This is a genomic window from Prosthecobacter sp. Pr1 (assembly GCF_057652315.1).
This window is the reverse complement of the sequence record NZ_JBYFBS010000012.1, coordinates 1-115,343: the sequence shown is the minus strand read 5'-3', so window position 1 is coordinate 115,343 and position 115,343 is coordinate 1. Positions and strand designations below refer to the sequence as shown.

At 57.8% G+C, this 115,343-nt stretch carries 99 protein-coding genes (1 of these 99 running past the window's edge); 55 read left to right on the top strand and 44 right to left on the bottom strand.

What is annotated here, in order from left to right; genetic code table 11:
* From AC24GY_RS19115 to AC24GY_RS19090, 6 genes are all read left to right on the top strand, one after another.
* Positions 1 to 60: the final stretch of a hypothetical protein gene (locus AC24GY_RS19115; RefSeq protein ID WP_487686441.1), read on the top strand. The gene continues 432 nt to the left of window position 1, outside the view; only the last 60 of its 492 coding nucleotides appear in the window; its start codon lies off the left edge, out of view; it ends in the stop codon at positions 58 to 60.
* Between the two features lie 117 nt (positions 61 to 177).
* Positions 178 to 1,041: a prephenate dehydrogenase gene (locus AC24GY_RS19110; RefSeq protein WP_422320644.1), complete on the top strand. Its 864-nt coding sequence runs from the start codon at positions 178 to 180 to the stop codon at positions 1,039 to 1,041.
* Between the two features lie 5 nt (positions 1,042 to 1,046).
* Positions 1,047 to 2,429, top strand: coding sequence for a 3-phosphoshikimate 1-carboxyvinyltransferase (gene aroA / locus AC24GY_RS19105; RefSeq protein WP_487686439.1), 1,383 nt, complete (start codon positions 1,047 to 1,049; stop codon positions 2,427 to 2,429).
* A gap of 14 nt (positions 2,430 to 2,443) precedes the next feature.
* On the top strand, positions 2,444 to 3,067 hold the full coding sequence (gene cmk, locus AC24GY_RS19100) for a (d)CMP kinase (protein ID WP_487686437.1): 624 nt from the start codon (positions 2,444 to 2,446) through the stop codon (positions 3,065 to 3,067).
* Between the two features lie 13 nt (positions 3,068 to 3,080).
* On the top strand, positions 3,081 to 3,692 hold the full coding sequence (locus tag AC24GY_RS19095; RefSeq protein WP_487686435.1) for a lysophospholipid acyltransferase family protein: 612 nt from the start codon (positions 3,081 to 3,083) through the stop codon (positions 3,690 to 3,692).
* Between the two features lie 325 nt (positions 3,693 to 4,017).
* The gene (locus AC24GY_RS19090; RefSeq protein WP_487686433.1) at positions 4,018 to 6,048 is read left to right on the top strand and encodes a hypothetical protein; all 2,031 of its coding nucleotides are present in this window, start codon (positions 4,018 to 4,020) and stop codon (positions 6,046 to 6,048) included.
* Between the two features lie 61 nt (positions 6,049 to 6,109).
* Here the strand turns inward: AC24GY_RS19090 and AC24GY_RS19085 are convergent, their stop codons facing one another.
* From AC24GY_RS19085 to uppS, 6 genes are all read right to left on the bottom strand, one after another.
* Positions 6,110 to 6,517, bottom strand: coding sequence for a DUF2721 domain-containing protein (locus tag AC24GY_RS19085; RefSeq protein WP_487686431.1), 408 nt, complete (start codon positions 6,515 to 6,517; stop codon positions 6,110 to 6,112).
* Positions 6,518 to 6,536: 19 nt separating this feature from the next.
* Positions 6,537 to 8,504, bottom strand: a complete 1,968-nt coding sequence (locus AC24GY_RS19080) for a bifunctional aldolase/short-chain dehydrogenase (RefSeq protein WP_487686430.1) — start codon at positions 8,502 to 8,504, stop codon at positions 6,537 to 6,539.
* A 63-nt stretch (positions 8,505 to 8,567) separates the two neighbouring features.
* On the bottom strand, positions 8,568 to 9,746 hold the full coding sequence (gene eboE, locus AC24GY_RS19075; protein ID WP_487686428.1) for a metabolite traffic protein EboE: 1,179 nt from the start codon (positions 9,744 to 9,746) through the stop codon (positions 8,568 to 8,570).
* Between the two features lie 227 nt (positions 9,747 to 9,973).
* The gene (locus AC24GY_RS19070; RefSeq protein ID WP_422320652.1) at positions 9,974 to 10,669 is read right to left on the bottom strand and encodes a 3-keto-disaccharide hydrolase; all 696 of its coding nucleotides are present in this window, start codon (positions 10,667 to 10,669) and stop codon (positions 9,974 to 9,976) included.
* A gap of 84 nt (positions 10,670 to 10,753) precedes the next feature.
* Positions 10,754 to 12,229 carry a sigma-54-dependent transcriptional regulator gene (locus AC24GY_RS19065; RefSeq protein ID WP_422320653.1) on the bottom strand — a complete coding sequence of 492 codons (1,476 nt, stop codon included), beginning with the start codon at positions 12,227 to 12,229 and terminating at the stop codon, positions 10,754 to 10,756.
* A gap of 62 nt (positions 12,230 to 12,291) precedes the next feature.
* A complete protein-coding gene (gene uppS, locus AC24GY_RS19060) occupies positions 12,292 to 13,014 on the bottom strand; it encodes an undecaprenyl pyrophosphate synthase (RefSeq protein ID WP_397385417.1) in 723 nt (240 codons plus the stop codon).
* A 124-nt stretch (positions 13,015 to 13,138) separates the two neighbouring features.
* On the opposite strand from uppS, the gene AC24GY_RS19055 reads away from it, so the two are divergent.
* Positions 13,139 to 14,377: a hypothetical protein gene (locus AC24GY_RS19055; RefSeq protein ID WP_487686426.1), complete on the top strand. Its 1,239-nt coding sequence runs from the start codon at positions 13,139 to 13,141 to the stop codon at positions 14,375 to 14,377.
* Between the two features lie 96 nt (positions 14,378 to 14,473).
* Here the strand turns inward: AC24GY_RS19055 and tatC are convergent, their stop codons facing one another.
* The 3 genes from tatC to argH are packed head-to-tail and all read right to left on the bottom strand — an operon-like array spanning position 14,474 to position 17,632.
* Positions 14,474 to 15,613 (bottom strand): twin-arginine translocase subunit TatC, encoded by a 1,140-nt coding sequence (gene tatC, locus AC24GY_RS19050; protein ID WP_487686424.1) that lies wholly within the window; start codon positions 15,611 to 15,613, stop codon positions 14,474 to 14,476.
* A 40-nt stretch (positions 15,614 to 15,653) separates the two neighbouring features.
* A complete protein-coding gene (locus tag AC24GY_RS19045) occupies positions 15,654 to 16,256 on the bottom strand; it encodes an NUDIX hydrolase (protein ID WP_487686422.1) in 603 nt (200 codons plus the stop codon).
* A gap of 5 nt (positions 16,257 to 16,261) precedes the next feature.
* Complete coding sequence (argH, locus tag AC24GY_RS19040) at positions 16,262 to 17,632, bottom strand: argininosuccinate lyase (protein ID WP_422320657.1); 1,371 nt, start codon at positions 17,630 to 17,632, stop codon at positions 16,262 to 16,264.
* 190 nt (positions 17,633 to 17,822) lie between these two features.
* Between argH and AC24GY_RS19035 the strand changes: the two genes are divergently transcribed.
* Genes AC24GY_RS19035 through AC24GY_RS19020 form a run of 4 tightly spaced genes read left to right on the top strand, consistent with a single transcriptional unit; the run spans position 17,823 to position 21,151 of the window.
* Entirely contained in the window at positions 17,823 to 18,062 is a 240-nt protein-coding gene (locus tag AC24GY_RS19035; RefSeq protein WP_397385735.1) for a FeoA family protein, read from the top strand.
* Positions 18,059 to 20,143 carry a ferrous iron transport protein B gene (gene feoB / locus AC24GY_RS19030; RefSeq protein WP_487686420.1) on the top strand — a complete coding sequence of 695 codons (2,085 nt, stop codon included), beginning with the start codon at positions 18,059 to 18,061 and terminating at the stop codon, positions 20,141 to 20,143. The genes AC24GY_RS19035 and feoB overlap by 4 nt, the downstream gene beginning before the upstream one ends.
* A gap of 12 nt (positions 20,144 to 20,155) precedes the next feature.
* A complete protein-coding gene (locus AC24GY_RS19025; protein WP_487686418.1) occupies positions 20,156 to 20,284 on the top strand; it encodes a FeoB-associated Cys-rich membrane protein in 129 nt (42 codons plus the stop codon).
* A 15-nt stretch (positions 20,285 to 20,299) separates the two neighbouring features.
* Positions 20,300 to 21,151 carry a nitrilase-related carbon-nitrogen hydrolase gene (locus tag AC24GY_RS19020; protein ID WP_487686416.1) on the top strand — a complete coding sequence of 284 codons (852 nt, stop codon included), beginning with the start codon at positions 20,300 to 20,302 and terminating at the stop codon, positions 21,149 to 21,151.
* A 12-nt stretch (positions 21,152 to 21,163) separates the two neighbouring features.
* Here the strand turns inward: AC24GY_RS19020 and AC24GY_RS19015 are convergent, their stop codons facing one another.
* Positions 21,164 to 22,012 carry a L,D-transpeptidase gene (locus tag AC24GY_RS19015; protein WP_422320660.1) on the bottom strand — a complete coding sequence of 283 codons (849 nt, stop codon included), beginning with the start codon at positions 22,010 to 22,012 and terminating at the stop codon, positions 21,164 to 21,166.
* Positions 22,013 to 22,180: 168 nt separating this feature from the next.
* Between AC24GY_RS19015 and AC24GY_RS19010 the strand changes: the two genes are divergently transcribed.
* The gene (locus AC24GY_RS19010) at positions 22,181 to 22,663 is read left to right on the top strand and encodes a GNAT family N-acetyltransferase (RefSeq protein ID WP_422320661.1); all 483 of its coding nucleotides are present in this window, start codon (positions 22,181 to 22,183) and stop codon (positions 22,661 to 22,663) included.
* Positions 22,664 to 22,744: 81 nt separating this feature from the next.
* Positions 22,745 to 24,364 carry a DEAD/DEAH box helicase gene (locus tag AC24GY_RS19005; RefSeq protein ID WP_487686413.1) on the top strand — a complete coding sequence of 540 codons (1,620 nt, stop codon included), beginning with the start codon at positions 22,745 to 22,747 and terminating at the stop codon, positions 24,362 to 24,364.
* Here AC24GY_RS19005 and AC24GY_RS19000 read toward each other — a convergent pair.
* Entirely contained in the window at positions 24,333 to 25,136 is an 804-nt protein-coding gene (locus AC24GY_RS19000; RefSeq protein ID WP_487686411.1) for a glycosyltransferase family 2 protein, read from the bottom strand. The two genes, AC24GY_RS19005 and AC24GY_RS19000, sit on opposite strands and share 32 nt — an antisense overlap.
* Positions 25,137 to 25,260: 124 nt before the next feature.
* Between AC24GY_RS19000 and AC24GY_RS18995 the strand changes: the two genes are divergently transcribed.
* Entirely contained in the window at positions 25,261 to 26,646 is a 1,386-nt protein-coding gene (locus AC24GY_RS18995; RefSeq protein WP_422322499.1) for an O-antigen ligase family protein, read from the top strand.
* Here the strand turns inward: AC24GY_RS18995 and AC24GY_RS18990 are convergent, their stop codons facing one another.
* The 25 genes from AC24GY_RS18990 to AC24GY_RS18870 all read right to left on the bottom strand — a co-directional run bounded on the left by AC24GY_RS18990 (position 26,647) and on the right by AC24GY_RS18870 (position 57,370).
* Entirely contained in the window at positions 26,647 to 27,312 is a 666-nt protein-coding gene (locus tag AC24GY_RS18990; protein ID WP_487686408.1) for a response regulator, read from the bottom strand.
* Positions 27,313 to 27,443: 131 nt separating this feature from the next.
* The gene (locus AC24GY_RS18985) at positions 27,444 to 28,610 is read right to left on the bottom strand and encodes an acyltransferase family protein (protein WP_487686406.1); all 1,167 of its coding nucleotides are present in this window, start codon (positions 28,608 to 28,610) and stop codon (positions 27,444 to 27,446) included.
* Positions 28,600 to 30,000: a glycosyltransferase family 4 protein gene (locus AC24GY_RS18980; RefSeq protein WP_487686404.1), complete on the bottom strand. Its 1,401-nt coding sequence runs from the start codon at positions 29,998 to 30,000 to the stop codon at positions 28,600 to 28,602. Before AC24GY_RS18980 ends, AC24GY_RS18985 begins: the two co-directional genes overlap by 11 nt.
* Complete coding sequence (locus tag AC24GY_RS18975) at positions 29,997 to 31,073, bottom strand: polysaccharide biosynthesis/export family protein (protein WP_487686402.1); 1,077 nt, start codon at positions 31,071 to 31,073, stop codon at positions 29,997 to 29,999. Before AC24GY_RS18975 ends, AC24GY_RS18980 begins: the two co-directional genes overlap by 4 nt.
* A gap of 63 nt (positions 31,074 to 31,136) precedes the next feature.
* A complete protein-coding gene (locus tag AC24GY_RS18970; RefSeq protein ID WP_422322508.1) occupies positions 31,137 to 31,817 on the bottom strand; it encodes a response regulator in 681 nt (226 codons plus the stop codon).
* Positions 31,818 to 31,867: 50 nt separating this feature from the next.
* The gene (locus AC24GY_RS18965) at positions 31,868 to 34,912 is read right to left on the bottom strand and encodes a polysaccharide biosynthesis/export family protein (RefSeq protein WP_487686400.1); all 3,045 of its coding nucleotides are present in this window, start codon (positions 34,910 to 34,912) and stop codon (positions 31,868 to 31,870) included.
* A complete protein-coding gene (locus AC24GY_RS18960) occupies positions 34,909 to 35,769 on the bottom strand; it encodes an ExeA family protein (protein ID WP_487686398.1) in 861 nt (286 codons plus the stop codon). The genes AC24GY_RS18965 and AC24GY_RS18960 overlap by 4 nt, the downstream gene beginning before the upstream one ends.
* Before the next feature lie 37 nt (positions 35,770 to 35,806).
* On the bottom strand, positions 35,807 to 36,964 hold the full coding sequence (locus AC24GY_RS18955; RefSeq protein ID WP_487686396.1) for a glycosyltransferase family 4 protein: 1,158 nt from the start codon (positions 36,962 to 36,964) through the stop codon (positions 35,807 to 35,809).
* Complete coding sequence (locus tag AC24GY_RS18950; protein WP_487686394.1) at positions 36,961 to 38,439, bottom strand: WecB/TagA/CpsF family glycosyltransferase; 1,479 nt, start codon at positions 38,437 to 38,439, stop codon at positions 36,961 to 36,963. The genes AC24GY_RS18955 and AC24GY_RS18950 overlap by 4 nt, the downstream gene beginning before the upstream one ends.
* Entirely contained in the window at positions 38,426 to 39,655 is a 1,230-nt protein-coding gene (locus AC24GY_RS18945) for a glycosyltransferase (protein WP_487686392.1), read from the bottom strand. The genes AC24GY_RS18950 and AC24GY_RS18945 overlap by 14 nt, the downstream gene beginning before the upstream one ends.
* A 74-nt stretch (positions 39,656 to 39,729) precedes the next feature.
* Entirely contained in the window at positions 39,730 to 40,794 is a 1,065-nt protein-coding gene (locus AC24GY_RS18940) for a hypothetical protein (RefSeq protein ID WP_487686390.1), read from the bottom strand.
* Entirely contained in the window at positions 40,791 to 42,014 is a 1,224-nt protein-coding gene (locus AC24GY_RS18935; protein WP_487686388.1) for a glycosyltransferase family 4 protein, read from the bottom strand. Before AC24GY_RS18935 ends, AC24GY_RS18940 begins: the two co-directional genes overlap by 4 nt.
* Complete coding sequence (locus AC24GY_RS18930) at positions 42,011 to 42,886, bottom strand: glycosyltransferase family 2 protein (protein WP_487686387.1); 876 nt, start codon at positions 42,884 to 42,886, stop codon at positions 42,011 to 42,013. Before AC24GY_RS18930 ends, AC24GY_RS18935 begins: the two co-directional genes overlap by 4 nt.
* Positions 42,883 to 44,181: a glycosyltransferase family 4 protein gene (locus tag AC24GY_RS18925; protein WP_487686386.1), complete on the bottom strand. Its 1,299-nt coding sequence runs from the start codon at positions 44,179 to 44,181 to the stop codon at positions 42,883 to 42,885. Before AC24GY_RS18925 ends, AC24GY_RS18930 begins: the two co-directional genes overlap by 4 nt.
* A 6-nt stretch (positions 44,182 to 44,187) precedes the next feature.
* Positions 44,188 to 45,756, bottom strand: coding sequence for a lipopolysaccharide biosynthesis protein (locus tag AC24GY_RS18920; RefSeq protein ID WP_487686384.1), 1,569 nt, complete (start codon positions 45,754 to 45,756; stop codon positions 44,188 to 44,190).
* 305 nt (positions 45,757 to 46,061) lie between these two features.
* Positions 46,062 to 47,255: an alkaline phosphatase family protein gene (locus AC24GY_RS18915; protein WP_487686382.1), complete on the bottom strand. Its 1,194-nt coding sequence runs from the start codon at positions 47,253 to 47,255 to the stop codon at positions 46,062 to 46,064.
* An 11-nt stretch (positions 47,256 to 47,266) separates the two neighbouring features.
* Entirely contained in the window at positions 47,267 to 47,659 is a 393-nt protein-coding gene (locus AC24GY_RS18910; RefSeq protein ID WP_487686380.1) for a response regulator, read from the bottom strand.
* Positions 47,646 to 49,418 carry a SpoIIE family protein phosphatase gene (locus tag AC24GY_RS18905; RefSeq protein ID WP_487686378.1) on the bottom strand — a complete coding sequence of 591 codons (1,773 nt, stop codon included), beginning with the start codon at positions 49,416 to 49,418 and terminating at the stop codon, positions 47,646 to 47,648. Before AC24GY_RS18905 ends, AC24GY_RS18910 begins: the two co-directional genes overlap by 14 nt.
* A 6-nt stretch (positions 49,419 to 49,424) precedes the next feature.
* On the bottom strand, positions 49,425 to 49,718 hold the full coding sequence (locus tag AC24GY_RS18900; protein ID WP_487686376.1) for an STAS domain-containing protein: 294 nt from the start codon (positions 49,716 to 49,718) through the stop codon (positions 49,425 to 49,427).
* 3 nt (positions 49,719 to 49,721) lie between these two features.
* Entirely contained in the window at positions 49,722 to 51,029 is a 1,308-nt protein-coding gene (locus AC24GY_RS18895) for a sugar transferase (protein ID WP_487686374.1), read from the bottom strand.
* Between the two features lie 2 nt (positions 51,030 to 51,031).
* Positions 51,032 to 51,787 (bottom strand): sugar transferase, encoded by a 756-nt coding sequence (locus tag AC24GY_RS18890; protein ID WP_422322540.1) that lies wholly within the window; start codon positions 51,785 to 51,787, stop codon positions 51,032 to 51,034.
* The gene (locus tag AC24GY_RS18885; protein WP_487686371.1) at positions 51,787 to 53,040 is read right to left on the bottom strand and encodes a glycosyltransferase family 4 protein; all 1,254 of its coding nucleotides are present in this window, start codon (positions 53,038 to 53,040) and stop codon (positions 51,787 to 51,789) included. Before AC24GY_RS18885 ends, AC24GY_RS18890 begins: the two co-directional genes overlap by 1 nt.
* The gene (locus AC24GY_RS18880) at positions 53,037 to 55,979 is read right to left on the bottom strand and encodes an ATP-binding protein (protein WP_487686369.1); all 2,943 of its coding nucleotides are present in this window, start codon (positions 55,977 to 55,979) and stop codon (positions 53,037 to 53,039) included. The genes AC24GY_RS18885 and AC24GY_RS18880 overlap by 4 nt, the downstream gene beginning before the upstream one ends.
* A 41-nt stretch (positions 55,980 to 56,020) precedes the next feature.
* Positions 56,021 to 56,236 carry a hypothetical protein gene (locus tag AC24GY_RS18875; RefSeq protein WP_487686367.1) on the bottom strand — a complete coding sequence of 72 codons (216 nt, stop codon included), beginning with the start codon at positions 56,234 to 56,236 and terminating at the stop codon, positions 56,021 to 56,023.
* A 90-nt stretch (positions 56,237 to 56,326) separates the two neighbouring features.
* Positions 56,327 to 57,370, bottom strand: coding sequence for a hypothetical protein (locus tag AC24GY_RS18870; protein WP_487686365.1), 1,044 nt, complete (start codon positions 57,368 to 57,370; stop codon positions 56,327 to 56,329).
* 93 nt (positions 57,371 to 57,463) lie between these two features.
* Here AC24GY_RS18870 and AC24GY_RS18865 point away from each other — a divergent pair, with 93 nt between their 5' ends.
* From AC24GY_RS18865 to AC24GY_RS18855, 3 genes are all read left to right on the top strand, one after another.
* Positions 57,464 to 58,228, top strand: a complete 765-nt coding sequence (locus tag AC24GY_RS18865) for a YdcF family protein (protein ID WP_487686363.1) — start codon at positions 57,464 to 57,466, stop codon at positions 58,226 to 58,228.
* Positions 58,229 to 58,356: 128 nt separating this feature from the next.
* Positions 58,357 to 59,283: a glycosyltransferase family 2 protein gene (locus AC24GY_RS18860; protein WP_487686361.1), complete on the top strand. Its 927-nt coding sequence runs from the start codon at positions 58,357 to 58,359 to the stop codon at positions 59,281 to 59,283.
* A complete protein-coding gene (locus AC24GY_RS18855) occupies positions 59,280 to 60,407 on the top strand; it encodes a glycosyltransferase family 9 protein (RefSeq protein WP_487686359.1) in 1,128 nt (375 codons plus the stop codon). The genes AC24GY_RS18860 and AC24GY_RS18855 overlap by 4 nt, the downstream gene beginning before the upstream one ends.
* Here AC24GY_RS18855 and AC24GY_RS18850 read toward each other — a convergent pair.
* The 3 genes from AC24GY_RS18850 to AC24GY_RS18840 are packed head-to-tail and all read right to left on the bottom strand — an operon-like array spanning position 60,385 to position 62,648.
* Positions 60,385 to 61,149, bottom strand: a complete 765-nt coding sequence (locus AC24GY_RS18850) for a class I SAM-dependent methyltransferase (protein WP_422322556.1) — start codon at positions 61,147 to 61,149, stop codon at positions 60,385 to 60,387. The genes AC24GY_RS18855 and AC24GY_RS18850 overlap by 23 nt on opposite strands.
* A gap of 60 nt (positions 61,150 to 61,209) precedes the next feature.
* Positions 61,210 to 61,968, bottom strand: coding sequence for an FkbM family methyltransferase (locus AC24GY_RS18845; RefSeq protein WP_487686357.1), 759 nt, complete (start codon positions 61,966 to 61,968; stop codon positions 61,210 to 61,212).
* 2 nt (positions 61,969 to 61,970) lie between these two features.
* Positions 61,971 to 62,648 carry an O-methyltransferase gene (locus AC24GY_RS18840; RefSeq protein WP_487686355.1) on the bottom strand — a complete coding sequence of 226 codons (678 nt, stop codon included), beginning with the start codon at positions 62,646 to 62,648 and terminating at the stop codon, positions 61,971 to 61,973.
* A 56-nt stretch (positions 62,649 to 62,704) separates the two neighbouring features.
* Between AC24GY_RS18840 and AC24GY_RS18835 the strand changes: the two genes are divergently transcribed.
* Together AC24GY_RS18835 and AC24GY_RS18830 are read left to right on the top strand one after the other, a co-directional pair.
* Positions 62,705 to 63,616 carry a glycosyltransferase family 2 protein gene (locus tag AC24GY_RS18835; protein WP_487686353.1) on the top strand — a complete coding sequence of 304 codons (912 nt, stop codon included), beginning with the start codon at positions 62,705 to 62,707 and terminating at the stop codon, positions 63,614 to 63,616.
* A 9-nt stretch (positions 63,617 to 63,625) separates the two neighbouring features.
* Positions 63,626 to 64,792 carry a glycosyltransferase gene (locus AC24GY_RS18830; RefSeq protein ID WP_422322564.1) on the top strand — a complete coding sequence of 389 codons (1,167 nt, stop codon included), beginning with the start codon at positions 63,626 to 63,628 and terminating at the stop codon, positions 64,790 to 64,792.
* Positions 64,793 to 64,796: 4 nt separating this feature from the next.
* Here the strand turns inward: AC24GY_RS18830 and AC24GY_RS18825 are convergent, their stop codons facing one another.
* Both AC24GY_RS18825 and AC24GY_RS18820 read right to left on the bottom strand, forming a co-directional pair.
* The gene (locus AC24GY_RS18825; protein ID WP_422322566.1) at positions 64,797 to 66,098 is read right to left on the bottom strand and encodes a nucleotide sugar dehydrogenase; all 1,302 of its coding nucleotides are present in this window, start codon (positions 66,096 to 66,098) and stop codon (positions 64,797 to 64,799) included.
* Between the two features lie 84 nt (positions 66,099 to 66,182).
* Positions 66,183 to 67,808, bottom strand: coding sequence for an ArnT family glycosyltransferase (locus tag AC24GY_RS18820; RefSeq protein WP_487686350.1), 1,626 nt, complete (start codon positions 67,806 to 67,808; stop codon positions 66,183 to 66,185).
* A 119-nt stretch (positions 67,809 to 67,927) separates the two neighbouring features.
* On the opposite strand from AC24GY_RS18820, the gene AC24GY_RS18815 reads away from it, so the two are divergent.
* The 24 genes from AC24GY_RS18815 (at position 67,928) to AC24GY_RS18700 (ending at position 95,739) form a co-directional block, all read left to right on the top strand.
* Positions 67,928 to 69,151 (top strand): glycosyltransferase family 4 protein, encoded by a 1,224-nt coding sequence (locus AC24GY_RS18815; protein ID WP_422322570.1) that lies wholly within the window; start codon positions 67,928 to 67,930, stop codon positions 69,149 to 69,151.
* A 156-nt stretch (positions 69,152 to 69,307) separates the two neighbouring features.
* Complete coding sequence (locus AC24GY_RS18810; RefSeq protein ID WP_422322572.1) at positions 69,308 to 69,871, top strand: GbsR/MarR family transcriptional regulator; 564 nt, start codon at positions 69,308 to 69,310, stop codon at positions 69,869 to 69,871.
* A gap of 153 nt (positions 69,872 to 70,024) precedes the next feature.
* Entirely contained in the window at positions 70,025 to 70,906 is an 882-nt protein-coding gene (locus AC24GY_RS18805) for an ABC transporter permease (protein WP_422322574.1), read from the top strand.
* Positions 70,906 to 72,159 carry an ABC transporter ATP-binding protein gene (locus AC24GY_RS18800; protein ID WP_422322577.1) on the top strand — a complete coding sequence of 418 codons (1,254 nt, stop codon included), beginning with the start codon at positions 70,906 to 70,908 and terminating at the stop codon, positions 72,157 to 72,159. The genes AC24GY_RS18805 and AC24GY_RS18800 overlap by 1 nt, the downstream gene beginning before the upstream one ends.
* Before the next feature lie 22 nt (positions 72,160 to 72,181).
* Complete coding sequence (locus AC24GY_RS18795) at positions 72,182 to 73,087, top strand: FkbM family methyltransferase (protein ID WP_487686347.1); 906 nt, start codon at positions 72,182 to 72,184, stop codon at positions 73,085 to 73,087.
* A gap of 34 nt (positions 73,088 to 73,121) precedes the next feature.
* Positions 73,122 to 74,096, top strand: a complete 975-nt coding sequence (locus tag AC24GY_RS18790; RefSeq protein WP_487686344.1) for an alpha-1,2-fucosyltransferase — start codon at positions 73,122 to 73,124, stop codon at positions 74,094 to 74,096.
* 228 nt (positions 74,097 to 74,324) lie between these two features.
* On the top strand, positions 74,325 to 75,281 hold the full coding sequence (locus AC24GY_RS18785) for an alpha-1,2-fucosyltransferase (protein ID WP_422322583.1): 957 nt from the start codon (positions 74,325 to 74,327) through the stop codon (positions 75,279 to 75,281).
* Positions 75,282 to 75,327: 46 nt separating this feature from the next.
* Positions 75,328 to 76,098 (top strand): FkbM family methyltransferase, encoded by a 771-nt coding sequence (locus AC24GY_RS18780; protein ID WP_487686340.1) that lies wholly within the window; start codon positions 75,328 to 75,330, stop codon positions 76,096 to 76,098.
* 45 nt (positions 76,099 to 76,143) lie between these two features.
* Complete coding sequence (locus AC24GY_RS18775; RefSeq protein WP_487686337.1) at positions 76,144 to 76,914, top strand: FkbM family methyltransferase; 771 nt, start codon at positions 76,144 to 76,146, stop codon at positions 76,912 to 76,914.
* Between the two features lie 74 nt (positions 76,915 to 76,988).
* On the top strand, positions 76,989 to 77,984 hold the full coding sequence (locus AC24GY_RS18770) for a glycosyltransferase family 2 protein (RefSeq protein ID WP_422322589.1): 996 nt from the start codon (positions 76,989 to 76,991) through the stop codon (positions 77,982 to 77,984).
* The gene (locus tag AC24GY_RS18765; RefSeq protein WP_422322591.1) at positions 77,975 to 79,879 is read left to right on the top strand and encodes an acyltransferase family protein; all 1,905 of its coding nucleotides are present in this window, start codon (positions 77,975 to 77,977) and stop codon (positions 79,877 to 79,879) included. The genes AC24GY_RS18770 and AC24GY_RS18765 overlap by 10 nt, the downstream gene beginning before the upstream one ends.
* A gap of 13 nt (positions 79,880 to 79,892) precedes the next feature.
* A complete protein-coding gene (locus tag AC24GY_RS18760; RefSeq protein ID WP_422322593.1) occupies positions 79,893 to 80,528 on the top strand; it encodes a class I SAM-dependent methyltransferase in 636 nt (211 codons plus the stop codon).
* A gap of 32 nt (positions 80,529 to 80,560) precedes the next feature.
* Entirely contained in the window at positions 80,561 to 81,619 is a 1,059-nt protein-coding gene (locus AC24GY_RS18755; RefSeq protein ID WP_422322595.1) for an NAD-dependent epimerase/dehydratase family protein, read from the top strand.
* Positions 81,620 to 81,721: 102 nt separating this feature from the next.
* Positions 81,722 to 83,134 carry a glycosyltransferase gene (locus AC24GY_RS18750; RefSeq protein WP_487686332.1) on the top strand — a complete coding sequence of 471 codons (1,413 nt, stop codon included), beginning with the start codon at positions 81,722 to 81,724 and terminating at the stop codon, positions 83,132 to 83,134.
* Positions 83,135 to 83,170: 36 nt separating this feature from the next.
* On the top strand, positions 83,171 to 84,373 hold the full coding sequence (locus tag AC24GY_RS18745; RefSeq protein ID WP_487686329.1) for an acyltransferase family protein: 1,203 nt from the start codon (positions 83,171 to 83,173) through the stop codon (positions 84,371 to 84,373).
* A 28-nt stretch (positions 84,374 to 84,401) separates the two neighbouring features.
* On the top strand, positions 84,402 to 85,829 hold the full coding sequence (locus AC24GY_RS18740; protein WP_487686326.1) for a DUF6056 family protein: 1,428 nt from the start codon (positions 84,402 to 84,404) through the stop codon (positions 85,827 to 85,829).
* Positions 85,826 to 86,653, top strand: a complete 828-nt coding sequence (locus AC24GY_RS18735) for an FkbM family methyltransferase (RefSeq protein ID WP_487686323.1) — start codon at positions 85,826 to 85,828, stop codon at positions 86,651 to 86,653. The genes AC24GY_RS18740 and AC24GY_RS18735 overlap by 4 nt, the downstream gene beginning before the upstream one ends.
* Positions 86,654 to 86,677: 24 nt before the next feature.
* Entirely contained in the window at positions 86,678 to 88,684 is a 2,007-nt protein-coding gene (locus AC24GY_RS18730; protein WP_487686320.1) for an acyltransferase family protein, read from the top strand.
* On the top strand, positions 88,681 to 89,781 hold the full coding sequence (locus AC24GY_RS18725; protein ID WP_487686317.1) for an acyltransferase family protein: 1,101 nt from the start codon (positions 88,681 to 88,683) through the stop codon (positions 89,779 to 89,781). Before AC24GY_RS18730 ends, AC24GY_RS18725 begins: the two co-directional genes overlap by 4 nt.
* Before the next feature lie 10 nt (positions 89,782 to 89,791).
* On the top strand, positions 89,792 to 91,492 hold the full coding sequence (locus AC24GY_RS18720) for a hypothetical protein (protein WP_487686314.1): 1,701 nt from the start codon (positions 89,792 to 89,794) through the stop codon (positions 91,490 to 91,492).
* Entirely contained in the window at positions 91,489 to 92,421 is a 933-nt protein-coding gene (locus AC24GY_RS18715; protein ID WP_487686311.1) for a glycosyltransferase family 2 protein, read from the top strand. The genes AC24GY_RS18720 and AC24GY_RS18715 overlap by 4 nt, the downstream gene beginning before the upstream one ends.
* Before the next feature lie 11 nt (positions 92,422 to 92,432).
* Positions 92,433 to 93,542, top strand: a complete 1,110-nt coding sequence (locus tag AC24GY_RS18710; RefSeq protein WP_487686308.1) for an acyltransferase family protein — start codon at positions 92,433 to 92,435, stop codon at positions 93,540 to 93,542.
* A gap of 9 nt (positions 93,543 to 93,551) precedes the next feature.
* Complete coding sequence (locus AC24GY_RS18705; RefSeq protein WP_487686305.1) at positions 93,552 to 94,760, top strand: glycosyltransferase family 4 protein; 1,209 nt, start codon at positions 93,552 to 93,554, stop codon at positions 94,758 to 94,760.
* Positions 94,761 to 94,764: 4 nt separating this feature from the next.
* A complete protein-coding gene (locus tag AC24GY_RS18700) occupies positions 94,765 to 95,739 on the top strand; it encodes a glycosyltransferase (RefSeq protein WP_422315108.1) in 975 nt (324 codons plus the stop codon).
* Here the strand turns inward: AC24GY_RS18700 and AC24GY_RS18695 are convergent.
* On the bottom strand, positions 95,684 to 96,832 hold the full coding sequence (locus tag AC24GY_RS18695; RefSeq protein WP_487686301.1) for a glycosyltransferase family 4 protein: 1,149 nt from the start codon (positions 96,830 to 96,832) through the stop codon (positions 95,684 to 95,686). The genes AC24GY_RS18700 and AC24GY_RS18695 overlap by 56 nt on opposite strands.
* Positions 96,833 to 97,050: 218 nt before the next feature.
* On the opposite strand from AC24GY_RS18695, the gene AC24GY_RS18690 reads away from it, so the two are divergent.
* The 12 genes from AC24GY_RS18690 (at position 97,051) to AC24GY_RS18635 (ending at position 111,922) form a co-directional block, all read left to right on the top strand.
* Positions 97,051 to 97,344, top strand: coding sequence for a hypothetical protein (locus AC24GY_RS18690; RefSeq protein ID WP_422315112.1), 294 nt, complete (start codon positions 97,051 to 97,053; stop codon positions 97,342 to 97,344).
* A 27-nt stretch (positions 97,345 to 97,371) separates the two neighbouring features.
* Positions 97,372 to 98,529 carry an endonuclease/exonuclease/phosphatase family protein gene (locus tag AC24GY_RS18685; RefSeq protein WP_487686298.1) on the top strand — a complete coding sequence of 386 codons (1,158 nt, stop codon included), beginning with the start codon at positions 97,372 to 97,374 and terminating at the stop codon, positions 98,527 to 98,529.
* Between the two features lie 140 nt (positions 98,530 to 98,669).
* Positions 98,670 to 99,458 (top strand): hypothetical protein, encoded by a 789-nt coding sequence (locus AC24GY_RS18680; RefSeq protein ID WP_422315116.1) that lies wholly within the window; start codon positions 98,670 to 98,672, stop codon positions 99,456 to 99,458.
* A 362-nt stretch (positions 99,459 to 99,820) separates the two neighbouring features.
* Positions 99,821 to 101,626 carry a hypothetical protein gene (locus AC24GY_RS18675; protein WP_422315118.1) on the top strand — a complete coding sequence of 602 codons (1,806 nt, stop codon included), beginning with the start codon at positions 99,821 to 99,823 and terminating at the stop codon, positions 101,624 to 101,626.
* Positions 101,565 to 102,290, top strand: coding sequence for a polysaccharide biosynthesis/export family protein (locus AC24GY_RS18670; protein ID WP_422315120.1), 726 nt, complete (start codon positions 101,565 to 101,567; stop codon positions 102,288 to 102,290). Before AC24GY_RS18675 ends, AC24GY_RS18670 begins: the two co-directional genes overlap by 62 nt.
* Before the next feature lie 26 nt (positions 102,291 to 102,316).
* A complete protein-coding gene (locus AC24GY_RS18665) occupies positions 102,317 to 104,629 on the top strand; it encodes a polysaccharide biosynthesis tyrosine autokinase (RefSeq protein WP_422315122.1) in 2,313 nt (770 codons plus the stop codon).
* Between the two features lie 80 nt (positions 104,630 to 104,709).
* Positions 104,710 to 105,795, top strand: coding sequence for a glycosyltransferase family 4 protein (locus tag AC24GY_RS18660; RefSeq protein ID WP_487686293.1), 1,086 nt, complete (start codon positions 104,710 to 104,712; stop codon positions 105,793 to 105,795).
* The gene (locus AC24GY_RS18655) at positions 105,796 to 107,271 is read left to right on the top strand and encodes an O-antigen ligase family protein (RefSeq protein WP_487686290.1); all 1,476 of its coding nucleotides are present in this window, start codon (positions 105,796 to 105,798) and stop codon (positions 107,269 to 107,271) included.
* 2 nt (positions 107,272 to 107,273) lie between these two features.
* A complete protein-coding gene (locus AC24GY_RS18650) occupies positions 107,274 to 108,500 on the top strand; it encodes a glycosyltransferase (protein WP_487686288.1) in 1,227 nt (408 codons plus the stop codon).
* On the top strand, positions 108,497 to 109,663 hold the full coding sequence (locus AC24GY_RS18645) for a glycosyltransferase family 2 protein (protein WP_487686285.1): 1,167 nt from the start codon (positions 108,497 to 108,499) through the stop codon (positions 109,661 to 109,663). The genes AC24GY_RS18650 and AC24GY_RS18645 overlap by 4 nt, the downstream gene beginning before the upstream one ends.
* A 4-nt stretch (positions 109,664 to 109,667) precedes the next feature.
* A complete protein-coding gene (locus AC24GY_RS18640) occupies positions 109,668 to 110,768 on the top strand; it encodes a hypothetical protein (protein WP_487686282.1) in 1,101 nt (366 codons plus the stop codon).
* Complete coding sequence (locus AC24GY_RS18635; RefSeq protein WP_487686279.1) at positions 110,765 to 111,922, top strand: glycosyltransferase; 1,158 nt, start codon at positions 110,765 to 110,767, stop codon at positions 111,920 to 111,922. Before AC24GY_RS18640 ends, AC24GY_RS18635 begins: the two co-directional genes overlap by 4 nt.
* 9 nt (positions 111,923 to 111,931) lie before the next feature.
* Here the strand turns inward: AC24GY_RS18635 and AC24GY_RS18630 are convergent, their stop codons facing one another.
* Together AC24GY_RS18630 and AC24GY_RS18625 are read right to left on the bottom strand one after the other, a co-directional pair.
* Positions 111,932 to 113,425, bottom strand: coding sequence for an exopolysaccharide biosynthesis polyprenyl glycosylphosphotransferase (locus tag AC24GY_RS18630; protein ID WP_487686276.1), 1,494 nt, complete (start codon positions 113,423 to 113,425; stop codon positions 111,932 to 111,934).
* A gap of 115 nt (positions 113,426 to 113,540) precedes the next feature.
* Positions 113,541 to 114,740, bottom strand: a complete 1,200-nt coding sequence (locus AC24GY_RS18625) for a glycosyltransferase family 2 protein (RefSeq protein WP_487686273.1) — start codon at positions 114,738 to 114,740, stop codon at positions 113,541 to 113,543.
* Positions 114,741 to 115,343: the final 603 nt, after the last annotated feature.

The following is a 115,343-nucleotide window of genomic DNA, read 5'->3' as shown; positions in this document are numbered from 1 at the left end:
TTCCAGTCCGGTCAAAAGGCGCGCTGCCCCTACACGGGCAAAATTTTCCGTGTGCCCTGATCTTCTGCGCCGCCCGCTTCCTCTCCTGACTTAGGAGCGGAGGCGGAGTCGATTCTGCCGAGGTTTTACTGAGCCGTGTCTGCGGCCCTTCGGATTTGTCCCGTTTCCATCCTTTTTGTGTCCGTCGAACGTTCCATTGCCATCTTCAGTCCCGGTCTGCTAGGCGGATCACTGGCCAAAACGATCCAGCAGCGCATGCCTGGTCTGGAAGTCCGTGTCTGGGCCAGACGTGACGATGCTGTGGAGGAGGTCCGGCAAGCGCTTCCCGGGGTGATCGCCAGCAAAGATATTCAGGAGGTCATTCGGGGGGCTTCCATCGCCGTTCTGTGCATGCCGATCCAGTACATGCCGGCCATTGCACAGCAGATCGCCAGATGTGAATTGTCGGATGACTTGATCGTGACGGACGTCGGCAGTGTGAAGGGCGGAGTGGTGGCGGACTTGGAGGCGATTTTCATGCAAACCAAAGCGGCCTTTCTGGGCAGCCACCCCATGGCAGGCTCCCAGCGCACCGGGCTGGCGAACGCACGGGGGGATCTGTTTCACCAAGCGGCCTGCATTTTGACGCCGACAGTGCACACCAAGCCGGAGCATCTGGGCAGATTGCGCACTTTTTGGGTCAAGCTGGGCTGTCGCATTCAGGAAATGACGCCGCAGCAGCATGACCACTGTGTGGCGCGCATTTCACACCTGCCGCACAGCATGGCGGTGCTGACGACGCTGGCGGCCTTGAGTCAGGATACCCGGGTGCTAGACAGCTCCGCAGGTGGTTTTCGTGACACCACGCGTGTCGCTGGAGGTGATCCGGACATGTGGGCGGGCATTCTGATGCAAAACCGCACGGAGGTGATGGCAGCCCTGCAAGATGCCTCATCTGTCATGCGAGAGCTTCTTGAAATGCTCCAGAGCATGGACGAAGTAGCCCTCCGCCGATTTCTCGCCCAGGCCAAAGCCCTGCGCGACCTCCTTCCGGCGGTCTGAAGATCATGGCCAGCCTCAAGTCGAAGAAACTCAAAAGCATTCCCGCCGAAATCACCGTCCCCGGTGACAAAAGCATCTCCCACCGTTCCGCCATGTTTGCCGGACTCGCGAAGGGCACGACCATCATTGATGGCTTCCTGCCCAGCGAGGACTGTCTCTGCACTGTGCATGCCATGCAGGCGCTCGGCGCCACCATGGAGCCTCTGGAGGAGGTGGAAGGCGTGGGTCTCGTGAAACTGGCCATCACCGGCAACGGCATGAAATTGAAGGCACCGGACAAGCCTGTCGATTGCGGGAACTCCGGCACCACGATCCGCCTGCTCTCCGGCATCCTTGCCGGGCAGGACTTCAAGACCGAGCTGTTTGGCGATGCCTCTCTTTCCAAGCGTCCGATGAAACGCGTCGCTGATCCTCTCGGCCAGATGGGCGCGATGATCACTGGTCAGGGGGAGAAAATCTGTGCTCCGCTCACGATTACCGGGGCTCCCTTGAAATCGATTTACTACAAGCTGCCTGTGGCCAGCGCCCAAGTGAAAAGCGCCATTCTGCTGGCCGGGCTCTACGCATCTGGCAAGACGACGGTGGTGGAGCCGGTGGCAACCCGCAATCACACTGAGCGACTGTTCACGCACTTTGGCATCAAATGGCTGCGTGAAGACGACTGTGTGAGCGTCTATGGCGGTCAGGAACCTCAGGCCAATGACATCGTGGTGCCCGGGGACATTTCCAGTGCGGCGTTTTGGATGGTCGCCGCTGCGGCTACGCCGGGGGCGCAGATCACCCTCAACAATGTGGGGCTGAATCCTACACGAACAGGCGTCATCAACGTTCTTTTGCGCATGGGTGCCCTAGTCACCAGTTCGGAAACGCATTCCGAAGGCGAGCCGCGTGGCAACATCACGGTACGCGGTGGCGATTTGAATGCCACGGTGATCGGTGGGGCGGAAATACCCAACGTCATCGACGAACTGCCCATTCTGGCAGTGGCGGCTGCGCTGGCCCGTGGCAAGACGCTGATCCGTGACGCCTCCGAACTGCGAGTGAAAGAGACGGACCGCATCGCTGCTGTGGCTTCGAATTTGCGCCTGATGGGTGTCACTGTTACTGAGCATCCGGATGGGATGGAAATCGAAGGCGGAGCCCAACTGCAGGGCGCCACGCTGCCTTGCTATGGTGACCATCGAATTGCCATGGCCTTCCTGGTTGCGGGCATGTTTGCTGAGGGCACCACCACGCTTGAGGGCACGGAGTGCATTTCGACGTCCTATCCAGGCTTTGAGCGCCATCTCGATCTCTTTCTGAACGGGGACGATGGTGCGCGCCCGATTCCTGTCATGTCCGCCATCCCTCAGCCGATGGTGGATAAAATGAATCGTGACAAATCATGAGCGTGGCGCATTCCGTGATCACGATTGATGGGCCTGCGGCCTCCGGCAAGAGCAGCATTGCACGCCTTGTCGCCCAGCGGCTGGGGCGCACATATGTCAACACGGGCAACATGTACCGGGCCATGACGTGGGCGGTGCTACAGACCGGGGTGGACCCGCAGGATGCTGATGCCGTGCGTGCTGCAGCGGCTGGCATTGTGATCGAATCGCCCGTGGTGGAAGGCAAAACGCAGGTCTGCATTTCCGGGCGGACGCTTACGGATGCCGAACTCAACAGTGATCCCGTCAACCGCGCGGTGTCATTCATTGCGCGCGTCGATGAAGTGCGTGACCGGCTGGTGGCCTATCAGCGTGCGCTGGCCGCCGATGGTCCGCTGGTCATGGAAGGGCGCGATATTGGCTCGGTGGTTTTTCCGGACAGTCCGCACAAAATTTACATTGATGCCAGCGAGGAGGTTCGCGCCAGCCGGCGTGGTGCGCAGGGGCTTTCGGATCAGATTGCCGAGCGGGATCGCATTGACAAACAGCGCAAGAACAGTCCGCTTGTCATCCCTGCAGGAGCGATCATCATCGATAATTCCCACATTACTCTCGACCAGGCGGTTGATCAGGTGATCGCGGTGCTGCAGCTTTCTTAACCGAGAACGGACAATGAACTTCTCCTACTGGTTTGGTCATCGAGTCTTTCGCGAACTCGCGCATGGGTTGTTTGATTATCGCGTGGTCGGAGCGGAAAAACTGAAGTTCTCGGGTCCTGCGATCATTGCGTGCAACCACGTCAGTTTTCTCGATCCTCCGCTGGTGGGAATCGCCTTTGATGAGATGGTTTACTCCTTCGCGCGGAAAACGCTGTTTGATCATCCGATTGCGGCTAAGATTTTGAGGAGCTGGCAGGTGCTGGCGGTAGATCGTGAAAAACCGGATACGGCTTCGCTCAAGAACATCATTCGATTGCTGCGTGATGGGAACAAAGTGATTATGTTTCCTGAAGGCACCCGCAGTTACGACGGGGTGCCACAATCTGCCGAAGCGGGAGTGGGGCTTTTCATCGCCAAAAGCAAGGCTCCGGTGCTGCCTGTTCGCCTGTTTGGCACCTATGAGGCTTATCCGCGAGGTGCCAAGACTCTGCGGCCTGCCAAGATCACGCTTGTCGTCGGCGACCTGTGGCAGCCTGATTTGAAAAGCTACGCGGAATCTGGCAAGGAGCTGTATCAGGCTCTGGCGGATGAAGTCATGCACCGGATTTCGGAGTTGAGAGTGTGAGTTGGACTACTCACGTCTGAATTGAAACCTGGAGCGTCGGAAGGTCTGAAAGCTGAAATCCCGGGCATTGACTGGGTTTACAAGATTTTCCCGCATAATTTGTTACAGAACTTTCTTCTTCTGATTAATCTTATTCGTGTAATGGAACAACGTCTGCTTAGAATTTGAAATCCAACTTCGCCCTTTTGTAATGTCACAGCTCCGATCCTTGATCGTGAAAACTGCTCTTCCGATCAAATCGAAATCCGTATCAACCCCAAGCACACAATCTGGGCATGAAGAATTCAGCCCAGAGGGGGGGCCGTGGCTGGTGAGGCAGACGTTCATGCGGGCGGAAACAATCTGGCTCTCTTCCATGCTGGGGGCGTATTTCCCGTCACTGCCGCGGGTGCTGGACATTCTCAATGAGGGGACGCAGACGAATGTCATGCTCGGTACGGCACCTGGAGAGGTTGTGAGGCAGTATTGCAGCCGGGTGGGGCCGCTGCCGATTGGGATCGCCTGTGTGCTGGTGTGGCGGCTTGCGTCGGAGCTAGAGGCCTTGGAGTCGTTCCTGCCTGAGGCGGTTTCTTTTGTGGATCCGCTGAACTGCCGGGTGGGGTTGTGGCAGCAGGACTTTTTGCAGTTGTTTGTGGATCGTTTTGAGTCGCGGCCCTTGGGGCGTGCGGAGATTGCTTCGAGAGTGATGCAGGTCTGCGCGATGCTGATCAAGGGCCATCCGACAGAGCCCATCAGTGCGTCCGTGGCGGCCAAAGTGCCGTCTTCACTGCTGACGCACCTGCGAGAGTGGCAGGCAACGGGAAGCACGCTGCTGACGCTGGGGCAGATCAAAGGTTTGATGCTGATGGCGACCGCCGCCGTGACGCGGGGCCTGAGGGGCTCCAACATGATGTCGCAGCTCTTTGCCAATGAGCGCTGGCATCCTTTGCTGCCGTTTCAGAGGACCACCCCGCATGTTTATGGACGCACAGAGGGATCGCGGATGCCTGTGATTTCCGTTCGGCTTTCCCGCCTGCTGGCTCATCGGCACCGGCTGACCGAGATCGAAGTATTGATGCTGCACAATCGCCTGCGTGAGCAAGCGGCTGCCGTGCCGGTACTGGGGCTGGCGCTGGATCCTGAGCATATTCTGCTTCGCCTTCCCGGACTGAGGGAAAGTGCGAATGACTCCAAGATGCTGGACATCCGCCTCGACAGTCTGGCGGAGTTCACGGTGGCATTGGAGTCTGCTGCGGATTGTTTGACGCTGGGCCGGTCTCCGGTGGTCATCCGGGAGGCGGTGGAGCCTGGCAAACCCTTTTCGGATCTGCGGGGAGATGTTGAAGAGCAGCTTAGCCGTCTTTGGCAGACGCTGCAGGATGGTACGTTCAGCCTGTCTGGCTACAATATGGAGTCCGTTGGCAATCGGGAGCTGCCGGGGCAATTCTTTTGTTATCTGGGGAATGCTTTTCAGCGGGTGGGGCGAACCGTCAGTCCGCGGCCTGCACCCACCGAGCCGGCCACGCGGACAGCGCCGCGCTTACCGATATTGTCACCTTCTCCTCGTGAAACGGAGTCGCAAACTCCTCTGGTGGAAGAAAGTATGAAATCATCTTCCATTTTTCCTTTTAACCAATCACTCGATAAGCTACCGCAACACCCTATGAAGATGATCCTTATCACCGCTGGCAGCGGAGGCACCGGCAAGAGCACCATTGCCCGCCTTATTTACGAACTTGCCAACTTTGAGACGCGTGATGACGTGGCCATGTTCGACTGCGATGCTCTGGGGAACCGAGATTTTCAGAAAATTTCACCCAACAAGATTGAATCCATGCCCATCGACAACATCGACTCGATGCGTCGCATCGTGGAAACAGCGATGGATGGGAAACTTGTCCTGGCGGATCTGCCGGCGAGCTGCCAGGACATTTTGGGTCGTGATCTGAACCCTGAAATCATCCAGAGTCTGCGTGAAGATGACGGACTGCACTGGCTGCCGATTCATCCGGTGACAGCGAAGGCCGCCACTCTGCCTGCCATCAAACAGTGGCGTTCGGCCATCTTTGGTGAAGCTCCCTCCATTGTGGTTGTCAGTCTGAAAGACGGCCCCGTTTCATCCGATTTGCTGGATGAAATCATCCGCCCGCAGGATCTGGTGCTGCGCATGCCGGTTTTGGATCAAAGCCTTGCGGCTGCTCTGGATGCGTCAAACGCGACGTGGTTGGATATTCTGGAAGGACGTGTGCAGGACAGCCACCGCATGTTTGGCAATCCACTGGTGAAGCGTCAGCTGCGCTTCAAACGCAAGGAATGCGAGGATGCTCTTTTCCCGCTGCTGCGTCGCATCATCAAGGATCCGAGCACCGCCAGCTAAGCTGGTGTCATCCATTTCCTTTTCACGATCAGCCCGGTCTCAAGACGGGCTTTTCTTTTGCCTACTCGTCCCGGCATTTCACGTCCTGCAGGTGCAGGTCCAGAGCCGTGCCGGACATCTGAATTTCCACCAGGGTCAGAATCAGAGATGCCAGCATGAGCAGCAGGCTGATGCCAAAGGTGATCTGGCCACCTGGCTGATGACTGAAGAAAAGCAAGGTCATGCTGACCACGCAGAACATCATGCTCAGCACGCCCATGGACTGCATGTGCTTGATGATGCGGATGCGCTTCCGCAGGCTTCGAATCTGTGCCAGCAGCATGGGCTCCTGGGTGGTCTGCCAGTTTGCATGCAGGCCACGGACGACACTGGCCAGCCCCAGAAAGCGGTTGGTATGAGCCAGCAGCAGGAGAGAGATGGCTGGGAAGAGGAGAGAAGGAGTTGAGAGGGGAAGTTCTGGCAGTGTCATTGCTTGCCCCTTTCAGAGATTAGATCACCCGGTCGTTCCCACCGTCCACGGGGATCTGAGCACCGGTGACTTTCGCGAACAAGGGGGAGGCCATGGCGCTGACCATGTTGCCGATGTCCTTGGACTTGATCTCCACTTTCATGAGGTTCTTGGTCTTGTACTCCTCGACGGTCATGCCGTAGCGGGTGGCGCTTTTTTGGAGGGCTTCGGGGGTCCAGAGCTTGGTGTCGAAGACGGCGTCGGGGTGGACGATGTTGACGCGGATTTTGTGCGGGGCGAGCTCAAGGGCGGCGACGCGGCAGAGCTGGGTGAGGGCGGCCTTGGAGCAGGAGTAGGCGCTGGCACCGGGGCCGGGGGCCTTGAAGTTGCGGCTGCCGACGAAGATGATGCTGGCATCGATGCCCTGCTTCACGAAGGGGATGACCTTGTTCATCAGCTTCTGATGGCTGGTGAGGTTGATCATGATGGTGCGGTCCCAATCCGTCTGCGCCATGGCGTCGAGATGGTCGTTTTTGGGGAAGATGCCGGCGTTGCTGACGACGATGTCGATGCCGCCGAACTCGCGGACGGTGAAGTCGATGGCGTCCTGGACGGGCTGGTCTTCGGTGAGGTTCACAACAATGCCGATGCCGCCGATCTTTTTCATGATGTCGGGGATGTCTTTGTCGATGTCGAGTCCGACTACTTGAGCGCCTTGCTCGGCGAGTGATTCCGCAATGGCGAAGCCAATGCCGGCGGCGCAACCGGTGACGAGAGCGACTTTGCCCTGATGCACCTTGCGTGCGGGGCCTTTGCGCAGCTTGGCCTGCTCCAGATCCCAGTATTCGATTTCGAAGATGTCCTTTTCAGGCAGCGGCTGCCAGCCACCGACGGATTCGCCGAGCTGAACGGTGGCGGCGGTGGATTCAGCGATGTCGGCGACGATCTTGGCGTCCTTCAAGGTATCGCCAAAGCTGACAACGCCGTGATTCGGCCAGATGGCGAAGCGTGGGGCCGGATCGAGCATGGTCTGACCGCTGGCGTGGCGCTGGAAGTAAGCAGCGTAGTCGTCTGCGTATTGCTGAACGCTGGCATCGAGGTCTGCGCCGATGAAGGCGGGGGCGCGCTTGGTGCGGATGCTGTGATCCGGGGTCAGGGGGCCGCGAGTGCCGAAATCTGCCACGGTGGCGAGATTGGCGTATCCCACGGCTTCTGGAGATGCATTGAGACGGGCGATCTGTGGGAAGCCACGGCGCTTGGAGACGGCCTGGCGCAGTTTTGCGAGGGCCATGAGGTCTTCGGTGGCTGCAGCCATGGCTGCTTTGGCACCCTTTTTGGCGAGGTAGTCCTCTGCCATCGTCACCATCTCGATGTGCAGCTCGTAGCTTTTGCGAGCGTCATCATCGAAGGTGAAAAGACCGTGCTTGAGCAGCACCATGCCTTGGATGCCTTCTTTGCGCAGATCGCGGCCTGCGATGAGTTCGGCGATGGTTTTAGCCAGAATGAAACCGGGCATCACATACGGGACGATGATGACGCGATTGCCGTAGATTTCCTTCACGCGGGCTTCGCCGTCGGCGCTGCAGGTGAGGGCGGAAATGGCGTTGGCGTGGCTGTGATCGACAAACTTGAAGGGCAGGATGGCGTGGAGGATCGCCTCGATGCTGGCGGCGGGCGCGTTGGGGTTGGTCATGGCCGCACGCTGCTGGAGGACCATATCCTCATCGCTCATGGTGGCGAGTTTGGACATCTTGATCAGCGCCTCCATGCGGACAGGGGAGAATCCGGCGCGCTCGATGGTGGCGAGGTCCCAGCCGCTGCCTTTGACGTAGCAGAGATTGACCGGATCACCGAAGAAGTCCTGCTCCGTGACCTTGACTGAGGTGTTTCCGCCGCCGTGCAGGACGAGGGCGGGATTCCGGCCGAGCAGACGGGAGGTGTAAACGCGTTGTCCGAGCAGATCGGTGCCGAAAGTGGCGGCTTCTTGGTCGTTCCAGAGGGATTGCATGTGGGGAAATTGGGAATGCCAGACTTCCGATGGATGCGCCCCGGTGCAAGGGGATTTTCCCTCTCAAACGGGGGCCAGAGCCCGGTTTCGCATCTCTCCCAGAGTCCAATCGTATTCCCTCACCAGCTGATCCACCACATCTCCGCTGCGCATCTCCAGCGGCAGGACTTCCCAGGTGTAGGTTTCCATCTCGATGTGCTGGCATTTGGTGGGATTTTTGGCCAGCCAGTCCATGGCGCCGATCAAGTGATCCCGTGTGCTGTCAAAACCGCCGCCGGGCTGGGCATGGATGGGGATGTGGAAATGCACGCGCCACTCCTCCCCGAGGCTTCCAGGATTGGCCTGGGCGAACTGCAGGGCATCTGGCAAGTCCTTGAAACGGCGCAGGGGTTCGTCTTTGCCGTAGCTGGCGATGACCTGGTGGAAGTAGACCGGTTCATCGAAGGCTGGCAGCTGGGCGATGTTTTCAGGCGTGGGTTTCAGTTTAAGAGCCGAGCTGAAGTGGAGCTTGCTGAGGCGGATTCCCGCCCCGGTGATGCGCGACAGTGCTTTTTCGGCATCTTCGAATTCGATGGCGAGGTGGCAGGTGTCGTAATTCAGGCCCACGAATTTGAAAAAGTCACGGTCGCGTGGATTGCGGTCGAGGTAGAGCCCGAAAAACTTGAGTGTTTCTCCACTGGTCTCAAACAGGCCGAGGGGCTCCGGCTCCAGGCCGAGATGCAGGTCGTGTCCGCTCTTGGTGGCGACTTTTTCGATGTGCTCGCGGCAGAGGCGCAGGTTGGTGAAAATGGCCTGCAGCTCATCGGCACCGACGCCGAAGGTCTTGTGGGAGCCGGGCAGGGTGCTGACGCTGCCGCTCACGCCGGGCGGCAGCAGCTGGGCCAGGATGTCGAAAAGCAGGTTGGTGTAGTCGAGGCGCTCGGTGGTGCTCCAGTCCGGCTTGAAGACCTGCTCTTTGACCCGGGTGCCGTGGAAGGAGCCGTAAGGGAAGCCGTTGATGGTGAAAACGTAGCAGCCGTTGGCCTCCAGCCAGGCTTTGAATTCGTCGATTTTTCCCGGAGCGCTGAGTTCCACTGCTGCCTGCTGGCTGAGACGGAGGCCGATGCCGTAGGGTTTGCCGCCGCTGACGCGATCCTTGACCCGGAGGGTGTAGTTCTTGAGGCCGCTCCAAGTTTCCTCCCACGTTTCGCCGCGGTGGATGTTGGTGCAGTAGCCGAGATGGATGCCGTGGTTGAGGAGCATGGTTCTAGGTGTGCAGCGCTGCGCCCGCCGTCAAATGAATCGTCGGGCTAGTTGGCTGGAGAGGGGAGCTCTGCGTTTGCGAAACGGATTTGTGGAAAGCGGGCGTGGAGATGATCGATGGCGGGCTGAGGACAGCCCGGCCCTACCTGCGCTGGGCATGCCGAATACAAAAAAACGGGCGTCTGGTCAAGGCGCCCGCTGTATTAGCAAAACTGTTTTATATCCGATTAAGGAATCGGTTTGATGAAGATGTCCTTGTAAAATGTGGTGCTCTTGGGGTCGTGGCCCTGGATGGCGATGGTGCCTTCGCTGAGCTTGCGGCCGGGCATGTTTTTCAGTTCCTTGGCGGGATCCCAGCCTTCGGGTTCGATGAAGTCGACGGTGGTCTTGCCGTTGACGGAGAGGGTGATGTGCTTGCCTTCGACCTTGATGTTGTAGTCAAACCATTCGCCGTCCGTGCTTGGAGCCAGGGGGACTTTGATGTGCTTGCCGCCTTCGGGTTCCTTCTGGCCGTCGAGGAGGGCAAGGATGTTGATGACACCGTAGAGGCTGCCGGTTTTCTTGGGGTCGGTGTGGGTGCTGTTGACCTGGCACTCGAAGCCTTTGTCCGGCCAGCCTTTCTCCTGATACTGGGTGTGGAAATACACGCCGCTGTTGGAGCCGGGGGTGGTCTTGACCTTGAGTTTCAGTTCGAAGCTCTGAAACTTGGCTTCACCGTTCGGGCCGACGTAGAAGAGGTGGGAGCGTCCGCCGCTGACCTTGAGTTCGCCGTTTTCGACGGTGAAGACGCCAGGGACTTCTTCGTTGGATTTCCAGCCGCTGAGATCCTTGCCATTGAACATGGAGATCCAGCCGTCATCTGCGGCCTGGGCGGAGGTGAATGCAAGGGCCGCAAGGGCGGTGAGTGTGAGTTGTTTGAGCATAGAGGGAATGGGTTAACGTGATGGCGATGCCGCGTCTAACGAGTGAACTGGGATGACCGATTTTCGCGGGAATCAAATCAAAGCTCAACTTGCCTTCTTGGCCTTTTTGACGGGAGGGGGAGCACTGAGCTGGCTTTCAATCGCAGCCTTTTTGACAGCGGGAGCGCTGAGGTGGCTTTGAAGCACCGAGCTGTCGATGCCGAGGAATTTGGCCGTGCGGTCGGCATCTTCGCTGAAATGACGGTAAGCCAGGCGGGAGAGCTCGCGCTCCACCCAAGGAAGCAGCTCGATGTCAGGGGTCTTTTCCGCCACGCTGACGAGCATGCTCAAGGCATCGCGCATGCGGGTGACGGTGCTCGACGGATCCATGTGACGTGCGCCTTTGCTGCCGAGGGGGATGTCGGAAGGCAGGAGCACGTCTGAATTGCAGAGGGCGCAGGCGCGCTGGATGGTGTTTTCCAGTTCACGCACATTGCCGGGCCAGTCGTAGGCGTCAAGCATGTCGAGCGCATCATCGGTGAAGCGCATCTGGGGCCCACGGCGGCGTGCCGAGAGGCGGTGGAGGAAGAACTCGGCCAGGAGGCGCACGTCTTCGCGGCGCTCACGGAGCGGCGGAATGTGGATGCGAACGACGTTAAGGCGGTAGAACAAGTCCTCACGGAAATTGCCCTTGGCGACTTCGTCTTCGAGATTTTTGTTGGTGGCGGCGAGGACGCGAACGTCGGTCTTGAGCGTTTGGTTGCTGCCGACGCGGGAGTACTGGCCTTCCTGGAGCACGCGCAGCAGTTTGCTCTGCACGGCGAGCGGCATATCGCCGATTTCGTCGAGGAAGAGGGTGCCACCATCGCACTGTTCAAAGCGACCGACACGCTGGTTCACGGCACCGGTGAAAGAGCCTTTTTCATGGCCGAAGATTTCGCTTTCGAGCAGGTTGTCAGGAATGGCGGTGACGTTGATGGCGACGAATTCCTTTTGGGCACGCGGGCTGAACTTGTGGATGGCGCCTGCGACGAGTTCCTTGCCGCAGCCGCTTTCTCCTGTGATCATGACGGGGGCGTCTGAGCGGGAGACGCGGCCGATGAGCTTGAACACCTCCTGCATGGGCGCGGAGCGACCGATGATGGTTTCCTGAATGGATTCGGTGGGCACCTCGGCGGCTTGTGCGCGGGTGGCCTTGCGGGCCTCGATGGAGGTGAGGGCGCTTTCGACAACGGTGCGAAGTTCGTAGGGCAGGCGTTCTTTGCCCAGCACATCGTAGGCACCGAGGCGCATGGCTTCGATGACGTGGCTGGTGGTGGCGGTGCCGCTGAACAGGATGACCATCGACTGCGGATCGGTCTGGCGCAGGCGTTTGAGCAGTTCGATGCCGGTGGTGCCGTTGAGGCGAACCTCCGAGAGCAGCAGGTCTGCCCGCTTTTTGACGTATGAGGCCAAGGCGTCTTCGCCCCGCTCAAAGGTGCTGATGGAAACGCCCGGTGCTTTCAGATGGGCGGCAGCCCATGCGAGGAAGTCGGCATCTGGATCCACGATGACAAGGTGGGTGTCCGGGTTTTCTGGCATTAGAGCGTTTATTTGGGTTGGAACTGCGTTATCGCAGCAATTGGGGGGGAGGTCAACATTCGTCATACGCCGCCGAAGCGGCGGTGGCGCTGGTGAAAGGCACGGATGGCGGTTTTCAGGTCTTCTTTGGAGAAGTCCGGCCAGAGCTTTTCCGTGATGTAAAATTCGGTGTAGCTGACCTGCCAGAGCAGGAAATTTGAGAGCCGCATTTCGCCCGAAGTCCGGATGAGGAGGTCAGGATCTGGATAGTAGCGGGTGTAGAGATGCTTGCCGAACATTTCGACATCGATCATGGCTTTGTCGAGGTGGCCGCTCTCCACGCTCTGCAGGAGGCTTTTCACGCCGTCGATGATCTCTTCACGCCCTCCGTAGCTGAGGGCCAGAATCAGCGTTAGCCCGGTGTTCTGAGCCGTCGCTTCGATACAGCGGTGGAGCTCGTTCTGGCAGGATTGGGGGAGGTCATGCAGGCGTCCGATGGACTGGAGCCGGACATTTTGCTTCATCATGAGCGGCAGTTCACCGCGCAAAAAGATCTCCAGCAGCTTCATCAGCGCCTCGACTTCACGTTTGGGGCGCTTCCAGTTTTCTGAAGAGAAGGCGTAGAGGGTGAGGAATTCGACACCGATCTCGCTGCAACCTTCGACCACCCGGCGCACGGTCTCGGCTCCGGCACGGTGCCCTTCGGTGCGCGGCAGACCACGCTCTTTCGCCCAACGACCGTTGCCGTCCATGATCATGGCGATATGGCGGGGGATGGGTTTCAGATCATCATTAGGGCGACTCATGCGAAGGGAAAATCTACCGCATGCAGCTGTCTGCGCCAGAAAGTTCTGTGTCCGTGCCGCTGTTGTGGCGGATTGCTGGAATCAAGTCGCGCAAGAAGCCGCTCATGCGTTAAGTTTTTTGCGCATGATGAATCCCGGCACCACAGCCTGTCTGATCTGCCCGGCCTGCGGCCAGGCATTTCTCTCCATGCAGCAAAGCATGGAGGGCATGGTGCAGTGCCCGCATTGTGCGCATAATGCACTGCGCAGCTACTTCGGCACGCAGGCCCAAGTGGCGGGAGTGGCACAGGTGCGGCGGCGTGTGTCCCAGCAGCAGCCGCTGCCAAGCATGCCTGCTGCGCCGCAGCAGGAAATCCGCGCCCTCTTTCAGCCAGCGGCATGGCCACCCCAGCCGCCGATTCAGGCACCTGCGAACTTCACGGCGCGCCAGACGTTGCAACCTTCACAAGCGCTGATGCCCACGGGGGCACCGCCACCCCCGTCGGAGGAATTCAAGACACCGCCGCACTTGCGCAGGTCACCATGGCGCGGCGCGTTCATCCTGCTGGCATTTAGCGTTGTGTGCGGAGGCGCGCTCTGGTTGTGGTGGGACAGCGTCAACGTACCCGTGGTCAAACCTAGTGTTGACGTGACTCCACCACCCGTCAAAACAGTCGTGAGGATTGATCCGGTGGTGCCCCAAACGCAGATCGCCCGTGCTGTGATACCTGCTCCGGATGTGGGGGCTGTGACAGCGGACGCCAAACAATTGATCACGGAATTTTTTGCCGCTGACAGCGCTGAACGCCGGGCTGCGTGCATCCATGATGCCGCCAAATACAGCGCGGAAATCGAAGCGCAGTTTGGTGCCGTGGGTGACAAAAAGACGGAATTGAGGCTGCTTTCACGCATTCCTGGCATGCCGCAGACGCTGCCGGGCGGCCAGCCGGTGCCGCTGTTCAAGCTGGTGACTTCGGTGTGTGCCAATGGTGCCCTGATTCGTCTGGAGACGGGAGCTGATGGAAAGCGCCGCATCAGCTGGCCGCTGCTGCATGAAACGCATGCGGAGGCGCTGGCCACCTTTCTGAAGCAACCGGCGGGGGAGGCTGCGTGGTTTCACGTGGGCCTGCGGCCCAGCCATGGACTGGATATTGCCGCGGAACTGAGGCCGCGATACATCACCTTTGATGTGCAGGTGTCGGCAGGAAGCGAGCCGCATTTCGTGGCGTGTGTGGAGCGTGACACACCGCTGGGGCGATTCATGAACCGGGAAACCGAATGGGGGAAGTCCTACCTCGCACGCCTGCTTGTGCGAAGGCTCGACATTCAGTCTGATGCTCCTTGTCTGCTGGTGATCGATTGTGAAGGCGCTCCCGAACGCTGAACAGACACGGCGTTAGTGGTGGCGGCTCCGAACGCTGAAGAGACACAGGCTGTTGGCCTGTGTCTCCGCATGTTGATTCACTGAGTCAGCCGGGTGTTATGAATCCTTGGGCGGCTCACTGGAGCGTTTCTCATCCTCACGGGCGAGTTCCTCCAGCGTCATTTCCCGGGGCGGAAGGTCTGCCGGATCTTCATCAGGCATCTTCGAGCTTTGGTCTTCACCAAGGTTTTCCACGTCAGGTTTTTCGACCTCGGGAGGCGGGGCGGACGGTTTGGCGGCAGGAGACTGGTAGTCGTCCTTGTCATCTTCATCGTCGTCGCCTGAGGACCATGGATTGTAGTTCTCGTTGTCCCAGTCGTCGTTGGCGGACTGCTCCAGCTCTTTTGCGTCTTTGTCGATGTCTGCGTAGTACTCAGGGTAGGCGGCACGGTCCTTTTTCTCCATGGTGTAGGCCAGCCACACACAGATGGCGTAGAGAAAGTAAAGGGGGCCCGACATCAGCATCAGCGTGAACACATCCGGCGTCGGAGTGATGATGGCTGCAAACAGCGTGATGGCCACGATGGCGTGCCGCCAGGTGGACTTCATGATCTTGTAGTTCAGGATGTCGAGCTTCACCAAGGCCATGACGATCACCGGCAGCTCGAAGGAGATGCCGAAGACAAGAATGAAACGAGTGGTGAAGGTGATGAACTCGCTCAAAGTCCACATCTGTATGGCACCAACGGACTTGGCAAATTCGGCGAAGAACTGCAATGCCTTGGGCAGCACCACCCAGTAGGAGAAAGCCGCCCCCGAGAGAAACAGCCCTGTGCCAATGGCAATGGCCGGGAAGACCAATTTTTTCTCATTCGGTTTCAGACCCGGCAGGATGAACTGCAGCAGAAAGATCAGCAGCAGAGGGAAGGAAATGATCACCGCTGCGATGAGGGATACATTTACCGCCATCATGAAGGGGCCTGCTACATCGGTGTTGATCAGGATTTTCCGGGCTTCGTCGATGTTTTTGGCAAAGCCGGCCAGCACCAGAGGATACAAGATGGCGGCGAAGAGCTCCTGATAAAAAACGAAGGTGCCGATCGTGGAGATGATCAAGGTCATCACGATGCGCACAATCATCGTGCGCAGATCTTCGAGGTGCTCGAGAAACGGTTTTTCCTCATCGCCTTTGCCGCTGAGGTTCATGGCGACTTTTTCGCGAACTTTGAAGACTTTTTGAAGGATGCCGGACCACATGGGAATGAGAGGGGGGAAGGGGAGTTACGGATGCGCAGGACTACGGCAGTCCTTGGGCCGCGATCCGCGCGTAGAGAGCCAGCGTCAGGGCGTTGGTGATCACATTGGCAGCAATCATCCCACGCAGTTCTCCCGCGCTAACAAACCGCACGTCGCTGATGTGCTCGCTTCCGTCCGGTTCAGGACGGCTGACGACACACACGGGCTTCGCCGTAAACAGATAAACGATCTCGTCGGTAAAACCTTGCGAAGGAAAATACCAGCCCAGGGGCTGGAGCGTGCCCAGATCCGGGTGGAGGGCGCAGCCGCACTCCTCACGCAGTTCATTCTGAATGGTGTGGATGATGGACTCACGCGTCACGGCGGTGTCGATCTGACCGGCGGGAAATTCCCACATGGTCTGCATCACAGGCAGGCGCTCCTGATGAACCATGACGAAACGGCCGTCCTCCAAAACGGGAGCGATGGCCACGGCGGCCTTGCGTTTCACCACCATCCAAGGGACTTCGGACTTGCGGCTGGGGGTTGTGAAAAAGGATTTTTCGACACCGACGTGCGGATTGGCAAACAGCGCCTCGCTGCGGGTCTTCTGCCAGCCCGACTCGGCCCCAGGTGTGTAGATTTCAAAATCCGGGATCTGCATGCCGGTCACTCAGGGGTCAAGGCTTTGCGCCAGCGGGCCAGCTGCGCTTTCACATTCTGCGGCGAAGGGGCACCGATGCCCTTGCGAGCGGCCATGGCGGTTTCCAGGTTCAAGCAGGCGGTCACATCGGCGGCGAAGGCCGGGGAGAAGCGCTGGAATTCCTCCAGCGTCATGTCGCCAAAGGCGCGCTGCTGCTCGATGGAGTAGGCCACGAGTTTGCCGATGACTTCGTGGGCCTGACGGAAGGGGACGCCATGATTCACGAGGTAGTCGGCCAGATCGGTGGCCAAGAGCATGGGATCGCTTGCTGCGGCGGTTGTTTTGGCGCGGTTCACGTCCATGCCGGTGATCATCTCGGTGAACACTTGGAGGGCGATATGGATGGTGTCGATGGAGTCAAACAGGGGTTCCTTGTCCTCCTGCAGGTCACGATTGTAAGTCATCGGCAGACCTTTGAGCAGGGTGAGGAGGCTCATGAGATTGCCGATCAGGCGCGCGGACTTGCCACGGGTGAGTTCGGCGACATCCGGGTTCTTTTTCTGCGGCATCAAGGACGAGCCGGTGGTGTGGGCATCGCTGAGGGTGACGAAGCCAAACTCGGCGCTGGCCCAGAGGATCACGTCTTCGCTCAGACGGGAAAGGTGGACGCCCAGGAGGGAGATGGCGAAGAGGAGTTCGGCGACGAAATCACGGTCGCTGACGGCATCCATGGAATTTTGCGTCACCGAGGCGAAGCCAAGCTGCTGAGCCACGAATTCGCGGTCGATGATGATGGTGCTACCGGCCAGGGCGCCGGAGCCGAGGGGCATGACATTGAGGCGTTTGCGGCAGTCCGTGAGGCGGTCAAAGTCACGGGACAGCATTTCCACGTAGGCCAGGAGATGATGGGCGAAGAGGACGGGCTGGCCACGCTGGAGGTGGGTGTAGCCGGGCATGACGGTGTCTCCGCCGCGCTCTGCGCACTCGACGAGAGCGGCTTGCATGGCGGAGATGAGATCGAGGATGCGGGTGATTTCCGCCCGGCAGTAAAGGCGCACGTCCGTGGCCACCTGGTCATTCCGGCTGCGGGCGGTGTGGAGTTTGGCACCGGCGGGGCCGATGCGCTTGGTCAGCTCCGACTCGATGTTCATGTGGACATCTTCGAGCGACTCCTTGAACTCAAAGTTTCCTGATTCGATCTCGTGGCGGATGGCCAGCAGGCCTGTTTCGATCTGCTGCTGCTCCTCGGAGGTCAAAATGCCCGCTTTGAGCAGGCCTTTGGAATGCGCGATGGAACCGGCGATGTCATGGGGGTAGAGCCTCCAGTCAAACGACACGGATTCTCCATAGCGCTGAACGAGAGCACTGGTTTCCTGAGCAAAACGGCCTTTCCACATAATTTCGAGGGCGCGCAGACTAGCGGCTTTCAGAGCCGGTGCAACCCCTGTGGCAAGGGGGCGCAAACGGCCGTGCATGTCGACCATGCGCAAAATCTGCATTAAGTCCGCATTTGCCAGAATCGCAGTTCTTGTTAATCTCAATCGACGTTCTGCGACAGAGTCTCAGTTGCAGGACCGTTTTACTTTCATGTACGCCGCCACCCTTGCTGAACTTCCTGTTGGCACAGATGCCATCGTCCAAGCCATGCCCACCGGGCGTTCGGGGCTGACAAGGCTTCGAGAAATGGGCATTGTCCCCGGAACCCGCGTCCGTGTGACGCGTCGTGCGCCGCTGGGCGAGCCCATCGAAATCTGCGTGCGCGGCTCGCATCTCTCCATGCGCAATCATGAGGCGGCATTCATCGCCATCTCCCCCGCTGCCGCATGAGCCAGGCCACGTCTGAACCGCCACTCATTGCCATTGTGGGCAACCCAAACTCGGGGAAAACCACACTTTTCAACCTGCTTACCGGGTTAAAGCAAAAGGTGGCGAACTACCCTGGGGTGACCGTCGAAAAGAAGATCGGCGAGTGCTACAGCCAGCATGGTAAAAAACTGAGGCTGATAGATCTGCCGGGTGCTTACAGCCTGAATGCCCGCTCGCCGGATGAAGCCGTGCTGCGTGATGTTTTGCTGGGCCGCCGACCTGAGACGCCGCGCCCGGACCGGGTGGTGTGTGTGGTGGATTCGGCCAATCTGGAGCGCAATCTTTACATGGTCAGCCAGGTGCTGGAACTCGGCCTGCCGACGATTTTGGTGCTGAACATGATCGACGTGGCGGTGCAGCGCGAGTGGCGCATCGATGCCGCCAAGTTGTCCGAACTGCTCGGGGTCGTGGTGGTGCAAACCCAGGCGGTGAGTGGTCAGGGGCTGATTGAGCTCAAGCTGGCCCTGAGTCGTGAAGACCTCACACCGCCAAAGTGGCAGAGTGCGAAACTGCCTGAGGGGGTGCGGGTCGCACTGGAACAAAGCCGCAGCACTTTGTGCCAGACGGGAGCGATTCACAGCCGCGCTTCGCTGCTGGAGCCGCTGTATTTGCTGTCCGATCACAATCCGACGCACGAGGGCATCGCTGACGCGCAGATCGGTCGGATCCAGGAGCTGCGTGCCAGCATGGAAGCGAGCTTTCCGGGCTGGGAGGATGAACTCGTCGCTGAGCGTTACCGAGGCATCGAGAAACTGTGCGAGCAGGTCTTGAAGCGGCCTGATCAGGAGATTGAAACCATCACCACGAAAATTGACCGCATCCTGCTGCACCCGGTGCTTGGATTCGTGAATTTGTTGCTGGTGCTCGGGCTGCTGTTCTTCCTCATTTTCAAGGTGGCTGAGGGTCCCATGGGATGGATCGAGGCCGGATTTGGCCAGTTGGGCACGTGGGTGGAGGGGCTGATGTCTGCCGGGGATTTCCGCGATCTCATCGTGAACGGCGTCGTGCCCGGAGTCGGTGGCGTGGTCATCTTCCTGCCGCAGATTCTCATCCTGTTCTTTTTCATCGGCATCATGGAGGACACGGGCTACATGTCGCGTCTCGCCTTCATCATGGACTGGGCGATGAGCAAGGTGGGCCTCAACGGCAAGTCGTTCCTGCCTTTTCTCAGTTCGTATGCCTGCGCCATTCCTGGCGTGATGGCAGCGCGCACGATCGACAGTCCCAAGGACCGGCTGATCACCATTTTGATTGCGCCGCTGGCCTCCTGCTCGGCGCGTTTGCCGGTTTATTCGTTGCTGATTGGCGTGCTGTTTCCAGTGGGGGAAGTCGGTGCGCTGACCCAGGCGGGCATCATGCTGGGACTCTATGCACTGGGCACGTTTGGTGCGTTCTTCTTCGCCTGGTTGTTCAACAAGTGCGTCATGAAAGGCGCGGCGAGTCCGATGATTCTGGAAATGCCGTCGTATAAGATGCCCGCGATCAAGAGCATCCTGCTGCATGTGTGGCAGCGTGCGCGGATGTTTCTGGTTCGTGCAGGGACGATCATCATGGGCATCTCCATCATCATCTGGGCGGCTTCGACTTATCCGAAGACTGATACGGAGGACAAAGCGCTCCAGCTTGAAAACAGCTTTGCGGGTCGGGCCGGCAAGCTGATCGAGCCCGCCATTGCTCCACTGGGCTATGACTGGAAGATTGGCATCGGGCTCATTGGCAGCTTTGCCGCCCGCGAGGTATTCAATTCCACGATGGGCGTGGTTTATGCCGTGGAAAGCGGAGATGACGACAACCTGACTCCGCTGCGAGACAAGCTGGCATCGGAGCGCCGGCCTGACGGCCGGGCGGTTTACACGCCGCTCGTCTGCATCAGCCTGCTGGTGTTTTATGTGTTTGCCATGCAGTGCGTCAGCACCATCGCTATCGTGAAGCGCGAGACGGGAAGCTGGAAATGGGCGATGTTTCAGCTCGGATACATGACCGGAACGGCGTATGTACTAAGTCTGCTGATCTTCCAGATTGGCAGTGCGCTGGGCTACTAACTTTCTCTCACCATGAACGCAGACTGGCAATCCATCGCAGCGATCGCGGTCGTGTTTGTCACGATCACTTTATTCATCGTCCGTTCCGCTAAACGCCGGAAAAAACCCGGCTGCGGTGGCAGTTGCGGCTGTGGGAAATGAGGCGCACAATGCGCCATGATAGCGATTGATCTCTGCACATTTGATTCCAGAGCTGCCGCCAAATCGCCGGCGGCCTTTGCTGCGGTGGTGGTGGATTGTGTGGAAGACTCCTGGGACCATGGAGCAGACCTTGTCCTGCTGCCGGAATTTGCCTGGGTGGGGCTGGTGCCTTTGGTCGAGCCTCAAACACTCAAACGGACGGCTGAGGTGTTTTGGGGGGAAGTGCTGCCTGCAGTGAAATCACTGCTGATCCGTCCGGGCAAGGCAGTTGTGCTTGGCACGGTGCCGTTCTGGGATGAGGATCGCCAGGAACTGCGCAACCGGGCGCCCATCTTGGTGGAAGATCGAGTTCTGCATCAGGACAAGCTGCACCTGACGCCGTGGGAGTCGGATTTTGCACCGGGCACCGAACTGCATGTCTGGGAGTTTGCCGGGCTGCGCTTTGCGGTGGTGATCTGCCTGGACATTGAAATACCTGAAATCAGCACGCGGCTGCGTGGGGCTGGCGTGGATGTGATCCTTGTGCCGAGCGCCACGGAAACGGTTTTGGGAGTCGAGCGGGTGGGACGCTGCGCCTCGGCACGTGCCGTGGAGCTGGGATGCGTTGTCGGCGTGTGCCACCTGACCGGCAAAACCGAGGTGGAATTGATCGACGTGAATGTGGGGCGCACCGGGGTTTACTGGCCTTCACAGGCGGCATTTCGTGACAACCCTCGGTGGAGTGAAAGTGAGATCATTGAAAGCGGCATTCACAAACAACGGCTCGTGCTTGATCCCAAGCTTCTTCAGGTGATGCGCAGGATGCCGCTGGAGACAAACCCGTCGTTGCTGAAAAAAATGCCAGTTTTCGAACTGGTGCGTGACTGAGCCTGCCGAGGTTCAGGCCTTGGCTTTTGCCTTGTGGGCGGCATGTCCGGCCACTTTGGTGTCGGATTTTGACTTGGACGATTTCGATTTGTGGACGGGCTTTTCGTGGTCTGGGCCGACTTTGCCCTTCGCCTTGGCTTCGTTTTCTTCAGCCCGCTTTTTCTCACCGTCTGAGGGTGCGATAGGCGCAATTTCGAGCGGCTGCGCGGCCAGTGTGGCTGGAGAATTCAGGGCAGGGGAACCATCCACATCGTCCGCGACGGTGGCTGGCTTTTCTTTCTCGCCAGGTGGCAGGCCACCCTTGGTGATGACCACTTTGGCACCGACGTTCACGGTGTTGAACAGATCGACCACATCCTTCATGCCCATGCGCACGCAGCCATAGCTGGCGGGGTGGCCCAGACGGTTTTCTTCCGGGGTGCCGTGGATGTAGATGAAACGGTTGAAGGCGTTTTTATTGGTGGTTTCCATGCCACGCAGCCAGAGAATGCGCGAGACAATGGGGTCGCGGCCAGGAGCGTTGGGTTTGAGCACCTCGCCATTCCAGCGGCGGCTTTTCAGAACCGCCCCTGCAGGCAGGCCCTGACCGATCTTGGCGATGACTTCATGCTGGCCCAGAGGGGTCCGGTTGCTGCCTTTCTGGTCACCGAGGCCGAATTTCGAGGTCGAGATGACGTACTGCTTGGTGAGTTTGCCCTCGCTGTAGATGCCGAGTTTTTGATCTTTCACGCTGACCACCACGTCCCCTTTGGGCGGTGAGGTGCACTGACTGAGCGCTCCAGCCAGCAGGACACTCCCGACGACCTTGAAAAGGCGGTCATTGAATCGGGATTTTTTAGAAGTCCGGCTAAAAAGAAGCATGGGCCAGAAGAATGATATAAGCTAAGATGTTCGCAACCCTGAATTATTACTGTTATCAACGTCGCCAACCGAACACCTGTTTCGCAAGAGTCGTGCCATTTGAACGATTGATACTTATCTAGAGATGTTGTTTACCATATTTCTATTCACAATTCAACCCCCGCAAACATGGACGAATCCCCCCTTCACATCCGCCCGTATCAGGACAAGGATCTGGCGCAATTGCGCCAGATTACCGTGGCGTCCTTTGGCAGTGTCGCCTTGGAGCAGATGCTGGAGCACAAATTTGGACTTTGGAATGAACGCGACTGGAAGGTGAGAAAGGCGAGCCACATTGACGACGACGTGGCGCAGTGCCCGGAGGGGTGTTTCGTGGCTGAGCGAGGCAGCGAGATCCTCGGCTATATCACCACCCGGCTGGACCGGGTGAATCAACGGGGCCGCATCCCCAACATCGCCGTGGTGGAAAGCGCCCGGGGACTGGGGCTTGGGCGCCGCCTGATCCAGCACGCCCTGGATTACATGCGTGACGAGGGCATGAAGCTGGCGCAGATTGAAACAATGGCCTCAAATGCCATCGGCCAGCACCTTTATCCGAGCTGCGGTTTTGAGGAAGTTGCCCGCCAGGTGCACTATGCGATGAAGCTCTGACCCCGCCCGTAGGCTGTCTGCGGGTTTGCATTGTCGCCCAAACTGGCCGATAAACCCCGCCTCCTACTCTAGAAAACGCTTGTGACCACCCCACGCAGACCCGAACACGCCCCGAAGAAACCCTCCCTTTTCAGCCGCTTTAAAGCAGGCCTGAAACGCGTCATTGGCGGAGACAAGAAGAAGGAGGCTGCCCATGCTCCTGCCAAAGAACCTGGCCATTCGAAAGAACACCATCCGGCCACCATTCACGCGCACAAGCGCACGCATGACGACAAGCCAAGAGAGCACGCCCCCCGTCAGCCGCGTGAGCACTCTGCCCGCCCGCCCCGTGAGCGTGGTGAGCGTCCGGAACGCCCAGAGCGTGATGGCCGCCGCGGCCCGCCGCGTGGCCGTGAGCGCGATGACAAGCGTCCGCCGCGTGGCCCCCGTGAGGACAAGCCTGAACGTGTGAATTACACCTCGGTGGCTCCGCCCGCGCCGCCGCCTGTCCCTGAAGGTCCCTTTCCTGAGGCCTTTGAAGTTCTCGGTCTCTCGCCAGCCGTGTTGGCAGCCATTCGTGAATCCGGCTACGAAAAGCCCACGACCATTCAGGAAAAGTCCATCCCCATCATCCTCACCGGCAGGGATGTCGTCGGTGCTTCGCAGACCGGCACTGGCAAGACCGCCGCTTTCGCGCTGCCCACACTCACCCGCCTGGGGGCTCCTGGGAAATTCCGAGTGCTCGTCCTCGAACCGGTCCGTGAACTCGCCGCGCAGGTGGTCGAACAGTTTGAAAAATACGGCAAGCACACGGGCCTCCGCGTTCTCCTTGTCCATGGCGGCGTTGGTTATGACAAGCAACGCAAAGGGTTGCAAGAGGGTGTCGACATCGTTGTTGCCACCCCAGGACGTCTGCTTGATTTCATGCAGGAAGGCATCGCTGACCTCCGCGGCATTGAAGTGCTGATCTTGGATGAAGTCGATCGCATGCTCGACATGGGATTCCTTCCCGACGTGCGCCGCATCATTGAAAAAACTCCTCCTGCACGCCAGACGCTGTTTTTCTCCGCCACGATGCCACCGCAGATCAAGAGCCTCGCGGATTTCGCGCTCAAAGATCCCGAAAGCGTCGAAGTGGGCATCCGCTTCTCCGCTGCCGAGACGGTGAGCCACTACATGTATCCGGTGGCCAGCGACCAGCGCATGGAACTGCTGCTGGCGATCCTGAAGCAGACCCATTTCGAGAGCGTCATGATCTTCACCCGCACCAAGGTGCAGGCTGACCAGATCTACTCCGCGCTCAATCAGCTCAACGAATACAAGGTAGCCGTGATGCACTCCGACATCGGCCAGCGTGACCGCGAGCGCGCCCTGCAGGGCTTCCGCAATGGTGAATTTGAAATCATCGTGGCAACGGACCTGGCCGCGCGTGGTCTGGATGTCAGCGGTGTGACCCATGTGATCAACTACATGGTGCCCGAGCATTCGGAAGACTATGTCCACCGCATCGGCCGCACCGGCCGTGCGCAGAAGGAAGGCGATGCCTTCACCCTCTTCGCCGCTGATGAGCTCATGAACGTGGCCTCCATCGAGCGACTGATCAGTCAGAAGATCGAGAGGCGGAAGCTTGAAGGATTCAGCTACAAGTACACCACCGCCCTCGACGACGAAGATCGCGCCCGCGCTATCCTCACCGGCCGGAAAAAGAAGAAGCGGCGGTAAAGCGCATGAGGGCCCAGGCTTTGAGCCGCTCGTAATGCAAAGCGGGCGGCGCTGAGTCTGGCCGGCGCGTGAACAACGCGCGCAGCATCTGCTGCAGGCTGCGCGGAACGCCGAGCCATGTGACTCGAACCTTGTAGCGGCGTGCGAACTGAAACACCAGCTGTGCAAACTCGAAGGTGCGGTCATGGCCGCTGCGCTCGTAGCCGAAGCGAAGAGCCAGCCGTTTGCAAACGTGGCCGCGCTGGAGCTGCTCAATGGCCCAGGCGTAGTCTTCGGCGGTGATCAGGCTTTCATCGAATGGGACAGTCGTCCAGGCTTTGCGGCGGATCATGCCCATGCTGTTGCTATAGATGGAGCCAAACTTGAGGCCCTTGGCGCGGAGTTCGTCCCAGGTGATGGCATCGCTGTAGAATGGATCGTCGTCCCACTTGGCGCTGACGCAGGCGACGCGGGGATCCTCAAAGGCGGCGAGCATGCGTTCCACGGCGTCATCGTCTTCCAGGGTGGTGTGCGAGCTCAGCACGAGCACGAGATCCGTGTGAAGATGCCTGAGGCCGTGATTGAGCACGCGCGCATGATGATAGGGCTGTGACCATGCAATCACCCTGCCTCCAGCCTGAGTGATCAGTGCGGCTGAATCATCCGTGCTGCCGGTGTCCACGCCGAGAATGAAAAGGGGGCGGATGGTTTGCGCCTGCAGTCGTTGGAGCACACGAGGAAGGGTGGCTGCGGAGTTCTTGAAGCGGATAAGGACACCGATGGTGGGACGCATGCAGGAGAAGAGGTGAGGGAAAATCTAAATGCGTGAGGAAGAGTTGGCTCCCCCCTCAATCGGGGGCGGTGAGATGATGCGGTGTCGGGGTTTGATTTCAGCTGTGAAGGATCTTTTCAAAATCTTGATTGCCCTGCTTCTCTACGGCGGCTTTGCGCCGTTGCTGGGGGTGATGATGGCATCGCGGCGCGCCTGGCAGCGGGCGTTGTTTGGATTGATGATTTTCATGCCCACACTTCAGCCGGGAAGATTCACGCTGATGATCGGCAGCATCGAGAAGTACCGTGGCCACACCAAGGGCTATGAGGTTTCCCTGATTGAGGTGTTTGCCATCGCTCTGATCATCGCCGTGGCGCAAAGTCCGCGTGATCCGGCGGTGCCGCCGCGCAAAGGATGGCCGCCTGGAACATGGGTGTATGCATTGTGGACGGTGGTGGGCTTGCTCTCTGTGGCCAATGCCTGGGATGCCTCGCTGGCATGGATGGCTTTTTCGCGATTTGGCAAAGGCACGCTGATCTTCGTGGCTGCGGCGATGTATTTGCGTGATGACAAAGACCTGCGTGCCGCCCTGATCGGGCTTGGGTTCAGCCTGGTCGTGCAGGGCTGGATTTGCATGAAGATGCGCTACCTGGAAGGCTACTTTCAGATCAAGGGCTGGTTTGAGCATCAGAACCCCATGTCCATGTGGGCGTACATGACGGCATGCGTGGTATTTGCTGCTGCTTTACACAAGGAGGTGAAGGGGCGCCTGTTGTGGCTATGTCTGGCCGCATTTGGCGGGGCGGGACTGTGCGTGCTACTTTCGGTTTCACGAGCGGCACTGGCCGCCTATGCCGTGGGGGCTGCGATCGTACTTGGCATGGCCTGGCTGCGCGGCCCCGGGGTGCGCACAGCCTTGTTTTCTGTGATGGGGGTGGTGGGTGCCGTGCTAGTGATGATGTTTGCCATGGACTCGCTCAACTCACGGCTCAAGGAGGTCCGGGAGAGCAAGGAGAAGAATACGGAGGACCTGCGTCCGGTGCTCAACCGTCAATGCAAGGCCATGTTGCATGATTACCCACTGCTGGGCATCGGGTGGAACAACTACGGCATCGCCAACAGCCGCCCGTTGGGCGCAAAATACAGCGCTATTCTAGAGGAATGGGACGCCGATCGCGGCTTTGCGATTGTGGACGAACTTTACTGGGGGAATCCGCTGACGGAAAGTCTCTACTGGCTGCTGCTGGCGGAGAATGGATGGCTGGGCTGGTCGCTGTTTCTGCTCTTTGAGGCAGTCACGCTTTGGTGCGCCTTCAGAGCGTGGCTTTACTTTGGGAAAAGCCTGATGGGCTATGTCGCTTTCGGGATTCTGGTGGCGCTGTCCATCTGCTACCTGCATGGGACGGTGGAGCGTATTCTGACGCAGACGAAGAACCTGTCCCACTGGCTCATGCTGGCCGGGATGGTGTCCGGGATGGAGATGAGCCGCAGGGCGGCAGTCCGAAGCAAGAAGCAGGTGCGTGTGCGCTGATCAGAAGGCGAGGGCCGGCCCCTGCTGGTTGCGGACATATTTCAGCACGGCTTCGGTGCGTGATCTGACTTTGAGCTTGTGATAGATGGTCTTCAAATAATCACGCACGGTTTCATAACTGATGCCCATCTCGTAGGCGGCTTCTTTGGCGCTGAGGCCTTTCACAAACAGACCGAGCAGTTCATTCTCACGGTGCGTGATGCCGGGAATGCGGGGCTGGACCTTGACCGCTTTCGTTTGGAAAGCTGAGATCACCACGCGTGAAATGGCTGGACTCAGCGGACCTCCGCCGAGCGCTGCGGCGCGAACGGCTTCAAGTAAATGCTCGACAGGTGCGGTCTTCAGAACGTAGCCGCAGGCGCCGGCCTTCAGCGCGGCGAAGACTTGGTGCGGGGTGTCATCTCCGGTGAGCATGACAAAAGCCGTGGCAGGCATGTGGGATTCGAGCATGTTCAAGCAATCAATGCCGGTTTTTCCGGGCAGCTTCATGTCGAGCAGCACGACATCCGGCCTGGAGTCCAAGATGGATGCCTCGGCCTGCTCGGCGTTGTTGAAGATATCCAAAAGTTCAAAGCCATGCTCTGGTGTCAGAAGATTTCTCAGAAGCGCCTGGAAATGCGGATCATCCTCGACACAGGCGACGCGAATGGATGGCGGGGTGTTCATGATTTTGGGAGCTCAAAAGGAACACTGGAAGTGTGTTACAATGGTACGCTCCGAACGAAACACGCAGACCGCAAGCCGGGTCGTTTCAAATCAGGCTTTGGAAGCAAGAATGAATCGAGGTTTAGGCTTTGCTAAACTTGATTCAATACTAATGCGCCCGATTGCTTATGCTGTGCTGATTTCGTGCCGCTACCGAGACGGCGTCTCAGGCGCAAGAAGGGCTTTTCGACCCACTGATGAATCATCCAGGAGGCTGCGAGCGTGAGGAGGAATGCAACCGTGCCACGAAGCAGCATGAGCTGGAGATGGCTCAGACCTTCAGGTGCAGGCAGCCAGTGCGCCACGAGTGACAGCAGGAGCGCATGTGTCAGATAAAAGGCATACGAAAGCACACCGACTCGGCTGACCCAGCGCCAGTTCAAGAAACGCAGGGGCAGGGCGTCGGAGTAACGGATGACGGCGATGAAGACAGGCATCAAGGCAAGGCCTTGAAGGGTGTAACGCCATGTCTCGCGAAAAGGGACGCTGCGGATGACGAACGTGGCCAGCAAGAGGGCGACACAGGAAGGCAGCAGCAGCCAAAGCCAGTGACTGCGCCGAATGCGCGTGGCATCCAAGGCAGGATTTCCCCAGACTGCGAGAGCACAGCCAAAGAGCAGGCCATCAAGCCGGGTGTCCGTGGCATGGCAGGTGCGTGGATGGTGAGCCGAGCCTGAGTGCAGATCAATGGCGGAGAATTGATGAACCAGCAGCATGCGCCACGCGAGTACGGCGACGCAGAGGGTCATCAGCAGAGCGAATTGATGACGGCGGTCCGGCATGAAGCGACGCATGCCGAGATAGAGGAAAGGAAAGAGCAGGTAGAAATGCTCCTCCACGGCGAGCGACCAGAGAATCTCCGTGCCGGGTGGCTGCACGCCACCGGTGATCTCCCAGTAGTTGGCGGCGAAGAGGGACTGCGCCATCAATGCCTGACCATGAAAGCCTCCTGGCAAAACACTCAGAGCAGTGAGCAAGGCAATGACAGCCAAGATCAGATAAAACGGCGGGAGAATGCGCAGGGTGCGACGCAGGAAGAACTGGCGGAGATTGGCACCGCCATGCTTTTCGCATTCCATTCGCAGCAGAGTGGTGATGAGGTAGCCGCTGAGAAAGAAGAAGACGGTGACTCCGAACAAGCCGGGAACCACATGGGAGAGACCGGCATGGCTGAGAAAGACAATCAAGATGGCCACAGCGCGCATGCCATCCAGCGAAGGGATGTGAAACGCGCCCTGGCTGGGTGCTTTAGAAGCCATGGTCTGGAATGAGCAGAGGTTGAGGCATGGGCTGCATCGACTCTTCAGAATCGACTATCTGGCTCGCAAAGCCCATGGGGGTGCCCCAGTCGGGTTTGGCTGCACGATGGCCCAGCACCCAGCGATAGACTTCATGGATCTGCACTGCCTTGGCGTCCCATGAGTAAAACTTGCGAACGTGCGCCTGCGCGAGCTCGCCTGCAGTGTGAAGTTGTGAGGGATCTTCGCGCAGCTCCGTGAGCAGCTGGCGCAGGCGGGTGACGATGTCTTCACGCGTGGTCATGGGAAGCACGTAGCCGGTTCCTGGTGGCACCAATTCGGGCGGGCCGCCGTGATCCAGCACCACAGCTGGGATTCCCAACGCCATGGCTTCCAACACGACGCCGCCGCCGAATTCACGAATGCTGGGGAATACGAAGAGATCGCTCTCACGAAGGCGGGCGCCGAGCTGGGCATGTGGAATCCAGCCGTCCATGCAAACGCCAGAGGTGATGTTCTCGCTTTGCGCCATGGCTTGCAGACGCTCGCGTTCGGGACCGTCGCCAATGATGTCGAGGTGCAGCGCGCCACTGCGAATCAAGGGGGCGGCGGCGGCAATGAGCATGTCCACGCCCTTCAGGGCCACGAGGCGGCCCACAAAGGAAATGCGGAGCGGTTTGGAAGGATCTGTGACGGCGGGTGCTTTGGGCGTGAGCGGAAATTTTTCCAAATCGACCGCGTTCTCGGGCATGAAGACGCAGCGGCTGCGAAGATGTGCGGGCATTTCATGGAGGGTGGTGCGTGAAGCGGTGAGAATGGCGTGCGCGGATTCACGTGTTTGTTTCAAGCCCGGTGAGAAACGGTAGAAAGCACGCAGGCGACCCGCGCCATCGCGCTCCTGCTGACGCAAATCATCAAAGCCCTGCGGCCATGGCACGCCACCATTCAAAGGACCCAGCACGAAGGGAACGCCGATCTTTTTCAGCCGGGGCGCGATCCAGCTTGCCGTGGTGGGAGAGAGGGGCAGCAGGCGGTGTACGAGATCGAATTCACCAGCGCGGAGTCTGGGGCCGAAGGTCTGCCAGAGTTTGCGCTCAAAGAATGGATAAACGAGATTGGAGAGCACGGCATAGAGGCTCCAGCTGAAGCTCCCTTTGCGGCTGAACTTCGTGGCCAGACTCCATGAGAGGTGCTGCAGGCGGCGGTTGTTGATGGCGGTGAAGTCGGTGCCCTCCACCATGCCGGCGCGAAGAAAATCATCGCGATTGCGCCACTCGGTGACGATGTGGGCATCGGTCTGTGCGGCGATGGCCTTCGCGCAGGACCAGCCGACCAGCGCCGCGCTGGTGAGTGTCGGATTGGCTGCCTCGGCAATGATAAGCGGGCGGATGCGACGAGGGGAGGTGGTCATTGTGTGGGGCTGGAGGGTCCGATGTTGAGGTTCAAACCAATGGGTGTGGCATTTGGCGCTCCGGCTGAGTTGCCTTCATTGGCCGCGACCAGGCGCGTGAAGGTATTGACCGCATCATGCAAAAAACCGCCGGGGGACATGCTGCCACTGCCGGGCACATAGACGATGTCTCCGGGTTCCAAACGGACATTGGTGGCTTTGCCCTGGATGACGTCTCTGGCATTGACCGTGGCGATTTTGGGCTCCGTCAGTGAACCGCGCACAATGGTGACGTGAGTAAGGTCAGCCTCAGGCCGGATGCCGAGTCCACGACCGAGTGCGGTGATCAAATTCATTTCGTTCATGAAACCCACGGGGCGGGGCTCGGTGACGGCACCCAAAACATAGATTTCATTGGTCATGGAGGACGGGAGATAAATGAAGTCATCGGGCTCGATGTAGATGTTTTGAGACATGTCTCCTTCACGGATGAGCTTCTGAAAATCCACCGGCAGCATTTTTCCGCCGCGCATGAGAAAGCTGTGGCTGAGATCGGCGAGTTCTTCGGTGGTGCCTGTGAAGCTTGAGGCGAAAAGACCACCAGCCTGAGTGACGGCATCCAGCACGCGCATGGGCCGGTTCAATGGGTAGATGCCAGGAGAATTGACACGCCCCAGCACCCACACTCGCTGGCTGCTGACCTCACGCAGCGTCACTGAAACCTGCGGCTGCTTGTAATAGCGTGTGAGCATTTTTTCCATCTCCTCACGGAGCTGGGTTGTCGGCTTGCCCTTCACATCAATGCCGGGAAGCAGGTCGAAGTAGAGCTTGCTGTCAGGCGTGACAAAGGTGTCCGCGCGCGTGCCGGTTTCTCCGATTATTTCGATCTCCAGCTTGTCCCCGGGCCCCAGTGTATATGGTTTGGATGAGGGCTTCAGCCACTCGGGATGGATGGGTTCCTGGCGCTTGGTCTGTGTGAAGGCGGCGTCCGTGATGGTGCCTTGTGCACGGGCATCGAATTTTTTCTGCTCCTTCATCATTGAGCAGGCATTGAGCAGCGCAAGGCAGCAGGGGATCAGAGTGGTAAATCTCATGCGCAAACATCCCTGCTGCACAATCCGCCGACAATCCCCGCAGCTGTGGGGTTGCTGAAAAGGCTACTTGGTTTGATCAAGGTATTTGATCACGGCCTCGGTGCGGGAGCGCACGTGCAGCTTGGCATACACCGACTTGAGGTAGTCGCGCACGGTGGCATAGCTGATACCCAGTTTGTCAGACACTTCCTTTGGCACCATGCCCTCAGAGAGCATTTCGAGAATCTGGCATTCCCGAGGCGTGAGGCCCGGCATGCGTTTGCGCACGGTTTTCGCCGGGTTTTGAAACGACTGGATGAGCAGGAGGGCAATCTCCTGGCTGAGCGGGGCTCCGCCTGCGCTGGCTTGAAGGATGCCGGCGATGATCTCGGATGATTTTGAACTCTTTAACAAATAGCCGCTGGCACCTGCACGCAGCGCCGCGAACACCCTTTGTGAATCATCATGAATCGTGAGCACCACAAATGCCGTGGCAGGCATGCGCGGTGCAAGATGGCGGATCAGATCCATGCCGCACATGTGGGGAAGCTCGAGATCAACGACCACGACATCAGGCCGCGTTTCGAGCAGCGGTTTCGCGGCGGCTTCGGCGCTCTCCCATGCTCCCGCAAACGCCAGCTGGCCTCCAGGTTTGCTGATAAGCTTCTTTAGAAACAATCGCAGAGTCGGATCGTCCTCGATCACGGCCACTTGCAGAATGCGATTGGCGACAGGTGTTGCAGCAGGCTCCAGAGTGGCGATCATGAATCCAATGAACTGAAGGAAATAATGTGCAGCTATTGCGTGAACCTTTATTAGCGCAGCTGTGGCAGGATTGGCTGCTGAATGTAGGGGCCGATGTTGGCGCGGGTCCAGCCTGATACGGCTCCTTGGAGGAAGGCGTTGATCGCCATGTGGAGCAGTTCCTCGGCACGGGCCCAGGGCTTGTCAGCGACAAACAAGATGTCCTTTGGTTCCAGGTGGAAACCCTTGGCGCGTGCAGTGAGCACGTCCTCCATATCCACCACGAAGCGCTCGGGTTTTTCAAAGGAGCCGCGCACCACGAGCACACGCCGTGTGTAGGCTTTCGGCGTGAAGCCGCCCGCCTGAGCGATGGCGCTGTGGACGGAAGTGTGGGCCAGCAGACCTTGAGTGCCCTGCATTTTCACATCCCCGAGCACATAGATTTCGTTGGAGTTGGCGGAAGGGAAGTAGAGGTAATCCCCCGGCTCGACACGGGCGTTCTGCTTCATGTCGCCGTGCAGAAAGAGCGCCTCCAAGTTGACCGGCAAACGAGTCTGTCCGCGCATGACGAAACTACGGCCGAGGTCTGCGAGTTCCACGGTGTTCTGCTGAAACAAGCCGGTTTCCAAACCACCGGCTTCAGCCACTACTTCGAGAATGGTGAGAGGGCGGTCCAGATTGATGGCCCCTTTTTTCACCACTTTGCCGAGCACATAAACTTTGCGGCTTTGAAAGGTGGATGGAGTGACCACGACGCGGGCGTTGCGGTAGTAGCGCCGCAGTTCGGTGACCAGTTTTTCGCGCAGTTGATCCAGGCTCAATCCAGACGCCTGGATGTCGCGCGCCTGCATGTAGGTCAGTTTGCCATCTGGGCCGACCGGCACTTCCTTGCGCTCGAGACCTTCAAAACCGGGCATGTTGATGTTCACCGCATCTCCCGGACCGAGCGGGAGGTCCGTCTGCGCCCAGGCTGAGGAAAAGCTGCTGAGCAAGAGGACGAACGCCCCAAATCGAGCCAGTGCGGCCGGGCGCAACTCTGGTGCGCGGTCCAGCAAGGCGGCGATGAGCCTGCAACCCGCGTCACGATACATGCGCAGGGCATCCTGGACCTTTTGAACCAGGCATGTTCCACTGGAACCGGCCCAGATGAGATTGGGAAGCTGCTCAGCTATGAGCAGCGCCTCTGGTTTCTCGACAGCGGGGAGTTCGATGAGGATCACCACGCCCGGCAGTGTTCGCCAGTGCGCGAGTGCTGCCTGCCATTGCTGTCTCTGTGAGGGAGTCCACTGCCATTCTTCGTCCATGCCAATTCGGTATGGGCGGTCGGTGATTTCGCGGGTGATCTTTCCGGGACGTTCAGGCTGATCCACGGCTGCCGTGAGCGTGAGGGCATCCTCAGTGAGCTCTCGTGTGATCGTGATGCATGCCAGACCACGCCGGATGGCGGCATCAGCGAGCAGTCCGATCAAACGGGAGGCTGCGTTGTCCTCAGCGGCATGCAACACACCGCAGATCATGGCGCCGCCACTGGTAGGCGTTTGCAGCATGGGCTGCAGCCTTGTCCAGGTGCGGAAGGCCCAGGACTCTTCATTTTCAGTGGTTGAATCAAGCCTCAATGGCAATGCTCCCAGAACAGGAAGACCGGTGGCGCGTTTCAAATCACCGCTGCTGCGGATGTAGCCGTCAAGCAGCGTCAGAATTACAACGATGGCGGCCACCAGCAGCGCGCCACCGCCAAACCCACCCGCGCCTGCCATGATGAGTTTTTGTGTTGGCTTTACGGTGCTCACGTCCTGAGCACGTGACATGGAAAACAGCCGGAAGTAGCCTTGCGAATTTTCTTCGTAGAGTGCTGCTTCACGCTGACGCCCGGCCAGCAGGGCTCGGGAAGTCTCCAGAGTCTGCTTGCGAGATTTGATGTGGGCGTATTCCATGGCCTGGCGTGGCAGCAGTTCCAAGCGCTGATTGATTCCTTCACGCACTGCGAGGAGCTTTGTCAGCTGTTCGCCCATGACCTGCTTTTCAGAGCGAAGACGCACGAGGTCGAGGTATAAACTTTCCGCTACATTGCTTTCGCCGGGTTTGGGCGGTGCATCGGTGCGCATGCCGGAAGACTTCAACTGCTGCTCCATGGAGTGAAGTTTTTCCATGGATTCGACCACGGCGGGATGTTCGTCGGTGTATCGAACCCGAAGGTCGGCGAGTTCCTTCTTGGCGGTGTCTACTCTTGCGGCATTGGTGTCCACCTTGCCCAGTTCACGTTCAATGCCCAGAATGCGTACGTCGAGGGTGTCATGGTCGAGCTTCAAGGTCTCATACTTCAGCGTGAAATTGCCCAGTTCAGCCAACCATGCATCCATCTGCTTGTCGGCATCGAGGAGATGGGACTGGCGGCCATAGGCCAGCAGTTCTTCATTAACCTTGAGCAAATCGGCATCGGTGCGCTCAATCTGCTTTTGCAGGAAGGCCTTCATGTTTGAAGCATCGCTGCGCTGAAGCTCCCGTGAGAGCTGGAGCACGGTCTCGGTATAGGCCTTCAGCATCTCAAGCACGGCGTCGGCACTGACATTTGAGGTCATGCTGATGTTTACAATGTCGGTATTGCGTTCAGCAGCGACAATCAATCCTGAACGAAGCGCACTCTCTTCATAGCGATGCTCCAACTGAATGGCGGTGGCTGCGATGGTGGCGCCCGAGTACATGAGCGACATGAGCGTCGGAATCGTGAGATCCGTTGGTTTGAACGATTCTCCGGAATCCGACTGTCTGAAGGCGGAGGCTAGCTGCTGCTTGATGATCTGGGACTTGACGGTGTAAAGCGTTTCAAACCGCAGCCAGCCCACGGTCAGCATTGCCGCAGAGAAGATCAAACCTGCCAGCAACATCAGCCACCAACGACGGATGAGGGCGTCGATCACACGAAGTGGATCGAATGGGAGTTTGATGGAAGGTGCTGCTGGTTCGGCGGATGCTGCAGCCGGTATTGCAGAGGTGGGGAGTTCCAAGGGCTCGATGAGCGCGGGGGCCTCACGCTGCCGGGTAACAACCGGGCAGCTGATGCCGCGTTTACGATTGATCGCAGTCAGGCTGAGGGAAGTTGGAGGCACTGCGTTCATGAGACACAGGAAAGAGCCGTGGAGATGCCGAGCAGCTGGTCTTGGCGGTACAAATCACAGGCCACATCATGCAGGATTTGTGCGGTGACTATAGTGCTGCCAGATGCCCAGGCATGTTCCAGGCACAGTTTCGCAGTGCGGTTGATCTCGCGCGGAATACCGCAGGTCATATGATGCAGCTGAATCAACGCATCTGCTTCGAACACTGAGCCGTCGGCATGGCCGGCTGCTTTCAAACGATGTTCCACAAAGTTTGCGGTATCTGACTCAGCCAAAGGCATGAGATGAAATCTAAGTCCGATGCGTTGCTGGATAGCCTGATTGCTGTTTACCAGCCTGCGCAGCGGAGGCTGGCCGATTAGCAGCAGAGTCAGCAGTGGGCGCCCAGCGCCGTTGAAATTGGTCAGCCAGCCGAGCTGTCTGAGAGTTTCTTCAGGCATGTCCTGCGCTTCATCGAACAGAATGATGACGTGCCGGCCACGCTCTGCCGCATTCTCACACAGGGCTTTCATGTGTTCGCAGCGGCCAAACCTTCCTTTGGGCAGTTGATCTGCGTCCGGATCGAGCTGAGAGAGGATGGATTGCAGCAGTTCATCAAAGCTGAATCCTGAATTTTCACAGCTCACGACAATAAACGAGCAAGGATGCAGGCTCTGGGCCAAAACAGCACTGGTGATCGTTTTGCCGCAGCCGATGTCGCCTGTCAGCATGCCCAGGTTCATGGTTTTTTCGCTGGCGAGGTAGAGCAGGCGGTCGAGGGCCTCCTGATGCTGGGGACTGCGGTAATAAAAACGCGTGTCCCATGTGGCCTCAAAGGGCTTTGTGTCGAGCTGCCAATGATGAAGAAAGTCGGACATTTTTCGTGAAGAAACTTCTGCCCCGATCCTCCTGCCCTCAACCCCCCCAACTGCGGGAACCAGTGAAGGGCTTTTCATAGACCTCCATGACGCGTCTGGCATTGTCGTCCCAATTGAAGCGTCTGGCATTTTGCAGGCCGGCTGGAATCAGGGCCTCCCGCTTTTCGCGATGCAAAGCGACCTCCTGCAGAGCCTGAGCCATGTCTCCGACGTCCTCGGGGTTGATGATGCGGGCAGCAGTGCCGACGACTTCAGCCAGCGAGCCGCATTTCGAAGTGATGACAGGGCATCCGCAAGCCATGGCCTCGATGGGCGGGAGGCCGAATCCTTCAAATAATGAAGGGTAAACCATGGTGGAGGCCGCACGGTACAGATCAGGCAGCGCGGCGTCTTCTACAAACCCTAGGAAACGAATGTCCTTGGCGTGGCGGGAATCCCGCGCTGCCGCGTGAATGTGTTCCGCGCCATGCCAGTCACTACCTGCCAGCACAAGCTGCCAGGGGGAGCCGGTGCTGGTTTTGAACTGATCAAAGGCCTCGATGAGACGGGTGTGATTTTTGGCCGGATGCTCAAGCCGAGACACATAAAGGAAGAAGGGCTCCTTCAGCTGCCAGCGTTGTTCCACCTGGGCACAGGCGGCGGCGCGGTCTCCCGGATTAAAACGTGCGTGATCAATGCCGTTGAGAATCACATTCTGTTTCTGGACCGGCACGCCAAAGTAGTGCTCAATGTCCTGGGCCGTGCTGGTGCTGACCGCAATGATGCCATTCTGCCTGCGGGCAAGATGTTTCACGATGACACGGCCGTAAATCATGCGGGCGAGGTCATATTTTTTCTTCACATGAAACGGGGCAAGGTCATGAATGGTGGAGACGAGATGACAATGTGCGGTGTGAACCATGCGGCGGTAGCTGGGCACGTGCAGCACATCGATCTCCTGCTTTTCGAGCCATCTTGGCAGCACCTGCTGATGCCACCAGATGTTTCGCACGGCGGGACGCCATTGCTCGTCGACCGGGACTATCTGCATTCTTCCTCGCGCAAATTCGAACAGAGGCACATCCTGGGCCAGGGCGAGGATGTGAAATTTGACCACGTCCGCGTAAGGCAGGAGCGCCTTGGTGAGGGCCAGAACGTACTGAGCCACGCCGGTTTTACCGCGCTGGATGACGCTGGTGGAGATGGCGATTTTCATGATGCGAGAAGATGTTCCATTTGTTCGTGACGCAGGGATTCATGCACGACCGGGCTGGCATTGGTGAAGCGCAGGTGGATGTGCTGGCTGCTGGCATGATCCTTCAAGCGGGCCATCAGGCCCAGGCCGCCGCTGTCCATGAGCTGAACCCCTTTCAGATCGATAACGACCGGATTGCGGGCATCGGCAGCATTCTGGATGACTCCCAGTGCGCCACGCCAGAGGCCATCCACACTACTAGTGGTGACTGCGCCGCTCCAGTCGAGGTGAAGTGGCACGGTCTTGGTGGGGGATGGAGAAGCAGGTGCGCTGGCGTTCAAGATTTTGTTCAGCGCTTCCTCACGGCTGGCCGCCTGGCTGAAGATGGAGTTTAGCCGGGTCATCTGCAGCAGTTTGAGTATTGCGGGCGAGACGGTGGACAGCACCAACTGCTTGCCAGACTGACGGCAGCGTTTTTGCATGCGCATGAGCAGGCCAAGACCGGTGCTGTCGATGAACTGAGCGCCGCCGCAGTCGATGATGATGCCCTCTTCTGGTCCTTCGAGGGTGTGCATCCAAACTTGCTCGATGACGCGCACCTCCGCTGCATCCAGGCGCTCGGGGCAGAAAAGTTCCGGAACACTCGAAAGCTGTATATCCGAGGTTTTGGCAGGGGTGGAAATGAGCGGAGGGGCCGGGGTGGTGCGTCTGCTGCTTCGAGTCAACCACCACTGTTTCACAATCGTCAGTCCGAATATCACGAAATCCGTGGCGTAGCGTTTGAACAAACGCCGTGGCTCCTGGAGCAGCCGGTACAGCCATTCGAGTCCGATCTTTTGCATCCAGAGCGGCGCGCGCTGCATGTGGCCTGCGAGAAAGTCGATCGTTGCCCCGACGCCGATCGTCACCGGTGCTCCGGCGCGCTGGTAGTTCATGGCGATCCACTTTTCCTGCTTCGGACAGCCGAAGGACACAAACAGCAGATCAGGATTGGTGGAGTGAATGTCAGCGCAAATGGTTGCATGATCCATTTCATGCAGAGGCTTGAACGGCGGAGACATGACGCCTGCGATCTTTAGCCTTGGGTGGCGCTCCTGGACGACCTGGACTGCCTTCTCTGCCACCTCTTTCTTCCCACCGAGAAAATAAACGCTCCAGTTTTTTTCTTCAGCGACGGCCAGCAGCTTGGGCACGAGATCAGAACCTGCCACACGTTCCGGAAGAGCATTGCCGAGCCAGCGCGAGGCCCAGACAAGGGGCATGCCATCGCATACCACGAGATGTGCATCGAGCAAAATGCGCCGCAGATCTTCGTCATACATGGCGAGCGCGGTGAAATCGACATTTGCGGTAGCGATGTAATGAGGTTTGCGCGAGGCAATCATTCCGGAGATGGCCTCCAGAGTCTGATCAGTCGTCACGTTGTCGAACGGGACGCCGAGCATGGACAACGACGGTCCGCTGCGTGGTGTGAATGCTGCTTCAGTTGTGTTCATGGGAGTTCTTTGCCGGCTGGAAATGCTGTGAGTAGTAGCTGCTGAGCTGCTGACCCAGACCGGACCAGCCAAAGCGTCCGCGACAGGTCTGCATGCCGCGCTCCTCGATTTTCTGGCGCAGCGCTTCGTCATGGAGCATGCGCTCGGTGTAGTGTGCGAACATTTCAGGGGTGTCAGCCAGGAGAATGTCCGTGCCATGGGCCAGATTCAGGCCCTGCGCGCCGATGGTGGTGCTGATCACCGGGGTCCCCATCGCCATGCTTTCCGGAATCTTGAGCCTGGTGCCGCCGCCGATGCGCAGCGGCACGATCTGCGCCCAGGCACGACGATACCATGGCCGCACATCCGGAACGCCGCCTGTCACGGTGACGTCTGGCAGTCTGCTGTAAGCTTTGACTTCTTCGGTCGGTGATTTGCCAACAATCAACACCTGCAGGTCTGGCACCAGCTTTTTCAGACGCGGGTGAATTTCACCAAAATACCAGCGCAGGGCATCCACGTTCGGCATGTAGTCCATGGCGCCGCAATAAAGAACCGTGGGTGCTGCATCGCGGGAGACCTCTGCGGAATTGGGGCTGAAGTAGTCGAGATCGACCCCGTTCGTAACCACTTCTACTGGCACATGGGTGCTCACCTGGGAGCGGATGAAAGTCTCGTCATCCGGGCCGCACACCACCTGCACAGAACTGCGGCGGGCGACCTTGTGCTCGAACCGGCGCAGCTTCCAGACCTGCTCGCGGTAAAGGAGGGATGATTTGATGCCTTTGGGCATGCGGGCGTACTGCTCCTTCTGAAACTGCAGATCCACCCGACTGCGGTCCACGCTCAGCGGTATCTCCAAATGGTCTTTGAGGAAGTACTGCGCCATGACGATGTCGCACACATGCACCATGTCGTATTCATTTTGGTCGAGCATGTTGCCGATGGTGTCGGCAAGCTGAGGCAACCACCAGTGACGGATTGTCGTTGGCAGGGAGTTGAAAAGACGGTCGGGAAACAAGCTTGGCCATGGTGGATGCTCGAAAGGAACGAAGACCACCTTGCGGCAGAAGCTTTCGAAGATGCCGCGATGCTCCACGCGCTCGCCCTTTTCGGAGAGCGCAATCAAATCGATCGTGTGATTTTTGGCCAGCTCACGCAGCAGATGAAACACCCGCTGATAGGTGCCGCGGTCGATCGGGTAGGGGATGTAAGGGTAAACAACCAGGATGTGCATGAGCAGGGAGAACTGCACGTACCAAAGCTGAAATCATGAACGAATGCATCGCCCGCAAGTGGGGGGAAATGGACCTAGTTAAACCGGTTCCAAAGCGCCGCGTACTGCTGGATGGCAGACGAGGTGGCGTGGCGCTCGGTCCAAAGCATTGTCACCAGCTCATGGAGGAGATGCTCACGAGGATAACGGGTGATGCTTGATGGTATGTCTCGTGTGCGGAGATGGATGAACACGTTCTTCCACAACGGTACTTCAGGGCACTTGTTGGTTTTGCAGGTGGTATAATCCACAGGTGTTGACAACTTGATTTCCAAACGGCGGCTTTCCAGTTGAAGGAAAATGTTCTGGCCGAGCTGAGACAGCGCCGAATGCTGCTGGCGCAATTCGTCGCGTGTGTGGGGTGAGCGCTGTGGATGCAGCTTAAACTCCACTCCTGCGGCATGATGAGAAATGAGGGAGGGATCGACTCCGGCAAGCTCGAGAAGCCTGCGGTGGCGTTCGCGGCAGCTCCAATGATAAAGGCCAGCCATCGTTAACACGACATCACCGAGGGCCAGCTGTGCCTTGGCGAGATTACGCCCGACAAAATCGGCATCTGCGGCGCTGAAGTCATCCTGCGCGAGTCTTTCATTGGCAAACAATAGACCGGAGCAGCGATTGAAGAGCAGCCGTGTGGCTTCATGCAAGGGAATACGGCTGGCGTTGCGATGGTGTTCGCATCCGGCGAATAGGTTTTCTCGGCCGATGATCCAACGGTGCCCCATGACCAGATCGTAGTAGAACATGCTGACAGGGCTGCGACGGAGACGAGTGGTGGAAAGAATTTTGAACTCGACATCCAGACCAACTGCGTGAGAAAGCGACTCTCCGAGCTGGTGCAGCGCAGTCTTGAAAAGACGGTCATTGATCAATGTGCTACCGCGGATGAACACGAAGAACTCCATGTCGTTGTAGGGCAGGTCCTGGCCATTTTCGCGCAGCACACCGCCCTCGCCACGGCCATAGCCGCCGGCAAGTGCAAGGCCTTCGAGTTTGCCCGCCGGGATGATGCGCTCAACTCCTGCACGCACGTGAGTGCAGGTTACAGCGAGGTGCTGTTCCAGCTTGTCATTGCCGTCGATGGTGAAGCGGGCACTCATACTGGAATGGATTCACGCAGGTATTGTTCGACCTGATCAACGATGGGAGCCATGGCAAAGCGCTCATGCACTTCGTGGTGGCCTGTTTGGGCGATGAGAGTGCGCAGATGGTCTTCGGTTTGCAAAAGCAGGATGCGCTCCGCCAGCTGAGTGGCGGCTCCAGCATCATACGTGACGGCGTTTTGACCGTGACGGAAGAGTTCGCGGCTGCCGCCGGTCATGGTGCCGATGACCGGCAAACCGCAGGCCATGGCTTCAAGGGGGGTGAGTGCAAACGGTTCCTCCCATTCGGAGGTGAACAGCAGGGCATCATGGGCGCGATAGACATCAGGCATTTCTGGGGGCGTGGCGCTGTGCCATGTGACCGGAAGGGAGTTTCCGGCAGCGAAGTTTTTCAGCATGGTCACGTAGGCGTCGTCTCCTTTGCCATAGACGTGCAGTTCGCCTGCAAAGGAGTTTTTGATGAGCAGCAGTGCGCGCAGAGCCGTCAAGATGCCTTTGTCTTCGGCGAGGCGTCCGACCCAGAGCCAGTTTTTTGGAGAACGGGTTATTGGTGTGCCCTTAAAATGCTGGGTATCCACCGGGCAGTGGATGACGCCGCCATGCATCACATCGTAGCCCTGCTGGGCCGTGAGCTCGCGTAGGCGGGCGCTGGTGAAATAGAGCCGTTTAAAACGGATCTCGGAGACGGGGCTGGTGGGAGCAATTTCATTACACCGCCGCCGGACTCCGCACAGGGTCCAAAGCATGCGCTGCACGCGTGATGCGAATGGTCCCTGGCTGCGATTCCACCAGTCGAGCCAGACATCACCTGTGAGGCTGCGCAAAATCCAGTGATCACTGACATCATAGACTGTCGGCACGCCGCTGCGCTGAAGGGTGAGGCAGAGGGACTTGGACAGGCCGCCCATGCACCAGACATGGACGACATCTGGCCGCAGTATGGTGAGCGCCTCGCGCACGGTATGATTGTTGTGGAGTTCGAGATGCTTGAGCGCACTCAATCCCAGCCACGGGTGACCGTAGTAGCCGTGAATGCGCAAACTTCGATCGACGTGAGGTTCTGCGAGCGGACGGCTGCCTTGAACTCCATGATTCGAAGTGATCACATGCACGTCATGGCCGCGCAGCCGAAGCGCCTCAGTGATTGCAGCACAGCGCAGTTCATAACCGCCAACGTAGTGAGGTGGATAGAGATTGGTAAGAACGAGAATTTTCATGAGGACACCTCCTGCTGTTCACGCCATCCCTGGTGGAATCCAGCTAGCTTGCCCCGGCGCTGCTGCCAGCGAATGCGCATGGCGTGAGCGATCTCATGCAGGCGACCATGGGTGAGACACCAGCATAGGTCATGCCGCACATCGTTCAGCCAGCCGAGGAAAACAGTCTGGGGCCAGTTGAAGACGCCCGGTCGCTGAGACCATGCCTTGCCGATGGAGCGGGCGTCCCCAAAGGAACGCTTCCAGCTTTGCTGCGGTGTGTAGTTGTGGCTGTGCATCACCACTGACTCCTGGACGTAAGCCACCTTGTAACCCTGCGCCCGGCACCAGCGTGTGTACTCGTCGTCTTCAGCGTATTGAAGGTCTTCGCGGAAACCGCGCAACTGCCATACGTCTTTGCGCAGGCCGCTGCTGACCATGCTGAAAAAATGATCCCAGTGCGCGGATTCACGTTCAGGCCCAAAGCAGCGGTCGTAGTCACAGGCAAACACCGCCTGGCAGTCGGGGCGTGGAATCTGCCGCCCAAAACACGCGGCGACTCTGGAGTCGGCGAGTGTTTCTGCCAGGGGCCTCAACCAGTGATTATTTTGCGGTGTCGCATCAGCGTTGAGAAAGATGACGCGTTCTGCGCTGGCGAGCCGCATGCCGTGATTCATCACGCGGCTGGGATTGTACTCCTGAGGCGTGATTTGGATGAAGTGTGCAGGATTGGCGGCACGGATCAGTTCCTGAGAGCCGTCAGTCGAGCCACTGTCGATTACGATCAGTTCCAGGTTCTGCCAGTTTTGCGCGACAATCGCGGGCAGGGTTTCCTTCAGCGCCCAGGCTTCATTGAAGGAGCGCATGACGATGCTGATGAGAGGATCACTCATGACAGTTTGGTGGCGAACTGAACTGGTGGGCGGTGAGTTTGACTTTTAGAGCCTTTAAGGTTTTTCGCTTCGACCAATTCCTTGTAAACACGCGCGACACGAGCGGCGACAGTGGGCACATCATATTCGGCGCGGACATGATCCAGAGCCTCTGAACTGAGGTGACGATGGAGCTTGTTGTTCATCATGAGGGTGTCGATGCCTGAGTGAAAATCGGCGGTCTGATCAACATCGTAGAGCAGCCCTGTCCGACCATGCTCGATCAGCGATGCGGGGCCCGAAGTGCGTGAAGAGAGCACCGGAGTGCCGGCAGCCCAGGCCTCAAGGATGACGATGCCGAATGGTTCGGCGGTCGAACAAAGGACGAACAGACGTGCAGACTGGACAAGGCCGATCAATTCAGCACAGCCTGATTCAAGCCCGCCAGTGAGAAGGATGTCATTGCTCAAGCCCAAACGGGCGATCTCGCGATGGAGTTCTTCGACGACGGCCTGCGTGGTCCCAGCCCCGATGAGCACGAGCATGGCACGTGGATGACGTCGTTTGATGGCCGGAAGCTGTCGCACGAGCCATGGCAAGTTCTTGGCCGGATCAAGACGGGCGACTTTGACGATGAGATCTCGGTCGGCGATCTGCGGGTAGGCTTTGAGCGCGGCCGCGCGGCTGTCCACCGCGTACTGGGCGGCGGGAACTGAGTGTGGCTGCACGATGATGCGCTGCCGGGGATATTTTGCCTGCAGCAGGGCTGCTTCACGAGGATTGCAGGTGAAGACGGCATCCGTGTTTTGCAGCACATGACGGCTGCGCACGAGTGCGCCGAGGGCCTTCCCCCACTCGAAGCCACCTTTCAGCGGAGCGGTGAGCTGGGCATTTACTTCATCAGGAATATCGAGTGCACCTCCGTGCAAGGTGATGACATGAGGGACGCCGAGTGTTCTTGCTGCCATCAAGCTGATGCCAGCGATTCGATTGAGTGCATGTGAGTGAATCACCTGTGAACGGCTGGCCCGGAGCTGCCGGAAGAGCTCAAACGAAAACAAATTGCCGCCCCATGAAACGAGCGCGTCGCGTTGTGCGGCAGAAATTCCCAGCACGGGAACAAAGGCACGATAACGCTGAATTTTGGCACCTGCATCGCGCAGAGGATCGATGCCGTCGGGCCCGGCATTTTGCGGCGCGTGCATCACGGAGGAAATGCCGCGCGTTTGCAACCCTTGAACAAGGCGTTGCACGGCCGTCTCGGTTCCGCCCCACTGGACAGGATCGTATTTGCGGAGAATGTGGGATGCTTGCATGACAGATCACGCGGTCTGAAGCGCGGGTGGATTTTTCCTGAATGGAGCGGGGAATCGTGAGCGGAGCGTCTGGCGTTCTGAAGCGGTCAATGACCAGCACCACACACAAAGGAGAGAGGTGAGTCCGCCTGCGCTTCCCATGATGAGAATGCGCAGCCAGGTGTTCTCGATCTGCAAGTTGGGGAAGAAAAGCGGTGCGCCCAGAATGAGTGCGGAGGGAATGCAGGCAATCCAGCTTGGCAGCACCGTTTCACGAAACAACTGCCATGGGTGGAGGCTCACATCCCGGGCCACCCAGGGCCAGAGCAGGCACCAGCCGAAGAAAAGGGTAGGAATGAGCGAGCCCACCGCCACGCTGACCACATTTTTAAAGATCAGCGCCAGGGTGATGCTCAATGCGAGATTCACCGCCGCCTCTCCAAGGCCCAGCCACATCAGGCGACGCTCATGACCAGACATCATGTAGATGCGTTTGCTGACGCTGTGAGTGAGCGCTGAACTGTAGAACCAGAGCAGCAGCACCTGGGCGACCTGCCAGGTTTCAGTGGCGATGTGCTTGTCTCCCGTGAGCACTTTGAGCAGGGGCTCCAGCTCAAAGGCGCAGAGAACATACAACGGTGTGGCGATGATGGCGCTCCATCGCGTGCCGCGTTGCAGCAGATCGCGAAGCGCAGAGTGGTCGCCGGTGGCATGAAGATGCGCCGCAGCGGGGGACAGGGTATCCTGCAACTGCTTGGTGAACTGAGCAAATACTTCGGCGACTTTGGCCCCGGCCTGATAGATGGCCACGGCACCGATGGAAAGAGTGGCTCCGAGCACGAGCTGGTCTGTTTTTGCCAGGACGATGTTGGTGGCGGTGCTGATGTAGGCGAAGATGGAGAAGCCCATCGTTTCACGCATGATGGACTTTGAAAAAAAGCGCGGCCGCAGCTTCACCTCTGGCATGTGGCGCAGCGCGAAGAAGGCGGATACAAGGTCTGGTGCCAGGGCAAAAAATAATGCCGTGAGCATGATGGCCAGCAGGCCCCAGCCTGCGTAAACTGCCCAGGCAATGACGGCCATGCGCAGGAGCATGGCCGTTGTGATGATGTTGTTGACGGTGCTGATGCGCTGCTGACCCCGCAGAATTTCCGGGAATATGCCCAGAGGGAACGCTAGGCCGATGGCGGCGAAGAACACGATCAGCACGATGCGAAACTCAGCATGATTGGCGGCGGACACTCCAAACGCGCGCACGATGCCATCGGCTCCGAGCGCCACGGTGGCGGCCATGAGAGCGGCCACGCCGAGATAGAAGAACAAGATGGTGCTCAGCACCTGGCTGAGCTTGTGCCATTCACCTGTGACCGAGAGTTCGGCGACACGTTTTTGTGCGGCAAAGCCAAAGCCAAAATCTAGCAAGATGCCGTAACCGAAAACGCTCCAGAGCAGAGACCAAAAGCCAAACGATTCGCGCGGAAGAGCCTGGTATAACAACCGAAAAGTAACCAGTCCGACAACGATGCCGACAAAAGTGCGCAGGTAGTTGGAGATAGCATTGCTCCAAATGTTTTGTTTGACGGTGGCGTAGGTCATCGTGAGGCTAAAAATCTCGCGGTGAGTCCTGCGCTCAACAATCCCCGCAGCTGCGGGGAATGGGTTAATAACATGGGCTCAGTGAAGGGGGAACTGAGTGTTCTCCTCACGATGGACCTGCATCATTCGAGGGCATGAGCCTGCTGTAGCAGCTCCTTGCCGAGCCTCAGCCGGAGGTTGGGAGCAACAGCAATGATGATGCGGATGGCTGCCGACGGCCGCAGGATTTAGCCACGAAGTGGCAAACATGGATTTTTGGAACCCATCCAACTTTTTCGATAGTACTGTGCCTGAGTCTGCTGATGTCAGGCTGCCAGGGCGTGGATGGAAGGCTCGGCACATTTGACCTCCGGTCGTTCCAGAGCTTTTTCCATCAGGCGATGAATGTGCGGAATGTGCGTGATGTCAGGCGGGACACTGGACGTGTTGCTAAAGAGCGTCGCGTAGCTCTGGGGATCATGCGGATGATAGCCATGCATGGCACGGATGGGACGCTCTCCCATGTGGCTGGGGACAATCAGCACGCCCTCCTGGACGAGGAAGATGAGTTCCCCAAAACGTCCGTCTGCAAAGTGAGCGCGGAAACGCTTCAGCTCTTCATCTGGCATGATGCGGCCTTCCGGAACGCCTTGCAAAACGAGGTGGATCTTCTGGCGTGCCACGTCGCTGAAAAACCAGAAGCGGGCCATCGTGCTGTCATAGACCACATTGTAGTCGGTGCCGATGCGCAGACCCAGCGCGTCGATTTTACTGCGGAGATCCAGATGCTGATCGCAGTTTGCCATGCCGTGGTCGCTGAAGACGTGAAGATTGACCTCACGGTAGTGCTTTTGAGCCACCGCCATGGTCTGGGTGATCCAGGCTTCGTACTCAGCAAGTTTGGTGTCAATCTCCGGCGATTGATTGCCCACACGATGCAGCAGGCCATCCAACCCGGCCCAGTACTGAAAGGCGAAGTCTATGCGTTCGTCTTCGATGTCGGCAATCAAGCAATCACGATTGGTTTCTTCGCTTAAATTGGGCTCGGTGACAAAATAAGGCACGCCTTTTTCCACCAGGAGATCAAACACATTGGGGCCGCGGTTCATGCCGCGTGGCTGCAGCGGGCTTTTCTTCTCGGTGAAGTCAAACAGGTGGATGAGATGGAAGGGAATGTTGTAGAGATCGAAGTAGCCTTTGAACCCAAGCGTCGATTTTACAATCTTGGTGAGATAACGCCGAACGATGCGGCGGCTGGTCAGCGCTTTGGGGAGCCAGCGCAACCAGCTCAGACTGCGGAAGGGGGAGTTCTTTGGATCATGGATGAAGTAGCACCAGTTGTGATGCTCATCTGGCCAGTGACCGCTGAGAATGCTAGGAACGCAGGTGCTGCTGTAACCGAAGACGCTTTCGAGTTTGCGACGATGCGGCGCCAGTGTGCGGAGAAACTGAGGGCGGTCCTTGATGATCTCCCACCCGCAGGCGTCGATCATGATGAAAAGATCCAGGCGTTGTTTCATACGGTGGCAAGTTAAGGTTCCAGAGGCTCGGAGGCTAAGATCAACCGCTCGACTTCACGGCGGAGCAGGGCGGGGCTGAAAGGCTTGGAGACAAACATCGTGGCGGTCTCAAATCCCTGGTACTGGCCCACTGCAAGCTGACCCCTGGAGCTGAGAATGATGACGGGAATGTCGCGTGTCGAGGGATCGGACTTCAACTCCTGCAGGGCGGCCTTGCCGTCCATCACCGGCATGATGTGATCAAGCAGAATGACGCAGGGATGCTGGCTCTTTGCCAGTTTCACAGCTTCCTGCCCGTCTCCAGCAAGCAGGATGGGGTGACCGAGCGGCTTCATGCTGAGTTCGGCCACCCGGCGCATGTGTGGCTCGTCATCGACGACGAGTATGGGTCTATCCTTTGGCATGAGACAGTGAGTTTTGGGTGTTGGCGGTGAGCGTCTGCGCACCACGGGTGATAATCATAAAGGTGGCATCGTCCTGCTGGCTTGCGGCATCGACCGCACTGCGGTGCAGACGGTGCAGGCTGTCGCGTGAAGTGCCGGCATCTGAGGCCGCCGCTGCCACGCCCCGAAGCCAGGTGTGGAGTTCATCACGACTTAGAATGCCGCCACCGGAAACCACGTCACTCAAGCCATCCGTGTGCAGGAGCACATGGGTGTATGAGGCGAGGCTGACAGAGAAATCCTGGTAGTCGGCATCAGCAGTGACACCGAGCGGTGGGCCGTCGGCGCAGACCTCTTGAATTTGACTGCCACCACTGAGGAGAAGCGGAGCATGTCCGGCACCACAGACCTGCAGCGTGAGGCCGTCTGCGCTGATATGAACGAGCTGTGCCGTAATGAACATGTCCGCCCGATCCAGCTCGGCAAACATCGCCTTGTTCAGGCGTCGCATGAGACGTGATGGCTGCGAAGCCAGATCGAGATGAGAATGCAGCAGGCTGTGAAAGGCGGTGGCAAACAATGCGGCAGGGACGCCTTTGCCCATGACATCAGCCACGACAAACAAAAGGCTGCCGTCAGGCAGGAGGATGGCATCCAGATAGTCTCCACCCACTTCCCCCACGGTGGCCAGGTGGGCCGCACAGTGGACGAAAGGTGTCTGCGGCAGCTCAGCCGGAAGCAGGGAGCGCTGAATGTCCGCGGCGATCTGCAGCTCACGCTTCATGAGGCGGGACTGATTGGCTTCATCCCGCCGGTGCAAGCCGTGCAGCAGAGCACCAAGAAAATCGCCAAGGCTGCGCACCACATTCAATTCACGTGCAGATGGTTCCCAGCGGGGTTTGAAAACACCCACAGTCAGCACGCCGGCAAGATCTCCACCGCTTTCGAGCGGATGCGAAAGTCCGCTGATATGTTCGCCTGCCTTTTGCAACGGATCTGCGGTGGCAAAGGTGGTGCTTTCGTCAAACCATTGATCCTGACGTGTGACGGCAGCACGGGTTTCAACGGCATCGTTGTTGCGAAGTTCCAGCAGAGGCTCCCAGGCGATGGCTGATGGCACACCGCCCACGATGGGAAGCCTGCAAGCTTCGGTGCCTGCCATGCGCAGCACCAAAAAATCTGCGCCTGCAAGTTCACGCAGTTCTTCAAGCCAGCGCGAAGCGAGTGCGACGGGTTCCACATCATTGCCTGCATCGGCGATGAGCCGGAAGATGTTGGCAAGCGTTTCGTAACATGAGGCGACCTCGGCGGTCATGAGTTCGAGAGTTGCCTCGGTGTCCTCCTGGGGCTTTGGGATGGATTTGCGCTGCGACTTCAGGCAGAGCACGTTGTGCCCCTTGCCACGAAGGTAAGACACGTGATCGGTGAGAGAACTGATGATGAAGAGGCCGCGTCCATGATCGCACTCATCGTCTTCAGGCAGCTCCACATGGTCAGGCCAGTCAAAGCCGCTGGTGTGATCGGTGATGCGTACTTCGATGTCGTGCGCGGACAGCGCTGCCTCGATGCGGACCGTGAGCAGAGACTGTTCGGGGGTGGCGTAATTTACTGCATTGTTCGCTGCTTCTGCCAGCACCAGCTCCCATTGCTGGCACTCGTCCTGCCGGATCTGCTGATCTGCCAGCCATTCGATGACAGAACGAACTGCATTGCGCGCATCATCCAGGGTTGCTGGAAAATCGAGCCGAAAGCCATCGAATTGCTGCTGAGGAACCGACATGAGCGATCAATCGTGGATCATTTCGAAAACGCGATGAAGTCTTGTCAGCTCGATCAACTGGCAGACGGCGGATGAAGGATTGATCAGTTTCAAACTGGCTCCACGGGCGCGGAGGTTTTTGTTCAATGTCAGCAGCACGCCGAGGCCTGAGCTGTCGATGAACCGTGTCTTGGACAAATCAATGCAGACTTCTTCATGCGCGGGTTTGATTTCAAGGTCAAGGCGGTCGCGCCAGATGCGCGCGGTAGCGGCGCAGAGTTCGGCAGGGGCGGTGATCTGGGCGGATGCGGTGAGGGTCATGGATTAGGTGCAGGTTTGGGTTGAGCTGTTGGTGGGAATGCCGTGGTCCTTGCGGGAGAGAGGCAATAAAAAGCGTGGCAGGCAGTGCATCAGAATGCGGATGTTCAACCGCAGGCTGCGATGAATGGCGTAGCATGCGCTGTGCGCGGTGTCGTTGTCAGTGCTGTGCATGCCGTCGTTCATGATGTCGGCGTAGGAGAAGATGCCTGCGGGCGCGTCGAACCACATGCGTTCAAATTCGTTGGTCAGCAGCGACGCGCGTGCCTGGGAGAGGGGACGGTTGCCCACGAGATGCATGTCGCCGCGCCAGACGGACCACAGTTCAGGCCAGCGGGAAAACAGACCAGGTGCAGAAGTAAGGGAGTATAACCGTGTGCTGGGGCTGAAGCGGTCCTGCTTGTTTGGTGGAGGCAGCACGACCTGCCGGCTCTCCAAGGCCGACTGCCATTTCACAATGCGGGTCCAAAGTGCATACAGCAGAGCCAGCGGAGAAGTCAGCAGCATCAGCAGGAGCCCGGCAATGCGGGTAAGCCAGCCGCTGCGAACACCGCCAAAAGGCTGATGACTGAGGTTGGCGAGCAGAAAGTCATCCGTCACCTCCAAGAACGAGCCCTTGCTCCAGTTTTCGATGCCGCCACCCCAAGCAAAGGAGTTTTGTACATTGGTCAGGGCGCCGACATAAGTGTTCGGTCCTACCCAGCTCTCACTGATGATGGCGTGGCGGTCAATGTAAGCGGCTTCTTCGATGACCGTGCCCGCGAGAATCTGTGCATTGTCTCCGACGATGACCTGAGGGCCGATCCAGACCGGGCCTTCGATTTTTGCCGTGGCTGCAATTCGCGCCCGTGTGCTGACATGCACCTCTGGAGCGATCTCGCGCATGGTCAGGTGTGATTCGGGCGGGGTGCCACGCAGATTGCCCAGCATGATTTCGAACAAAGCGGCGGAGCTTTCCCACAGCGGCTTGTGCGGCATCGACGGCAGGGTGTCCAGCGTGATGATGTTGGGAGCTGTTCCCAATGAGTCTTTGCCTGTGAAACGCAACCGTGTTTCTTCAATGCTGGGCTCGCGTTTGACAGACAGAACGGTGATGGACAACCCCCAGCGTCCCCCTTGATCCACGGCATGCCGAATCTCCTGCGGCCGGTCGGCTGCCAGAATGGTGGCGTGCTTGACTCCTGCTGCGGCGAGATGCTCCAGCCAGAGATCCAGCAAAGTGCGGCCCAAAACGGGCCAGAGAGCGAGAGGACGAATGCGACGGGCAAACCCGGCGCATTTACGATAATCCGGGCAGATGATAAAAACGTCCATGGTTACATGCCTTTGCCCAACACGATGGCTGGAATGGTTTTGAGCAGGATCCAGAGATCCCGGAGGAAGGAGTGGCTTTCGATGTAGCGCACATCGAGGGAGACCTGCTCGCCGAAGTCGATGTTGTTACGGTCGCCGATTTCCCAGAAGCGGCCTTCACGCTCACCGACCTGCCACAGGCAGGTGATGCCTGGCTTGGCATGGAGACGGCGGCGGTCGGCGCTGGAATAGAGCGCCGCCTCACGTGGCAGGCAGGGACGCGGACCGACGATGGACATGTCTCCCCTGAGCACATTGAGGAACTGAGGCAGTTCGTCGATGGACGCTTTGCGAATGAAGCGTCCGATGGGCGTGACGCGCGGGTCGTTCTTCATCTTGAAGGTGACGCCTTGAGATTTTTCGTTTTGGGCAAGGAGCTGGTTCAGCCTGGCTTCTGCATCAATGCACATGGAACGGAACTTCAGCATTTCGAAGTCACGGCCATTGAATCCGATGCGCCGCTGTTTGAAAAAAACGGGACCTCCGTCCCTGCGGATCAGAAGGGCGATGACGGTCATCAGCGGTGCGGCAAGGATCAATGCGATGATGCTGATCAAGATATCGAACAGTCGTTTGACGGCGTGTGTGCCGTTCACGACAGCGAGCCACATGCAGCGTTTGAAACGCATGGCAAAGCGCATTCTCAGGCGCCCCAGCCGGCTCTGGGCCTTGAGGATGCGCCGCACTTGGGGTTCATCGGAAACGGACGTTTTTTTCATTACGCAGGAACTGTAATGGCGGGCTTTGAACTGTAACCCCCCTCAAGTGGGGGACTGTGAGGTGAGCACCGGCTGGATTCGCCGATGGCACGTTCAAACATCGTCTCAAGACCAGCGATGTAAGCGGGGAAATCGTAGCGTGCGCTGACAAGCCGGAGGCCGTTTTCACCGAGCTGCTTTGCCCGCGCTTTGTTTTGCAGCAGGTCATCGAGGCCGGCGGCAAATGCATCACGATTCATCCATGGAACGAGATGGCCGTTGAATCCGTCTTTGAGCCAGTCCTTGATGCCACCGGCGTCAAACGCCACGACTGGCAGCGCGTAACGCATGACTTCGAGGCCGATGGTGGCGATCGGCTCCGGCCAAACACTGCTGAGTGCGACGACGCTGCATTCGCGGTAGTAGGCCTTGAGTTCCTCCTGCGGAATGAAACCTTTGAAATGAACACGGTCTTCAAGGCCAAGTTTCCGGCTCAGCTCCTCGCAGTAGGCCTTGTGATTGCCATCGCCTAGAATAATGCATTCAAACTTGGACTTTACCCTGGCGAGGGATTCCAGCAGCACGTCCACCCCTTTGCCACGAATGATCTGGCCGGCGTAGAGAATGAGATTGCGGTCGCTGAAGGTGCTGCGCAAGTTGGGGTCGCCCATGCGAGGTACCGGGGCATGGATTTCAATGCGTTCGGCGTCGAAGCCGTTGTGAAGCAGTTCATCACGCATGTATTCCGTGACCACCGCCATGCGGTGAAAGCGACGGTTGAGAGCGATTTCGCGCTGCTTGGCATGGTAGCTGACCCATTTGAGCGGGAATCCGCCGCTGTTGTTTTTAACGATACAAGCGCCACAGCCAAACACGCAGTAGAGGGAGGCTGCACGAGTACAGATTTTGCGGGAGAAGTAATGATACTTGTAGCTGCGCATGCAGTAGATGTCGTGATCATGCACCATGCGAACGAGAGGCAGTCCGCTGTCCACCAGGGTCTGAATCACTTCGAGATCTGCCATTTTGTGTACATAGACCGCGTCAGGCCGAAACGCTGCGAGGGCAGCACGAGTCTGGTCGGCGGTGTCGCCTGACAGAGCAAAGCGTTCGTCGAACACGCGGCTCCAGCCGTCTTCGTTTTTGCCAGTGCCTGGGCCGTGCAAAATGCCAGTGTGATGGCCTCGCGCGCTGAGTTCTTGAGCGGTGATGAAGGCGTTTGCCTCAGCGCCTGCCAGGGCACCAAACCGTTCGTGGACATATAGGATTTTCATGAGGTGATGGTGGTGGTGCGGAGATGAGTCAATTCTTCACGCAAGGAGGGTTCGGCCGTGGCAAAACCACGCCTGATCTGCGCTACTAGAAATGGCTGGTCGGCACGACTGTTAGATTCAGCGAGGTGCTCGAGATCGCGGCACAGGGAATGAATGTGAGTGAGGCCGAACAGCGAACTGCTGCCTTTCAATGAATGTGCGGTGCGCTGAAGCGCGGGCTGATCCTGACCCGCCGCGAGTTTTTCAAGGTCCGTGATGCGTTCCGGCGTGTCTTTGAGCCAGTTCTCGATCAATTCTGCTGTGTCTTCGACGCTCAATTCATCCGCCAGCAGTTTGACGGCATCTTTGGCGGTGCTGACTTCTTCTTCGGTCCAGCCGCTGATGTTCTCCGGCTCTTTGGCAGGCTCGAGAACATGAATCCGTGAGAGAGCCTCGATGAGCGCCTTGGCTCGCAACGGTTTGGAAATGTAGTCATCCATGCCTGCTTCGAAGCAGCGCTCACGCTCGCCATCCATGACGTTCGCCGTCATGGCGATGATGCGGCAGCGCGGGCGCTGCCAGTGTGTGCTGGCTTCGATTTCACGAATGGCACGTGTGGCCTCGTGGCCGTCCATGTGTGGCATGTGGCAGTCCATCAGGATGGCGTCATAAGCACGCGCGGCAAATTGATCGACGGCCTGCTCTCCATCACGGGCCACGTCGGCGCTGAAGCCGTGCTTTTCCAGCATCATGATGGCCATGCGCAGATTGACTTCATTATCTTCGACGACCAGCAGACGTGGTTTGAACGCGCAAGGTGGATGGAGCGACTCTTCTTGAGATTTTGCGTTGAGTTCATTTTCGGCCTGCTTTTCAGCCTCGGAGTCTTCACGCACAGGCAGCCTGAACCAGAAGCGCGAGCCGAGACCCGGCGTGCTGACCACGCCGATGGAGCCTCCCATCAGTTCCACGAGGCGTTTGCTGATGGCAAGGCCGAGACCCGTGCCGCCGAAGCGTCGGGTGGTGGAGCTGTCCACTTGTGAGAATGCCTGAAACAGCTTGCGTTGCTGCTCCTCATTCATGCCGATGCCGCTGTCGATCACACTGATCTCGATTTGCTCTGGTTCGCCTTCTGGAATGGTCACGCGGCTGACATGAATGCATATGCTGCCGCGATCAGTGAATTTGATGCCGTTGCCGACGAGATTCATCAGAATCTGACGAAGACGGCCAGGATCACCTCTGAGGGCGAGAGGCACATTGGGATCGATCTCCACTTTCAGTTCGACACCGCGTGAGATGGCTTTGTGCTGCAGCAGGCCCACGACACCATCGACGATGGAATCCAAGCGGCAGATTTCATCGACGAGGTCCAGTCTGCGCGCCTCGATTTTGGAAAAATCGAGGATGTCTTCGATAATGGTCATGAGTGCTTCACCGCTTTGGCGCACCGCATCCACCATTTCATGCTGCCTGGAATCCAATTGCGTATCGAGCAACAGGGAGGACATGCCTATGATGCCGTTCATCGGGGTTCGGATTTCGTGGCTCATGGTGGCCAGGAACTCGCTCTTGGCGCGATTGGCACTTTCTGCAGCCTCCTTGGCACTCACCAAGTTTTGCTCCACGCACTTGCGCACGATGAACTGGCCCAACTGGTTGCCGATGCCTGAGAATGCCTCCAGCAAAGATTCCTCCGGGGCGTGTGCGTCACAGCTGAACAATTCAAGGACTCCGAGAATGTCTCCCTGAGCCACGATGGGGAACGCGATGGCACCGTGCAAATGGCACTTCTTGGCCATGCCTGAGCGCGGGCACTCGGCGTGTTCCGCCACGTCCCGTATCCACTGCGGCTCTCCACTATGCAGAACGATACCCGGCAATCCGTGGCCGGCTTTAAAGGTCAAAGACAGTGAAAGCTCCACAAAGGGGGTGATGTCCTTGAGCGGTGAATGCCAGATTTCCGCGAGATGCAGATTCTGCTGATCAGCATCCAGCATCCATAGTGATCCTGCGATCCAGCCGAGCTGGTTGCAGATAAGCTGAATGACCTTTGCCGCAGCCTGGCGAATCGAATCAGCCTCGGCCAGTGCGCGACTGGTGGAGAACTGCAACGCACGACGCTGATCTGCCTGCCGACGCTGGGTGACATCGCTTTCGATGGACATGAAGTTGACCACTTCGCCTGCTTCGTTGCGAATCGGCTGGATTTCGATCGAAGACCAGTATTTGCTGCCGGAGCGGTGATAATTGAGCATCTCGACGCGAAACCCGCGCTGCTGCTGCAGGCATTGGTTCATGAAGTTGTCCGCACCAGGGTCTGCCTCAGGACAGCGCAAAAAGTCTCCGGGCTGACGTCCAATAACTTCCTCCAACTGCCAGCCGGTCATCCGGGTAAAGCCTTCATTCACCCACTCGATGTGCCCCGCTGCATCCGTGACGATCACTGCGTTGTCTGTTCTTGCCGCGACAAGTGCCAGCTTGTGGGATTGTTCCTCCTGTTCGCGCATTTGGATGCGCTGCTCTGTGAGCTGGCTGGCCAGACGCTGCAAATCCGTGGTCACTTTGCGCTGCATCTGCAGCACCTGCAGCAGATCCAGAGTCTGGTCATGCACGGCAAAGTCCTGGGTCGTCAGGCCCATCTGATGGGCCTGGTCCGGCTCCGTAAGCCAGGGCGAGGCAAGCATGATGCCGCGCCGAGGACGATCGAGGAGCATGACCTGGCCACGCAGGATCACTCTTTGTCTCCGGTCTTCGAGTAGAAAGAGGCGTTCCGGATTGGCACGCGCATGGGCGTCACAAAATTCCCCTTCGGGACTTTGTGAATGGAAGACATCCTGCAACCGGGCTCCGGGCACTGCCTGCGGGCAGATTTTTAGCAGAGAGGAACCGGACTCTGTGATGATGTCATTGGCATCCCAGGCAAAGTAGAACGGGAACACCCGGGCGAAGTCCCGCATGCTGACATGTCCGTAGTCCAAAGAGCTGGAACTTGCCCTGTTCATGCCGCGAGTGATGTCCAGCGCACTTCGAAGGCATCAGATCCAGCCCAGGATGCTTGCAATTCGGTCAGACTAACAGTGAGTGGTGTGTCATCGGATCGATATGAAACTGGCACTGAGATGGATTTCAAAAATGCAGCATTGCCTGCACGAAAATCAATTCCGTGTTTGGCGGCGGGGTCATCTTCAATGTCTTTATTGCGAATGATGTACATGCGAAGAGAAACGGGGTTTCGCAAATATCGCAGTTCATGCCGGGCAGTCATTCCCCGCAGATGCGGGGAATCATTACATGCCAGGCTGATTTATTGACGGCTTGCTCCTTGATTGAGCTTCTCGGTCAGGTCCTCACGCGGCACCAAGCGAAGCTGGTGGATTTGCAGGGAGGCCGTAGGCTCTCCTGCCGCCAGAAAGAGGACCAACTGGTGTACATGCTGGGGCAGATTGGAGCTTGGCCATTGGATTTGAATTTGGTGTCGGCCCGGCTTCATCCACGCTCCGGCCCGAAGGCGTGGCCCTGCTGCACTGTTTAAGTCGAGCCGCAATCCCACTTCGACTGCCGCCGAAGCTTCCAACGTTCCGTCAATCTCCAAGCGATCAAAGGACGTCCAATCACGATCGAGGGTATCTAGATGCGCGCTGGCCGCTTTTTGACCGGTGCGTTCCAGGATCATTTGGCCATGTTGCTTGATTTGCTGGCTGTAGACATCCCCCGCGGGTTCTAATGACCAAAAAAAGCCTCCTAATTCTTCGGTGAAATTAGTCAGCACAGGAAACCATCTCTCAGCAGACTGTCTTGCCATCATGACCTTCGCTGTCCATCCCAAAGGCGGTGATAGAAGGCCAACCATGGCCAGAACGCGCACGATTACTCGCAGCCACATTGAATGAAACATGACGGCACTGTTCCAGAGGGTGGCGGCGCCAATCCCTGCCATGCCCCACATGAAATCCCCCATGTCTGCGGTGCGGTGAAACCAAGGTTGGACGATTTCCACCAAGGCGGCCAGAAGAGATGCGGACAGGGCAGCCGATAACAGGCGGCGCTTGTTCTTGCGGATAATGGATCTGCACAAGACCTCCAGCGCCACACAGCAGACTCCCATCATGGGTACATGCATGCGGTTGAGGAACTCAGCTCGCCAGCCTGCATTCCAGCCCTCTGGTAATGGCAGCATAAAAGCGACGCCCAAACCGACCAAAATGGATGACCGAACCAAAGAAGGCAGAGATAAACGCTTCAAACCGGGTGATTTCAAATGAGATGTAGTGATCAGATTACCGCGGAGAAAAAGTCTGGCAATTGCCATGATGCCGAAGCAACGAAAAGATTTGAGCGGGATAATCAAGGGCGGTTTCCATGGCGAAAGCAGAGGCATTTATTTACCGCAGTGGTTGCAGAGTAAACCTTGGCTATTCTACTCTTGTGGGTGAACACGTTTTTGAAAACCGCCCTGCATTTCACTCAGCCCTTATGTTTAATCTGGCTTCTGCTAGGGCTTTGGCTGCTGCGGCTGTTTTGGAACCGTCGTTGCACCAGCTTGTGGATGCCTGCTTTATCTTGGTTGTTGCTCACGGTCGTCTCCTGCACGCCAATAGCATCCATTCTCCTGGCAAATCTTGAGGATCAAATTCCCAAGGTTCAATTGAAGCAACTCCCGGCGGCGGATGCGATTCTTTGTCTTGGTGGTGGCGTTGAGCCCTCATTGTCAGAGCCCATGGGATTTCATCTGAAAATTGGAGCTGACCGCCTGAGCACAGCACTCACACTGGCGGCCGCAGGGAAGGCTCCATTGCTGATATTGGGAGGTGGCGGATATCCGCATGAGGGGCGGATGTTTTCTGAGGCGGATGCAGTTCGTGACTACCTCGCGGTTCACGTCCATCTCAAAATCCAATTACACAGCATCGGAGCATGCAGTGACACGCATGATGAGGCTTTGAAGGTCGCGGCGCTGATGAAGCAGAGTGGTTTGAAGCGGCTTCTGCTCGTCACCAGCGCGAGCCATATGCCGCGTGCTGTGGCCACCTTCAGTAAGGCCGGCGTTCTGGTGATTCCAGTCCCCTGCAACTACCTCAGCAGCCTCAATCATCTGGGTGATCTTCACTGGTTGCATTGGCCCAGCTATCATGGGTTTGAGATTTTTGCTTTCTGGATGCACGAGATCATCGGCCATTACGTGTACCTTTGGCGCGGATGGATTTGAGCAGGCATCCCCAGGTTTGGCATTTGGATGAAACAAAGCCTTCTCGTTGCACAAAGGTGTTCTCCGAGTAACTGATCGTACGATCTGCTCTTCCTTGCAGTTCAGGAACAGAAAATCGCTACTCCTGCATGGAATCCGAACCTCACGGTTGCCCGACACCTGTCTTATTTTTGATTCATCGACGTCCTCAACTCACCGCCAGAAGCTTTGCGGCTATTCGGCAGGCGAGGCCTGAGCACCTTTTGGTGGCTGCTGATGGGCCGGAAGACGATGCACTTTGCCAAGAGACGAGAAGGCTGGTGAAAGAGGGGATCGACTGGCCCTGCAATGTTCAAACCCGGTTCTCAGCTGCACGCTTAGGCTGTAGAAATGCCGTCTCGCAAGCCCTCGACTGGGCATTTGCCGAACATGAGCGTGTGATTGTGCTGGAGGACGACTGTCTGCCGGAGCCTTCCTTTTTTTGTTTCTGCACGGAACTGCTGGCGCACTATCAGGATGAAGAAAGGGTGATGCAGATCTGCGGCAGCAATCTCAGCGGTCATGCCGCGCAGGATGGCAGCAGCTATTATAGTTCGCGTTTCGCCACAATATGGGGGTGGGCAAGCTGGCGCAGGGCATGGAAGCAGTACGACGTGACACTGCAACGGTGGATGGAGCAGGGTTCAAACGCACGTTTGGAGGCAGCATGTAAGTTCCAAGGGGAGGCTGCGTGGAGAAAAGAGCTGTATGACGGTGCTGCTACGGGTGCCATAGATACCTGGGATATTGCATGGGAATTTGCCCAGCAGAATTGCAATGGGATTTGTCTAATTCCATCAGTCAATCTGGTTTCCAATCTCGGATGGGGGCTCGGAGCAACGCATACACATGATGTTCACGACGCACGCGCTTGCATGAAAACTAGCCCGATCGATTTTCCTCTCCGGCATCCTTGCCACCTGGCAACCTACGATCAGGCTGACAGGAGCTATTTTAATCATTATTGCCGCCGCCCAGCCTTGCTCATTCGACTTGGTCGGAAGATAGTTCGCCTATTGAGGAGAATGATGCGATGAGCGAGGTGCTTCTGAAAGCGAGGGCGCTGGCCTATCGGCTGGCAGTCACCACGGTGAAGATTTTGGTGCGTCCTCGCCGTCCTGTTTTCTATCGTCTTGCCATTCTTAAACTGGACAGGATTGGCGATGCTGTGTTGTCGCTGGGTGCGGTGAGAAAACTTCTGTCCGTCTTTCGGGAGGATGAGACTCTTTTGATCGTGTCCAGCATGGCAGCCCCCCTTTACCGCATGGAGTTTCCAGCAGTAAAACTGTTGTTGATGCCGGCTTTTTGTGAACGGTTTTGGCCGGACTTCTTGAGCCGGATCGTGCGGTATGCTTGTTCACTTCGTGCCATTGAAGCTGAGCATCTCGTGTGCTTGCGTCACCAGCACTCGGACTATTTGCATGCAATCGCCATGATGATCAATGCCGATCAATGCCATGCCTCCAGATGGGAGGGAAACATGGAGCGCACGAGTTTGTCATTCCCGAGATGTCTGATGAGTTCTTATCCGGCCAAATCGCCAGATGCTTGTTTGGAATTGGAGGCGCATCGTCGTGTTGTCGAGAGTGTCCTGGCCTCCAGTGTAGTTATCGATGAGATGATGCCCAAGTTAAGGCATGTCAAGGTCGTGGACGGAGACTCGCTCCTTGTATGCCCGGTGGCAGGGGACCCGATCCGCCAGTATCCGGCAGATCTCTTGGCAGAATCCATTCAGTTGTTCCTGCAACAGTGGCCCAGCATGCCAGTGCAAGTTTGTTTGCCGCCCGGTTCGGACCAGAAGCATTGGGAAGTTGCATTGCAAAACAGGCGGATACCTGGGGTCCAATGGCTTCTTCCAAACGATTTAGAAACTCTGATCAATCTCATTGCCCGTGCACGGATCGTCCTCGCACCAGATTCTGCGCCGTCCCACATCGCGACGACTCTTGATAAGCCGGGCGTGTTTATCCTTGGCGGAGGGCATTTTGGAATGTTTGCGCCATGGAGCAAAAGTGAACGCCAAACATGGCTGAACCATGCCATGGATTGCTACCAATGCCGGTGGAACTGCACACAGCCCGAACCATACTGTATCACACAGATTGCTCCTGCTGAGATTGCGCGATCTCTATCCGCAGTCATGGTGTGCGAGGCTCTTTAGAGGTGAGATGATCACTCCAGGTAAGGCTGCGTCCTCTCATTTTGACTCGTGCATAAATGGAAAGCAGTTTGCGAGCCCACTTGTTCTTCAGGATAAGCCGGGTGGTCGGAGAAAAATGGGCGTCGCTAAAGACATGCAGCCCGGGATTGACCTGATAGTAGCGACAGTGAAGACGTGCCGCCAGAAACTCCAAGGAACGACGCTCGTAAAAAGTGATGTGCTGGCCTGCGTCGAATGCATAGTACCACCAGTCTTTGGATGGATAAGTGGCTTGGAATGTGAGGGTTGAAAAGACCAAGGTGCGGCAGTTGTACTTCTCGAACTGCTGTTCAATGAACTCCAGCGGATTGTAAATGTGCTCAAGAACTTCGAATGCAAATAGCGCATCTGCATTGCATGAGGAAGGTGGCTCGAAAGTGCTTGCGAAGAGGTTTGGGCAATAGGGGTCGGTGGTAAAGCAGTCAAACCCCTTGTCCCTCAACAGGCGTGTCAGAAGGCCGTATCCACCTGCCAGATCCACATAACGCGCATTGCCAGAAAAGGTAAGGGGCAGAAATGTTTGCAAAAACTGTCTGTTCTCGATGTTGCGAGCCACCAGACCGGTGTCTCCAGAGGAGATGGGTTCCCGATAGGCTTCTTCCAGCCAGTAGGGTGCTTCCGTTTGAAGCAGGCCGCAGACAGGGCACGAATAATAACTCACGTTGAGTCGGCCAAGCACGGTTTCCCGAAAGGCGAACTCCATCGGAGTTTGCGAAACTGGACAGAGGATGTCCGCTACATTCATCATATTGAATAAAATCTTCTACCGATCAGGGACGTTCTGGACAAGCTTGAAGAAGCAGTCGGCATAACTCTCGTTGGAAGTGAGGTGGATCGGCTTTTCATAATGGTTTTGGAGAAGACATTGAACTGCGGCCAGGTTTTCATGGCGAACTTCAATGCAGATGGCTTTGGGGCGGAAGCGTTTGAAATCCAAACCGCGCAATACGTCCACTTCTGAGCCTTCCACATCAAGGCTGAGGAGATCGAAATCTGGCGGAGTTCCTGTCATCTCGAGTACGGAGGTCAATGTTTTGATGACCGCGGTGACCAGTTGCTCGCTTGTCGGCAACCCCTGCACGGCAAGCCCCTCTGCTGCACGCTGCCGCTCTTTTTCATCATCCCCCAACACTCCGCATGCCATGGTCATCAGGCCGGCGTGTCTCAACTGCAGGCTGTGACCTTCCGACTCTGGAGCTCCCAACGCACAAGATACCACGAGTGATTCTGGACGCTTTTGCCGGCATATTGCTGCGAGTTGTGGGAGGGGTTCAATCAGAACACCGCGCCAGCCCTTCATTCGTGCGAAGTAGTAGCTGTTGCTCTGCTGAAAACCATCATAAGCACCTGCCTCTACGAACCAGCCGTCACGTTGCGGCAGCAGCCGCTCGAGCGCGGTGTCGAGCCCGTTCAAAGAGGGACGTGACAGGCAAGAAATGCCCAGGAATTCAAAAGCAGGCCTCAGCATATTCAGCAGGCGATCCCGTCTGGATGAAATGGGTTTGTAGGGAAGGCTGTTCATTTTCAACATTCTTGCTCCAAGGAACCATAGACAGCTGTCGGCCATTTTCCTCCCGAGTGGGGCAAAATACTGTGAGCGCGCATGAAAAGTGAAGTGCACCAGGTGTAGTCGTTTACTGGCCCAAAGCCATGAAAGTCGATCTCCACCAAGCCTTGGGCACGCAGCCAGGCGCAAACGTGTGGATGCCAGTCGGCATTGTCCAGAAGGAGAAACCCTCCTGGCGCGAGAAAGGGCAGCGATGCCTTGGCACTGTCAAAGCGCATCAGACCGTCGATGATGATCACGTGATAGGTTTGCCCACTGCCCAATGGAGCCTGCGCGTAGGCAGGCGCCTCTACAGGACCAATGACGGTCAGGTTGGCTGGAGCACACCGTCTTAAAGTCGCGGCCCATTCGCCCTCCCCTTCGACGGTGGTGACGGATTCGGCTCTTTCCGCCCACCAAAGAGAGCTTTGTCCGCCGCCGTATTCGAGTACGCTGGACTGTGAGAAGTCCAGCTGACTGAGGTAATCAAGAGCCGGATAAGTGATCCAAGGTATCGGGCGGCCCTGCGCATCCACTGGTAATCCCGTCTTGATGCTTTGCCAATGAGCACGCCGGACCATCAGTGTTTGCAGCACTCGCATCGCTTTGCCTGCTCGGGGGAGGAGACGATGAATCGCGCGTTCAAGAAGAGTCATGGCCGCTTTATCAATCCTTGCTTGCGGCCAGACAGGCAAGCTCGTATTTGGGCCTGATGCTGGCTCCTCCTCTCATTGCAAATGTGCAGCACATGGTTTGGATCCTTGTGCCCGTCCACAACCGGCGGGTTATCACGAAGCGTTGTCTGGCACATCTGGAGGCGCTTGGTATTCGTGCCTGGGCCAGGGTGCTGGTCATTGATGATGGAAGCATGGATGGAACTCCCGAAATGCTCAGAGAGGACTTTCCATGGGTTCACACCGTGAATGGTGACGGCAGCCTGTGGTGGGCCGGTGCCATCCGGCTCGGCATGCAGACGGCTCTTTCCGCTGGGGCTGAGTGCGTGTGCTGGCTGAATGACGACAGCCTTCCGGGGCACGGCAGCTTGGAGCGACTGGTGCAGCTGGCGGTGGAGAGAAAGGCTGTTTGCGGCGGGATCTGCAGGACTCCAGATGGAGGCTTTGTTTATTCAGGGGGGATCATGGAGAAGCGCTGGCCAAGATATGCGGCTACTTCCCCAAATTCGACAGAACCTCCAATGCCAGTGGAATGGTTGCATGGCAATATGGTGGCCATTCCTGCATCGGTCTGTGCTCGAATTGGGCTCCCTGAGGGACGGTGGATCAAACATAACTTTGCTGATGTCGATTTCACGCTGCGTGCCCACCGGGCTGGTATTCCTGTTCTTCTGGTCCCTTCGGCTGCAGGCGTGGCTGACCGCAACGATACAGCGAGCTATTGGTCTTGGGCGGACGCTCGTCTTTCATGGCCGGCCATCGTGCGGGGTTTTGGAAGCCCGAAAGTTTGGTGGTATGCGCCAGGCCTCGTGCGCTTCAAAATAGTTCACTTCGGTTTGCTGGGGGCGGTGGATTGTGGCTGGCTTTTCTTCAAGGCCGTGGCGATCATCATTTTGAAGTGCCTGCCCAACCAGTGGTTGACACTCTTTAGCCGGAAGATCATAAATTAGATTCCCTAGATGTCAGACGAATCCAAAACCAGTCACAATCCTCTTTCGGATTTCCAATGGGTGGTTTTCGGACCTGACTGGGGCAGGCATCCTTCATCCAGTCAGCACCTCTTCAGTGAGTTTTTGGGGGTCAGTCCGGTGCTATGGGTGGAAACTGTGGGGTTGCGCATGCCGCAATTTACCATGCGCGATTTAAGGCGCTCGGTTCAAAAAATCGTCGATTTTATCTCTGGAAGACGTCGTCGTTTTGCCACAGTCCCAAATGGCTTGACGGTCATCTGCCCACCCACCTTGCCATTCACGAGTTTTAAGTTCATCAGACACCTCAATGTCTGGCTGGTGCGCCGAAGTGTTGAAAAAGCCACAAGGAGACTTCACTTTAGCAAGCACACGCTGGTGGTTACCACGCCGGCACAGGGAGATTTTGTAGGCAGACTGGGTGAAGAAAAAAGCATCTACTACTGCGCAGACCAGTACGCCCTCTGGCCTGGCATGAATCAGCAACACATTTCGCAGATGGAACGCTTGTTGACGGATCGTGTGGATGCCATCGTGGCGGTCTCGGATCTTCTGGCCGCTCAATTTCAACAGTCAGGCAAACCGCTTTACACCCTGAACCAAGGGGTGAATTCGGTTCATTTTTCCCGTTCTCAACCGCAGCAATCCACCGGACATTTTGAGATTGTTTATTTTGGAATGATTGATGAGCGGCTTGATCTCGACCTCATCTTGGAGGTCGCCCACCAGCTGCCCAAGACGGTCATACGACTCATCGGTCCAGCCACGGTTTCTCTCCACAAGTTCGTCGGTGTGGCTAACATTCGCGTTGAGCCCGCCATACCCTATGAGGATCTGCCCGAGAGCTTGAAGACCTCAAATCTGTTCATCATACCTTTTGTGCTGACTGAACTCGCGTGCAGTTGCAGCCCGCTCAAGATCAAAGAGTATCTGGCATGTGCACGTCCCGTGATCTCCACAGCTCTTCCAGAGGCTGAGAGGCTCTCTTCATTTGTCCATGTCGCCAAGGACCGAAAGGCATTCGTGGAGGCTGTGACCGCAGCCACTGAAGGGAAACTCTCATTCGACGTGTTGGGAACTCAGCGCTTCATCGAGTCTGAAACTTGGCAGGCCAAGGCTGTGGAATTTGGTCAGTTCGTGAGAGGACTCCACGCATAAAAGATCACCAGCAAATCCCCTCGTACTGCCAGGGAAGGGTCGATAATTCCCTCCAGCCATGAACATCGATTATGACTTGATCCGGACGGGCCAATTCCTTCAATATTTCAAACGGTACGCTTTTCTGGGAAACCACTATTACATCACTTGATTGCAGCACCTCCTTGGGATCCTGTTTTAAAAGCTGCGCGAGGTGTGGCATACGGGCCTGGATTTGCTGCTCGTTGGCTCCAATGAGGCGGGAAAGATTGATGTGAGGATCGTAAATGCTGAGTTCATGGCCTCGCCCGAGCAGTGTCTCAGCCGCCGCCACCATGGGGCTGCCGCGCAGGTCGTCCGTGTTTGCTTTGAATGCGAGTCCGAGGAAGCCGATGCGGCGCTTTGCCTTGCCCTCAATCAGGCTCACGAAGAGATCCTGATGAGCAGCATTTGTGGCTGCGGTATTTTCCAGAAGGGGCAGGCTGAGGTTTTCCTGACGAGCGAAGGATTTCAGCGCGGAGACGTCCTTTGGCAGGCAGGAACCACCGAAGGGGTTGCCTGGCTTCATATAATAGCGGGAGATGTTCAGCCGCGTGTCGGCACAAAGCACGTCCATGACGCGAGTGCCGTCCTCGCCCAAGTGTTTGCACAAGCGGCCTATCTCATTGGCAAAGCCCACCTTCAGAGCATGAAAGTAGTTGCAGGAGTACTTGATCATTTCCGCCCCTTCCCACGCCAGGATGGATGGCTGTCCGCCCATGATTTCGCACACAGCCTCATCCACGGGCGCGGTGCCATCGTGGGTGCCGATGACCACCAATGAAGGCTCGCGAAAATCCCGGACGGCGGTGCCTTCCCGTAAAAATTCCGGGCAGTAATAGACGCGCACCTGGCCGGATGCCACCTGGTCTGCCAGCATGTCAGTGACGATCGCACGGGTGCTGCCGGGCAGCATCGTGCTGCGATAGAGTAAAATATGCGTCTTCTTCGACTCCGTGATGGCCTCGACGATCTGAGCGGTGACCTTGTGAACGTAGTCGAGATTCAGTTTGCCGTTGGGCAGGGAAGGAGTGCCCACACAGACGATGCTGACATCTGTCGTCGCAACGGCCAGACGGACATCCAGTGTGGCTCCCAGCCGATTTTCAACAGTCGCCTTTTTGAGGAGCTCATCGATCTCCGGTTCGACGATGGGTGACTGACCGAGGCCAAAGGCCTCCACCTTGGCGGCATGCAGGTCCACCCCGATGACGCGGTGTCCTTGCTCTGCCAGGCATGCCGAGGTAACTGCGCCGACGTAGCCGAGTCCGAAAACTGAAACATTCATTTGGGGAGAGTGATCGGGAAAAAGTAAGCTATATCTTCCGTGCGGGAGTCTCTACAGTCAAACAACGCCATAGGATTGAGTCGATTATTTCTGCACATTTGCAGTGGCCGGGGAATTTCGCTGAAACACATACAGCACTCCCGTTTCCCATGGCCAACGGAAGACAGATTGCTCAAAGGCAAGGTGCCAGCGATCATCGGCCGATTGCATGGCGGTGAGCAACAGCTTTTCGTGAGGTTGCTGTCTATCAGGTGGCACCGAGAGATCCACGAAGACCCGGGTAACCTGCAACTTGTCGAGCTGTTCAAGCAACTGGGCAGTACTCACAAAAGCTGATTGGTATCCGCGACCCATCCAGTCGCTGGAAGACAACTCCTTGCTGCCGCGATAGATGCGCAGCAGGGAAGGCGAGCGTTGCTGGCATGCAAAAGCTGCCGCTGCAATGACCGCGCCTTCGCCGTTTGGATCGGAGGCCACGAGCCAGTTTTGCTTCCTGTCGCCTTGATTGGGCAAGCCGGAGCGTGACACCGCAGTATTAAAACCATGCACGTACTTTGTCGGCCAGACGTCAGAATTCAGCAGCGGCAGCAGTGCAAAGCCAAGCAGTAGCACCGGCGGGCCCCAGCGCTGCAACTTCACCGGCCAAGGCACCAGGGCCAGACCATATGCTGCAGCCTGCATGACCGGCGGTGCCAGCGTGAGCATATAGCGGGTGCTCAGACCCACGGGAACGAGCAGCAGCACCAGCGTCATACCCACAGACATCGCAAAGAGCGATGCTTGCACGGGGGGGAGCGCCCGCTGTCGCCAGCCCGTCACGAGGCTGTGACTCACTCCCGCCACTGTCAGCAGGGTCAGGGGCCAGCCAAACACCGCAGGCATCCCTTTGAGGTAAAACGGCACCGCTTGCACGAAATACTGCGCCGGGGTGAAAAGGGTCATGCCTTCTTTGGAAATGCCGGTGGAGTAGATCATCCAAGGGCCGGCGAGGATCGCCACAGGCAGAGCTGCACACCACCATGACTGGGTGAAGATCAGCCGCCAGCGCCCGGCCAGAAGCGTGCCCAGCGGTGGCAGTAGGCATAGCCCCATCCCCGATCCTTTCGTGAGAATGGCCGCTGCCGCGACACAGCCCCAGACAAGTGCTTTGCGCACCGTGGGCGCTCGAAGATACCAGGCCCACAGCATCACCGCCCAAAGGCACAGCACCGCCAGCAAAATATCTGACATGACATGCAGCGTAAGCTTCAGCGCCAGTGGTAGTAAAAGCATGCCCAAGCTCGCGGTAGCAGCTGGCAGCGGACTCACCACACGGCATCCGATCAGGTAGGTCAGGGCGGCCAGCAAAGACAGAGTCAGCGACTGAAAAACCAGCAGCATGCCCACACTATTATGAACCAGAAGCAGTGGCGCAGTCACCACATAGTATAAAGGTGGATAGTGTCCCAGTGCCACCCGTGGAAAATCTGCATAGTAGGCTTTGGCAAAGGCCATCGGCGAATGACCAAGTCCGGTGCTCAGGTAATCGCGAAGCATCAGTGCAGTCACTGCATGCGCCGCCTCATCAGGATCCCCTCCCAAGTCCGAGGAGAACCCGCCGCCCCCAATGGCAAAAGCCAGGGAGAAAAGGGCGGAAACTACCAGCACGAGCACCAGCAGCCGGGGGGCAGCAAGAGGACCTGGCTTGAGATGGGTTTCGAGTTCGGACATCGGCATGTGTCCCCAAAAGCATGTGTCATGGCGGGATGTAAAGCAAAGAATCGGCCACAGAAGTGCGGCTTGTCATTTTTGTGCATTGCATAAAGCCCGCCGCATGTCTATGCGCAGAGATGCCCCAAGCCCAGGCCAACGCTTCCACCTCCACCGCAGGCAGATCCGCTTTCTATGGATTGATCGGCAGCGGCTTGGTTGGTCGTGACCCGTTCGACCGCCGCAGTTTCTCAGGCATCAGCTATTATTTCTTCAAAGAATGTGAGAGGCAGGGACTTCTGCTGGGTGCCGCAGGCTGTGAACTGGAAGGCTGGCGCAAGTGGCTCCTGCTCGCGCTCAGCTATCACCGTCAAAAAGCGCTCTGGCGCATGCGCTACTATCTTGATTCGCGCTATCGCGATCAGCTCACGCGCATCCTGGCAACCAAAATTCCACGGGGTCAACCCATCGGCACTCTGCTTCAGATCGGCGCCATGTTTGATGGCGGCGCTCTGCTGCAAAAGAACGCCTATTGCACCTCCTACCACGATGGCAACATTGCTATGCGACTGCGCAGTCCTTATGGCGCGCGCGGTTTTGACGAGCGTCGTGCCGCCCAGGCCCTGGCCTACGAGCGCAAGGTGGCCAAGAAAATGGATCGCGTCTTTGTCATGGGGGACTACCTCGCCAAGTCCTTTGAGGAGGACCTTGGAGTGGAACCTCACCGTATCGTCAACATCAGTCATGGGGCCAATTTTGACGAGATCCCCACACCCGATCCGCAGAAGAATTACGCTGCGCAGGAAGTCCTGTTTGTCGCCGTGGAGTTCGAGCGCAAAGGTGGCCGCGTCCTGCTTCCCGCTTTTCAGCGCGTGCGCCAGCAAATCCCCGGCGCTATGCTGCATGTCATCGGTGTCCGTGGCGATCCACCCGCAGATCTACACCTCGAAAACGTCCGATGGCACGGGTTCAAGCGCAAAGAAGTCCCCGAAGAAGCGGCAGTCATCCAGGACTTGTACCGCCGTTGCTCCGTCTTTGTGCTGCCATCTTTTTATGAGCCGTTCGGGATCTCCGTGTCCGAGGCCATGCTTTATGGCATCGCTCCCATCATTACCGGTGACTGGGGCGTCGCAGAGAAAGTGGTGCCCGGTGTTTCCGGCCTTCATGTGAAAGCTGGGGATGAAGATGGACTCGCCGCCGCCCTGCACGAACTGCTCAGCGATCCCGCCAAAGCCGAAGCCTATGGTAAAGCCGCCCGCCAGCGTGGACTTGATCACTTTACATGGCCCGCTGTTGTCACCAATCTCGGACACGCTCTCGATGCCATGCATCAGGAGCCCTCCCTCGGCAGTCTGCGCAAGTAGCCTTTCTCAGAGGTGGTTCTGCCCGAATCATTTAAATAATGCTAAACGATATTTACGGCCCCTGCCCGGCTGGTCGTTTTTTGTTGCAAACCGGGCATATTCGTTGCTTTACAGTCCCGGCAAACCACGTTAACAGCGTTTAGCTTTTTCTAAACAATGCCTGCTGTCGTCGACTCCCACAAGCCCCGGACTGACTCTCCTTCCCGGACGCAGGGGGCATGGAATCGTGAGGTCACACGCTTCATTGAGGCCAGCGGTGCCACCACGCATTCCTTTGGTCTCGGTCGTCTGATCGGCAGGCTTTTTGCCCTGCTCTACCTCACTCCCGAGCCAATGTGTCTCGATCAGATAGCCAAAAAGCTCAAAATTAGCAAGGCCAGCGCTAGCATCACCGTCCGTCAGCTCGCCGCCTTGCATGCCGTTCACAAAGTCGCGGAGATCGAAGCTGCCGGCCGCCGTGACTTCTACCAGGCAGAGCTCAGCTTCGGCGTCATTTTGCGCAAAGGGCTCCTGCCCGGATTGCAGAAAAAGCTGCGCTCCGCCGGCGTACAGATTGACCGTACCCTCGGCGTCTCTCCCTCGCAGGCGGATCTGCATGCAGCCCCTGCCGCCGCCAGCGATCACCACAAGGAGATCTGCCGCAGGCTCCGCCTCGCACGCGGCCTCTATCAGAAAGTCAATGCGCTCTTCTCGAACCCCTTGGTGGAGCATCTTCTTTAAACCCTCTTAACGCCGCCGCCCGGCGGCAACGTTGCACACCCTCGTGCGCAGCATCCTCATCTCACCCGCCACGCCACCGGTTTTCACAACCGAGGGCGGCAGCGTGCCTGCGGAGGCCGCACGCCGCGCCGTTACATCTTTTTGAATAACAACATGTCACAGACCGCACCGGACCTGGCCACAGCAGCAGAAGAAGAATGGGATATGGTCATCCGTGCCCGTTCCGGCTGGTTTAATCTTCACCTACAGGATCTCTGGCAATACCGCGACCTCCTGCGCATGTTTGTGTGGCGGGACTTCGTCGCCGTTTACAAGCAGACCATCCTGGGCCCCATCTGGTTTTTCATCCAGCCCCTGCTCACCACCGCCACCTTCACTATCATCTTCAGTGGCGTTGCCAAGCTCTCCACAGACGGCCTCCCGCCGCTCCTCTTCTACCTCGCTGGCACCACCCCGTGGAACTACTTTGCCACCTGCCTGACCAAGACCTCCACCACCTTCAAAGATAATGCCAGCCTCTTTGGTAAAGTCTATTTCCCACGGCTCATCACGCCATTGTCCGTGGTCATTTCCACCCTCATTCAGTTTGTCATCCAGTTCGCCTTGCTCGGCATCGCCCTCGCTTGGTTCATCTGGCAGGGCAGGGACATCCGGCCCGACTACGCCGGCATATTTTTCGGCACCCCGGTGCTCATCTTGATGTTGGGCGGCCTCGGTCTTGGTTCCGGAATCATCATCTCCTCCCTCACCACAAAGTACCGGGATCTCGGCTTCCTAGTCACCTTTGGTGTCCAACTTGCCATGTATGCCACCCCCGTCGTTTATCCGCTCTCCATCGTGCCGGACAAATATCGCTTTTGGATCGAGCTCAATCCCATGACCGGCATCGTCGAAGCCTTCCGCGCGCTGTATCTCGGTGCCGGCACCTTCTCCTGGCTGCTCCTCAGCTACTCCGCCTTGGTCACCGGGGTTCTCCTCTTCCTCGGCATCATTGTATTTAACAAGGTTGAAAAATCCTTCATGGACACCGTTTGATGAGCACTCCTGTCATTCACGTCGAAGACGTCTCCAAGCTCTACCGTCTCGGTGAGGTCGGCACCGGCACCATCCAGCATGACATCAATCGCTGGTGGCATCGCATCCGTGGCAAGGAGGACCCCTACGCCAAGGTTGCCACCGTCAACGACCGTACCCGCAAAGAAAAAAAATCGCCCAAGGACGACTACGTCTGGGCTTTGAAAGACGTCAACTTTGAAGTCCAGCAAGGAGAGGTTCTCGGCATCATCGGCCGCAATGGCGCAGGGAAGAGCACCCTTCTCAAGCTGCTTTCACGCGTCACCGCTCCCTCTTCAGGCTCCATCAAAGTCAAAGGGCGCATCGCCTCCCTCCTGGAGGTCGGCACAGGCTTTCATCCAGAGCTCTCCGGCCGGGAAAATATCTTTCTCAACGGCGCCATCCTCGGCATGCGTAAGCAGGAGATCCTCTCCAAGCTGGATGAAATCGTGGATTTTTCGGGCTGTTCCGCCTATCTCGACACCCCGGTAAAGCGCTACTCCAGCGGCATGTATGTGCGCCTCGCCTTCGCCGTCGCCGCCTATCTGGAACCCGAGATTCTCATTGTCGATGAAGTGCTCGCCGTGGGCGATGCCGAATTCCAGAAGCGCTGCCTCTCCCGCATGGACAAGGTGTCCAAACTCGGCAAGACCGTCATTTTTGTCAGCCATAACATGGGTGCCATGCAGTCCCTCTGCACCTCCATCTTGTGCATGTCCAATGGCCAGGCCGGTGTTAAAAGCCGCAACCTCGAGCAGGAGATCAACAACTACCTCCATGACTGCCGCACTGCCCAGCCCTCCTTCCCGGTGGAGCTGGAGGACGGCACCCGCATTCTCGGCCTCGAGATCGCGCCTGCCATCTTCCCCACCGGCCAGTGCACCACGCTTACGTTTGACATGGAGCTCCCTGGCGCGACCACCATCACCGACTTTGCCCCGGTCATTTACAATCATGTCGGCGTCAGGATCGGCATCATGGATGGACGCAACAAGCTCGGCCTCCCGCGCAGCTTCGCCGCCGGCCGCCATCGTTTGCAGTTCAACACCGGGCCTGTGCCGCTGATGCCGGGGGACTACGTCGTCGGACTCTATCTCCGGACTCTTTCCGCTTGGGTGAATCACGAAAATCTGGGCGACTTCAAGCTCACCTCCGAGGCCGGGATGGAGATTACCAACTATCCCGCAGAACACATCGGCATCTTAAACATGAACTTTTCGGCTGCGATGCTCTAAACACCTGCCCCCTGACACCCTTATGGCTTACTCCAAATTCAAGGTCGTTCGCGGACTCCAAAAAGTCCTGTCCGGCAAGCTGCCCGACTTTCTCTTTCCCCTGGTTGAAAAAATCCGTTACCGCGAATGGCATCGCCTCGAGCGCGGCGAAATCACGGAGATCGTCTGGCCCGTCGGTGCCGGCGCCATCCTCCGTTTGCACAAAGATTCCTTTCTCTGCCGCCCCATCGTCCGTGGAAAATTCGAACTTGGCGAGCGCATGCTCCTTGCTCGCCTGCTGAAACCCGGCGATGTGTTTGTGGACGTCGGGGCCAATATCGGCCTCTTCGCGGTGATCGCCGGGAAACGCGTCGGTCCTCAGGGGCTCGTGCTCGCGGTGGAACCATCCCTGCCCACCTGCAAAATTCTCCAATCCCAGATCGTCCTCAACAAGCTGCGGAATGTGAAAATCTGCCAGGTCGGCATATCGAAAGAAAGCGGGGAGCTGGAATTGTTTCAGGGCACCAATACCAACGACACCTTTAACAGCTTCAGCCCGCCCATCTGGGAAGGTGAATACACCCCGACCAAAGTTCCAGTCATGAGCTTTGACACTCTGGTTGCGCAGCATCTCGCAGGGCGCCCAATCCAGCTTGTCAAGATCGACACCGAAGGCTGGGAATGCCAGGTGCTGGCCGGCGGCGGCGCCATATTCGCCAGCCCGGACGCCCCCGAACTGATCATCGAGTTTTGTGACAAGGCCCTGCTCGCCAGCGCTTCTTCTTGTGAGGCGCTTTACAATGCCCTGCGCTCCCTCGGCTACACCACCTTCGTGATTGATATGGAAAATGGCACGTTGCAGCCCCTCAACCAGTCCGAGAAGTTCGAGTATGCCAATATTTTTGCGACCAAAAACCCCTCCCGGCATCGCAGTTTCATCGTGTCTTGAAGTTCCTCTTCTGTCACGCCTCTGGTTGTAAACGATGACTTTGTTTCAAATATCCGGCGGGTTGGGCAACCAGATGTTCCAGTACGCCATGGCGCGCAGACTGGCCCTGCAGGGGGATGGCATCCTGCATGCGGATCTTTATCAGCTCGACGTGCAGGTGCAGCCTCCGCGACAATTCCGCCTCGACCTCTTCCATGCGCGTGTCAGGCCCCTCCCTTGGTACTCTGTCTGGCGTTACAGCAAGAGGGAGTTCCTGGACCGGTTAGTGCGCCGTTATCTGCCGGAAAACCTCGGGTGCAGACTTTTGTCGCTGGCTGCCCGTCGGGGCTTCAAGTCCCCCTGTGCCTATCGCTTTGATGCGTGTGTCCCCGGGCGGCCAAAGCCCATGCTGCAAATCGGCAAGGTGGTCTCTGAGCGGCAGTTCCACTTTGATCCAGAGGTGCTGTATTTGTCCGGAGACCTGCTGCTGATGGGTTACTGGCAGACGGAAAAGTACTTTGCAGACATCGCGCCACAGCTCCATGTCGAGCTTCAGGTGAAGACCCCGCAGACAGGACAAAACTTGGCGGTTGGCAATCTCATGCGCGCGCAGCAGTCCGTCTCCCTGCATGTCCGGAGGGGCGACAAGGCGGTGGCAAAAGACTTCAACGGTTCCACTCCGGAGTATCACCAGCGCGCCATGGCATGGTTTCGTGAACGCCTTTCCAGCCCGGTGTTCTTTGTCTTCACCGATGACTGGGACTGGGTCAAGCAGCATCTGCCTGCGGCGCCTGACGTCGTATATGTGAACCACAACGGTCAGGATCAGGACCATGAAGATCTCCGCCTTATGAGCCAGTGTCGGCATCACATCATTGCTCTCAGTTCCTTCAGTTGGTGGGCGGCCTGGCTTAATCCAAGTCCCGACAAGCTGGTGGTCTGTCCGCCACATCAGCGCTGGTTCAATTTTCTCAACTGTGACACCGTTGACATATTTCCGGATTCATGGGTTCAGATCGACGACCTTTGAAGGCCGTGTGATCCGCCCGTCTCGGACGTGAGGTGTGGCAAATATTATCCATGTAAAGACTGGCATAGGTTTAAATTTACTCCTAGATGGGTCGCTGCTAAATAAAGTTTTATCCCGCTTGATCCATTGCTCAAATTCAACTCAAAAAACTCCCCCGCTCGCCAGTGACAGCCTTCAGATTGTTTACGTATGATACTAGTTCAAATAGCAGGTGGATTGGGAAACCAAATGTTTCAATATGCTGCAGCGCGCAAACTAGCGGCCAAGGGGGATGGCATCGTCCTGGCAGATCTTTATTTTCTTGGTTTGCAGATGCAGCCTGCCAGAAAATACCGCCTGGACAAGTTCCGCGTTCAGGCTCCCCGTGTCCCCTGGCACCATGTGATCCGGTACAATCCAGGGGAGTTTCTAACCCGTCTGGCTCGCCGCAGCCTGTCTGCTCCACGGGCCAAGAGTCTGCTTTACCGGTTCGAGCGTTTTGGCTTCAAGTCTTCCTGCGACTATCGCTTTTACAATCACAAGCCTGGCCAGCCCCAGCCGCCCTTGCAGGTCGGCAGGACGGTCTCCGAGCGCCAGTTCCACTATGACCCCGAGCTGCAAAATCTCTCGGGTGACCTGCTGCTCATGGGGTACTGGCAGTCGGAAAAATATTTTACCGACATCGCCCCCCAGGTGCGGGCAGATTTCCAGTTGCGTGCGCCGTTCACGGGGGAGGACGCCAAAGTCGCGGAACAGATGAAACAGACCCTGTCCGTCTCCCTTCATGTGCGCCGTGGCGACAAGGCGGTTGCCAAGGACTTTAATGCCAGCGAGTCGGGATACTGCCTGCGTGCCGTCGAGTGGTTTCGCTCCCGGCTGGATGCTCCGAAGTTCTTTGTTTTTTCCGATGACTGGGACTGGACACGGCAGCACCTGCCTGAGGCACCCGACATTCAATACGTTACTCACAACAGCGTGGGCCAGGATTTGGAAGACTGGCACTGGGAGGAAAATCTCAGTCTCATGAGCCAGTGCCGTCATCACATCATCGGTCCCAGCTCATTCAGTTGGTGGGCCGCCTGGCTGAATCCTGATCCGGACAAAATCGTCCTCAGCCCGCCTCACCAGCGCTGGCTCAACTTCCGCAACTGCGACACCTCCGATGTGATTCCTGCATCTTGGATTCAGATAGATGATCGCAGATAGCTGATCGCTCCCATCTTAGCCCCTGCTGTTCCCCCGCCTCTGTCACATGAAACTCAGTCCTAATGCCATCCGGAAACCCAGCCCCTGGTTTGTACTCCGCTGCCTCATCAGTCAAGTGTTGGGGCGCTCCAACCAGGTACTCCAGTCCTACCGCAAGGACCGGATATCTCATGTGGAGCTTGAGCAGGATCTTCCGCTGCTTATAACTAAGAAAAATCCGCTGCTTATAGATGTCGGAGCCAATGCAGGGCAAACCATCTCAATGTTCAAACGCGTGTTTGAACAGCCAGTGATTCACGCCTTCGAACCCAACAAGACCCTTGTGGAGACCCGGCTCGCCACGGCCTTTGGGCAGGACAAAAACATCGTCCTGAACGCCGCCGGACTTGGTGCTAAAGAAGGCGTACTGAAGCTCAACCATTTCGAGCAGGATCAGATGTGCTCCTTCCTGCCCTTGGATAATGGCCAGCGCAATCCTTATGCGGGAGAGGCAGTGGTCAGCAGTTCGGAAGTGCCGGTCTGGACACTCGATCAGTATGCGCAAAAGCATTTACTTGGAGCGATTGATCTGCTGAAGATCGACACCCAAGGCTATGACCTGCAGGTGCTGCTCGGTGCGGATGCGCTGCTCACCGCCGGCAAGGTGAACTTCATCATGTTGGAGATAAATTTCATTCCTCTCTATATCGGACAGCCGGCGTTTTTCGAGTTGGATGCCTTCTTGAACAAGCGCGGTTACGCATTGGTGGACTTGTACGAAAAAATCTGGGTTGAGAACCGCCTTGGATGGTGCAACGGCCTGTACCAGAAAATCTGAAAAATTTCGCCTCTGCAGCTGGCTGAATCCCTCGTCCTTCATCTGATGAAACTCACCTCCCATGCCACACACATTTCCAGTCCTTGGTTCGTGCTGCGCTGTCTCATCAGCATGGTGCTGGGGCGATCCAACCAGGTGCTGCAGTCCTATCGTAAAGACCGCATCTCGCATTTGAATCTGGAACAGGATCTGCGCGTCCTGCTGCCGCAGGCCGGCCCGCTTATGTTCGATGTCGGAGCCAACAAGGGGCAGACCCTGGCCATGTTTCAGCGCATTTTTGACAAGCCTGTGATCCATGCGTTTGAGCCTAACAAGTCCCTGGTGGAAAAGGTGCTCTCCCCGGCGCATGCGGGTGGCGCGAAGGTCGTGATCAATGCCGCCGCACTGGGCGCGGAGAATGGCAGCCTCACCTTCAATGAGTGTGAGAATAATGAACTCAGCTCCTTCCTCCCCTTGGAGTCCAGCGCGCAAAACCCGTTCAAGGACAAGGTGGTCAGTTCCAGCACCACTGTCCCCGTGTGGACGGTGGACAGCTATGTTACAGAGCACGCTCTGCCCCAGCTCGATCTACTGAAAATTGACACCCAGGGATTTGATCTTCAGGTCCTTCAGGGCGCACGCCAGCAGCTCTCCGCAGGCCGCATCTCCCTGGTGATGCTGGAGATCAACTTCGTCCCCATGTACGTCGGCCAGCCTACCTTCGGTGAGGTGGACGCCCTCCTGCGGGAACATGGTTATGCGTTGGTTGACATGTATGAAAAAATTTATCAGAACAACCGGCTCGCTTGGTGTACCGGCTTGTATCAAAAATGCTGATGATGTCTGTTGAATCAAGCGAGTTGCCGCCCGCTTCCTTTGTGCGATTTTGCAACCAAGGCACTTGTTAAGTCATGGGATTGCTCAGTGTCATTGTTCCAACCTTCAATCGTGCGGGATTGATCCGCAGATCCTATGACTCCGTGGTGCAGCAGCAGCATCGTCCCCTCGAATTTCTCGTGGCAGACGACTGCTCCACTGACGACACCGCCTCAGCCATGCAGCAGCTTCCCGCCAGGGAAGGGGTGTCCGTTGTTTACCTGCCACAGCTTACCAACCGCGGCGTGTCTGCGGCACGCAATGCAGCCCTCCGCGCAGCCCGTGGGGAGCAGATTGCCCTGCTGGACTCGGACGACGTCTGGTATCCAGGACATCTGGCAAAGCTGCAGGCCGCACTGGAGTCCTCCGGCGCAGACATTGCCTATGCCCGTGGCGACATCCGGGCCAGCCCTGAGGCACCGCCCTCCGGTCGCAGCAGCTTCGGCCCCACACCGTATGAGGAGCAGAACACTCCTGAATGCCTGTTTTACTACAACTTTGTCCTCCCCTCGGCTACGCTCGTGCGCGGCGGCTTTTTTGAGAAGACGGGCCTCTTTGACGAAGACCCGCTGATTCAGCACGCGGAGGACTGGGACATGTCACTGCGTGCCGCCGCCGCCGGACTGAAGTTTGTCCATGTGCGTGAAGCGACGCTTTGTTACACCACCCCGGGCCAGGTGCCCGAGGCCAAGCAGCAGATGATGATGCGCCGCTTCAACCACTGCCTGCGTAAGCACCGTGGCTACCCCGGAGCCTCCGCCTCCCGCCGCCGGTTCACACGCGGGTATTATCTCGTCTGGCTCGGTATGATGCTCGGCGCGGTCAATGCTGAATCTCAAGACCTGTTCCGTGAAGCACGGCGGCTGGCATTGGGGGCTCCCTCGCTCCTGCTACCATCCATCTGCGGTCTCCTCCTGCCACGACTTCCCGTCTCCAGCCAGGGCTTGGGCCGCCGCGTGCTGATGCGGCTCTTCCGCAGTCTGCGTGCCAGACATCGAACCCTGCGTGGTTTTCCTGATCCATGGGACTGACGCCGTCCATGAACTACCGGGCTGAAATTGACGGCCTGCGCGCACTCGCCGTGCTTGCGGTTCTACTGTTCCATGCCGGACTCGGCGTGCAGGGAGGCTATGTCGGCGTGGATGTATTCTTTGTGATCTCAGGCTACCTTATCACCGGCCTGATTTTGCAGGACATGGCGCAGGGCAAGTTTAGCCTGCGCGCCTTTTGGGATCGGCGCATCCGTCGCATCATGCCACCGCTGGTGGTAATGCTGCTTGTGACCCTGGCCGCTGGCTGGCTGCTGCTGCTGGCGGAGGACTTCAAAGAACTTGGCCAGTCCGCCGTCGCCCAGGCGCTGCTGCTTTCGAATGTGTTTTTCTGGCGCGAGTCAGGCTACTTTGAACAGAGTGCGGACTTGAAGCCCCTACTGCATACCTGGTCTCTTGCGGTGGAGGAGCAGTTCTATCTGATTTTCCCCCTCGTGCTCATGGCGCTGCGGAAGTTTTTCCCAGCTTTGATGCGCTCCCTAGTTCTCCTCCTGCTTGTGACCTCGCTCGTGATTGGCATTTATTGGTGCCGCACCCGTCCCGAGGCTGGCTTCTACCTGCTGCCGTCCCGCGCCTGGGAACTCCTGATCGGGGCCTTGCTCGCCATGTCACCCTTTACCTTTTCACCGTCTCGCCGCTGGCTGCCCGAGCTGTTGGGCCTGGTCGGACTGGGCATGATCTTGTACGCCGTCTTTGCGTTCAACAACCGCACGCGCTTCCCTGGAGAAGCAGCGCTGCTCCCTTGCCTTGGCAGTGCGCTGGTCATCGCCTGTGGCACGCGATCCATGGCTGGCCGCCTGCTGGCATTGCCATGGCTGGTGGGCATTGGCCTGGTGTCTTACTCGCTGTACCTGTGGCACTGGCCCTTGCTGGTTTTCTCCAAATACTGGGCCTCCGTGCCGCTCACCGTCTGGCACCGCATCTTGCTGCTGACTGCCACAGGCATCCTCGCGGCGCTGTCCTGGAAATGGGTTGAACAGCCGTTTCGTAAACGCGTCGTCTTCGGCAGTCGCCGCTCCATCTATGCCTTTGCCGCCGCCTGCTCGGGCCTCATGATTGTGCTCGGCTGCGCTCTGCACCTCCTGCATGGCGTGCCCGCGCGTATTCCGGCAGCAGCGCAAATCTACGCCGCAGGCAGGTCGGACAGCATCTTCCGCAAGGAGGTCAGTCTGGAACAGGCGCAGCGCGGAGACTTTGTCACTCTGGGCGGTAAGGAACAGCGCCCTCCGGGTGTTCTGGTCTGGGGAGACAGCCACGCCATGGCCCTTCTGCCGGTCATAGATGAACTGTGCAAAGACAAAGGCGTCCAAGGATTCGCGGCAGTACATTATCAGACCCCGCCGCTCCTCAGCTACCTGCCCACTGGCCCTTACAGCCTGAAGGACAAGACCCCGATGTTCGGCGCTGCGGTTTTGGACTTCGTCCGTTCCAAAAAAATCCCCAAGGTGGTCCTCACCGCCTCCTGGAACTATTACTTCGAGGGAGACAACGGCAGCAAGATCCGGCAGTCCCTTCTCGACACCGTCACCGCACTGAAAAACGCCGGTGCCAGCGTCTGGGTCATGGAGGATGTGCCCAGCCAGCCATTCGACGTTCCCCGTCGTCTCGCTGCCGAGGTCATGTTTTACCATGGCGATGTGAACCTGATCGGCCTCCCCCTGACCACACATCGCGCCGATTCCGTCCAGCAGCATGACGTCTTGCAGAGCCTGGCACCGCAGCATTACACCCTGCTTGATCCCGCCGGCATCTTCCTCAATCCCCAAGGCTTGTGCCGGGTCGCTGCCAATGGCAGAACACTCTACACCGACAGCAGCCACATCAGCACCCAGGGAGCGCGCTTCCTGCGCCCCTTGGTGACATCCATTTTTGACTAAGACCCGACAGCCAATGAAAAAACTCATTCAAAAATGCCTCGGCGTACTCAAGCGTGGCAATGAGGCAATCCTCAATCGCAAGGAGCTCTCCACCTTCCTCACCTTTTGCCGCCGTTTGCAGCCGGGCTTTGACGGTGCCGTGCAGCCCGAAGAACTGCTGTTTCTGGAGGAACTCGTCCGTCGCGCCCATGACTTCAACGGCCCCCTGATTGAAGTCGGCACGCTCTTTGGCTTCACCACCCAGATGATCGCAACGTGGAAAGATCCGCAAAAAGAACTCATCACTATCGATAACTTCAGCTGGAACCCGGTTGGCATGCTGCCGCTCGCGCATCGCGACTTCACCCGCCGCTGCCTCTACTACTTGACGCAGAAATGCCATACCACCCTGTTTGAGGGGCTGAGCACCGAGTACTTCGCCACGTACAAAGGCCCCGCGCCAGCCATGATTTTCATCGATGCCAGCCACATCTACGAACACGTCCTGGCAGACATAAACTGGGCCCGGCAGGCCGGCGTGCCCATCATCGTCGGCCACGACTACTCCCGCTTTTGGCCCGGCGTGAAGCGCGCTGTCGAGGAGTCCTTCGGCACCGACTTCAAAGTCAGCGGTACCCTCTGGGCCCACGTCAAATCCACCCCCGTCTGATCCCACTCCCACACTCCCTATTCCCACCCACCATGAAAAGTCTCCTCGTCACCGGTTCCTCCGGCCTGATCGGCTCCGAAGTCGTCACCCATTTCTCCGAGTCCGGCTGGACCGTCCACGGCGTTGACAACAACATGCGCGCCGATTTCTTCGGCCCTGGCGGCGATACCCGCTGGAACACCCAGCGCCTCAAAGACCAGTTCCCCTCCTTCCACCATCACGAGCTCGACATCCGTGACCGCGCAGGCGTGCAGAAACTCCTCAAGGAACTCCGCCCGGACGCCATCGTCCACACCGCAGCACAACCCAGCCACGACCTCGCCGCCAGCCGTCCCTTTGACGACTTCGACGTCAACGCCGTCGGCACCCTCAACTTCCTTGAAGCCGCACGCCTTGCCTGCCCGGAGTCCCCCTTCGTCCACATGAGCACCAACAAGGTGTATGGCGACGCTCCCAATGAGATCGCCCTCGTCGAGCTCGAAAAACGCTGGGACTACGCCGATAGCACCTACCATGACGGCATCCGCGAAACCTACCGCATCGATCAGTGCAAGCACTCCCTCTTCGGTGCCTCCAAAGTTGCCGCAGACGTCATGGTCCAGGAATACGGCCGCTATTTCGGCATGCCCACCTGCGCACTCCGCGGCGGCTGCCTCACCGGCCCCAATCACAGCGGCGTAGAGCTCCACGGCTTCCTGAGCTACCTCATCCGCTGCAATCTCGAAGGCAAAACCTACCGCGTCTTCGGCTACAAAGGCAAGCAGGTCCGCGACAATATCCACAGCCATGACGTCGTCGCTTTCATGGAGCACTTCATCGCCGCCCCACGCCAGGGCGAAGTTTATAACATCGGCGGCGGTCGTGCCAATTCCATCTCCATCCTTGAAGCCTTCGACCTCATCGCCTCCATCTCCGGCAAGCCCATGCAGCACGAATACGTCGACCAAAACCGCCAGGGCGACCACATCTGCTACATATCCAATCTCGACAAAATGAAGGCCCACTATCCCGGCTGGGACATCACCAAAGACCTCCAGACTACCTTCCAGGAAATCTACCAGTCCTGGCTTGCCCGCACGCAGGCAGCCTAATTGCTCTTGTACCCACTTACCGCACGCCTTCCCATGTCTGATCCATCCCCCCCCCCAACTTCCGAAATCCCTGTCCTCTGGGGTATGGCCGCCATTGAAGGCATGCGCAAACGGATCCTCGAAAGCGCAGAAGCTCACGCTGCCGAACGCGATTACCACATCAGCCGCAACCAGCACTTCTACCAACTCGTCGGCAGTGAATTAAAGACTCTCGTCGGCGATGCCGGCCGCCTCCTCTTCATTCGCTGCCAGACCGGCAAGCTGCTGGATCACCTCCAGGCCTCCGCTGTCACCGCCGTGGACATTAGCCCGAAGATGGTTGAGCTCGCGCGGCAAAAACATCCCCAGGCCCAGTTCCACGTCATGAACCCGGAGCTGGAGTTGCCACCCGGCCCCTTCGACACTGTCCTCATCCAGGACACCACAGACACCGTGGACATCCAGGCCATGTTCGACCGCGTCCGCGCCGTCTGCCTGCCACACACCCGCATCATCATATTCACTTACAATCACCTCTGGGAGCCCCTGGTCGCCCTCTCTGAGAAATTCAATCTCAAGACACCCAAGGTCGAGCCAAACTGGCTTTCCCTGCGCGACTACGAAGGTCTCCTCCATCTCTCTGGACTCGAAATGCTCCGCGTCTCCCGCCGCGTCCTCATGCCCTTCGGCATCCCGCTCCTCGCCCCCCTTCTCAATAAATTCATCGCCTGGATGCCCGGCATCGACCACCTGAACCTCTGCAACTTCATCGTCGCACGTCCCGCTCCCCAGCCACGCCCCGACTCAGACTTCAAGGTCTCCGTCATCATCCCTTGCAAAGACGAAAAAGGCAATGTCCGCAGCGCCGTCGAGCGCATGCCCCAGCTCGGCCGCGAGACCGAGATCATCTTCTGCGACGACAAATCCACCGACGGCACCGCTGATGAAGTCCGCCTCATGCAGGCCGAGTTCCCGGACAAAAATATCCGCCTCGTGAATGGTCCAGCCATCTCGAAATCGCGCAACGTTTGGACCGGCTTCGCCGCTGCCACCGGCGACATCCTCATGATCCTCGATGCCGACCTCACCGTCATGCCCGAGGAACTCCCCCGCTTCGTCAAGGCCATCGCCTCCGGCAAAGGCGAGTTCATCAACGGCTCCCGCATGGTCTATCCCATGCAGGGCCAAGCCATGAAATTCGCCAACATGCTCGGTAACAAAGGCTTCGCCTCCCTCTTCTCCTACCTCCTCGGCTCCCCAGTGCGCGACACCCTTTGCGGCACCAAGGTCCTCTGGCGCACCGACTGGGAAAAAATCCGCCGCATGATCGACACCTGGGGCGCAGAAGACCGCTGGGGCGACTACGAACTCCTCTTCGGCGCCGCAAAACTAAATCTTCGTATCGTTGACCTCCCCGTTCACTATCAGGAACGTATCTATGGCGACACCAAAATGACGCGCCGCTTCAAAAACGGCCTCGTCATGCTCCGCTTTTGCTGGGCCGCCTTCCTCAAATTAAAACTACCCCAGATGTGAGCGGCGTTGCCGTTCCCTCGGCCCCCTCCTCGCTACGTGACACACCCCTCAACTACCGATCCCGCCCACCGCATAGAGCACCTTGATGGGCTGCGAGGCTTGGCAGCATTGATTGTAGTGCTCACCCATTTTTTTGCGGCATTTTATCCCTACTCCATCTTTGGCTCTGGCTCCCTCCGGCACACCACATGGGGGGTCATGTTGCTTTATCCGCCGCTGGGACTCCTCGTCGCCGGCCACTTTGCGGTCTGCTTGTTCTTTCTACTCAGCGGTTACGTTCTGGCCGCCCCCCTCCTGGCCAGAGGCTCACCTTGGCGCGACATCGTTGCCGCCATCATCAAACGCCCCGTCCGCCTCATCGGCATCGTTCTTGCCACCACCCTCATCGCCTGGGTGCTCCGGACCTTGGATGCCTTTCAAAACCACGCCGCAGCCCAGCTAAGCGGCTCCGTTTGGTTTGAATCTTTTTGGGCGCCGCCCGCCCCCGCTCCCCTTGCCCTTGCGGAGCAGTTGCTCACCCAGCCCTTTACGATTGCCTCCGCTTACAATCAGCCCATGTGGAGCATCAAGCGCGAGTTGCTCGGCTCCTTTCTCATCTATGGCATCCTTCTCTTCGGACAGCTCCGCCTCATCCGCTGGGGGCTCATGCTTGGAGCCGCCTACTGGTTTGCCGGAAATTTTTACCAATGTTTCATCATCGGCCTCATCATTGCTGAGGTGCGTTCTTGGAGCTTCATGCGCGGAACCTCCATCCGCCTGCCCACCTGGCTTTCCGTGCTCCTCATGGTAATTGTTATCATCTGCGGTTCGTATCCCAAATATGCTGTCTCCTATTCGATGACCCCTGGCTCGTATTGGTTCGCCCCGCCGTTGGACTGGCTTGGGGGCGGATGGTCCATGCTCGCCGCCATAGCGTTGTTTTTGCTCGTGCTGCACGCCCCTTCCGCCCAGTGGCTGCTGACTCGCCGTCCCGTACAATTTCTCGGCAAAGTATCATACTCCATGTATGGCCTGCACTTTCTCATCCTAGGCTCCATAAGCGCGTCAGTCTTTGTCGCCTGCCAGCCTCACACAGGATATTCCGCCGCCACTGTCCTGGCTCTGACATCCCTTCTTTTGGTCACCCTCCTAGGTGCCAAAGTCCTGCATGAGACCGTTGACCGCGCCTTTATCGTCCTGTCCCGAGGACTCGGCAGCTACGTCCGCCGCCTCCTCTCAACTACCCCGGCCCGCCCCTGATTTCAGTCAAAACTGATTCTTCCAACAAATGCCATCCCTCTCTGACTCTCGTCGTCTCGCCGCCATCTGGCAGGTTTCTCTGCCCTGGCTTGCCGCCGCCGTCGGCATTCTGCCCTTCCTCCTCCTCAGTGCTTACGCCTACCCTTCCGCCGATGACTGGTACATGGCTGCCGATACCATGGAAAAAGGCTTCCTGCAGGCCAACGTGGATTATTACATGCACACCACCGGCCGGTTTTTCTCCTCCGCCTTCTTGTTCATGCATCCCATGCTGCTCTCTTTTGGAGCCTTCAAATGTTACAGCCTCTCCCTCGTCATAGGTTTGGCTCTCTGCACCCGCTGGGCCGTAGGCGCATGGTTTCCCGCCGCTTCCAACACTTGGAAGTGGACGGCGGGGCTCACCCTCGTCGTTGCATTCCTCTGGGGCATGGCGACTCCGGCACAGGGTTTTTATTGGGGCACCGGTTCAGCGGGCTACACCCAGTCCGCCTTGTTTTCCCTCGCCATTGCAGGCCTGTTCGGCCGACGCAGCTTGAGTCCTGCTTGGCGGCCGCATCCTGCAGTCCTCGTGCTTGCCTCCCTGCTTGCCTTCGTCACTACCGGTTGTACCGAAGTTGCCATGGCCTTGCTCCTGCTCCATGTCACCGCTTGGAATGCCCTGTATTTCTGGATCAACCGCCGTATCAGTCGTCCTCTGGCGATCCTGCTGCTCGCGACCATCGTCGGTGCTTCCTTGGTCGTCCTTTCACCTGGCAACGCCCTCCGCAGTGCTGTTTACTCCAACGGCGTGAACCACGTCCTCCCCGCCGCAGTCGCGCTCGCGCTCAAGCTCGGCATCAAGCAGGTGCTCCTGTGGCTCGTTTTTGTCCCATTCGCGCTGCTCTCACTCGTCGCCGTAGTCGCTTGGCCAGCGGACGCCCCTGTCTCACGTCAGCGCGGCTGGGAGCTCGTCGCTCTCGCCCTCGCGCTCATGGCTTGCACCGTGTTCGGTGCCTACTTTCTCGGTACATGGTGCATGGGCGCCTCCATCCCGATGCGTGCCGTGAACCTTGTGCTCTTGTTTTTCATCATCGACTGGCTCGTCCTGCTGACCGGTCTCGTGGCCCTGCTCCGCACCTCCGCCGCCGAGTTGCCACGGCCCGGCCTTGTCTTCTCCCTCGGCCTCGTTTGCATTCTCCTCGTCAGCCTTGCCAGCACCCCCAACAATGTGAAGGCCGCCTGGCGTGACCTTCTTTCAGGCGATGCCGCCCGTTACTCCACAGAGCTTACCAAACGGCATGAACTCCTTCGCTCCACCCCCGAGCAGGACGTGCTCGTCCCGCCGCTGCAGTCCCGCCCTAAAATGCTGTTCTTTAACGACCTCACCCCAGATCCCGCCAACTGGCGCAACACCGGCTGCGCACGCTTCTTCCGCAAGCGCAGCGTCGCCATCACCACTCCATCCTCGCAGCCATGAATACCAAAACCAAGATTGGCCTCGCCAAACTCCTCTACCAGGCTTTGCGGCTTGTTGGCTTCAGCCAGAAGCGCGTCATCTCCCGTCATGGTGTGCGCTTTGACGTCGATCTCGCGGAGGGCATTGATCTCTCCCTCTTTCTCTTCGGCAGCTTTCAGAAATGGGTCATTGATGACACCCTGCTCCCTCACAAAGACAACTTTTGCGCCATCGACATAGGTGCCAACATTGGTGCCATCTGCCTCCCTCTCGCCTCCCGCTACCCCGGCTCGCGCATCATTGCCGTGGAGCCCACCGACCACGCCTTCAAGCGGCTCCAACGTAACATCGAGCTCAATCCCGCGCTCCAGCCCCGCATCAAAACCGTTCAGGCCTTCATGGGAGACGGCTCCCTGGAGGCCACCCCCGGCATGATCGCCTATCCCAGCTGGCGTCTCGACAAGGCCGCTGGAGAGCGCCACTCCGTCCACATGGGGCAGGCGCACGTGGTCACCTGTCCCACACTCTCCGTGGATGGCCTCGTCCAGCAGGAAGGCCTTGATCACCTCGACTTCATCAAGATCGACACCGACGGCCACGAACTCGACATCCTTAAAGGCGCACGCGCTACCCTCGAGCGCTGGCGTCCCGTCCTAGTCTTTGAATTCTGCTTCTACGAAAATGAAAAGCGCGGTTACAGCTTCGCCGACTTCACCGCTTTTTTCAGCGCATTGAACTACGACATCTGCCTCTGTGACAGGAAAACGCGCATCCCGGACGAGGCTGCCGCCAGACGCGTGGTGCCGGAGCTCGGTTCGTGCGACTTTGCCGCTGTGCCGCGCTGAACCGCCTTCCGTTCTCATCCCCTGATGCAGTCCCAGCCCCACCAGTCAGACTATCGGTCGGAAATCGACGGCCTGCGCGCTCTCGCCGTGCTCGGGGTCATCCTCTTTCACGTGGATGTGAAATGCCCCGGAGGTTTCGTTGGGGTGGACGTTTTTTTCGTCATCTCCGGTTATTTGATCACCTCTCTCCTACTGCGGGACTTGGAAACCGGCCGATTCAGCCTCGTGCAGTTTTGGGAGCGCCGCTGCCGCCGCATCCTGCCCGCACTCGCGGTCATGGTGCTCGTCACCCTCCTTGCCGCCGGCTTCCTCCTGCTGCCGAACGACTACCTCAATCTTGGCAGGTCTGCCGTGTGGCAGGCCCTGTTTGCCAGCAATGTCCATTTCTGGCAGGACACCGGTTACTTTGCCGCCGCCGCCGCAGAAAAGCCCCTGCTGCACACCTGGTCCCTCGCCGTGGAGGAGCAGTTTTATTTGGTCATGCCATTGCTGCTCGCGGCGCTGGTGCGCATGCGCCCCACTGGCGACCGCAGGCATATAGGCATTATTCTCGTCGCCTTGCTGGTGGCCAGCCTCGGCTGGAGCGTCTTTAGGCTGCGGAGTGACCCAGCTTCCGCGTTTTTCCTGCTGCCCAGTCGCTCTTGGGAACTGCTCGCAGGCGCCCTCCTGGCGGTGCAGCCCATGGGCTTGAATCTCGGTCTGGGCCGCTGGCGTGAAATCCCGGCATTGCTCGGGCTGGGAGCCATCGTCGGCTCCTATGCGCTGTACAACGCGGACACCCGCTTTCCCGGTCTCGCCGCCCTTCCTCCCGTGCTCGGCACCGCCTTGTTCCTCGCAGCCAATCAACGGCCCGCTGGCACGCTGCCGCCCACGTGGTGTGGTCGCCTGCTCGCCACCCGCCCGCTGGTCTTCATCGGGCTGCTTTCCTATTCACTTTATCTCTGGCACTGGCCCTTGCTTGCCTTTGTCAACTACTGGAGCTTTGTCCCGCTGGCAAAAGGCGGCAAGCTCCTGCTCATCCTGCTGACCTTTTTGCTCGCGCTGCTCTCCTGGCACTTCGTTGAGACCCCCTTCCGCCTGCGACGTATCTGCGCCAGCCGGCGCTCCATGCTCATCGCCAGCGGCATGGCCGTGCTGCTGCTCCTTCTGGCAGGGGGGGGGATCACCCTCTTTCAGGGCTTGCCTTGGCGCGTGCCCCCCGGAGTGAGTCATGGCTATGCCAGGAACTCCGAGTCCAGCTTCATGCTCACCCACCAGACCGCCCTGGCGGATCTGGCGAAGGATCAGTTGGTGCCACTCGGCGTGTCCGGCCCCATTGGCAGCAGCCAGCTCGTGCTCTGGGGGGACAGCCATGCCCTCGCCGCCCATCCCGCTTTCGACAGCGTGCTGCGTGCCGCCGGTGTCTCCGGCTGCTCCATCACTCATTCCAGCACCGCTCCGCTGCTCGACTTCCATGCCACCGTGCCCAACGGCCCCGTGACCGATACCGTCGCCCTGAATCACGCCGTGTTTGAGTGGCTGCGTCAGCATCACGTCCGCCACGTAGTGCTCGTGGCCTACTGGCATGTGTATGAACAGAAGGGCAGGGTGCAGGGAGTGGCAGTCAGCGATTACCTCGCTTATTACCAGCGCAGTATTCTCGCCACCGTGCAAAAGTTGGTCGCAATTGGCTGTCAGCCTTGGGTTATGCTGCAGGTGCCCGAGCAGCCCTGGATCGTCCCCAAGGCGCATGCCTACTGCCTCCTCTTCGGTGCGGACGAGCAGCGCTTCTCCGCCACCCCGGACTCCTGGAACGGTCTGGCAGGGCAGGGGCCTGACTTCCTGCGTCAGGTTGAGCACGCCGGCGCACGCATCATTGACGTGCGTCCCGCTTTCCTCGACGCGGCTGGCCGCCACTTCCGGATCTCTAAGGACGGGCAGGCGCTCTATGGCGACAAGCACCATCTCACCCCCGGTGGAGCGGAAAACATTCTGGCACCCGTGTTGCGTCGCAGCTTCTCACCGGTTTTCCCCGCCCTCGGAAAACCATGACAGCGTCGCCCCCCTCCCGCCCTATGTTCCTTTGCGGTGTTCAAACATTGCGTGGAATTTTTGCCGTCCTGGTGGTCTGCCACCACACCGCGGTGCATTCCGTGCGTCTCTGGTCGCATGACTGGCTTGGCGGCTGGTTCTATCACAACACCTTCCGCATCGATTTCTTCTTCGTGTTGAGCGGGTTCGTGCTGTGGGCATCACACCGCGTGGATGCCGGACAGCCCGCTGCCACACGCAGCTTTCTCCTGCGGCGCGGCTGGCGCCTCTACCCGCTGCTCATGACCTTGACCTTGTTCAAGGTGCTGCTCCTCACTTGCTTCCCCGGCAGAAGCTCCGATAGCTATCAGACCATCCCGTCTTTGCTCGCTCTTCCCCAGACTTCTTTTCCTGTCATCGTGGCCGCATGGACGCTTTCCTTTGAGATGTATTTCATGATCATTCTCGCCGCATGCCTGGCCTTGCCTGCAAAAGCCGCGTTCCCCGCCCTAGTGCTGGTGGCCGTTCTGCTCGCCGTGGGCGGCATGCTGTTCGACGTCCGCCCGGCCATCCATGGGCTGGGGTTCCTTACTCACCCCCTCATCCTGGAGTTTGCCGCTGGAGCGGTGGCGGCGGAATGTGTCAGGCAGCGTGGCAGCAGGGTGTGGGGCATGTTGCTCTGCGCCTTCGCCATCGTCGGACTGGTGGTCGGCTCCACACAGCATCTCTGGCTCAACTCCCTCGCCGTCATCTGGCAGAAGTCCTTCTGGGCGGTGATCTTTGCGGTTGGTTTTGGCGGACTGGCGCTCTTCGAGCGCTCTTGCCGGCCGGAGCGCTGGTGGCTTCAGGACCATTGGCGTCTGGGGCGCGCCAGTTACTCCATATTTTTGTCCCATGGTTTCGTCCTCGTATTCGGCTTCGCCGTGGTCAAACCACAAATGCTCGGCGGCGATCCTTTTTGGATCAATGTTTTTTTGCTGCTATTGGTCGCCCTCTCCGTGTTGTTCGGTCTCGCGGTTTACAGATATTGGGAACGTCCGCTGCTCAACTTCTGCAAATCATTGGTGGCGTACTTTCCGCCGCGCCGTGCCGGTTCCGATTCTCATCAGAAACGCTAGGCCTGACTTTATGATTCCTCTTCCTGCTTTGGCCGTGTCACGCTTAGCTCTTCTTGCCTCCTGCATCATTGCTTTGCTCCTGCAAGGCCACACTCTGCTGCGCCCGATGCTCCTCAACGATGACATCGCCCAGCACCACATCTGGCTGGATGCCAGCGCGGGCAGCGGTTTTAGTCCCGATGATCCCTGGGTCTCTACCTCGAAGGCCATTCAGCCCTATCTGACAGCGGCTGTGTTTCAAATGCTGCATCTCGTGCTGCCCACGCTACTCGTGGGCAAGGTTCTAGCCCTTGGCATGCTCGCGCTGACCGGGTTCCTCATTTTCAAACTGGCCGCTCACTTTGGCTCGGCGCGTCTGGGTTGGGTCGCCATGGGGCTGTTTTTTATCTCGGACTCGTGGATCGGCATCGGCGGCGGCTTCGCACGCACCTTTGCCTGGCCGCTGGTCTGTGGCTTCCTTCTCGCCATGGTCAGCGGGCGGCGTTGCTGGGCTGCGGTTTGTCTCTTCTTCGCTGCCGCCCTTTACCCCATCATGTTTGTCCTGCTGGCACCTGCCTACCTCCTGCTGTGGTTGCAGTCGGAACTGCTCACGGGGGGCTGGCGACAGCTCGGCGACTGGCGTCGACAGTGTCGAACGCACTGGCCCGTGATGGTCGCCGTCGCGGCAGGCAGCGCCATTGTGCTGATCAAAAGCCATGAGCTTGCCTTGCACCCTTGGGTTGGCCCCCAGGTCACGCTGGCGCAGATCAAGACCGACCCGCTTTATGGCCCTGGTGGCAGAGTCCCCGTGTGGCCGCCCTCTGCTCTTGGGCCGTCCCTGGCCTGGGCGCTCATGCCTTGGGACAAAGTGCTGCTGGAGCCGGTGCTGCGCCATGCCGCCTCCCTCCCGGTCTTCCTGCGCGGTGCCTTGACCTCGTTGCTAAACATCCTGGCGTTTGCAATTCCGGTGATTGCCATTTTCCTCGTTTTCCGGCGCAACCGTCGCCTGGCCTATATCCTGATCACGCTCGCCCTCAGTTCAGTGGTCATCCATTGGCTCGCGCAGCTTCTCCTGCCCAGACTCTACGAGCCTTCCCGCTATGTTACCTGGAGCATGCCTGTGCTCGCTGTCCTTTGCACGGCCATCCTGCTGGAAGCCGCCGTGACACGGCTGCCCTTGGGCCGCCTTCGGCAAGCGGGTTGGGTGTTGCTGGTGCTCGTGCTGATATCCCGCGCACCTTCCATTCGTGGCAAAGGCGCGGAGGACGTCTCCGAATATTCCCCCTTGTACGTTGAACTGGTGCGCACCGGCGGGGAGGAGATCATCGCCACCTTTCCCCGCACCAGCGACTTCATCCCCATCCTCTGCCACCGCAGCATCTTCATCAGCAACGAGTCCTCCCACGGCGTGCTCTTCACCCGCTACCGCGATCTGGTCATGAACCGCCACACTGCCTTGCTCCAGGCCTTCTATTCCCCCTCGGCGGCGGTTGTCCGCACCTACTGCCAGCAGCACAACATCAGTTGGCTCGTCGTCGAGGAAAAATACTGCCGCCAGGACATGGAACCCGGCGTTCTCTTCGCCCCATTCGAGCAGGAAGTGCGCGACATGCTCAAGCAAACACCTGTCCCTTGGCTGCTCGCTTATGCTAGAAAATCTGGCAAACAAGTGCAGCCCGGCGTTTACTTGCTTAACACCGGTCCGATCCTCGACTCTACCGCCCAGCCATGACCGCTCCTTCCCTCACCATCCTCATTCCCTGCCTCAACGAAGAGGTGGCCATCCCCGGCGTCGTGGCCGAATACCAGCAGGCTTTTCCTCAGGCCCGCATCCTCGTCGTGGACAATGGTTCCACCGATGCCACCAGTGCCCGCGCCCGCGCGGCCGGCGCGGACGTGCTCGTTGAATCACGCCGAGGCAAGGCCAAGGCCGTGGCCACCGCGCTCGCCCACATCAACACTGATCTCGTGCTCATGGTGGACGGAGACGGTAGTTATCCGGCTGCTGGTGGAAAACTGCTCTATGAGCGCTACTGCGAGGCTCCCGCAGACATGATCACCGGAGTGCGCCAGACAAAGCATGACGTTTTCCGTCCGGGCCACCAATGGGGCACGTCCATGTTTGCCACCTTTGTGAAAGCCGTTTTCGGCCAGCAACCGGGAGACGTTTTCTCCGGCCTCCGTCTTTTTTCCCGCCGCTTTTACATGAACGCCCCAGTGCTTTCACGTGGCTTTGAACTGGAGATCGAACTCACCATCCAGGCCATTGATAAAGGCTTCACCACCGTCGATTTGCCTATTCCTTTTGGCGACCGCGCGCACGGCACCAGTTCAAAACTGAAGACCTTCCGCGATGGCACGCGCATCCTGAGGGTGCTGCTGGTCCTGTTCCGTGACTATCGGCCAATGCGGTTTTTCGGACTCATTGCCGCCTGCGGTTTTCTGCTTGGAGCACTGGCTGGCGCATTGCCTGTGTATGAGTTCATCCAGGCAGCCTATGTGAGTCGCGTGCCAATGGCGGTACTTGCCGCCAGCATCATGATCATCTCCACCGTCGTGTTGCTCGTAGGGCTCATCCTGGAGTCAAATTTGCGGCATCACCGCGAGATGTACCACATCCGCTTGCGCCAGTTTGGCAAGAACGGCATGCCTGAGGAATAGGGAGCATTTCTGTGAACAATACTGACATTGAGGTCGCTCGGCCTGCTGCCGCCCATGAGCGCATCGTCGCTCTGGACGCATTGCGGGTCATTGCCGCTTTCATCGTGCTGGTGCAGCACTTTCGTCTTGTTTTCGAGCTGCATTGGCCCGATTGGCTGAGAAAAGGGGTGTTCGATTCCAAGGCTGCCGTGATGCTGTTTTTTGTCCTCAGCGGCTATGTGCTGGCACTGTCTCTCGGTGGCAAGGCACCGTCCTTCACGGCTTACTTCAAATTTGGCGTGCGGCGCGTTTTTCGTCTGTACCCTGTCTATTGGATGGCGCTACTGCTGGCCCTCGTGGTGCTGTGGAGTGTTCAACAACATGGAGCAGGGCAGGTGACAGGTCTGCCAGCTTGGTTTCTAGATGGCAAAGGCATGCAATGGGAGCAGTGGTTCTTGCAGAGCACGCTGATTGCACCTGGAATGAAGTCCGACTTCGCTCTGCCAACGGTTTGGACGCTGATGACCGAGGCTAAGGTATCCATGATTTTTCCCCTGCTGGCGTGGGCAATCCTGCGTAGTCCTGGCTGGCTGGCAGGAGCGCTAGTTGCTGGCTTGGTCCTCGGCAGCGCCTGGCTGGACCAGCACGTCGTAGGCACTGCAGCTTTTCTCGGCATGTTTGCACTTGGCACCTTGCTGTGCCGCGTGCCGTCCGATGTTTGGAATCGGCTGAATCAAGCTGCATGGTGGGGCTTGTTGTTGCTGGGCTTTGGGCTTTATGCCGCCATCTCCTGGCGCTATGTGATGCCAAGCATCTGGCTTGGCTACTATCTTTGCGGTCTGGGTTCGCTTATCTTCATCGCGGGCACCATCCACTGGCCGCTCATGCGCACTGCGCTGACACGGTTGCAGCAGCTGCTGCGCGTGGACCTCTCCTACAGCATCTACATCTTGCATTATCCCATTCTGGTTGCGTTGAAAAAACTCTGCGGGCCTGTGATCCAGTCCTCACCCTGCTTGGCTTTCATCCTTGCCTTTGGAGTGACGGTCGGACTCGGTCTGCTGTTGCATTTCACGATCGAAAAGCCTGCCATTCAACTGGGGCGGCATCTGACTCGCTCCCGGCCGACGTCTTTCGTCTGAATCTGTCTTATGGCCGACGATGTCCAGCTCTGCCAGATTTTCCCGCATTACGCTCCGATCCTAGCCGGAGCTGCTGAGCGCTTCCGCCGCTATGCGCCGGGGCTGCATGCGCGTGGTGTGGCCACCTCGGTGATCACCTCCCGCAGCGATCCCGCGCTGTCTGCTGAGGAAACGGTTGACGGTCTCATCGCCGTCTCGCGCATGGAGGTGGGAAACACCTCAGGGGAGCGCGATCAACGCCTGTTTCGAGCCGCTGCGGTGCATCTCCAGACGCAGGGCAGGGCAGGAGCGCAGGTGGTGCAGACCATTAAGATGGACCGCCGCATCTTCCGCAGCCAGCTCTCGATCAAACGCCAAGGCCGTGCGCTCATGTTTGTCTCCACCATGGTGGAACCGGAGACATGGGGGCGTACCGCCTTGCATCGGTGGGCCAATCTCCAGTTGCAAATTCTGGCGCAGCGTCTGTTTGATGCGGTGGTCGTGGGATCTCCTGTGATGGCAGCGGCCCAGCGCCGCATGGGGGTGAGCGAACGCCGTCTGCACATCATCTCCCATGGGGTGGACACGCAGCGCTTTCAGCCTGCGGAGCCAGGCCAGGCGCTGCCTTCCTTGGTGGAAAAGGTGCTGCCTGCCGGTGCGAAGGTCTGCCTCTACGTAGGGCATCTGATTCCTCGTAAAGGGGTGCGCAGCCTGCTGCAGGCCTGGCCCGCAGTGGCTCAGAGTCATGCTGACGCATGGCTCGTTCTCGTCGGCGCGGTGCAGCGCCCCACGATCTCCTCCGAGCAGGAGCGTCAGGATATCGAGGCTTATCAAAGTGCCTTGTTCAAGGAGCTGCGCTCTCTGCCGCGCGTCCTGCACATTCCTGAGCAGGCGGACATCCATCGCTGGTATCAGATGGCGGATGTGTTTGTGTTTCCCTCCATGCAGGAAGGCTTTCCCAATGCGCTGCTGGAAGCCATGAGCAGCGGACTGCCCTGTCTCACCCGCCGCTTCATGGGCTTTCCAGACGGACAGCTCGGAGAGCAGAACGGCACCATTCAGGTGGTGGATGATGCACCCTCCGCCTGGTCTCAGGCCATGGCTGCCCTGCTGGCAGACGAATCCACGCGTCACCGCATGGGGGCTGCCGCCCGCGAAATCGTGCTGCGTGATCATGCCCTGGACAAGACTCTGGATGATTATGCCAGCCTCTACCACGCGCTGGCACAAAAAAAATAGATTGATGAGTCAGGAGAAAATCAGCGTGTTGATCCCTGTTCTTAACGGGGCGCAGTTTCTGGAGGAAGCCCTGGTCTCCCTGGAGCAGCAGACGCATCGAGGCTTTGAAGTGCTTGTCTGGGACAACGGCTCCACCGACGGCACTCTGGAAATCCTGGACCGCTGGCTGCCCGCGCGCCTGCCTGGGCATGTGTACCGTGGTGTGCCATTGTCACTGGGACTCTCTCTGGCACGGCTCGTGGAGGTTGCAACGACCGAACTGTGCGCCCGCATGGATGCGGATGACATCTGCCATCCTGACCGGTTTCAGCAGCAGCTCGCCTTCCTGCGTCAGCATCCCAGCCTGGCCCTCGTGGGCACGGACCGCGTTTGCATCGACATGTCAGGCAACATCGTGGACGGAGCTTCCACACTGCCCTTCAAACCCACCGATGTGCTGCATGCCACGCTCGTGGGACCGCGCATCTGGCACCCCACCGTGATCTTTAAACGTAGCGCCGTTCTTCAAGTCGGCAATTACCAGGATCATAGTACAGCGGAGGAGCCCTACTGGTCTGAGGACTACGACTTGTGGATGCGACTGCTGACCCAGCACTTGGCCGCGACCATGCCTGAGCCCCTGTTGCGCTACCGCATCAACCCCGAAGGAGTGACGCAGAAGGCCATGCGGGAAAAGCGCGCTGCATTGGCACGACGTCGGGTGTGGGAGCGCCACGCTGCCGCCTTCACCGGCCTGCCGTCCCAGATGGCCATGGAACTGCATGACCGTGCCAGCCGTTTTGCGCTACCCGCATTGTGGCGCATGGCTCATCACTTTCAGCGTTTGGATGGCATTCCGCCCTTCACCCGCCTGCGGCACCCCACGTTCATGGCTGCCATGGACAAGTTAGTCGCCCGCAAAGATCTGGCGGCGCGCGTCTGGCTCAAGGCCTGCCGTGCGCTGCGGCCAACTCAAGCAGATGGTCCGCCCACACCTTGACCGGGTCCGACGGGATGCGCTCTTGAACCAAGCGACGGCCAGCCGCCCCCATGACTTCCCAATGATCACGCTGGGACCAGGCCCGCTCCATGACCTCATGCAGCGCCTCTGTGTCACAGGCACTGGCGAGAAACCCCGAGCGCTCCGGTTCCATCATCTCCGGAATTCCGCCCGCAGGCGTGGCGATGACCGCCCGCCCCGCCCACATGGCCTCAATCATTGCAATGGGCAGCCCCTCGTGGCGCGAAGGCAGCAGCAGGGCATGATGTTCACGCCACACTGCGTTCATGTCGTCCACATGACCAGCGAACACCACTTTGTCCATGATCTGGAACTCCTGGCACAGTTCCCGCAGCGTGCTTTCACAGCCACCGCTGCCAAAGAGGGAGACCTGGATCTTTCGCTCCCTCCATTCAGGGCGGGCCAGCACTTCGAACAGCATGTCATGCCCCTTCGTCTTCGGGTGCAGACGTGCCGGCAGCGCTAGTTTGACAGGCGTTTCTGGGCTCAGCGGCGGCATCGGGATGGCCGCAACGCTCACCAGAAAGGGATTCCGCACAATCTGCGCATTCTTCAGCCTGCGTCCCGTCTGCCGCACGCATAGCTCCCGGTTGTGTTCCGATACAAAACAGGCCTCCAGAGCTCGGTTGTATGTCCGATGAATTCGTTCTGCGTGCGCGTCATCCGGCCAGTTGTCCGTGGACACCAGATGTGTCACCACCACGCAGGGATGCCGACCTTCATGAATGACCTCCAGCAATGGGATGCCATCCACCAGCGTTCCAGAGTTGAAAACGATCAGGTCCGGCTGCTCCAGCTTCAGCAAGGCTTGCAGGCGGCGGAGGCGTCTGGGCGCACCGCCGGTCAGACGTTCCAAAATTTTACTGGCCACGGCTCGCCTGCCGGTGAGGTCCAACGGGCGGTGGGGCACTCCGAAACTCTCAAGCTGCCGCCGCCGCCGCTGGGCTCCCGCTTTCCACTCCGTCAAAGCCATGACCGCATGTCCCTGGCTTTGCAACTGGCCTGCGGTCTGCACCCAAAGCTCCTCGCTGCCGCCACCGCCCTGGTTGGCGCTGACAAAAGTAAATTTCATGAATCAAGCGGGGGGAGGGGTTCCTGAGCAGGGGAGTGGCATAACAAGTGTGCCCGTACTTAATGCCAGCAACACTCATTGCTGTCAAAAAATGCAGTTTAAAACCGTTGTTTCTTGCCCTCGCAACTTGGCACGACTATCTGACCAGCCTTGGCCGGATCCCATCAACATGACCTAGATTGAACATTGGCGGTTCCTCACCGTATTAACAAATTCTTATGATTAAAAACCGCAGTGGTCTGACTATTTTGGAGGCGCTCGTCGTCATGACGGTATCTATAGTGCTGCTTTGGATTGTGATTCCTGTCGGCATGGTTCGTCTTGGCTGGAAGGAAGCAGGCAGCATGGTCGTCACCGAAGGTGACAAAGCACCAGAGTATAAAGGCGTGCCGCTTGAGCTGGATGTCTTGAAACCGCGTGTGGACGAAGTGCAGAAGCCCCGGGTGCTGCCAGACAGTCAGTTCGTCCCCAGGGCTCCCAACACGCCGCCCAAGAAGAACCCCTTGGAATAAGCGGAGGCTGTACGCCTCGCCGCTGTCATGGATTCACCCCCAACAGAGGCCATCCCGGCTGACTACCGTGCGCTGCTCATTGTGGCTCGCCTGGGGGCCCTGTGGCGCATGCTGCGCGCTTGGTTATTTTGGAGCACGCTGCTCATCGTTGGCTGCTTGCTCGTCTTAGCTCTGGTCATCCGGTATCGGGCGGAAAGCAATCTGCTGACCATCTTTCTCGCCTATCTCCCGGTCTGGGTGCTGACCCTCCCCTTGCTGGGGACACTCATCGCCAGTCTGGTTTTCCTCTGCTTGCGCTCCGCCCTGCTCTCTGTCTCCTCCGCCATCATCATCGTCCTCTGGCTGGGGGGCTTCAGTTTCTCTCTAGGGCAGAGCACTGCCCATGTACGTAGTGCAGACACACTCTCAGTGATGACCTATAACCGCGGTCAGGGTTCTGAAGCCGTGCTGACCAATTGCGCCACCGCAAACCAGCCCGACATTGCCGTCTTTCAAGACGCTGGTCACCGTCTGGGCCGCCTTGCTTCACTGCCCGCCTTTGCCCAGCTCCAACATACGTATGGAAATGGCGAGTATGTTTTGCTAAGCCGCTGGCCGCTGGTCGAAAACGAAGCCCTGCAGCTCGACTGGCCCGCTGGTAAAACAGGATTCTGGCGTGCAGGCACACGTTCAGTCATCGACTGGAACGGTCGGCGCATCGTCATCTATAACATCCATTTTCCCACCCCGCGCGATCTGCTCTACTGGTACGCAAAACGCGGCATCTTTCTTTATGGACTGCTAGGGCTCGTGCCTGGCACCCCGTTGCATGCGCGGCATCAGCACTATCTGGCCTACTGGACGGCACGCGTGGGACTGGCAGCTCAACTCGCCGCGCGCGTGCATGGGGAGTCATCCCCTGTCGTTCTCATGGGCGACCTGAACATCCCGCCCATAGGGAGCGGATACGGCCTCTTGCATGCCGTCCTGCAGGATGCGCACCAAGCCGCAGGCAGTGGCTTTGGTTTCACCTTTCCAGGCAATTTTAAATCCATCGGCAGGTGCTTTGCTCCCTGGATTCGCATTGATCACATCTTTGCCTCGTCGCAGTGGGAGATTCTCTCTTGTGCCAGTCCTTTAAAAGAAACATCTCAGCACCTCCCCGTCGCAACCCTGCTGAATCTCAAGCAAAAAGATAGAAAGTAATGAGCATTGACGTACGGGTTTACCGATGGCATGACAAATGCTGGCAGTTCGATCACATCGATTAAGATTAGTTCATTAAATTTTTTCAAAAATGTTGATTGCAGAATCCCAGCTTGATTTTAAGTCTTTGTTGTAGATAAATGTGCAACTCACCACACATACCCATTGTCCACTCTATGAATATTAATTTTAACAAAAGCCTGCTGTTCGCATACGCGGTTGCATCCGTGTTGGTGATTGGCGCTGTTGATATTTTTGCTTTCGGCGGAGGCTATGGCGGTTTTGCTTTTGGTCTCGGCTATTTCCCACAGCAAGATCGCACTTTGGGCCGGGTAAACATTGCCGCAGACAGCAACTACGATGGATTCTTGAATTCCACCGACCTGGATGCCAGTGACAATGTCAAACGCAATCCTCCAGGCTTGATTGTGGGCACTCGGGAACTCGCTCGAGTCGATCTTACCGTGGTTCATAATACTGCACTGCAGACCACTGGTTCGCCTGATCTCAAATTCTTGTATTACAAAACCGCCGCCATTCTCGACCTCCGTCCGGTGAATCTTGGTCATAAGCGTGGTCACTTTGCTTCTTATGAGGAAGAGCAGCGCCGCAGTGGTCATGTTCGCGTCTGGCTTGACCCCGCCCGCACGACCCTCCTGCTTGATTCCGCAGATCCTGGCAAACGCCGTGCGGAGTGGCCTGCCGCCTCCAGTCTGCCTCCCAAGCACGTCTATGTCGAAGGTGTCAGTATCGGTGACTCTGGAACGGTGATGATGTTGACGCTCCTCCTTGACAACAACAACCTCAGTCCCGTCGCTGACAAGCTCTGGGGTGAGAAAGCCGCTTGGGATGCAATGATGTTCTCTGTCTGGCCCAGCCCCAAGACCAAGCCTTTCATCGACAAGTCGCCCGTTTGGAAGCGTTTCTAATCGGTTCAATGTTTGCAGCACCGAGTAGTGTGTGGCACAAACAATTCAACACGTTGAAACACAGTGTATTTATTTCAAAATGCCTTGGTGGCGGATCCGCAAAATATTTCCATGCTGGTCTTGTTTCTGGCCGCAGGGGCATGGCTTGTTCTGGCTTTGGTTCTCTTGATTGACTTGTTTAGTGACGCCACACTCTCCCTTTCTTGGAAGGTGATCTGGTGTCCCATCCTCATTTGTGTCCCTCTGCTTGCGGGGCTCTTCTACAGCGTTTTTTCCATTATTCGCTCACTTCTAATGGCGCGAAGGCCGTGACAGTCCGTTTGGCTGCATTCTTTTCCTCTGAGAGATTAATATTAAAATACATGAGCTCAGTGGTCACACTAAAGAAATATCTAATCGATCCTGCTGTTTGTTGCTTGGCGGGGGCTGCATTCATGCTGCTCGTCTTGCAGTTACCCGCCGCCGCTCAAACATTTGATTCACCAGGGGTGCCTCTCTCCAAGGCCCGTCCTGACCGAGCGCCCCTTTTTGGCTCCTCCCAGCCGGATACTGCCGCCAGCCATGCCCTGGGGCAGGACGTCACCCGCCCTTATGGCGAGTACCGCTATGTGCCCCAGAAGAACCTGTACCAGCAAACCACCATCGCTGATTCTATCGGGGATCTCAGGCAGAACACGCGTGATGTGCTGGCTCCGATCAGCAACATCAATCGTTACACTAGCTGGTCGTTGTACAGTGCCACGGACAGCTACTTTCTCGGCACCTCGCTGGGGCTGAACCTGGGTATTCCCGCCTTCGGCGTCCAACTCGGTTCTGGCTATGGCGGCATCCAGAACAATCGCCTCACCATGATTGCTGGCCCCTTTGTGGTGGATAGCATTTACGCTGGGTATGGTTTGATCTATACAGACATCCAAGGCAACTATCCAGGCATTGACTCCCTCCCGCCCAATGGCTGGGCGCAGATCGTCTGGGCGAGCTTTCGCGCCACTTTGGTCCTCGGTGACTCATTGGCCATCAGCATCAATCCCTACTTCTACTGGCTGCCGAACAAAGGCGAGTTCGGGTGGGCCGTTCCTGGCCCCATGGCTGGCTTGATGCTGCCACAGTTCGGGGCCAGAGCCTTGTTCCAAGGCGTTTGGAAGAAAGAATGGAACAATTGGCGCCTTGTCGTCACTGACCAGTTCACCCCATACATCCAGCCTTACAATCTCTGGGATGTGTACGTGAATGCCAATCAATCTTGGGGCGATCTCTCTCCAGTGGAACGCGTCGGTCGCTATGGCGTGGGCTATGGCTCAGGCGCGATTAACAGCTACGACCCCAGCGCGCGCTTTGGTCTCAATAATGATCATTGGAGCGGCTTGAATGGGTATTACAACATCATCGGAGCCAGGCTTTTTGGCCGCCATGGCAATGCCACCCAGAGCATGTTCTACCTCGATCGCGTGGATGCGTGGGACAAAAACTTCAACACCCTCTACTCTGCCCTCAATGGCGGGGCCTATATCCGTAACGGTGATCCCTACTTCACCTCCTACGCCGGCTACAACTTTTCCACCCGGGCACCTTTCTTCAACACCACTATCAACTGGGCGGTCGCTGGCTTCCGCAAAAGTCTCACCAATTTCCTCACTACCTACGCTGAGGGCGGCTATTATTGGCTTACCGGGGAAGGGCCGCATTACAAGGGCTGGACCGCCCTTGTCGGCATCCAAAACCGCCTCGGTCCGCGGACGTATCAGTATGCCGAGGTGGGTCGTCGCGTTTACCAGCCTTTTAACGCTCCTATGGGACTCGAAGACTTTGCTGAATACCGGCTCGTTCACCTCCTTGGCGGTCGCATCAACACGACGGCTTACGCTGGCGTATCCAAGCGCTACCTGCAGTTCAACAAACAGACCACCCAGCAGATCGAATATGCGGGAATTATGATGAGTACTAATATTTCTCCTAGAATCGGCAGTTTTGCCTCCGCCGGCTGGGAAAAGATTATGATTCCAAACAGTGCCATCGAATGGACTCAGTGGACCTATCGCTCCGGTCTCACTTACGCCATGTCCAGCACGGTCAATTCCCAGCTCTTTTACCAATATTTGGATTTTCATGGCAACACATACGGCTATACTGAACATTACTTGTACCTTGGTGTGTCCAAGAGCTTTTAGATTATTCCAATCCTGTATGTTTAAATCAGTCTTTGTTCCGTGCCTCTTCGCTTTCTTTGGTCTTGCCTCTTGCAGTGGTCCGCAAAATTACGATTCCGCTGATCTCGCCCCTCTCCCGAAATCTGCCATCCCTGGGAATGCGAACTATCGCATCCAGATTGGCGATATCGTTGATATGTTTGTTCTCGAGGACAACTCCTTCAATGGATCTTATGTCATCCGCCCCAGTGGCGACATCATTGTTCCAAAGCTCGGGCGCGTAGGCATACAGGGGCTCACTTTGGCGGAGGCTGAGGCCCGAATCAAATCCACCCTTCAGGCCAACCACTTGAAACTCGCCACTGTCATTATTGACCCTGGCATGCGCGGTGAAACCGCCGCTGGCGGCCTGACCTTGCGCCTCAGTGGTGAAACTTCGCAGACCGGGCGTGTCACCGTGCGTCCCCTTGGTGACTCCCCGGTCTCCGCCTATCAGGCGGTCATCGATGCAGGTGGCTTTAAGCCATTTGCCAACAAGAAAAAGTCATACATCCTGCGCAACAGCAATTCAGGTGTGCAGCGCATCGACGTGAACTTCGAGGCCGTTGAGACTGGCAGGGTCTCTGACCCCGTGGTGTTGGAAGGTGACTGCATTGTTGTGCCAAAGAAAATGTTTGGTTTGTAACAGCGCTTCTTTCTGCACCTCTCCTTATGGCAATCCCGGGTTTCAAACGCTTTCTCACTCTTCAGGACATCCTTCAGTTCCTCTCACGTTATGTGAAGTACTGGCGTTTGGGAATGTTTTGCGCTGTCCTCGGCGCCTCGCTCGCCCTCGCCTATTTCGTTTACGGCAAGCCCTCCTACTACTCCAAAAGTTCGGTCGAGTACAGTTACGTTGACCTGCCCATCAAGTCTGAAATTTCAGACATTCGTGGCAACACCAAATGGGACAATATTAATTCGCAGGTCGTCCTTGGCCTGCAGTCAAGATGGCTTGCTGAACGCACCGCCCTTCGCCTCAAGCTCGTTGAAAACGCCAGCCAGCTGGGCACAATCTGGAATCGTTTCATTTCCAAAATCAAAATCACCACTTCGGTAGCCTCGCAGTTGGAGATCGAAGTATGGGTCTATGAACCTCGCCTAGCTAAGCTCTGGCCCCAGGCTATGCTTCTGGAGTACCATGACTTCCTGACTGAATCTCGCATCAAGCACCGTGACCTGCTCATCCAGGGTTTCTCCAAGGAAATGGATCGCATCCGCGAAAACTTAAAGGCCGAAACCGAGCGTGACCGCCGCTTTGAATCCGAAAATCGTATTTTGGAAAACTTTGTGGCCAACAACAAACTGGAGCAACTGCCCACCCAGATGCTCACCTACCGCTCACAGCTGGATGCCATGGAAGAGGTTGAAAAGTACATCGACGCCACCGCCCCCAGCAGCGCAGAGAAACTCTCCCTCCTTCAAAAGTATCGCGACAAGCCCCTCGCCGTTGGCACCATCGTTCGCCGTGCTGCAGAATCGGACCCCTTTCTACTGAAGACCAGTGCGCCCAACATCGTGATGGGTGGCAATGGCGGCATCGCAGTTGAACCCCAGACGCCTACTCCCGCCGGTGCCTCCCCCGAGGCCACCACCAATACCATTGTCATTCCCGAGGCCTCCAAACGCTCCGAAGTCTGGGAAGGTCTCGATAAGAAACTTCGAGAAGCTCAGCGTGAATACCAGCGTCTCTCCAGCAACCTGCTGCCAGGGCATGAACAAATGCGCGCTCTACAAAAGGAAATCGACATTTACAGCTTTGGCCTGGAAGCCGAGTGGAAAAAGGAAATTGCAGCCTTTCAACTCGAGAAGGACCATATTCGCCAGCAGCTTGCTTCCTTGCAGGAGCAGATGCCCGAATACCACAAACTCATTGCGGGCTATGATGACTATCGCAGAGACTTCCGTCTCCAGTCCAGCGGCAGACTTGCCTGGGAGCAGGCCTACATTGCTATGAAATCCCGCCTCTCGGCCATGGACTATACCGGACCTGAAGTTCAGGTGGATTTCTTGTTCAAGGGCTTCACTGAAGTGCGTGATGACATTCCGGTCTCCCCCAACAAGCAAAAGCTCCTCACCTATGCACTGGCGCTCTCTCTCGGCCTTGGCATCGGCGGGCCTTTCCTTACCGAGCGGCTCCGCTTCACTTCTTCATTTGTCGGCGAGGCTGAAAAATACTGCCAGTATCCCGCTTGCGGCATTGTACCCTTGTTGGAAATAAATGCCAAGCTCGCGATTGAGAATGATAAGGACGGCAATGAGGAAACCTCCACCGGCACCCATGCCCACGAATCCTTCCGCATCATCCGCAGTTCCCTGCCATTCTACGCGCCAAAGGACAACCTCAAACAGGTGATCATGGTGACCAGTGCCCGTCCCAGCGATGGCAAAAGCACCGTGGCGATGCACCTCGCCAAATCCTTTGCCGAAAGCGGCGACAAAGTGCTGATCATCGACAGCGACCTGCGCCGTGGCACGTTGCACCGGCTCTTAGAGCTCGACCGCAAGCAGAATGGACTTGCCGAACTCCTCGGCAGTGAAGCCAAACTCGAGGATGCTATTCAATCGACCAAGACGCCCGGCCTGAAATTAATCGCACGTGGCAAGAGCAATAGCGTCAGTCCTGAGTTGCTCTCACGCAATCACTTCCAGGAGCTGATCGACAGACTGCGTCCACAATTTGACCGCATCATTGTGGACACTCCACCGTTGCTCGGCCTCGCCGATTCATTGCTCATCAGTAAAGCCGTGGACGGGTTGATTTTTGTGATTCGCGCCGACCAGACCACCCAGCGTGATGTCGCCACCGCCTCGGAAATTTTGCACCAGTCAGGCGCCCAAGTGTACGGCTTCGTCTTGAACTGTGTGAACCTGAAACGCCTCGAAAATTCCTACTATTACGGCACTTACTATTCCCGATATTACGAACCCACCTACTACAGCAAGTCGAAACGTGGTGGCTCGCAGTCGGTCGATGACGCGTGACCTAGGCGCTGTGACCTCGCCTCGTTTATTTCATGGGAATCAGCGTGCTCCACGTGCTTCACTCCTTCCGCCAAGGGGGCATGGAGAATATGATCGGCCAGATGGCATGGCGGCTTTCCCAATCGGGCTTCAAGGTCATCGTCTGCGCCCTGGCTGGCTCAGATGATTTCAAGCACCGCCTGCCTCCCGGCACTTCCGTTCTCGAACTCCAGAAGCGTCCTGGGCTGGACTTCCGCTGCGTCATGCGCCTGCGTGCCCTCATTCGCGAACTCAAGCCCGACGTCGTGCACTCCCATAACTGGAATGCGCTGGTTTACTCTCTCTTCGCCCTCGGCCTCAACTGCACCCCACTCCTTCATGGCGAGCACGCTCTGCTCTACGGATGGGAGCGTTCCCCTTGGCGGCTCAGGCTCCGTCGCCTCTTCTATGCACGCTGTGATATCATTCACACCGTTTCTCAGGGACAGATCAACGATATGGCCGCTCTTGGCCTCACCCGTCACCTCGACCTTCGCGTCATCCGCAATGGTGTTGATACATTGAAATTCAGTCCTTTAAAAAAAGCTGAATGCCGCCGCGACCTTGGCATCCCCTCCGGTGCCCCCTGTTTCGGCATGGCCGCCCGCTACGTCCCCGAAAAACGCCACCATCTCCTCATCCAAGCCTTCCTAAAAATCGGCACAACCTTCCCAACAGCCCGCCTCGTGCTCGCAGGTGCTGGCGGCAACTGTGAAGCAGCGACTCAGGAACTTGTCGCGCGCCATCCCTTTGCCGACCGCATCATCCAGCTTGGGCACCGGGACGACATGGCGGCTGTTTACAATGCCCTCGATCTGCTGGTGCTCACCTCGACGTCCGAAGGCATGTCCAATGTTACCCTCGAAGCCATGAGCTGCGGCGTACCCGTGCTCATGCATGCCACCTGTGGCTCGGAGGAACTCATCCAACCCGGACGCAATGGCAGTCTGGCAGCGATGACGACGGCTGATGATGTGGCAGCGGCAGTCAGCGCGCTGCTGGAGCAGCCGGAGTTGCTGCGCACCATGGGCGGCGCGGCGCGGGACTTCATCGAACTTGAATATCCCCTGGCAAGGACTGCGGCTGATTATGCGGCGGTCTATGCCGCGCTGAGTGGGAAGCAGATCACCGCAATGGAGGACCGATAAGTGGATTTCATCTGCGCCTGCCTGCTTGTTTTTTTTTGGTATGTCCGCCCTCAGGACATCTTTGCAGTCATCAGCGGTGTCAGTGTGGTGAAGTATGCGATGTATGTGGGCATCATCGCCACGGTGCGGCGTGCGGGCGGGTTCAGCCGTGCTATTGTGTGGGCAGTGCCGATGGACTGGCTGGTCACCGCATACTGTGTGTGGGCCATTTACGCGACGGCTGACCATACAGGAGCCTTCAAAGAGGTTTTCACCTATTTCAGCTTCCATATGGTCACGGCCCTGGCGCTGAACAGTTGGGCGAAAATTGAAAAATACCTCAATATTTGGCTGGGATGCCTAGCTGTGCTGGCGGTGCTGGCGGTTTCCAGTCACTGGGACGTTGAGTTGGTGAAGGGTTCGGCAGAACTAACCATGGCCTTCCATGACCGCCTTACCTTGAACACGTGGGTGTTCCGCAATCCCAACGCATTGGGACACGGCGTGGTGACTCTGATCCCGGCCGCGCTGGCGTGGTGGGTCATGGCAGGGGGGAAGAATAAAATGCTGGGCATCGCGCTCATCGCGCTGGCGATACACTGCGTGCTGCTAACGGAGTCCAAGGGGGCCTTTTTGGCAGGTGCGGGGGGGCTCACGATGCTCTTTTTATTCAAGCGGCCCGTGTGGCTGCAGCTGGTGCTGCTGGCGCTGGTGTATGGCCTGGGAATAGCGGCCTTGAAAAGTCTGCCGCGCATGGACACCTTGTCCAAGGATGACGAGGGCATCCAAGGCCGTATGATCGTCTGGCAGCAGGCCAAGTTCAGCATGGAGAGCACTGTAACTGGGGAGGGGCTGAAGACGTTCCAGGGGTACGTTTCCATTCGTGACGGCAAGCTGCACCGCACGGTTTATATCCAGATCGCTACGCACGGTTCCTATGTTCGGCATGGGGCTGATCTGGGTTACATGGGCCTGCTGCTGTTTGCGGGCATTTTTTATGGGGGAGTGCGGGTGTTGTTGGTGGCCCAATCTGTGCCTGGCAGCGAAGCGATGAGGGTGCAAAGAACCTTGTATGCATTGATCGCAACGACGGTATTTTCCTGCTGGGTGGTGGACCGTGCCTATCACATGGACTTTTTCCTGTTGTCCGGGGTCATATCCGCCTTTCACCGACGGTTTCTGCCTGGTAACAAGGGGCAGGAGGAAGATGGCGGCAAAACGGAGGCTCTGGGGGGGGCGGAGTCCACGCCGCTGGAGCTGTCAGCGACCGCAGGGGGGGCACCCGCCGACGAGCAGCGCAGTGAGGCACTGGCAGGGACGAGACGGCAGGAGACTGAGGATGAGGAGGAAACCGCCGAGAACACTCCCGATCAGTTCGGTGCGATCAAGCTGAATTGGTCACGCATTGGCGTGGTTGACATGATGATCATGTACGTGATTCTGGAAGTGCTGCTCTATTTCTGGGAACTTTTCTCCACCGACTTTGTGGTGTTCTGACCATGCGAATTCTTTGGATCAAAACCAGCCCGTTACACCCGCTCACGCGCGGCGGCGACCTGCGCACCTTCCATCTGCTGCGCCACCTGCATCAGCGTCATGAGGTCACCTTTGTTGGCATGACGGCGGATGCGGGGCAGGTGGCGGGCGCTTTGCACTCCACGGAGTATTCCTCCCAATCATTCTGGGCGCATGAACCCAAGGCCTCCCTGCAGCTTGCCCGCTGGAAGTTCCTCGCTGGCGCACTGGCCAACGTGGCGTCATCGCTGCCCTATGCAGTTGAACGCTTCAGGTCATCCAAGTTGCTCAATCTGCTGATCGCAAAACTCAAGGAGGAACGCTATGACCTGCTGATCTCGGATTTCTTGTTTCCTTCCGCCAGCCTGCCTTGGATGTCCAAGTCGCTCTCATGCCCCTGGGTACTCTTCCAGCACAACGTGGAGTCCATGATCTGGCGTCGCCGGGCCGAAGGAAAGGTGGGACTCAGTGCGCGGTATTATCAATCCCAGCGTGACCGCATGCTGTTCTTCGAGCGCCATTACAGCAGCCGCTTCGACGGCGTGCTCGCCGTCTCAGACGAAGATGCGCGGATATTCAAAGAAGAGATGAATCTCTCCAACGTCCTCGGTGTCGTCCCCACAGGCGTTGATCTTGACTACTTCCAATCCCTGCCCAGGACACACTCTCCTATCCCCACCGTCATGTTCATGGGCTCCATGGACTGGTATGCCAATGTAGACGGCGTGAACTGGTTTGTTGAAACCGTTTGGCCTCTCGTTCAGCGCGAGATGCCTCAGGCCATGTTTGTCGTAGTGGGGCGCAAACCACCTGCGGAGATTCAGGCGCTCGCCACCAGCGGCAGAAACATCGAAGTCACCGGCACTGTGCCGGATGTGAGACCTTACCTGCGCGGCGCAGACGTTGTCGTGGTTCCGCTGCGCATCGGCGGTGGCACACGCTTGAAAATTTATGAAGCCATGGCCGCCGAGGTGCCCGTAGTTTCCACCCATATCGGTGCCGAAGGTCTGGATGTAAAGAATGGCCGACATGTTCTTCTCGCAGATACCGCAGAAGACACCGCTGCAAAAGTGCTGCAGGTACTGCGCAGTCCGGCCTTCGGTGCGGAACTCGCCCGCCACGCGCTGGAAGAAGTAGCCCGTCCCTGCTCATGGGCGGCCGCAGCTCAAATCTTTGAAGATGCCTGCGTGAGTCTCATTCAAAAGTCATGATCGCCACCGCGTGGATCATTCTCTTCCTCAGCGTGGCGGCAGTACTGCACTGCTACGTTTTCTACCCGCTCTGGTGGCGCTTCATCGGCACCCGCAGACCACTGCTGCCAGTGTCTCCCGAGCAGGACGAGCAGTCACTGCCCTTTGTCTCCGTCATCGTCGTCGGTTACAACGAAGCCAGCTGCATCGCTCGTCGCGTCGAGAACCTCCTGCAGTGTGACTATCCCGCCGACAAAATGGAGATCATCATCGCCTCCGATGGCTCCGACGATGGCACCGAGCGCCTCGCCGGTGGGAATGCTCGTGTGCAGGTTCGCCACTTCTCCGAGCGCCGCGGCAAGGTTCGTGTGCTCAATGACATCTGCCCGCAGGCCAGAGGCAGCATTCTGGTGCTGAGCGACGCCAATGTGGATTTCGCTCCGGATACTCTGCGCCGTCTCGTCACTCGTTTCCAAGATCCCAAGGTCGCCTGTGTGTGTGGCAGGCTTTGTTTCCGCGCACGCGAAGGTGAGGCCCACACCCAGTCCGAAGGCATTTACTGGAAACTGGAAACGTGGCTCAAGCAGCATGAGGGCGGTCGGGGCGTGCTGCTCGGTGCCAACGGCGCCAACTACGCCCTGCGTCGCGAACTCTGGACCGGCTGCCCGCCGGAGATCGTGGTGGAAGATCTCTACGTTCCGCTGCGCCTGCTCATGGAAGGATGGTCCATTGTCTTTGAACCCAGCGCGCTCGCGTATGAAGATCTGCCGCCTGCTCTGGCAGACGAATTTGGCCGTCGAATTCGCATCGGGGCAGGGGACTATCAGATTCTCGCGAGCTGCCTGCCGTTGCTGAATCCGAAAAAGGGGCTTGCGGCTTGGGTGTTCTTTTCCCACAAGGTTTTACGCTGGATCGCGCCCTTTTTCATGCTCAGTGCGTTGTTGTCAGTGCTCGTATTGCTAATTTTGGGTGCTGCTGGTTCGCTGTTGCTGTCGGCAGCCTGCGCGGTCATCATGGCGCTCACTGCCGCCGGTTTTTCCTCCCTCCGCATGCCTTCCTCATTGGGGCGTCTGGCCGCAGTGAGCGCCTACTTTGCGACCATGAATGCCGCCCTCCTCCTGGGCTGCCTGCGCTGGTTGCGTGGCGAACAAAAAACCACCTGGAAACGAACCCGTAGAGCCTGAACGTATGATCAAAGCAATGGACCTCTGGCTGCTGCCCTGGATCAAGGATCGCTTCTCGAAGACCAAGGCGCCAATTACCGATGTGATGCTCGCTGTATGCGATCACTTCGAGCCATTTCACCACACCGACAAAGCCGGAGCTCTGCGTCGCTTGGATCAGTGGCACGACAAGCTGCCAAACATCATGGCCAGCGGTTTGGATCATGATGGCCAGACTCCTAAGCATACATTTTTTTATCCGGTGGAGCAGTATGATCAGGACGTTATTCAATCACTGACGGAACTGTGTCTCAGCAGTCGCAATGAGGTGGAGATCCACCTTCATCACCACAAGGACACGGCGGAAAATTTCTGTGCATCCATTGAACGCGGCAAAGCAGACTTGCGTAGTCACGGACTGCTCGGCAGCAATGCGGCAGGAGAAGTGACCTTCGGTTTCATCCATGGCAACTGGGCCTTGGACAACTCCGACCCCACCGGTGCCGGTTGCGGTGTACGTGGAGAACTGGCCATGCTAAAACAAGCCGGCTGCTATGCGGATCTGACCATGCCCTCCGCCCCCCATCGGACCCAGGCTCCCATCGTCAACAGCCTCTATTACTCCAAGAGCACCCTCAATGGCTGCTCCCATCACCGTGGCATTCCTGTAACGACTGCGCATTCGTTGCGCGATGAGCCTGACCATCTGCTGTTGGTGCAAGGCCCGCTTATGCTGGACTGGACCCGGCGCAAATGGGGGGTGATGCCACGGGTTGAAAATTCAGATCTTGGTCCGGCCAACGCGCCGAACCTCCGCCGCTTCCATCAGTGGCGCAATGCCCGAATCTCTGTAAAAGGCGTCGAAAACTGGGTCTTTATCAAACTGCACACGCACGGTGCGCCAGAAAAAAATCACTCGTCGGTCATCGGTGACGCTCGTCGCCGGTTTCATGAAGAACTCCACGAACTTGCAGCAAAGGAAGCTTTCCGCCTGCATTACGTGAGTTCACGCGAGTTGGTGAACATTCTCCATGCAGCAGAGGATGGACATGGCGGCGGCGACGCAGGACCTTGGCGCGACTACTTGCTTTCACCACCGCCATGTCTGCAAAAAACGTACGCATGAACCTACTTGTCGCCACCAATCTGTTTCCTGATAAGAACGAGCCTTGGCGCGGACTGGACAACGCCACGCTCGTGCACGCATTGCAGAAGCAGGATCCCGGCCTCAACATTCGCGTGCTGGCCTTCCGCCCGTCTTTCAGGCATTTTGGTGCTGCCTCAAACCAACTGAAGCCACGCCCCGAAGACGTCGGTCTGAAGGTTGACTATTTTTGGACGCCCTACATGCCCCGGCTGGGTGGCATAAACCATCAGTTATTCTCGCTCGCTTTTGCCAGAGCACTCAAAGCTATCCCTGGTGATTTTTCTCCGCAGGCGGTTTTGGTTCCCTGGCTTTTTCCAGATGCATGTGGGGTGGCCTTGCAGGCGGCCGCGTGGCACGTGCCTGTCGTCGCCGTTGCACAGGGGTCTGATGTGCATCAGTATCTGGACATGCCCTTTCGGCGGCATGCCATCCTTGCCATGTCCCGCCGTGTCAAAGCCATCGTTACACGCAGCAAGGACTTGGAAAATCGTCTGATCCGCCGCGGTGTGTCAGGCGGAAAAGTCTGCACGATCTACAATGGGGTGGACATTCACACCTTCAAGCCCGAATCTCGCGCCGCCGCCCGGGACGTACTTCACCAACCACAGGATGAGCAGATGCTGCTATTTGTGGGCAACTTCCTCCCCGTTAAAGGTCTTGATCTTTTACTTGCAGCTTGTGCACAGGTCATGGCCTTGCGGCCGGTTCGGCTAGCTTTGATTGGTGGTGGCCCCATGGAAGGTGCCTTGCGCGCTCAGGCGGCTGAGCTTGGCATCAGTGACAGGGTTCACTTCCTCGGTCGTCATCCGGCTTCCCAGGTGGCGAACTGGATGCAGGCAGCAGATGCGATTTGTCTGACTAGTCTCAACGAAGGCGTGCCCAATGTGGTTTTGGAGTCTTTGTCCAGCGGGCGCGTTCCTGTTTGCATGGACGTTGGTGGTATCGCTGAAGTGGTGGTTCCCGTACTGGGCAAAAGATTTCTCGTTGAGCGGCGAGATACATCCGCCTATGCCGGAGCCCTTTTAGATGTCTTGCAGCATCCGCCAGATGAAACTGCTCTGCACCTTGCCGCGAGGACCTACTCTTGGGAGAGCTGCGCTCAAAAATACCTAGACCTGCTGCACGACTCTTGACGTGGGGGATTAGACCTCGATTAGACTTCCAGTGTCCGGCCTGCTAGGGGAGTCAACGCCTTCGGCAATTTCTTGCTCATTAGGTGCTGCCTCAAGGTCTAAGTCGACGCCTTTCGAGTATCTGTGCTTCGTATTTGCTTTCAGTCCGCCTCCGAGCACCACGCGTACGGTGTCCAGCAGGATGAGACTGTCGAAAAAAATCCCGGCGTATTTCAGGTAATAAAGGTCGTACTCCAGCTTGCACTTGGCATCGTTGATGGAGGCGCCATATGGGTAGCACACCTGAGCCCATCCTGTCAGTCCCGGCTGCAGCATGTGGCGTTCCTGATAGTATGGCAGGACCTGCGAAAGCTTGGTCACAAATTCTGGACGCTCGGGTCTTGGTCCCACAAAGGACATCTCCCCACGCAATACATTCAGCAATTGGGGGATTTCATCAATCCTGTAGCGGCGTAGAAACGCACCGCCGGGAAACACTCGGGGGTCTGCGGAAACGGTGGACCAGACCGCTCCACCTTTTTCGGCATCAGTGCGCATGCTGCGCAGTTTGTAGATTTGGAAACGTTTGCCAAAACGTCCTACGCGCTCCTGGCTGAAGAACACCGGCCCTTCGGGAGAGAAGATGCGTACGATCGCCATGCCCAGCAGCAGAAACGGAGCCAGCACCACCAGCAAGATGAGTGAGTTCGTGATGTCAAAGAACCGCTTCATTTTACTGAAATACAAACTGCGAGAGACCGATTCTGACTGCAGCAGCCAATTCATCGTCACCAGATGCAGCGGCACATAGTTCAGGTGACGCTCACAGATGGAGATCAGGCTGCTGCAAGAAAAGCCCAAATAGCGCAGTCGTCTGAATTCGTTCCGGGCCTTCTCGTCTTCGACCCGCTTCTCAGTGAAAATAATCTGGTCGAGCTTGTGTCTGCGTATCAGCTTGCGCGCATTGCGTAGTCGGCCTAGAAAACCGTCCTCGGTGTCCTGTTCTTCATCTATGCTGATGCGTCCGACGACCTGTACGCCGGCCGGGCACATGGCGCGCAGAAGTTGATACTCCTCCAGTTCCTCTGGAGTTTCCGCCACGAATGCGATCCGCACCGGGGCGATCCGATGTTTGTGATACATCAACCAATGTACCCCTAACAGCAGCGGATAGGCAAACAGGCAGCCCAGTGCCATAAAGCCACGACCGATACGCAGGTCAAAGCTCAAATAACCCACCAAAGTTATGATAATAAATGAAATGATAAACGCAAAGGTCAGCAGAATGCTGTGAACGAGGAAGGTGGATCTCCTCTGCGATTCGACGGAGTATAACCCAAGAATATAAACCGATGAACTCAGGGATATCGCTCCGACCAAGATCGGGGCCAGATAGTCTTCAATATGCCACAGCTCTGTAAAGCGAAGGTAGTTCGCCAGCAGGTACGCGCCGATGAATACGATGACGTCACGCAGGGCGCGAATGCCTATCTTGGTCCAGTGGCCTCTGGTTGAGTTATGCATGAGTGACTGTCGTTCTGGAGAATCTAATTTATTAATTAACCGCCATGCAGCTGGTCAAGGACGCACAAGGACACTTGTTTGCAAATCTTATCCCGTGAGTACTTCGAAATATTGATTAAGTGAGGGGCGGGGGGCAATTTTGCGCTTTTTTCAGCACGTGCAATCCTAAAAGGCCCACACAAAATGAAATAGAGATGGCTAGTGGATGAAACCAAAATAGCAGGTCGCGGGCCAAGTTGAGGTTCACGAAACCGGAGAGCGACCATTTGACGCCGATGTAGCCAGTCAGCACAGCACAGGCGCATAATGTGACAAGAAGAGAGAAAAAGAGCACCCCCTCATCAAGATGAATGAGCTTCCGGGTTATGCCCAGCGGGCGGTCTGAACTCTGCAAGTAGAGCATGCAGCTAAAAAGGTAAAACTGCGCTCCGATGATGCCTGCCAGCAGCAGCAAGGCTTCGCTGTGAAGATCGAAAATGTGAAACACTCCGGCGATGCTCACCGGGCCTGTGCAGAAGGCCGTCACCTGCAGTACGGTGGTCAGCAGCACTGTCACAAAGCCGAACAACTCAAACAGTCGTGGTTTTTCGGAAAAAATGAACAGCAAATGGCGCATGCCGTCACGCCAGGTCCTCAGGTGTGCGACGCGCCCCTCCGGTCCTTTGCGCAGTCCGGAAGAAATCTCCACGGAGCGAGCTCCTGCTTTGAGCGCTTTGATCAGTAGCTCAGAGGCAAACTCCATTCCATTGGAGCGAATCTGCCAATTTGCAAAAGCAGACTTACGAATGCAACGAAAGCCGGAATTGCAGTCGGACAGTTTGCCATGGAAGAGCCAGTTGATCAGTGTGGTCAGCACTGGTGTTCCTACCCAGCGGTGCAGGGGAGGCATTGCTCCTGGCTCGATGCGGCCGATCATTCGGGAAGCAATCGCCATGTCCGCATTCCCGTCCTTGGCTGCTCGGTAAAGCGGTGCGGCGTCCGCATAGAGATAGGTGCTGTCTGAGTCTGCAAACATCACATACTCGGCCTGGCTCGCCTCGATACCTCCCCGCAATGCAGCTCCATAGCCACGCGCTGCCACTGGAACTACACGGCAACCCATGGAAAGTGCAATTTCCCGGGAATGGTCGGTGCTTCCGTTGTCGGCTACGATGATTTCATAACTGATCCCGCTTGGTGTCAGGCTTTCCTTAACCTGCTGAATGCATGTGCTTAAAGTTGCCTCCTCGTTGAGGCACGGGAAAACGAAACTCAAATCAACAGCAGGTGCTTCTGAATGGTTGCTTATATTGTTAAGCGGGAGGGGACTGCTCATGGGCTGGCTTTGCTGCACCTGAATTCATCAATTGGCAAGCTTCCACTTCTGGGTTTCTGATATTCCACCCTAATAAGAGCCTTAACTACTGAACAGATTTGGTGCCAAGACGTGACTTCTCAGAAGCGAATTGCGAATAAGATACCGGCAGGCTCTGCCGGTCAAAATGAGAGTGCATTTCCCGGTGTTTCGGCAACGATTTATGGGCGAGTGTAGGTTCTTGCAATTGGACTTGTGCCGTTTGAACTTGAAAAAATCGGCAATGCCTAGGCTCCCATCAAGGCACGTTCTGGAATTTTACGGCTTTGCCGTTCAATTATTTACATCCAATTCATTAACTCGATATGACGGCAAATATGAGAGGAACTTTCTTGTGCCGAGACAGCTGCCTAACAGGCTGACTTGTCAGGATTTAGGTGGTATTCCTGAATATCCATTCAACATGCAAGATCTGGTGGGCGTGGCAACCATGAAAAGGTATTGCTTAATACATATTTTTGGTTGATGCGGTTGTTTGAATCCTTGGGCAGTGTTTTAAAACCAGTTTGAAGGAAAAAAATTGTGCGCCCGGTGAGTTTGAGCCACTGGCAAGTCTCATGTTCA

What these genes read in the sequence shown, in the direction of transcription:
- AC24GY_RS18965 (WP_487686400.1), bottom strand. Translation starts at nt 34,912, where the DNA reads ATGAACGCAGTGCCTCCAACTTCCCTCAGCCTGACTGCGATCAATCGT.
- AC24GY_RS18780 (WP_487686340.1), top strand. Translation starts at nt 75,328, where the DNA reads ATGAAACTCAGTCCTAATGCCATCCGGAAACCCAGCCCCTGGTTTGTA.
- AC24GY_RS18720 (WP_487686314.1), top strand. Translation starts at nt 89,792, where the DNA reads ATGATTCCTCTTCCTGCTTTGGCCGTGTCACGCTTAGCTCTTCTTGCC.
- AC24GY_RS19095 (WP_487686435.1), top strand. Translation starts at nt 3,081, where the DNA reads ATGAACTTCTCCTACTGGTTTGGTCATCGAGTCTTTCGCGAACTCGCG.
- AC24GY_RS18750 (WP_487686332.1), top strand. Translation starts at nt 81,722, where the DNA reads ATGCGCAAACGGATCCTCGAAAGCGCAGAAGCTCACGCTGCCGAACGC.
- AC24GY_RS18935 (WP_487686388.1), bottom strand. Translation starts at nt 42,014, where the DNA reads ATGAAAATTCTCGTTCTTACCAATCTCTATCCACCTCACTACGTTGGC.
- AC24GY_RS19015 (WP_422320660.1), bottom strand. Translation starts at nt 22,012, where the DNA reads ATGCTTCTTTTTAGCCGGACTTCTAAAAAATCCCGATTCAATGACCGC.
- AC24GY_RS18825 (WP_422322566.1), bottom strand. Translation starts at nt 66,098, where the DNA reads ATGAATGTTTCAGTTTTCGGACTCGGCTACGTCGGCGCAGTTACCTCG.
- AC24GY_RS18885 (WP_487686371.1), bottom strand. Translation starts at nt 53,040, where the DNA reads ATGAAAATCCTATATGTCCACGAACGGTTTGGTGCCCTGGCAGGCGCT.
- AC24GY_RS18910 (WP_487686380.1), bottom strand. Translation starts at nt 47,659, where the DNA reads ATGCCAAAGGATAGACCCATACTCGTCGTCGATGACGAGCCACACATG.
- AC24GY_RS18840 (WP_487686355.1), bottom strand. Translation starts at nt 62,648, where the DNA reads ATGACTCTTCTTGAACGCGCGATTCATCGTCTCCTCCCCCGAGCAGGC.
- AC24GY_RS18735 (WP_487686323.1), top strand. Translation starts at nt 85,826, where the DNA reads ATGAATACCAAAACCAAGATTGGCCTCGCCAAACTCCTCTACCAGGCT.
- AC24GY_RS19085 (WP_487686431.1), bottom strand. Translation starts at nt 6,517, where the DNA reads ATGACACTGCCAGAACTTCCCCTCTCAACTCCTTCTCTCCTCTTCCCA.
- AC24GY_RS18990 (WP_487686408.1), bottom strand. Translation starts at nt 27,312, where the DNA reads ATGAACACCCCGCCATCCATTCGCGTCGCCTGTGTCGAGGATGATCCG.
- AC24GY_RS18730 (WP_487686320.1), top strand. Translation starts at nt 86,678, where the DNA reads ATGCAGTCCCAGCCCCACCAGTCAGACTATCGGTCGGAAATCGACGGC.
- AC24GY_RS18980 (WP_487686404.1), bottom strand. Translation starts at nt 30,000, where the DNA reads ATGACCACCTCCCCTCGTCGCATCCGCCCGCTTATCATTGCCGAGGCA.
- AC24GY_RS18675 (WP_422315118.1), top strand. Translation starts at nt 99,821, where the DNA reads ATGAGCTCAGTGGTCACACTAAAGAAATATCTAATCGATCCTGCTGTT.
- AC24GY_RS18685 (WP_487686298.1), top strand. Translation starts at nt 97,372, where the DNA reads ATGGATTCACCCCCAACAGAGGCCATCCCGGCTGACTACCGTGCGCTG.
- AC24GY_RS18860 (WP_487686361.1), top strand. Translation starts at nt 58,357, where the DNA reads ATGGAATCCGAACCTCACGGTTGCCCGACACCTGTCTTATTTTTGATT.
- AC24GY_RS19045 (WP_487686422.1), bottom strand. Translation starts at nt 16,256, where the DNA reads ATGCAGATCCCGGATTTTGAAATCTACACACCTGGGGCCGAGTCGGGC.
- AC24GY_RS18900 (WP_487686376.1), bottom strand. Translation starts at nt 49,718, where the DNA reads ATGACCCTCACCGCATCCGCCCAGATCACCGCCCCTGCCGAACTCTGC.
- AC24GY_RS18630 (WP_487686276.1), bottom strand. Translation starts at nt 113,425, where the DNA reads ATGCATAACTCAACCAGAGGCCACTGGACCAAGATAGGCATTCGCGCC.
- AC24GY_RS18880 (WP_487686369.1), bottom strand. Translation starts at nt 55,979, where the DNA reads ATGCGGGACTTCGCCCGGGTGTTCCCGTTCTACTTTGCCTGGGATGCC.
- AC24GY_RS19070 (WP_422320652.1), bottom strand. Translation starts at nt 10,669, where the DNA reads ATGCTCAAACAACTCACACTCACCGCCCTTGCGGCCCTTGCATTCACC.
- AC24GY_RS19020 (WP_487686416.1), top strand. Translation starts at nt 20,300, where the DNA reads ATGATAGCGATTGATCTCTGCACATTTGATTCCAGAGCTGCCGCCAAA.
- AC24GY_RS18670 (WP_422315120.1), top strand. Translation starts at nt 101,565, where the DNA reads ATGGCAACACATACGGCTATACTGAACATTACTTGTACCTTGGTGTGT.
- AC24GY_RS18905 (WP_487686378.1), bottom strand. Translation starts at nt 49,418, where the DNA reads ATGTCGGTTCCTCAGCAGCAATTCGATGGCTTTCGGCTCGATTTTCCA.
- AC24GY_RS18805 (WP_422322574.1), top strand. Translation starts at nt 70,025, where the DNA reads ATGTCACAGACCGCACCGGACCTGGCCACAGCAGCAGAAGAAGAATGG.
- AC24GY_RS18795 (WP_487686347.1), top strand. Translation starts at nt 72,182, where the DNA reads ATGGCTTACTCCAAATTCAAGGTCGTTCGCGGACTCCAAAAAGTCCTG.
- AC24GY_RS18645 (WP_487686285.1), top strand. Translation starts at nt 108,497, where the DNA reads ATGATCGCCACCGCGTGGATCATTCTCTTCCTCAGCGTGGCGGCAGTA.
- AC24GY_RS19080 (WP_487686430.1), bottom strand. Translation starts at nt 8,504, where the DNA reads ATGCAATCCCTCTGGAACGACCAAGAAGCCGCCACTTTCGGCACCGAT.
- AC24GY_RS19090 (WP_487686433.1), top strand. Translation starts at nt 4,018, where the DNA reads ATGCGGGCGGAAACAATCTGGCTCTCTTCCATGCTGGGGGCGTATTTC.
- AC24GY_RS18705 (WP_487686305.1), top strand. Translation starts at nt 93,552, where the DNA reads ATGGCCGACGATGTCCAGCTCTGCCAGATTTTCCCGCATTACGCTCCG.
- AC24GY_RS18770 (WP_422322589.1), top strand. Translation starts at nt 76,989, where the DNA reads ATGGGATTGCTCAGTGTCATTGTTCCAACCTTCAATCGTGCGGGATTG.
- AC24GY_RS18915 (WP_487686382.1), bottom strand. Translation starts at nt 47,255, where the DNA reads ATGAAACAACGCCTGGATCTTTTCATCATGATCGACGCCTGCGGGTGG.
- AC24GY_RS18695 (WP_487686301.1), bottom strand. Translation starts at nt 96,832, where the DNA reads ATGAAATTTACTTTTGTCAGCGCCAACCAGGGCGGTGGCGGCAGCGAG.
- AC24GY_RS18625 (WP_487686273.1), bottom strand. Translation starts at nt 114,740, where the DNA reads ATGAGCAGTCCCCTCCCGCTTAACAATATAAGCAACCATTCAGAAGCA.
- AC24GY_RS18650 (WP_487686288.1), top strand. Translation starts at nt 107,274, where the DNA reads ATGCGAATTCTTTGGATCAAAACCAGCCCGTTACACCCGCTCACGCGC.
- AC24GY_RS19025 (WP_487686418.1), top strand. Translation starts at nt 20,156, where the DNA reads ATGAACGCAGACTGGCAATCCATCGCAGCGATCGCGGTCGTGTTTGTC.
- eboE (WP_487686428.1), bottom strand. Translation starts at nt 9,746, where the DNA reads ATGCTCCTCAACCACGGCATCCATCTCGGCTACTGCACCAACATCCAC.
- AC24GY_RS18920 (WP_487686384.1), bottom strand. Translation starts at nt 45,756, where the DNA reads ATGACCTACGCCACCGTCAAACAAAACATTTGGAGCAATGCTATCTCC.
- AC24GY_RS18700 (WP_422315108.1), top strand. Translation starts at nt 94,765, where the DNA reads ATGAGTCAGGAGAAAATCAGCGTGTTGATCCCTGTTCTTAACGGGGCG.
- argH (WP_422320657.1), bottom strand. Translation starts at nt 17,632, where the DNA reads ATGTGGAAAGGCCGTTTTGCTCAGGAAACCAGTGCTCTCGTTCAGCGC.
- AC24GY_RS18815 (WP_422322570.1), top strand. Translation starts at nt 67,928, where the DNA reads ATGCCCCAAGCCCAGGCCAACGCTTCCACCTCCACCGCAGGCAGATCC.
- AC24GY_RS18955 (WP_487686396.1), bottom strand. Translation starts at nt 36,964, where the DNA reads ATGAAAATCGCCATCTCCACCAGCGTCATCCAGCGCGGTAAAACCGGC.
- AC24GY_RS18690 (WP_422315112.1), top strand. Translation starts at nt 97,051, where the DNA reads ATGATTAAAAACCGCAGTGGTCTGACTATTTTGGAGGCGCTCGTCGTC.
- AC24GY_RS18950 (WP_487686394.1), bottom strand. Translation starts at nt 38,439, where the DNA reads ATGAACACAACTGAAGCAGCATTCACACCACGCAGCGGACCGTCGTTG.
- feoB (WP_487686420.1), top strand. Translation starts at nt 18,059, where the DNA reads ATGAGCCAGGCCACGTCTGAACCGCCACTCATTGCCATTGTGGGCAAC.
- AC24GY_RS18975 (WP_487686402.1), bottom strand. Translation starts at nt 31,073, where the DNA reads ATGAGATTTACCACTCTGATCCCCTGCTGCCTTGCGCTGCTCAATGCC.
- aroA (WP_487686439.1), top strand. Translation starts at nt 1,047, where the DNA reads ATGGCCAGCCTCAAGTCGAAGAAACTCAAAAGCATTCCCGCCGAAATC.
- AC24GY_RS18890 (WP_422322540.1), bottom strand. Translation starts at nt 51,787, where the DNA reads ATGAAAAAAACGTCCGTTTCCGATGAACCCCAAGTGCGGCGCATCCTC.
- AC24GY_RS18970 (WP_422322508.1), bottom strand. Translation starts at nt 31,817, where the DNA reads ATGATCGCCACTCTGGAGCCTGCTGCAACACCTGTCGCCAATCGCATT.
- AC24GY_RS18775 (WP_487686337.1), top strand. Translation starts at nt 76,144, where the DNA reads ATGAAACTCACCTCCCATGCCACACACATTTCCAGTCCTTGGTTCGTG.
- AC24GY_RS18810 (WP_422322572.1), top strand. Translation starts at nt 69,308, where the DNA reads ATGCCTGCTGTCGTCGACTCCCACAAGCCCCGGACTGACTCTCCTTCC.
- AC24GY_RS18680 (WP_422315116.1), top strand. Translation starts at nt 98,670, where the DNA reads ATGTGCAACTCACCACACATACCCATTGTCCACTCTATGAATATTAAT.
- AC24GY_RS18715 (WP_487686311.1), top strand. Translation starts at nt 91,489, where the DNA reads ATGACCGCTCCTTCCCTCACCATCCTCATTCCCTGCCTCAACGAAGAG.
- AC24GY_RS18755 (WP_422322595.1), top strand. Translation starts at nt 80,561, where the DNA reads ATGAAAAGTCTCCTCGTCACCGGTTCCTCCGGCCTGATCGGCTCCGAA.
- AC24GY_RS18790 (WP_487686344.1), top strand. Translation starts at nt 73,122, where the DNA reads ATGACTTTGTTTCAAATATCCGGCGGGTTGGGCAACCAGATGTTCCAG.
- AC24GY_RS18760 (WP_422322593.1), top strand. Translation starts at nt 79,893, where the DNA reads ATGAAAAAACTCATTCAAAAATGCCTCGGCGTACTCAAGCGTGGCAAT.
- AC24GY_RS18820 (WP_487686350.1), bottom strand. Translation starts at nt 67,808, where the DNA reads ATGTCCGAACTCGAAACCCATCTCAAGCCAGGTCCTCTTGCTGCCCCC.
- AC24GY_RS18875 (WP_487686367.1), bottom strand. Translation starts at nt 56,236, where the DNA reads ATGTACATCATTCGCAATAAAGACATTGAAGATGACCCCGCCGCCAAA.
- AC24GY_RS18895 (WP_487686374.1), bottom strand. Translation starts at nt 51,029, where the DNA reads ATGGACGTTTTTATCATCTGCCCGGATTATCGTAAATGCGCCGGGTTT.
- AC24GY_RS19035 (WP_397385735.1), top strand. Translation starts at nt 17,823, where the DNA reads ATGTACGCCGCCACCCTTGCTGAACTTCCTGTTGGCACAGATGCCATC.
- AC24GY_RS18985 (WP_487686406.1), bottom strand. Translation starts at nt 28,610, where the DNA reads ATGGCTTCTAAAGCACCCAGCCAGGGCGCGTTTCACATCCCTTCGCTG.
- AC24GY_RS18785 (WP_422322583.1), top strand. Translation starts at nt 74,325, where the DNA reads ATGTTTCAATATGCTGCAGCGCGCAAACTAGCGGCCAAGGGGGATGGC.
- AC24GY_RS19065 (WP_422320653.1), bottom strand. Translation starts at nt 12,229, where the DNA reads ATGCCAGAAAACCCGGACACCCACCTTGTCATCGTGGATCCAGATGCC.
- AC24GY_RS19000 (WP_487686411.1), bottom strand. Translation starts at nt 25,136, where the DNA reads ATGCGTCCCACCATCGGTGTCCTTATCCGCTTCAAGAACTCCGCAGCC.
- AC24GY_RS19010 (WP_422320661.1), top strand. Translation starts at nt 22,181, where the DNA reads ATGGACGAATCCCCCCTTCACATCCGCCCGTATCAGGACAAGGATCTG.
- AC24GY_RS18725 (WP_487686317.1), top strand. Translation starts at nt 88,681, where the DNA reads ATGACAGCGTCGCCCCCCTCCCGCCCTATGTTCCTTTGCGGTGTTCAA.
- AC24GY_RS18765 (WP_422322591.1), top strand. Translation starts at nt 77,975, where the DNA reads ATGGGACTGACGCCGTCCATGAACTACCGGGCTGAAATTGACGGCCTG.
- AC24GY_RS18665 (WP_422315122.1), top strand. Translation starts at nt 102,317, where the DNA reads ATGGCAATCCCGGGTTTCAAACGCTTTCTCACTCTTCAGGACATCCTT.
- AC24GY_RS18845 (WP_487686357.1), bottom strand. Translation starts at nt 61,968, where the DNA reads ATGAACAGCCTTCCCTACAAACCCATTTCATCCAGACGGGATCGCCTG.
- AC24GY_RS18945 (WP_487686392.1), bottom strand. Translation starts at nt 39,655, where the DNA reads ATGCACATCCTGGTTGTTTACCCTTACATCCCCTACCCGATCGACCGC.
- AC24GY_RS18640 (WP_487686282.1), top strand. Translation starts at nt 109,668, where the DNA reads ATGATCAAAGCAATGGACCTCTGGCTGCTGCCCTGGATCAAGGATCGC.
- tatC (WP_487686424.1), bottom strand. Translation starts at nt 15,613, where the DNA reads ATGTGGTCCGGCATCCTTCAAAAAGTCTTCAAAGTTCGCGAAAAAGTC.
- AC24GY_RS18635 (WP_487686279.1), top strand. Translation starts at nt 110,765, where the DNA reads ATGAACCTACTTGTCGCCACCAATCTGTTTCCTGATAAGAACGAGCCT.
- AC24GY_RS18830 (WP_422322564.1), top strand. Translation starts at nt 63,626, where the DNA reads ATGTCAGACGAATCCAAAACCAGTCACAATCCTCTTTCGGATTTCCAA.
- AC24GY_RS18940 (WP_487686390.1), bottom strand. Translation starts at nt 40,794, where the DNA reads ATGAGTGCCCGCTTCACCATCGACGGCAATGACAAGCTGGAACAGCAC.
- AC24GY_RS18835 (WP_487686353.1), top strand. Translation starts at nt 62,705, where the DNA reads ATGCTGGCTCCTCCTCTCATTGCAAATGTGCAGCACATGGTTTGGATC.
- AC24GY_RS18850 (WP_422322556.1), bottom strand. Translation starts at nt 61,149, where the DNA reads ATGGAGTTCGCCTTTCGGGAAACCGTGCTTGGCCGACTCAACGTGAGT.
- AC24GY_RS19055 (WP_487686426.1), top strand. Translation starts at nt 13,139, where the DNA reads ATGATGAATCCCGGCACCACAGCCTGTCTGATCTGCCCGGCCTGCGGC.
- AC24GY_RS18960 (WP_487686398.1), bottom strand. Translation starts at nt 35,769, where the DNA reads ATGTCCGACTTTCTTCATCATTGGCAGCTCGACACAAAGCCCTTTGAG.
- uppS (WP_397385417.1), bottom strand. Translation starts at nt 13,014, where the DNA reads ATGAGTCGCCCTAATGATGATCTGAAACCCATCCCCCGCCATATCGCC.
- AC24GY_RS18660 (WP_487686293.1), top strand. Translation starts at nt 104,710, where the DNA reads ATGGAGAATATGATCGGCCAGATGGCATGGCGGCTTTCCCAATCGGGC.
- AC24GY_RS18930 (WP_487686387.1), bottom strand. Translation starts at nt 42,886, where the DNA reads ATGAGTGATCCTCTCATCAGCATCGTCATGCGCTCCTTCAATGAAGCC.
- AC24GY_RS18800 (WP_422322577.1), top strand. Translation starts at nt 70,906, where the DNA reads ATGAGCACTCCTGTCATTCACGTCGAAGACGTCTCCAAGCTCTACCGT.
- AC24GY_RS18740 (WP_487686326.1), top strand. Translation starts at nt 84,402, where the DNA reads ATGCCATCCCTCTCTGACTCTCGTCGTCTCGCCGCCATCTGGCAGGTT.
- AC24GY_RS18855 (WP_487686359.1), top strand. Translation starts at nt 59,280, where the DNA reads ATGAGCGAGGTGCTTCTGAAAGCGAGGGCGCTGGCCTATCGGCTGGCA.
- AC24GY_RS18925 (WP_487686386.1), bottom strand. Translation starts at nt 44,181, where the DNA reads ATGCAAGCATCCCACATTCTCCGCAAATACGATCCTGTCCAGTGGGGC.